The organism is Vibrio sp. H11 (assembly GCF_004804295.1).
GTDB classification, from domain to species: Bacteria; Pseudomonadota; Gammaproteobacteria; order Enterobacterales; family Vibrionaceae; genus Vibrio; species Vibrio ostreae.
The window spans coordinates 288,357-403,699 of record NZ_SSHN01000002.1 but is presented as its reverse complement, the minus strand read 5'-3'; the positions used below and the strand labels follow the sequence as shown (position 1 = coordinate 403,699).

The 115,343-nt window shown below is 51.2% G+C and carries 100 protein-coding genes and 1 riboswitch (2 of these 101 cut by a window edge); of the genes, 30 read left to right on the top strand and 70 right to left on the bottom strand.

From position 1 onward, the window contains the following. From E6C74_RS04580 to E6C74_RS04565, 4 genes are all read right to left on the bottom strand, one after another. Positions 1-1,033, bottom strand: partial view of a hypothetical protein gene (locus E6C74_RS04580; RefSeq protein ID WP_136483515.1) — the start only. 1,763 nt of this gene lie to the left of the window's left edge; the window shows 1,033 of its 2,796 coding nt (coding positions 1-1,033); the start codon lies at positions 1,031-1,033; the stop codon falls past the left edge of the window. Beyond that, positions 1,027-1,596 (bottom strand): DUF4194 domain-containing protein, encoded by a 570-nt coding sequence (locus tag E6C74_RS04575; RefSeq protein ID WP_136483514.1) that lies wholly within the window; start codon positions 1,594-1,596, stop codon positions 1,027-1,029. The genes E6C74_RS04580 and E6C74_RS04575 overlap by 7 nt, the downstream gene beginning before the upstream one ends. Beyond that, positions 1,586-2,863: a hypothetical protein gene (locus E6C74_RS04570; RefSeq protein WP_136483513.1), complete on the bottom strand. Its 1,278-nt coding sequence runs from the start codon at positions 2,861-2,863 to the stop codon at positions 1,586-1,588. Before E6C74_RS04570 ends, E6C74_RS04575 begins: the two co-directional genes overlap by 11 nt. A gap of 538 nt (positions 2,864-3,401) precedes the next feature. Next, complete coding sequence (locus E6C74_RS04565; protein WP_276605440.1) at positions 3,402-4,286, bottom strand: LysR substrate-binding domain-containing protein; 885 nt, start codon at positions 4,284-4,286, stop codon at positions 3,402-3,404. Between the two features lie 160 nt (positions 4,287-4,446). On the opposite strand from E6C74_RS04565, the gene E6C74_RS04560 reads away from it, so the two are divergent. Both E6C74_RS04560 and E6C74_RS04555 read left to right on the top strand, forming a co-directional pair. Continuing rightward, a complete protein-coding gene (locus tag E6C74_RS04560; RefSeq protein ID WP_168796960.1) occupies positions 4,447-5,709 on the top strand; it encodes a D-amino acid dehydrogenase in 1,263 nt (420 codons plus the stop codon). Between the two features lie 503 nt (positions 5,710-6,212). Beyond that, a complete protein-coding gene (locus tag E6C74_RS04555; RefSeq protein WP_136483511.1) occupies positions 6,213-7,763 on the top strand; it encodes an alanine/glycine:cation symporter family protein in 1,551 nt (516 codons plus the stop codon). A gap of 86 nt (positions 7,764-7,849) precedes the next feature. Here the strand turns inward: E6C74_RS04555 and E6C74_RS04550 are convergent, their stop codons facing one another. The 5 genes from E6C74_RS04550 to E6C74_RS04530 form a co-directional block, all read right to left on the bottom strand. Continuing rightward, positions 7,850-8,764: a LysR family transcriptional regulator gene (locus E6C74_RS04550; protein WP_136483510.1), complete on the bottom strand. Its 915-nt coding sequence runs from the start codon at positions 8,762-8,764 to the stop codon at positions 7,850-7,852. Positions 8,765-8,814: 50 nt separating this feature from the next. After that, complete coding sequence (locus E6C74_RS04545) at positions 8,815-10,011, bottom strand: M20 aminoacylase family protein (RefSeq protein WP_136483509.1); 1,197 nt, start codon at positions 10,009-10,011, stop codon at positions 8,815-8,817. A gap of 118 nt (positions 10,012-10,129) precedes the next feature. Next, positions 10,130-11,443: an MFS transporter gene (locus E6C74_RS04540; RefSeq protein WP_136483508.1), complete on the bottom strand. Its 1,314-nt coding sequence runs from the start codon at positions 11,441-11,443 to the stop codon at positions 10,130-10,132. 362 nt (positions 11,444-11,805) lie between these two features. After that, positions 11,806-12,750, bottom strand: a complete 945-nt coding sequence (locus E6C74_RS04535; RefSeq protein ID WP_136483507.1) for a bile acid:sodium symporter family protein — start codon at positions 12,748-12,750, stop codon at positions 11,806-11,808. A 267-nt stretch (positions 12,751-13,017) separates the two neighbouring features. Further along, positions 13,018-13,614 carry a GPR1/FUN34/YaaH family transporter gene (locus tag E6C74_RS04530; RefSeq protein ID WP_136483506.1) on the bottom strand — a complete coding sequence of 199 codons (597 nt, stop codon included), beginning with the start codon at positions 13,612-13,614 and terminating at the stop codon, positions 13,018-13,020. A gap of 476 nt (positions 13,615-14,090) precedes the next feature. Between E6C74_RS04530 and E6C74_RS04525 the strand changes: the two genes are divergently transcribed. Then, on the top strand, positions 14,091-14,447 hold the full coding sequence (locus E6C74_RS04525; protein WP_136483505.1) for a GtrA family protein: 357 nt from the start codon (positions 14,091-14,093) through the stop codon (positions 14,445-14,447). Between the two features lie 102 nt (positions 14,448-14,549). On the opposite strand, the gene E6C74_RS04520 is transcribed toward E6C74_RS04525, so the two are convergent. From E6C74_RS04520 to E6C74_RS04485, 8 genes are all read right to left on the bottom strand, one after another. Next, positions 14,550-15,275: an outer membrane protein OmpK gene (locus tag E6C74_RS04520; protein ID WP_136483504.1), complete on the bottom strand. Its 726-nt coding sequence runs from the start codon at positions 15,273-15,275 to the stop codon at positions 14,550-14,552. A gap of 496 nt (positions 15,276-15,771) precedes the next feature. Further along, the gene (locus E6C74_RS04515; protein WP_136483503.1) at positions 15,772-17,238 is read right to left on the bottom strand and encodes an alanine/glycine:cation symporter family protein; all 1,467 of its coding nucleotides are present in this window, start codon (positions 17,236-17,238) and stop codon (positions 15,772-15,774) included. A gap of 143 nt (positions 17,239-17,381) precedes the next feature. Beyond that, a complete protein-coding gene (locus E6C74_RS04510) occupies positions 17,382-18,317 on the bottom strand; it encodes a nucleoside recognition domain-containing protein (RefSeq protein WP_136483502.1) in 936 nt (311 codons plus the stop codon). 57 nt (positions 18,318-18,374) lie between these two features. Then, entirely contained in the window at positions 18,375-18,857 is a 483-nt protein-coding gene (locus E6C74_RS04505) for a RidA family protein (protein ID WP_206208375.1), read from the bottom strand. Between the two features lie 17 nt (positions 18,858-18,874). Continuing rightward, positions 18,875-19,705 (bottom strand): PhzF family phenazine biosynthesis protein, encoded by an 831-nt coding sequence (locus E6C74_RS04500; protein WP_136483501.1) that lies wholly within the window; start codon positions 19,703-19,705, stop codon positions 18,875-18,877. 46 nt (positions 19,706-19,751) lie between these two features. After that, positions 19,752-20,099: a RidA family protein gene (locus E6C74_RS04495; protein ID WP_136483500.1), complete on the bottom strand. Its 348-nt coding sequence runs from the start codon at positions 20,097-20,099 to the stop codon at positions 19,752-19,754. Between the two features lie 125 nt (positions 20,100-20,224). Further along, the gene (locus E6C74_RS04490) at positions 20,225-21,139 is read right to left on the bottom strand and encodes a LysR family transcriptional regulator (RefSeq protein ID WP_168796953.1); all 915 of its coding nucleotides are present in this window, start codon (positions 21,137-21,139) and stop codon (positions 20,225-20,227) included. 161 nt (positions 21,140-21,300) lie between these two features. Continuing rightward, a complete protein-coding gene (locus E6C74_RS04485; RefSeq protein ID WP_136483499.1) occupies positions 21,301-21,693 on the bottom strand; it encodes a helix-turn-helix domain-containing protein in 393 nt (130 codons plus the stop codon). Positions 21,694-21,807: 114 nt separating this feature from the next. Between E6C74_RS04485 and namA the strand changes: the two genes are divergently transcribed. Further along, entirely contained in the window at positions 21,808-22,893 is a 1,086-nt protein-coding gene (gene namA / locus E6C74_RS04480) for an NADPH dehydrogenase NamA (protein ID WP_136483498.1), read from the top strand. Positions 22,894-23,277: 384 nt separating this feature from the next. Here the strand turns inward: namA and E6C74_RS04475 are convergent, their stop codons facing one another. From E6C74_RS04475 to guaB, 3 genes are all read right to left on the bottom strand, one after another. Beyond that, entirely contained in the window at positions 23,278-23,529 is a 252-nt protein-coding gene (locus tag E6C74_RS04475; RefSeq protein WP_136483497.1) for a hypothetical protein, read from the bottom strand. Between the two features lie 76 nt (positions 23,530-23,605). Next, positions 23,606-25,159 (bottom strand): glutamine-hydrolyzing GMP synthase, encoded by a 1,554-nt coding sequence (guaA, locus tag E6C74_RS04470; protein ID WP_136483496.1) that lies wholly within the window; start codon positions 25,157-25,159, stop codon positions 23,606-23,608. Positions 25,160-25,305: 146 nt separating this feature from the next. Continuing rightward, entirely contained in the window at positions 25,306-26,769 is a 1,464-nt protein-coding gene (guaB, locus tag E6C74_RS04465; RefSeq protein ID WP_136483495.1) for an IMP dehydrogenase, read from the bottom strand. 168 nt (positions 26,770-26,937) lie between these two features. On the opposite strand from guaB, the gene xseA reads away from it, so the two are divergent. Continuing rightward, positions 26,938-28,323 (top strand): exodeoxyribonuclease VII large subunit, encoded by a 1,386-nt coding sequence (gene xseA, locus E6C74_RS04460; RefSeq protein ID WP_136483494.1) that lies wholly within the window; start codon positions 26,938-26,940, stop codon positions 28,321-28,323. Here the strand turns inward: xseA and E6C74_RS04455 are convergent, their stop codons facing one another. The 20 genes from E6C74_RS04455 to trmJ form a co-directional block, all read right to left on the bottom strand. Continuing rightward, positions 28,324-28,548 carry a zinc ribbon domain-containing protein gene (locus E6C74_RS04455; protein ID WP_136483493.1) on the bottom strand — a complete coding sequence of 75 codons (225 nt, stop codon included), beginning with the start codon at positions 28,546-28,548 and terminating at the stop codon, positions 28,324-28,326. 356 nt (positions 28,549-28,904) lie between these two features. After that, positions 28,905-29,786, bottom strand: a complete 882-nt coding sequence (locus tag E6C74_RS04450) for an alanyl-tRNA editing protein (protein WP_136483492.1) — start codon at positions 29,784-29,786, stop codon at positions 28,905-28,907. Between the two features lie 78 nt (positions 29,787-29,864). Beyond that, on the bottom strand, positions 29,865-31,349 hold the full coding sequence (gene der, locus E6C74_RS04445; RefSeq protein WP_136483491.1) for a ribosome biogenesis GTPase Der: 1,485 nt from the start codon (positions 31,347-31,349) through the stop codon (positions 29,865-29,867). A gap of 175 nt (positions 31,350-31,524) precedes the next feature. Then, positions 31,525-32,685 carry an outer membrane protein assembly factor BamB gene (bamB, locus tag E6C74_RS04440; protein ID WP_136483490.1) on the bottom strand — a complete coding sequence of 387 codons (1,161 nt, stop codon included), beginning with the start codon at positions 32,683-32,685 and terminating at the stop codon, positions 31,525-31,527. Between the two features lie 12 nt (positions 32,686-32,697). After that, positions 32,698-33,312 carry a YfgM family protein gene (locus tag E6C74_RS04435; RefSeq protein WP_136483489.1) on the bottom strand — a complete coding sequence of 205 codons (615 nt, stop codon included), beginning with the start codon at positions 33,310-33,312 and terminating at the stop codon, positions 32,698-32,700. 38 nt (positions 33,313-33,350) lie between these two features. Next, positions 33,351-34,619 carry a histidine--tRNA ligase gene (gene hisS / locus E6C74_RS04430; RefSeq protein WP_136483488.1) on the bottom strand — a complete coding sequence of 423 codons (1,269 nt, stop codon included), beginning with the start codon at positions 34,617-34,619 and terminating at the stop codon, positions 33,351-33,353. A gap of 25 nt (positions 34,620-34,644) precedes the next feature. Beyond that, the gene (gene ispG / locus E6C74_RS04425) at positions 34,645-35,763 is read right to left on the bottom strand and encodes a flavodoxin-dependent (E)-4-hydroxy-3-methylbut-2-enyl-diphosphate synthase (protein WP_136483487.1); all 1,119 of its coding nucleotides are present in this window, start codon (positions 35,761-35,763) and stop codon (positions 34,645-34,647) included. A gap of 8 nt (positions 35,764-35,771) precedes the next feature. Next, on the bottom strand, positions 35,772-36,701 hold the full coding sequence (locus E6C74_RS04420) for a RodZ domain-containing protein (RefSeq protein WP_136483486.1): 930 nt from the start codon (positions 36,699-36,701) through the stop codon (positions 35,772-35,774). A 328-nt stretch (positions 36,702-37,029) separates the two neighbouring features. After that, positions 37,030-38,151 (bottom strand): bifunctional tRNA (adenosine(37)-C2)-methyltransferase TrmG/ribosomal RNA large subunit methyltransferase RlmN, encoded by a 1,122-nt coding sequence (locus E6C74_RS04415; RefSeq protein ID WP_136483485.1) that lies wholly within the window; start codon positions 38,149-38,151, stop codon positions 37,030-37,032. A 284-nt stretch (positions 38,152-38,435) separates the two neighbouring features. Continuing rightward, positions 38,436-38,867 (bottom strand): nucleoside-diphosphate kinase, encoded by a 432-nt coding sequence (gene ndk, locus E6C74_RS04410; RefSeq protein ID WP_136483484.1) that lies wholly within the window; start codon positions 38,865-38,867, stop codon positions 38,436-38,438. Between the two features lie 133 nt (positions 38,868-39,000). Beyond that, on the bottom strand, positions 39,001-40,293 hold the full coding sequence (gene pepB, locus E6C74_RS04405; RefSeq protein WP_136483483.1) for an aminopeptidase PepB: 1,293 nt from the start codon (positions 40,291-40,293) through the stop codon (positions 39,001-39,003). 188 nt (positions 40,294-40,481) lie between these two features. Then, entirely contained in the window at positions 40,482-40,676 is a 195-nt protein-coding gene (iscX, locus tag E6C74_RS04400) for a Fe-S cluster assembly protein IscX (RefSeq protein WP_136483482.1), read from the bottom strand. Positions 40,677-40,741: 65 nt separating this feature from the next. After that, positions 40,742-41,080, bottom strand: a complete 339-nt coding sequence (gene fdx, locus E6C74_RS04395; RefSeq protein WP_136483481.1) for an ISC system 2Fe-2S type ferredoxin — start codon at positions 41,078-41,080, stop codon at positions 40,742-40,744. Between the two features lie 13 nt (positions 41,081-41,093). Then, positions 41,094-42,947, bottom strand: coding sequence for a Fe-S protein assembly chaperone HscA (gene hscA / locus E6C74_RS04390; RefSeq protein ID WP_136483480.1), 1,854 nt, complete (start codon positions 42,945-42,947; stop codon positions 41,094-41,096). Positions 42,948-42,968: 21 nt separating this feature from the next. Continuing rightward, positions 42,969-43,484 carry a co-chaperone HscB gene (gene hscB / locus E6C74_RS04385; RefSeq protein WP_136483479.1) on the bottom strand — a complete coding sequence of 172 codons (516 nt, stop codon included), beginning with the start codon at positions 43,482-43,484 and terminating at the stop codon, positions 42,969-42,971. A 190-nt stretch (positions 43,485-43,674) separates the two neighbouring features. Next, positions 43,675-43,998 (bottom strand): iron-sulfur cluster assembly protein IscA, encoded by a 324-nt coding sequence (iscA, locus tag E6C74_RS04380; protein WP_136483478.1) that lies wholly within the window; start codon positions 43,996-43,998, stop codon positions 43,675-43,677. A gap of 60 nt (positions 43,999-44,058) precedes the next feature. Further along, entirely contained in the window at positions 44,059-44,442 is a 384-nt protein-coding gene (iscU, locus tag E6C74_RS04375) for a Fe-S cluster assembly scaffold IscU (RefSeq protein ID WP_136483477.1), read from the bottom strand. Positions 44,443-44,478: 36 nt separating this feature from the next. After that, positions 44,479-45,693 carry an IscS subfamily cysteine desulfurase gene (locus E6C74_RS04370; RefSeq protein ID WP_136483476.1) on the bottom strand — a complete coding sequence of 405 codons (1,215 nt, stop codon included), beginning with the start codon at positions 45,691-45,693 and terminating at the stop codon, positions 44,479-44,481. 26 nt (positions 45,694-45,719) lie between these two features. Continuing rightward, positions 45,720-46,241: a Fe-S cluster assembly transcriptional regulator IscR gene (gene iscR, locus E6C74_RS04365; RefSeq protein WP_136483475.1), complete on the bottom strand. Its 522-nt coding sequence runs from the start codon at positions 46,239-46,241 to the stop codon at positions 45,720-45,722. A gap of 129 nt (positions 46,242-46,370) precedes the next feature. Continuing rightward, the gene (trmJ, locus tag E6C74_RS04360; protein WP_136483474.1) at positions 46,371-47,102 is read right to left on the bottom strand and encodes a tRNA (cytosine(32)/uridine(32)-2'-O)-methyltransferase TrmJ; all 732 of its coding nucleotides are present in this window, start codon (positions 47,100-47,102) and stop codon (positions 46,371-46,373) included. Positions 47,103-47,282: 180 nt separating this feature from the next. Here trmJ and suhB point away from each other — a divergent pair, with 180 nt between their 5' ends. Next, positions 47,283-48,086, top strand: a complete 804-nt coding sequence (suhB, locus tag E6C74_RS04355) for an inositol-1-monophosphatase (RefSeq protein ID WP_136483473.1) — start codon at positions 47,283-47,285, stop codon at positions 48,084-48,086. A 173-nt stretch (positions 48,087-48,259) separates the two neighbouring features. On the opposite strand, the gene E6C74_RS04350 is transcribed toward suhB, so the two are convergent. The 6 genes from E6C74_RS04350 to queA form a co-directional block, all read right to left on the bottom strand. After that, positions 48,260-48,817 (bottom strand): isochorismatase family protein, encoded by a 558-nt coding sequence (locus E6C74_RS04350; RefSeq protein ID WP_136483472.1) that lies wholly within the window; start codon positions 48,815-48,817, stop codon positions 48,260-48,262. A gap of 111 nt (positions 48,818-48,928) precedes the next feature. Continuing rightward, positions 48,929-49,876, bottom strand: a complete 948-nt coding sequence (gene secF / locus E6C74_RS04345; RefSeq protein WP_136483471.1) for a protein translocase subunit SecF — start codon at positions 49,874-49,876, stop codon at positions 48,929-48,931. A 14-nt stretch (positions 49,877-49,890) separates the two neighbouring features. Continuing rightward, positions 49,891-51,744 (bottom strand): protein translocase subunit SecD, encoded by a 1,854-nt coding sequence (gene secD / locus E6C74_RS04340; RefSeq protein ID WP_136483470.1) that lies wholly within the window; start codon positions 51,742-51,744, stop codon positions 49,891-49,893. 21 nt (positions 51,745-51,765) lie between these two features. Next, complete coding sequence (gene yajC / locus E6C74_RS04335; protein WP_136483469.1) at positions 51,766-52,098, bottom strand: preprotein translocase subunit YajC; 333 nt, start codon at positions 52,096-52,098, stop codon at positions 51,766-51,768. 105 nt (positions 52,099-52,203) lie between these two features. Next, entirely contained in the window at positions 52,204-53,343 is a 1,140-nt protein-coding gene (gene tgt / locus E6C74_RS04330) for a tRNA guanosine(34) transglycosylase Tgt (protein ID WP_136483468.1), read from the bottom strand. Between the two features lie 110 nt (positions 53,344-53,453). Next, entirely contained in the window at positions 53,454-54,506 is a 1,053-nt protein-coding gene (gene queA / locus E6C74_RS04325) for a tRNA preQ1(34) S-adenosylmethionine ribosyltransferase-isomerase QueA (RefSeq protein WP_136483467.1), read from the bottom strand. A 402-nt stretch (positions 54,507-54,908) separates the two neighbouring features. On the opposite strand from queA, the gene E6C74_RS04320 reads away from it, so the two are divergent. Continuing rightward, positions 54,909-55,379, top strand: coding sequence for a CBS domain-containing protein (locus E6C74_RS04320; protein WP_136483466.1), 471 nt, complete (start codon positions 54,909-54,911; stop codon positions 55,377-55,379). Positions 55,380-55,607: 228 nt separating this feature from the next. Here the strand turns inward: E6C74_RS04320 and aceA are convergent, their stop codons facing one another. From aceA to E6C74_RS04305, 3 genes are all read right to left on the bottom strand, one after another. After that, positions 55,608-56,918, bottom strand: coding sequence for an isocitrate lyase (gene aceA, locus E6C74_RS04315; protein WP_136483465.1), 1,311 nt, complete (start codon positions 56,916-56,918; stop codon positions 55,608-55,610). Between the two features lie 154 nt (positions 56,919-57,072). Next, positions 57,073-58,779 (bottom strand): malate synthase A, encoded by a 1,707-nt coding sequence (aceB, locus tag E6C74_RS04310; RefSeq protein ID WP_240798124.1) that lies wholly within the window; start codon positions 58,777-58,779, stop codon positions 57,073-57,075. Between the two features lie 577 nt (positions 58,780-59,356). Continuing rightward, complete coding sequence (locus tag E6C74_RS04305; RefSeq protein WP_136483463.1) at positions 59,357-60,262, bottom strand: hydrogen peroxide-inducible genes activator; 906 nt, start codon at positions 60,260-60,262, stop codon at positions 59,357-59,359. A gap of 198 nt (positions 60,263-60,460) precedes the next feature. Here E6C74_RS04305 and E6C74_RS04300 point away from each other — a divergent pair, with 198 nt between their 5' ends. The 3 genes from E6C74_RS04300 (at position 60,461) to ppk2 (ending at position 62,915) form a co-directional block, all read left to right on the top strand. Beyond that, positions 60,461-61,072 carry a peroxiredoxin C gene (locus tag E6C74_RS04300; protein WP_136483462.1) on the top strand — a complete coding sequence of 204 codons (612 nt, stop codon included), beginning with the start codon at positions 60,461-60,463 and terminating at the stop codon, positions 61,070-61,072. A 260-nt stretch (positions 61,073-61,332) separates the two neighbouring features. Further along, on the top strand, positions 61,333-62,085 hold the full coding sequence (locus E6C74_RS04295) for a copper homeostasis protein CutC (protein WP_136483461.1): 753 nt from the start codon (positions 61,333-61,335) through the stop codon (positions 62,083-62,085). 53 nt (positions 62,086-62,138) lie between these two features. Beyond that, on the top strand, positions 62,139-62,915 hold the full coding sequence (gene ppk2 / locus E6C74_RS04290) for a polyphosphate kinase 2 (RefSeq protein ID WP_136483460.1): 777 nt from the start codon (positions 62,139-62,141) through the stop codon (positions 62,913-62,915). 101 nt (positions 62,916-63,016) lie between these two features. On the opposite strand, the gene phoU is transcribed toward ppk2, so the two are convergent. The 4 genes from phoU to E6C74_RS04270 all read right to left on the bottom strand — a co-directional run bounded on the left by phoU (position 63,017) and on the right by E6C74_RS04270 (position 68,476). Continuing rightward, positions 63,017-63,715 carry a phosphate signaling complex protein PhoU gene (gene phoU, locus E6C74_RS04285; protein ID WP_136483459.1) on the bottom strand — a complete coding sequence of 233 codons (699 nt, stop codon included), beginning with the start codon at positions 63,713-63,715 and terminating at the stop codon, positions 63,017-63,019. A 17-nt stretch (positions 63,716-63,732) separates the two neighbouring features. Then, positions 63,733-64,551 carry a phosphate ABC transporter ATP-binding protein PstB gene (gene pstB / locus E6C74_RS04280; RefSeq protein WP_136483458.1) on the bottom strand — a complete coding sequence of 273 codons (819 nt, stop codon included), beginning with the start codon at positions 64,549-64,551 and terminating at the stop codon, positions 63,733-63,735. Continuing rightward, complete coding sequence (gene pstA / locus E6C74_RS04275; protein ID WP_168796959.1) at positions 64,552-66,198, bottom strand: phosphate ABC transporter permease PstA; 1,647 nt, start codon at positions 66,196-66,198, stop codon at positions 64,552-64,554. Positions 66,199-66,274: 76 nt separating this feature from the next. Next, positions 66,275-68,476, bottom strand: a complete 2,202-nt coding sequence (locus E6C74_RS04270) for an ABC transporter permease subunit (protein WP_136483598.1) — start codon at positions 68,474-68,476, stop codon at positions 66,275-66,277. A gap of 418 nt (positions 68,477-68,894) precedes the next feature. On the opposite strand from E6C74_RS04270, the gene ppk1 reads away from it, so the two are divergent. Continuing rightward, positions 68,895-71,006 (top strand): polyphosphate kinase 1, encoded by a 2,112-nt coding sequence (gene ppk1, locus E6C74_RS04265; RefSeq protein WP_136483456.1) that lies wholly within the window; start codon positions 68,895-68,897, stop codon positions 71,004-71,006. Beyond that, entirely contained in the window at positions 70,981-72,633 is a 1,653-nt protein-coding gene (gene ppx / locus E6C74_RS04260) for an exopolyphosphatase (RefSeq protein WP_136483455.1), read from the top strand. Before ppk1 ends, ppx begins: the two co-directional genes overlap by 26 nt. A 123-nt stretch (positions 72,634-72,756) precedes the next feature. Here ppx and E6C74_RS04255 read toward each other — a convergent pair whose 3' ends face one another. Genes E6C74_RS04255 through phoB form a run of 3 tightly spaced genes read right to left on the bottom strand, consistent with a single transcriptional unit; the run spans position 72,757 to position 75,812 of the window. Further along, positions 72,757-73,767, bottom strand: a complete 1,011-nt coding sequence (locus E6C74_RS04255) for a phosphate ABC transporter substrate-binding protein (protein WP_136483454.1) — start codon at positions 73,765-73,767, stop codon at positions 72,757-72,759. Between the two features lie 2 nt (positions 73,768-73,769). Then, a complete protein-coding gene (phoR, locus tag E6C74_RS04250; protein WP_136483453.1) occupies positions 73,770-75,068 on the bottom strand; it encodes a phosphate regulon sensor histidine kinase PhoR in 1,299 nt (432 codons plus the stop codon). Between the two features lie 54 nt (positions 75,069-75,122). Beyond that, positions 75,123-75,812 (bottom strand): phosphate regulon transcriptional regulator PhoB, encoded by a 690-nt coding sequence (gene phoB, locus E6C74_RS04245; protein ID WP_136483452.1) that lies wholly within the window; start codon positions 75,810-75,812, stop codon positions 75,123-75,125. 216 nt (positions 75,813-76,028) lie between these two features. Here phoB and rdgC point away from each other — a divergent pair, with 216 nt between their 5' ends. From rdgC to E6C74_RS04230, 3 genes are all read left to right on the top strand, one after another. Next, positions 76,029-76,943 (top strand): recombination-associated protein RdgC, encoded by a 915-nt coding sequence (gene rdgC / locus E6C74_RS04240; RefSeq protein ID WP_136483451.1) that lies wholly within the window; start codon positions 76,029-76,031, stop codon positions 76,941-76,943. Between the two features lie 215 nt (positions 76,944-77,158). After that, complete coding sequence (yegQ, locus tag E6C74_RS04235; protein WP_136483450.1) at positions 77,159-78,559, top strand: tRNA 5-hydroxyuridine modification protein YegQ; 1,401 nt, start codon at positions 77,159-77,161, stop codon at positions 78,557-78,559. Between the two features lies 1 nt (position 78,560). After that, entirely contained in the window at positions 78,561-78,815 is a 255-nt protein-coding gene (locus E6C74_RS04230) for a YfhL family 4Fe-4S dicluster ferredoxin (protein WP_136483449.1), read from the top strand. A gap of 64 nt (positions 78,816-78,879) precedes the next feature. Here the strand turns inward: E6C74_RS04230 and E6C74_RS04225 are convergent, their stop codons facing one another. The 4 genes from E6C74_RS04225 to E6C74_RS04210 all read right to left on the bottom strand — a co-directional run bounded on the left by E6C74_RS04225 (position 78,880) and on the right by E6C74_RS04210 (position 82,537). Further along, complete coding sequence (locus E6C74_RS04225; RefSeq protein ID WP_136483448.1) at positions 78,880-80,322, bottom strand: MDR family MFS transporter; 1,443 nt, start codon at positions 80,320-80,322, stop codon at positions 78,880-78,882. Between the two features lie 196 nt (positions 80,323-80,518). Continuing rightward, positions 80,519-81,208: a ChrR family anti-sigma-E factor gene (locus E6C74_RS04220; protein WP_136483447.1), complete on the bottom strand. Its 690-nt coding sequence runs from the start codon at positions 81,206-81,208 to the stop codon at positions 80,519-80,521. Further along, entirely contained in the window at positions 81,205-81,789 is a 585-nt protein-coding gene (locus tag E6C74_RS04215) for an RNA polymerase sigma factor (RefSeq protein ID WP_136483446.1), read from the bottom strand. The genes E6C74_RS04220 and E6C74_RS04215 overlap by 4 nt, the downstream gene beginning before the upstream one ends. Before the next feature lie 169 nt (positions 81,790-81,958). Next, positions 81,959-82,537 (bottom strand): LON peptidase substrate-binding domain-containing protein, encoded by a 579-nt coding sequence (locus tag E6C74_RS04210; RefSeq protein ID WP_168796952.1) that lies wholly within the window; start codon positions 82,535-82,537, stop codon positions 81,959-81,961. Positions 82,538-82,887: 350 nt separating this feature from the next. On the opposite strand from E6C74_RS04210, the gene E6C74_RS04205 reads away from it, so the two are divergent. The 4 genes from E6C74_RS04205 to csdA all read left to right on the top strand — a co-directional run bounded on the left by E6C74_RS04205 (position 82,888) and on the right by csdA (position 86,513). Then, on the top strand, positions 82,888-83,706 hold the full coding sequence (locus E6C74_RS04205; protein ID WP_136483445.1) for an outer membrane protein OmpK: 819 nt from the start codon (positions 82,888-82,890) through the stop codon (positions 83,704-83,706). A gap of 107 nt (positions 83,707-83,813) precedes the next feature. Continuing rightward, positions 83,814-84,704 carry a 2-dehydropantoate 2-reductase gene (gene panE / locus E6C74_RS04200; protein ID WP_136483444.1) on the top strand — a complete coding sequence of 297 codons (891 nt, stop codon included), beginning with the start codon at positions 83,814-83,816 and terminating at the stop codon, positions 84,702-84,704. Then, a complete protein-coding gene (locus E6C74_RS04195) occupies positions 84,701-85,300 on the top strand; it encodes a DJ-1 family glyoxalase III (protein ID WP_136483443.1) in 600 nt (199 codons plus the stop codon). Before panE ends, E6C74_RS04195 begins: the two co-directional genes overlap by 4 nt. Before the next feature lies 1 nt (position 85,301). Next, the gene (gene csdA / locus E6C74_RS04190; RefSeq protein ID WP_136483596.1) at positions 85,302-86,513 is read left to right on the top strand and encodes a cysteine desulfurase CsdA; all 1,212 of its coding nucleotides are present in this window, start codon (positions 85,302-85,304) and stop codon (positions 86,511-86,513) included. Positions 86,514-86,715: 202 nt separating this feature from the next. On the opposite strand, the gene csdE is transcribed toward csdA, so the two are convergent. The 4 genes from csdE to E6C74_RS04170 all read right to left on the bottom strand — a co-directional run bounded on the left by csdE (position 86,716) and on the right by E6C74_RS04170 (position 89,806). Continuing rightward, positions 86,716-87,174 carry a cysteine desulfurase sulfur acceptor subunit CsdE gene (gene csdE, locus E6C74_RS04185; protein ID WP_136483442.1) on the bottom strand — a complete coding sequence of 153 codons (459 nt, stop codon included), beginning with the start codon at positions 87,172-87,174 and terminating at the stop codon, positions 86,716-86,718. A 10-nt stretch (positions 87,175-87,184) separates the two neighbouring features. Further along, positions 87,185-87,994 carry a tRNA cyclic N6-threonylcarbamoyladenosine(37) synthase TcdA gene (tcdA, locus tag E6C74_RS04180; protein ID WP_136483441.1) on the bottom strand — a complete coding sequence of 270 codons (810 nt, stop codon included), beginning with the start codon at positions 87,992-87,994 and terminating at the stop codon, positions 87,185-87,187. Positions 87,995-88,160: 166 nt separating this feature from the next. After that, positions 88,161-89,276: a murein transglycosylase A gene (mltA, locus tag E6C74_RS04175; RefSeq protein WP_136483440.1), complete on the bottom strand. Its 1,116-nt coding sequence runs from the start codon at positions 89,274-89,276 to the stop codon at positions 88,161-88,163. A gap of 71 nt (positions 89,277-89,347) precedes the next feature. Then, entirely contained in the window at positions 89,348-89,806 is a 459-nt protein-coding gene (locus E6C74_RS04170; RefSeq protein ID WP_136483439.1) for a DUF2850 domain-containing protein, read from the bottom strand. A 188-nt stretch (positions 89,807-89,994) separates the two neighbouring features. Between E6C74_RS04170 and argA the strand changes: the two genes are divergently transcribed. Both argA and E6C74_RS04160 read left to right on the top strand, forming a co-directional pair. Beyond that, positions 89,995-91,335: an amino-acid N-acetyltransferase gene (gene argA / locus E6C74_RS04165; protein ID WP_136483438.1), complete on the top strand. Its 1,341-nt coding sequence runs from the start codon at positions 89,995-89,997 to the stop codon at positions 91,333-91,335. Between the two features lie 352 nt (positions 91,336-91,687). Beyond that, positions 91,688-91,867, top strand: coding sequence for a hypothetical protein (locus E6C74_RS04160; protein WP_136483437.1), 180 nt, complete (start codon positions 91,688-91,690; stop codon positions 91,865-91,867). Positions 91,868-91,985: 118 nt separating this feature from the next. Here the strand turns inward: E6C74_RS04160 and recD are convergent, their stop codons facing one another. The 3 genes from recD to recC form a co-directional block, all read right to left on the bottom strand. Continuing rightward, a complete protein-coding gene (gene recD, locus E6C74_RS04155) occupies positions 91,986-94,133 on the bottom strand; it encodes an exodeoxyribonuclease V subunit alpha (protein ID WP_168796958.1) in 2,148 nt (715 codons plus the stop codon). Beyond that, a complete protein-coding gene (gene recB / locus E6C74_RS04150; RefSeq protein WP_136483435.1) occupies positions 94,133-97,768 on the bottom strand; it encodes an exodeoxyribonuclease V subunit beta in 3,636 nt (1,211 codons plus the stop codon). The genes recD and recB overlap by 1 nt, the downstream gene beginning before the upstream one ends. A gap of 356 nt (positions 97,769-98,124) precedes the next feature. Then, positions 98,125-101,607: an exodeoxyribonuclease V subunit gamma gene (gene recC / locus E6C74_RS04145; protein ID WP_136483434.1), complete on the bottom strand. Its 3,483-nt coding sequence runs from the start codon at positions 101,605-101,607 to the stop codon at positions 98,125-98,127. A gap of 166 nt (positions 101,608-101,773) precedes the next feature. Between recC and E6C74_RS04140 the strand changes: the two genes are divergently transcribed. The 4 genes from E6C74_RS04140 (at position 101,774) to E6C74_RS04125 (ending at position 105,846) form a co-directional block, all read left to right on the top strand. Then, positions 101,774-102,664, top strand: a complete 891-nt coding sequence (locus tag E6C74_RS04140) for a LysR family transcriptional regulator (RefSeq protein WP_136483433.1) — start codon at positions 101,774-101,776, stop codon at positions 102,662-102,664. A 119-nt stretch (positions 102,665-102,783) separates the two neighbouring features. Next, positions 102,784-103,074, top strand: coding sequence for a YebG family protein (locus E6C74_RS04135; protein ID WP_136483432.1), 291 nt, complete (start codon positions 102,784-102,786; stop codon positions 103,072-103,074). 326 nt (positions 103,075-103,400) lie between these two features. Further along, positions 103,401-104,432 (top strand): 2,3,4,5-tetrahydropyridine-2,6-dicarboxylate N-succinyltransferase, encoded by a 1,032-nt coding sequence (gene dapD / locus E6C74_RS04130; protein WP_136483431.1) that lies wholly within the window; start codon positions 103,401-103,403, stop codon positions 104,430-104,432. A 173-nt stretch (positions 104,433-104,605) separates the two neighbouring features. After that, positions 104,606-104,705, top strand: a riboswitch (purine riboswitch). Between the two features lie 130 nt (positions 104,706-104,835). After that, complete coding sequence (locus E6C74_RS04125; RefSeq protein ID WP_136483430.1) at positions 104,836-105,846, top strand: adenosine deaminase; 1,011 nt, start codon at positions 104,836-104,838, stop codon at positions 105,844-105,846. A 101-nt stretch (positions 105,847-105,947) separates the two neighbouring features. Here the strand turns inward: E6C74_RS04125 and E6C74_RS04120 are convergent, their stop codons facing one another. Both E6C74_RS04120 and E6C74_RS04115 read right to left on the bottom strand, forming a co-directional pair. Further along, a complete protein-coding gene (locus E6C74_RS04120; protein WP_136483429.1) occupies positions 105,948-107,132 on the bottom strand; it encodes an NnrS family protein in 1,185 nt (394 codons plus the stop codon). A gap of 195 nt (positions 107,133-107,327) precedes the next feature. Continuing rightward, positions 107,328-108,422 carry a GNAT family N-acetyltransferase/peptidase C39 family protein gene (locus tag E6C74_RS04115; RefSeq protein ID WP_136483428.1) on the bottom strand — a complete coding sequence of 365 codons (1,095 nt, stop codon included), beginning with the start codon at positions 108,420-108,422 and terminating at the stop codon, positions 107,328-107,330. 85 nt (positions 108,423-108,507) lie between these two features. Here E6C74_RS04115 and E6C74_RS04110 point away from each other — a divergent pair, with 85 nt between their 5' ends. The 3 genes from E6C74_RS04110 (at position 108,508) to E6C74_RS04100 (ending at position 111,576) form a co-directional block, all read left to right on the top strand. Beyond that, positions 108,508-109,959: a RimK family protein gene (locus E6C74_RS04110; protein WP_136483427.1), complete on the top strand. Its 1,452-nt coding sequence runs from the start codon at positions 108,508-108,510 to the stop codon at positions 109,957-109,959. Between the two features lie 51 nt (positions 109,960-110,010). After that, a complete protein-coding gene (locus E6C74_RS04105) occupies positions 110,011-110,949 on the top strand; it encodes a zinc transporter ZntB (protein ID WP_136483426.1) in 939 nt (312 codons plus the stop codon). Between the two features lie 75 nt (positions 110,950-111,024). Next, positions 111,025-111,576 carry a gamma-glutamylcyclotransferase family protein gene (locus E6C74_RS04100; RefSeq protein WP_136483425.1) on the top strand — a complete coding sequence of 184 codons (552 nt, stop codon included), beginning with the start codon at positions 111,025-111,027 and terminating at the stop codon, positions 111,574-111,576. A 156-nt stretch (positions 111,577-111,732) separates the two neighbouring features. On the opposite strand, the gene galM is transcribed toward E6C74_RS04100, so the two are convergent. Next, a complete protein-coding gene (gene galM / locus E6C74_RS04095; protein ID WP_206208378.1) occupies positions 111,733-112,767 on the bottom strand; it encodes a galactose-1-epimerase in 1,035 nt (344 codons plus the stop codon). Positions 112,768-113,132: 365 nt separating this feature from the next. Here galM and E6C74_RS04090 point away from each other — a divergent pair, with 365 nt between their 5' ends. Together E6C74_RS04090 and E6C74_RS04085 are read left to right on the top strand one after the other, a co-directional pair. Then, complete coding sequence (locus E6C74_RS04090; RefSeq protein WP_136483423.1) at positions 113,133-114,854, top strand: hypothetical protein; 1,722 nt, start codon at positions 113,133-113,135, stop codon at positions 114,852-114,854. Between the two features lie 14 nt (positions 114,855-114,868). After that, positions 114,869-115,343, top strand: partial view of a glycosyltransferase family 2 protein gene (locus E6C74_RS04085; protein ID WP_136483422.1) — the 5' portion only. It continues 458 nt past the right edge of the window; the window shows 475 of its 933 coding nt (coding positions 1-475); it begins with the start codon at positions 114,869-114,871; its stop codon lies beyond the right edge, outside the window.

Below are 115,343 nucleotides of genomic sequence, written 5' to 3'. Positions count from 1 at the left end.
AGACTTGATTCGGAATCAACGCAAAACGAGCTTGGAGCTCTTGGTGCTGCTCTTCGGTACGTTTTAGATCAGTGAGCTTGTTGTTTAACCCACTGCGTGCTTCAACACGAGCAATATCTTGGTTATGTAACTCATTTTGCTCTTCTTCAAGCTGATGCTTTTGTGTTGATAATTTTTCTCTCGTTGTTTGAACGTGACCATGCCAATCTTGCAATAATTGGTTCACTTTGGGTTGTGACGACGCGATTTTGCCTCTTAGCGACAATGTACGTTGAAATTTATGCTCCAACTCTTCGATGGTCGCAAGATTATTCACCGCCGCTAGATACTGCTCTCGCTCTAAGTTGATATCCTGAAATGCCTTCTCCCATTCTTGCTTAAAATCGATACTCGCATTGGGTAGCTCGCGGCTAAAAATCTTGAGCAGATAGTCTTTTACATCACTGGAATTCAGCTTATCCAATCTGAGCGTTTTTGTGAGCACTTGCTGGTAAGAGCGTGCATCGCTTACGTGTTCAAGTTGGAATACCGTAAAGTCGATGTCACCGCTCTTCTTACTCTTTGCACCACCGTAAATCAAATGACGAAAATCTCTGTCATTGTATTGATAAACTCTGTGCTGGTGGCTGGCTAGATGGTTGACCAGTTTGGGTTGGGTAACAGTATGGCCATCCGCCAAACGGTAATCATCCAGGTTTAATTCGCCTTTGTAGGCAAAGTATTCATAATCGTGGCCTACGCCCTTGCCAACGCAGCCGAAAACAACCGTTCCGGTTTGAGGAAGTATGACTTCAAGCAAAATGTAAGCGCTGTTGTTTGGGAAATAGAAACGACGGGCTTTTTCGACGGTGTGAGAACCAAAGTCCATTCTTCTTTGGTCAATGATCAGTAGAAATTGGAGGGCGTTGATTAAACTGGTTTTACCATGATTATTTGGCGCGATTAATGACACAGAATCATCCAGTGGGAGTTCTGCTCTCTGATATCCAGCACTGCCAATTAATGCTAGACGTTGAAAGCCGTAATTTAACATGATTCACCCTCCTCATCGGTGAGTACATCGCTGACAGAGGTTTGCTCGGTAATCGCCTCAAAGTGGTCTAGGTAACGATATACCGAGGGCAATAAGCGCCAATGGTTGTTTTCTTGAATTGCAAAGCCTTTTCGCACAGCATTTTCGAGGATTTTTACCAAGGCAACGTGATCTAACTCTTCTGCATCCAACAATCCTTGATGCTTTTCATAGACCTCATTCAGCACTTGATTGTCAATGGTCCACTGGTAAAACTGACTCAACGAACGCCCATTATCCGCTTGGTAATCAAAAATCACCATAAGCAAAAGCGCGAGCTGTCGCGATTGCTTATTGATGTTTTGAGTCCCTTCATCGTCATGAAACCAAGCAAAGCCACGGCCATCTATCCGTAGATCAAACCCTAGGTTAGAAAATAGATGTCGATACTGTTCCGATTGCTGTTCGAGTTCATACCACAGAGCTGCATCTGTCGAACGGTTCAGGTGTCGACCTGAATTGAATAAGTTGAATAGTTCTGTGAGATGTGTCAGCTCGGCTAAGTCGAGTTTACTATTTTGCATTATCCATATCCTTTGCACTTGTTGAGCGAGTCAAGGCCGTAAGTTGATGAGGATGATAGGCTACAGAGACGGTGCTGAGCGCTGTGATACAAGGATTTGGGCCCAACAGGCTTTGCCATTGTGGTTCTCGCACCAGTTCATGATAGAGACGGAGTAATTCGGTATCAGGTAAATAGCGATAGTGTGTCGTTAACCAAGTCATGAGATTCTCAACTGGCAATGCTTCTGCAAGTTGTTCACGCAATCGCTGTTCATCGATCCAATTAACTAACAGGCTATCAGAGCGCTCTTCTTCATCCGGAAAAGGAATTGAATTAGGTTCAAAACTCAAAAATTCAGCCATCAGTTCACGCACTTGGTTTCCAATCTGAATTTTATTGGTACGACTGGCTTTCCATAATGGTAACCCGACTGTATTTAACCCTCGAACTAGGCCCTTCTTACGAACTTGACTTATTTGCTTGCTAATCACAGCAGAAAGCTGGTTATGTAGCCTCGCTTCCTCTCTCAGCGGTAACAAGGTAACTGCGCATTGCTGAGCGATGACCCGCCCTTGGTACCGAAGATCTTTGACTTGATAGGCAACCTGACGCATTGCTAACCTTTGCCGATACAAAGAACCGCGAATAGCCAGAGTGTCAACGGCTTTGTCTAGTGCTTCTTCTGCTTTTTCTAACAATGGGTAGAAGCTGCCTCCAAGACCGCTATCCATCATTTCATTCATGGGTTCAACGTATTGGTCGTACACTTCTAGCACTTCACGATAGCGGCGTTCAATTGGCACACTGGTGTCTGCTGATTTAGCCGCCTCAGCAATGTCAAAAATGGCTTGCTTGTCTTGTGTTAATTGTTGGGCAATCTTTCTCGTCAGCTCTGACAATTGGTTAGCGCCTGCACGCAGTAAATCATTATCGGTGTCTTCAAGCCCCTTTAATACCTGACTCGTCGCGTTTTTGATTGCCTCAACGCGAGCTTTAAGTACCGCAGACAAGCCAAGCTCATGCTCCTGGGTCAAGCCACGTACAAAATCTACCACCAGCGTGTTGAGTTGATAGTCGCTACTTCGGCTAATAGGCTGCAAAATGTCCGCATTGATCAGACTAGTCAGCACAGTGTTAGTATCTGCATCTTTGTTTTTATACTGGTTGATCACTTGCTCAAGGATACGGAGCTCAAACGCAGGGAAATCCCGTGAAAGCCGGGTTAACTGCTCAACCACCTCCCAGTAACGGTGTAATTGAAAAACAAGACTTTTAGGGGCAACCATCTCTCTACCTTATTCACAACGTTCTAGACTTTGATTCACCAAAACTAAGCATAGTTTGAAACTAAGTTCATAATGTCCACTAAATGGCGACAGGTAAACACTGAATACATAAAGATGTCGAATAACTAGACAGGAATCTAACAATGAGTGCATGGCCAATTCGATGGGATCTGCTGTTTCGATACTGAATGATTGAGATTATTGCGTCATGGCAAGATCGCTTGATTGTATTGCTTCCGACACCGTTGCCGCCGAGGGTTTTAAATCCCGCCTGCCGTTTATTGTTTCCGGTTACCGTTCACCACTCGAGTGCTGCGGTGTCGGCCAAGCGTAAATACGATGTACACAGACTCCGTCCAGCTGGAAATATGGCGACATCAGCCTGGCGGGCCGTCGCCAGCGAAAGGCCAAGATAACTCCCAACAGCCGATTAAGTTCGAATCACCTGCGTGCACGTCTCCCGGTGGCCGTGTCACCACTCCACAATCAGCACCGAGTGGTTGAACACCCAATGACGCCACGACAGCCGCACTGCGCCTTACGCGCCGATTTGCTGTTTCAGCCAGTCTCTGAATACCCGGGTGGTCTCATTGGCGGTATGAGTAATGAGAAAATAACCAGCGTTGGCCGCGATGGGCTCAAACGGCGTCACCAGTTTGCCGCTCTCCAGCTCGGTGGTAATCAGCGCCATCCGGGCCATCGCGATCCCCACTCCCGCTTCCGCCGCCGACATCGCCATATCAGTACGGTTAAAAAAGTGGCCGCGCTGGGTCGCCAGTTCCAGCCCCATTTCCGAGGCCCAGTACAGCCATTCAAAATCGCGCGGCGCTTTAGCCCAGGGCATGGCATCGTGCAGCAGTACCACCTCTTTCCAGCCGGATGTAAGACCAAGGTCAGGGTGTCCGGCAAGATAAGCCGGGCTCATCACCGGCAGCAGCGATTCAGCCATCAGTAGTTCGGCGTTGGCTTTCGGATAAGGTAACGGACCGTAATCGATCGCCAGGTCAAAGTCACGCCGGTCACTGTCAACCAAGGCGCCTTCAGCAAACATCTGAATCTGAATATCCGGATTGTGACGATAAAAATCATCCAGCCTCGGCACCAGCCATTTAAACGCCAGAGACGGGGTCAGTTTGAGCCGGATCTCCTTACGGTTATCGCCCTGACTCAGGCTTTGCACTGCTGAATCGATTTCCTGAAAACTGCGCTGTACTACGGTCAATAACGTCTGGCCGGCTTCGGTCAGACGGACACCGCGCGAATGCCGTTCAAACAGACTAAAACCTAACTGCTCTTCCAGCTGCAACAATTGCTGACTAATCGCACCGGTTGTCAGATGCAGATCTTTCGCTGCACTGCTGAAACTCGGGTACTGAGCGACCTGCATAAAGGTATATAACGCGGAAACACTTTGGCTTTTCAGCCTGTCACTGTGTTTTTTTGAGTGATGACTCGATGTATTCAATATTGCCTGCTTATAGAATTTCTAAACACTGGTGATAATTTTTATCGATTGTTAACAAAAGGTAAAGCAAAGAAACTACGCCCAATACAAAAACAGCCAGTCACATAGGAAGTCAATGATGGAAGTTATCGTTTTAGGCAGCGGCGTCGTGGGTTTAACCTCAGCATGGTATCTGTCACAGGCAGGACACAGTGTCACGGTGATCGATCGCCAGGCACGCAGCGCAGAAGAAACCAGTTTTGCCAACGCCGGTCAGATCTCTTACGGCTACTCTTCACCATGGGCTGCGCCTGGTATTCCGCAAAAAGCGGTAAAATGGCTGTTTGAAAAGCATGCTCCACTCAAAATCAAACCATCGCTGGATCCAAAACTGCTCGGCTGGATGACGCAAATGCTGTCCAACTGCCAGTTGTCGCGTTACCAGGTTAACAAAGCCCGTATGCTGGCGATTGCCAACCACAGCCGTGAATGCCTGAATCAGCTTAACAAAGAGCATAACGTGCAGTACGAAGGTCGTCAGCAAGGTACACTGCAGGTGTTCCGTGATGAAAAACAGCTGGTTGCGATTGAAAAAGACATGCGCCTGCTGGAAGAGAGTGGCGTGCGCTTTGAACTGATGAATGTTGACAGCTGTATTGCCCAGGAACCGGGCCTGGCCCCGGTCAAAGACAAGCTGGTCGGCGGCCTGTACCTGCCGGATGATGCCACCGGTGACTGTTACCTGTTCTGTCAGCAGATGACTGAGCTGGCCAAAGCTCACGGTGTGCGTTTTGAATTCAACACGCAAATTAAAGCACTGGCTAAAGAAGGCAATAAGATCGTCGGTGTCCAAACCGATAAAGGCCTACTTAAAGCCGATGCTTATGTGGTCGCTATGGGCAGTTACTCGACGTCATTGCTAAAACCAATAGGCATTGATATTCCAGTCTATCCGGTCAAAGGCTACTCGCTGACTGTGCCGATCACCAATCGTGAACTGGCACCGAAATCGACCATCATGGATGAGACCTATAAAGTCGCGCTGACCCGTTTTGATAACCGGATTCGCGTCGCCGGTACCGCAGAATTGGCTGGTTTTGATCCGTCTATTCCGACCGCACGCAAAGAGACCATCGAAATGGTGGTACGCGATCTGTTCCCGCAGGGAGGCGACTTCAACCAGGCAGAATTCTGGACCGGCTTCCGTCCGATGACACCGGATGGCACACCGATTATTGGCAAGACTCAGTTCGATAACCTGTTTACCAATACCGGCCATGGCACGCTTGGCTGGACCATGGCATGTGGTTCTGCCCATCTGCTGGCCGATATTGTCACTCGTGGTGAAGCTGCGATTGATACTAAGGGCCTCAATGTGTTCCGTTACCAGAGCGCCTCTTAAGTCGCTTTGTCCGTTTGACCTGGTTGCCGGTGCAGCCAGGTGAACTGTTGAAGTGTTTGATCGGTTTAGCAGCACAACCGGTTAACTTTGACCCGTATTTACCGCACTAAGTCTGTTAAAAATGTTGCCTGAGTGGCTGGCCTCCCTCGCTTTCTGCTCAGGCACATCAGCCCGAACCGCGTAATCTGCCCGGATAGGGCGCCATTTTAGCGTCGCAGAACGATCCTCTACTGTTCTCTCACCGACAAGTATAGTCATATCTACCAGTTACTTATTCATCAATAGTGATATCATTTGCTTTATTAAGCAATTACGCACCAATTTACCATTTATTAACCAAAAACTAATAAAGCATAGCATTAATTTAACATTTACCTAGCATTTCGTGCTCTAGCTCACGCTACTGCGCTTTCCCAGACAAATCAGTTAACATTTAAATTACAAAAAGATTATTATGTTGAACGGAAAAACTAACACAACTTTCTAATAACAGGGAAATATTCATGCAGTCATTTGTTGATTTTCTGAACGGAATCATCTGGAGCCCGGCACTGATTTATCTGTGTCTTGGCGCAGGTTTGTTCTATTCAATCCTGACCCGTTTCGTTCAGGTGCGTCACTTCTTTGAAATGTGGCGTTTGCTATTGTCAGGCAAAAGCTCCTCTAAAGGGATTTCTTCATTCCAGGCACTGGCCGTATCACTGTCCGGTCGTGTCGGTACAGGTAACATCGCCGGTGTGGCAGCGGCTATCGGTTTCGGTGGTCCGGGGGCGGTATTCTGGATGTGGGTAGTGGCCTTCTTCGGCGCAGCAACCGCCTACGCAGAATCCACTCTGGCGCAGATTTATAAAGAAGAAGACAACGGTGAATTCCGTGGTGGTCCGGCTTACTACATTGAGAAAGCCATGGGCCAGAAATGGTACGCCTGGATCTTCGCAATCTCGACCATCTTCGCGTGTGGCGTACTGCTGCCGGGTGTTCAGTCCAACAGTATTGGTAATGCGGTTGAAGCTGCATTTGGCTCAGGTGACATGATTAACACAGCGATCGGCACGTTCAGTTTTGCAAAAATTCTGACCGGTACTGTGATTGCCATCATGCTTGGCTTCATCATCTTCGGTGGCGTAAAACGTATTGCCAGTTTCACCCAGATCGTGGTGCCATTTATGGCTCTGGCGTACATCATTACCGCTTTCGTGATCATTCTGCTGAACATCGGTGAAGTACCACGTATCTTTGCCATGATCATCGGCGATGCCTTTACACCTATGGCAGGTGTAGGCGCGGCGATTGGCTGGGGTGTGAAACGTGGTGTTTACTCGAACGAAGCCGGTCAGGGTACAGGTCCTCATGCCGCGGCGGCGGCAAGCGTAGAGCACCCGGCTCAGCAAGGTCTGGTGCAATCCTTCTCTATCTACATTGATACCCTGCTGGTTTGTTCAGCAACAGCGTTCATGATTCTGATCACGGGTGCGTACAACGTACACGGCGGCGCAGAAGGTGTGTTCCTGGTTCAGAACCTGGCCGCAGATATCAGTGCTAACGGTCCGGTCTTTACTCAGACCGCTATCGAAACCGCCCTACCGGGCGTGGGTAAACCATTTGTTGCCTTTGCACTGTTCTTCTTCGCCTTTACCACCATTCTGGCTTACTACTACATTGCAGAAACCAACATCGCCTACATCCGTCGTACCTTTAAAGTTGACGGCCTGATGTTCATCCTGAAAATCACCATCATGGCGGCGGTATTCTACGGCACGGTGAAAACGGCTAACCTGGCCTGGGCAATGGGTGACATTGGTGTTGGCCTGATGGCGTGGCTGAACATCATCGGTATTCTGATCATCTTCTTCCTCGCCAAACCAACCATGGCGGCGCTGAAAGATTACGAAGATCAGCAAAAACAGGGTGTGGATGAGTACATCTTCAACCCGGTAAAACTGGGCATCAAGAATGCGACTTACTGGGAAGAGAAATATCAGCGTAAAACGGGTAAATCCCCGCATACAGCAGTTGAAGCCAGCTCGGAAACAGCACAAGAAACTTCAATCTGATAACAGCTGATTAAAATAATAAAAGCAGTGGATTACACAAAACCAAGGGCCAGCAATGCTGGCCCTTTCTTATTGGATCGAGAGCGCTATGAGTGATTAAAGTCAGGATAAATATCGCGCATGTCCTGCAATATGGTATCAAACAGCGTCATCGCACTCTGAGTCATAATTTCCCGCTTCGGACGCACCATAGAAATCACACTGTCAGGAATGTTGTCCAGCAGCGGCACCACCGCAAATTCGTTCTTGATATAATCCAGATCGAGCGATTCGACCGAAAACAGCGCGGCAAAATCAGCAGTCTGGATCAAAGCACGGGCCAGTGTCATTGATGTGCACTCACGAATGCGTGACGGGATAGGTAAACCGTTGACCGAAAAAAGTTGATGGTGATAAGTATTCGGGTCATCCGGCGCATCCAGTGTCAGCCATTCGCTCTGGTGCAATGTGCGCAGCGAGCGGGTATTGCACAGCGGATGCGACTTGCGCGTCACGACCACATTCGGAATACGGCAGATAGCCTGCCATTCCAAAGCGCTGTCTATCACCGGAATCTGCGAGGTAATGGCAAAATCAACCCCACCCTGGCGCAATTGATTAAGCAACGGCGCCGGACGCAGTTCAATAATACGCAGCGTTACTTCCGGATAACGCTGCATAAATGCGTTCAGGCTGGTGGTCAGCGATTTGATCAAAGACGCCACCGGCGTTACGCCGATGGTAATACTGCAATTGGATACCCCGCGCATGGTATCGATGTCCTGTTTGGCACGCCGTGCAGTCTCGTTCATCATGCGGGCATAGCCGAGCAGACGCTCACCATAAGGCGTGAGTGTCAGACCGCCGGAAGTACGTTCAAACAGCGCCACCCCGTATTGTTGCTCCAGCTCTTTAATCGCTTTGCTCAGAGCAGGCTGAGTCAGGTGTAACTGCTCGGCGGCCGTTTTCAGGCTGCCGGCATTACTGACCGCCAGAAAGGCTTTAATCTGATGTAATTTCATCTCGTCCTGTTACCTAATGGCGCCCTGTTCTCAGCCATAGTAAGCCGGTATTAATCTGCACGCAGATAATCACCGACCAACCGGACCCAACAGGCCGCACCTATCGTTACTAACTTATCATTAAAATCATAGCCCGGATTATGCACCGAGCAGCCATGCCACTCGCCTAATCCGTTCGCCAGGGTAAAATAACAACCCGGACGCTGCTGCAGCATCCAGGCAAAATCTTCGCTGCCCGGAATGACCGGCGCGTCATCGCCGGCCACATTGTCATCACCCAGCACGGCTTGCACCGCCGCACGCGCTGCCAGCGTTTCCGCAGCCGAGTTATGCACAGACGGAACCTGGCGCAAATACTCCACTTCGCCGCTAATCCCAAATGCCTGACACTGACCGGCAACAATTTCGCGAATGCGTTTTTCAATCAGAACCTGATTAGCAACACTAAAGTTGCGCACAGATAGCGTCATCATCGCATCATTTGGGATCACATTTGGTGTCGTACCTGCCAGAACCTGACCAATACTGATAATACTTTGATCCGCGGGATTGATATTGCGCGACACAATACTTTGCAGCCCGAGAATGATATGGCCGATGGCAATCGTGACATCGTTGGAGAGATGCGGCAGAGCTGCATGACCGCCTTTACCGGTCAGACGTATGGTCACTTTATCGGACGACGCCATAAACACCCCACTGCGTACATCGGCCTGGCCGACTGCCTTACCCGGCATATTATGCAGCGCAAAGATGGCATCACACGGAAAGCGCTCAAACAGACCATCTGCGATCATGGCTTTGGCGCCCGATAATCCCTCTTCATCCGGCTGAAAAATCAGATTGAGCGTGCCATCGAACGACCGGTGACGCGCCAAATGATATGCCGCCGCAAGCAAGATGGCAGTGTGGCCATCATGACCGCAGGCATGCATGCGCCCGTCAATGGTACTGGCGTAAGGCAATCCGGTTTGTTCATGAATCGGCAATGCATCCATATCAGCACGAAGGCCGATCGTGCGCGCTGAAGAACCATTTTTCAGCACTCCGACCACACCGTGGCCACCGATCCCGGTATGGGTCTCATAACCCCACTCGCGCAGCAGGCCAGCCACCAGCTCGGCAGTTGCCGGAACTTCGGCACCGAGTTCAGGGTGAGCGTGAATGGTATGGCGGGTCTGGATAAATTGTTCGCAACTGGCGACAAAGTCGGCGTCATTCAACAGAGAGAATTCAGGTACTGTCATCGTCATTTCCTTATGTTGGATTCAGGTTACATCGGCACGGGTTAAGTGCAGCGTTTTACTTATGCGAGCATGTTAACTGCGGCGCTTTATGACTACAGCTCTTTATGACTAAGGCTCTTTAAGACTTAACAACTTTAGCCGGAAAACGGCCCATCGCGATGCAGCTGACCACGATGGCGAACATCAGATAAAAAGCCGGTGCCATCTTGTTCCCACTCCACTCAATCAGACTAGCGACCAATAGCGGAGTAAAACCACCGAAGACGGTTACACCAAAGCCGTAAATCATTGAAATCCCACTGGCCCGGTACTGCTGCGAAAACGCTTCCATGATCAGTACCAGCAGTGACGCATTCGATAACGCAAACAGGGCAATCAACACACCAATGACCAGCAGCGCTTTGACCACAGAAGCATCGCCACCCAGTAACGTGAAGGCCGGATAAATAAACAGGAAGGAACCGAACATGCCGAGCAGCGGCAGTGTTTTTCGGCTCGCCAGACGATCAGCCCATTTGCCGAACACCGGCATCAGCACCATCAACATCAGCCCCGCCATGACAGCGACGGCAAAGGCCGTGGTCGAGGAATAACCCAGCTCTTTGATGAGGTAAGTCGGCATGTAAAACACCTCAATATACATGCAGGCGGTGCCACCCCAAATCATCAGCATACCGGTTAGTATGGTACCGCCCTGCTTGCTGAGTACGGTCTTGAACGGAGTATCCTGCGCTTTTGGGTCAGCCTGATGGGATTCATTGAGATGACGACGGATGTACCAGCCAACCGGACCAATCAACAAGCCCAGTACAAACGGAATACGCCAGCCCCAGCTATGTACCTCTTCAGGTGACAACAGCCCGTTGACGGCAAAACCGACCAGAGCCCCGACCAGGGCAGCCGCGCCCTGACTGGCGATCTGCCAGCTCACCATATAACAGCGCCGCTGATAGTTATCCGATTCCATCAAAGCCGCAGAGGCAGTACCAATCTCTCCCCCCGCCGACAACCCCTGCAGCAGACGCCCTACCACCAGAATAATCGTGGCAGCAATCCCTATGCTTTCATAGGTCGGCGTCAGCGCGATCATCCCGGTTCCGACGGTCATCAGGGTAATAGTCAGGGTCAGTGCCGCTTTACGGCCATACTTGTCGGCATAGTTACCGATCATAACCGCGCCCAACGGTCGCATGACAAAACCGACCCCGAATGTCGCGAGCGAGAGCAGTAAACCTGCGGCAGCGCCACCGACATTGAAAAATAACTCACCGATAATGACGGCAAAAAAGCTGTATACGGTAAAGTCGTACATTTCCAGTCCGTTGCCGAGCGAAATGGCGAAAATGGCTTTACGTGAATCTGCTGTCTTGGCTTGCTGAACTTGGCCTGATGCCACTTCAGCATCAAGTGAACTCGATAGTGTGCTGCTCATGGTGTCCCTTCCCTGTCATTCGTCGCGATTCATTCGCTATCAATGCTATTGATAATAACCATTGCCCAACTTTCCATCACAAACCAAAAGCTAAGCAAATAACTAAAAAGTTAATTCTGCGGGCAGCAAAGCAAACCATAATCGCGCAAAGCGCACTACTTACGGGCATTGGCTCTCGTTGTTTACCAATACATGCTCAACCTGAGTCATATCGCCATATAAACCCTGTAACCATCGACCATTATCATCTATATGTACGTGCACGAACAATTGACTAAAAGTTTTGCCGATAAAAAAAAGGAAACAAAAAAGAAGACCGAAGCCTTCTTATTGTCATGATTGAATATGAGATCCGCGGCGGGCTAACGGCTACTTTCAGCGTCAGGCAGAGCACTCATCTGAGACGTTCGCTTGCTCCAGTATCCTGCCAGTAAAGAGCCGGAAAGATTGTGCCAGATGGAGAAAATCGTTCCGGCCACGGCTGAAGCCGGGGTAAAGAATTTCATCGCCAGAGCCGTCGCCAGACCCGAGTTCTGCAAACCGACTTCAAAGGCGACCGTACGACAAATACTCTCATTAAAGCCTAGCCCCCGGCACACCCAGTAACCCGCGGTAATACCCAAACTGTTGTGCATGATCACTGCCAGCGCCACGATAGGACCAATTGTCTGTAACTGGCCAGCATTCAGTGCCACAACGATAGCGATGATCATCACAATCGCCACCATAGAAATCAAAGGCAGGACAGGTTCCAGTTTTTCGGTAACAGAGTGGAGGAAAACGTTGATCAGCAGGCCAATCGCCACGGGCAACAGCACGATTTTAATCAGGCTGAGTAACATGCTCATCGCAGGCACATCCACACTGTGTCCCGCCAGCAGCTCGACCAGCAACGGGGTAAGTACTACGCCGAGCAGCGTCGAGATAGACGTCATGGTGATCGACAGCGCCACATCGCCTTTGGCCAGATAGCACATCACGTTGGATGAGGTACCGCCGGCCACACTGCCCACCAGCACCATACCTATAGTCAGAACCGGATCGAAACCGAGCAGCAGACTGATCAGCAGCGCCGCCAACGGCATCACGCTAAACTGCAGAATCAGCCCGACGCCAATCGCCTTTTTATTGCTGACAACATTAAGGAAATCTTTCGGTTTCAGAGTCAGGCCCATGGCCAGCATAATAATGGTCAGTAAAGGGACAATCTGGCTTTTCAGGTCGACAAATAATGCGGGAGAGAAATACGCCCATAGAGAGAACAGCACGGCCCAAAGCGGGAAGAGCTGAGTAATAATCCGTAGCATGGTGATACATTCCTGTTGTAGTTTTTAAATAGAATTGTTGTGTTTATAAAACACTCATCAAACTATCATTTAACCATCAACAAACAACCGCAAATTTAGTAGGGGCAAATCATTTTCGGCCGGGATGAGACCAATAAGTCAGTGGAATGAAACGGGTTAATAAGTCGGATTAGACTATTGATCAGCAGATTTAAACCAAGCTATCAAACCGCAGGCATAAAAAAAGCTGGCACCAGGCCAGCTTGTTGTCCGCACTCGTGTCAGCGCTTATGCTGTGATTTCTTGCGCAGCAGGTGCTGACGCTTTTTTCTTCTCGCCGATTGGCAGTACCACACGACCGTATTCGTTGTTCAGTACCTGTGCCATTGCGAAGTACACTGCGCTCGCGCCACAGAAGATACCTTCGAAACCTGCAATCATGCCGATGAATTCATTACCGGTGAAGTCACGAATCGCCAGCAGAGCAAACAGGATAGTCAGAGAACCGAATACCACTTGCTTCGCTACCGGGTAGCACAGTGAACCGATGAACATAAAACCAGTGAAGATGCCCCACAGTGCCAGGTACCAGCCCATGAAAGAAGCCGGGCTTGCAGGCAGACCCATTTTTGGCATCACGATAAGACCAACCAGAGTCAGCCAGAACAGACCGTAAGAGGTAAACGCCGTCGTACCGAATGTATCACCACGTTTAAAGCACATGATGCCAACAATCACTTGGCTCAGACCGCCGTAAAAAATACCCATAGCCAGAATCATTGAATCCAGCGGGAAGAAACCTGCGTTATGAATATTAAGCAGAATAGTCGTCATGCCGAATCCCATCAGGCCAAGCGGTGCTGGGTTAGCTAATTTAGTAGACATCAAAGTTACCTTCAAAAATGTGAATAAAAATTGCGCGCGAATTTTAAATGCCACAAGAATAAAAGATAGATTTTATTTATGCAAACTTAGATTTCATATATATAGCTATTGAGCAACTTAAAACCAAAAGCTACAACATCAGAAAAAATAATTAAAAGTCGTTATAAAACAGAACGTTAAATTACAATCGAGTTGGAACAATTACTCAGTGCCGTACTCATAACTCGTTTCTGTATTTTCACTTACCGTTGCCTGCCCTATATACGGAGCAGCGTTCTATATTATCCATAAAGATAACAGCAATGGATTGCTTATTGGCACTAACATAAATGAAGACAATTGATGATGTACTCACACAGGGTCAGAACAGTGGCGGAGGATCACTTTCTGATCTCAATAACATTGCACTGCAGCGCTGCAACACAAATACTGACAGAACAACTCACAACCTCGGTGACGATAGCCAAAAATGCAGTATGCTTAAACTCTTTGCCAAATACAGCGCGATCGGCATAGTGAATACCGTCATTCACTGGGGGATCTTTGTTCTGTGTGTCTACGGGTGGAACAGTAGTCAGGCAGTTGCCAACCTAACCGGCTTTATACTGACCGCCAGTTTCAGCTTTTTTGCCAACGCCCGCTTTACCTTTCAATCTCAGGCGACCGGGGCCCGCTATCTCCTGTTTCTCGGATTTATGGGCCTGCTATGTCTGGCCAACGGATGGCTGGCCGATCAACTGGTACTGCCACCAGTGCTGACCCTGGTGACCACTTCCCTGCTCAGCCTGCTACTTGGTTTTATCTACACCAAGCAAGTTATATTTCGCCGCTGATCGGGTTGTTGTGTCACGCTGGTTACTGTCTGTTCCTAGAGCGTTAAAGCAACAAGCCCATGACAACATGGGCTTGGTCACAATCAGAATCAACCGCCAGGCTCAGAAGTGCCACTTAACCAATAACGAAGCGTTGCGCTCATTGGCATTATCGATACCAAATTTATTATTCCAGAACGAATACTCGATACCGAGATACAAAGGTGATTCGAGGCCGAGATGTTTACCGGCATTCCATTTGATTTGTGAGGTCCAATTCATCTCTGCCTTGTTAGTGTCCGAGGCGGACGACCAGTCAAGAAAACCATCCCACAGGAACTCTTCTTGCGCAATCGTCACCGGCAGACCCCAGGTCCAGGTCAGCTGCTCATCGTCATCATTATTATCGTTATCGGCTTTATAAAGGTTGATATTGAAATATTTGAAGCCGGGAACATCGAGTGAAAAGCCTACACCATATAGCAGGTTGTCAAACCCTTCCCCAGATTCCCAGGTACTCGCCAGCAGCACATCCTTAACCGGACCGAATGACAGCTCACTGCCGGAAAGATTGCTCAGACTCAGGCGCGGTGAAAACTCCATGTAGTTTTCAGTGGTGCCGTCATCCCATTTCAGCCGATCCATGAAGAAGAAAGTATCGCCCCAGTTATGACCACTGGCATGTTCAAAGGTAAATACCTGGCGATCTTTATCGCCCACTTCATAGTGACTGCCGTTCAGATAAGTCAGGCTGAAATCCTGCCATTTCATTTCAGCCCAAGCCGTTGAAGTAGTCATGGCACTGCACAGGCCAATCAACAAAGTTGTCGCTGCGTGTCTGGTTTTCATCAATTCGTCTTCCTTTACGTAAGTTTTTCAATTATCCCCACCGTGCCCTGCCGCAAGCAGAATGCATCGGTTGGCATACAGATAGCAAAAACCTGACCATATGGTTAAAAACAGAAAAACTAAATAAAAAAACCAACATCATCAATAAGATAAAGAAAAACCATAAACGTCAAAAATAATTCATACAAAAAGTGATTGCATAACTCATGTGCACAATACGCATACCATGCTCTTAAATTGTGCAGAGAAAACAATCATCTATTGGTACGCCATCCAGATAACTATCAACATGGCACAAACGAACGCCGATGTTCAACACGGCCTGCCAGCCGATCAGCGACAGTAGTCACCAGGAAAAATCGATAAAGGTAAGAACATCCGTGCATAAAAAAGCCCATGTAAGCATGGGCCTTTTTGTCAAAACTCGATGTCAGGGAAATTCAATATCAAGTAGCGGAAAATAAACTTATATAACAGCTAGTTAGAAATGTTCTCGTTATCGATACCATGCGCAGAATTTTTTTGATTTTTTTCTGATCGTCGACGTTTTAGATCGCCACGCATTACGGTCAATATCCAAATCGCGGAATTCATCCGGGTTGAATTGGGGATGTTCTATGCCATTTTTCAGTTTTTTTCGGTAATCCCTCAACAGACGCATTGCTGTAGGGAACAGCATTATCAGGACGAGTAAGTTCACAATAGCTAGCATACCCATCATTGGATCTGAAAAGAAAAATACTGACGTTGCTGTTGGAGCTACTGCCCCAATGAATACGATAGCAATAACTGAGATTCGAAGGATATGTAACGCCAGCTTGCTTTTCGATATAAAGGTCAGTGCATTTTCTCCCAAGTAGTAATTGTAGATAATGGAACTGAATGAGAATAAAAGAATCGTCCCCGTCAGATAGTACTGAGCCCAATCACCTAGATGAGACACTAATGATTGTTGTGTAAGGATGGCACCATCAGCAACTGTCTCACCCGGCACATATACGTCACCAAGTAAAATCACGAAAGCGGTGCAACTGCATACAATGATGGTATCAATGAACACAGACAGAGACTGAGTTATTCCTTGGCTAATCGGGTGCGTTACATCCGCTGTTGCGGCAACATTTGGTGCAGAGCCAAGGCCTGCCTCATTAGAGAATAGTCCTCGTCGGAGACCGTTCGCAACCGCTGCTCCCATCCCACCACTTACTACTTCCTCAATACCAAAAGCGTTTTTAACGATTGTTGCAATTACCGCCGGAAGATCAGAGATATTCATAATGATTATGAGTAAAGCAATACCAATATATGCAATTGCCATTATTGGAACAATGACGTCTGTCGTTTTGGCGATACGATGGATACCACCGTATATAATAAAGCTCACTATAACCGCAAGAAATACTCCGGTATAGATACGATCGATACCTAGACTATCTGTAACTGCTCCTGCAACTGTATTACCCTGAAATGCGCTGAAGCCGATGGCAAAAGATGCAATTAAGCATATAGAGTAAACATAAGCTAGCCATTTGTAATCTTTTCCAAGACCATGAATAATCGTCCTTGCAGGACCGCCACGGAAAACATCACCGTCTACTCGCTTATAAAGCTGAGCGAGTGAGCACTCTACTAAGCTCGTCGCCATTCCGATAAGCGCAACAACCCACATCCAAAATACCGCACCGGGTCCACCTAACGTGATAGCAACGGCAACACCTGCAATGTTTCCGCCACCAACACGACCGCCTATCGACAATAAAAGAGCTTCTCGACCAGAGATCGCATTCTGATCCGAAGTTTGGTTTTTAGTTAGTAACACACGGAACATATGTTTGAAGAACCTGAACTGAACAAAGTCAGTTGCGATTGTGAAGAAGAGACCGAATATTATAAGGAATGGAATAAGTGACCAACCCCATGTGAGATCTCCGATTAATCCAAAAAAGGATTCTAGTATTTGCATCAGTATATCCTTGATATATTAATAATTTTATCTACTCATGCTCTCGTTCTAAATAATATGTAGTTTTAATTTTATTATATTTTTTATTTATTTAATTTGTTCTTAATTTTCTCCTCGTTGATTGAGTGTGTTTTTCTTTTTGATTAACTTAAAATTAATAAGTGAAGCAACGCTCTCACCAAAATTCCTAATAATATTCCTGGTATTGCATATTTAAATAGTCGTACAAAACGATAGCTTAGACCCAAAAATATACCTACACCCGGCAAGTCGAATGTATTAACCAGAAATCCGGCGGAGGTATTTATCTGAGTAGCGGACATATTGCCTTGTTGAATCAAATCGGTCGCAACACCTAAATAAGCAGTCCCTCCACCTAGGTATTTTGCCAGAGTGGGCATAACAAACATGGAAGATATATCGACGGCGTTCAACAGAGGCAATAATGTTTGCTCTAGAGCTGTAACGGCTCCTGCGGCTTTGAGAATGCCGACAATAGTAATTGACAAAGTCAGCATTGGAATAGCACCTACCGCTAATCGAATGGCGTCAATGCCAGCATCATTAATCACCTTTATTAAACCACTATGGGACGAACTTTCATTTGACGCTTGGTCTGAAGAATGGCTGTCTTTATCTGATAAATTTCGCCCTGAGAAATACCAAGTCAATGAAGATGCACATAATCCACCAATGATAGAAATGACAATTGCCGCCGTCCAGTTGAGGCCTAAAGGGATCATTGGATAGAGAATATTGCCTTGCGCCATTGCTAATAGCATCGCCAAGGTTGCGGCTAAGTGTCGGTCTGATACACCTCGACTTTGCATAATAGACAATGTAGCAAGTGGAGCCGCGAAACTGATAAAGTTCATCTGAAGTAAGGCGAAGGTGCTCATTCCCGTTAAGCCAAACGGCTTAAAAATTGGAGTCAGCTTCTTAACAATGATATCCATTATCCCCTTTGTTTCCAGTACTTTCATGATACACAGCATGACTATCATGACAGGGAGAAGCGTATAGAGCGCGATATCAACAGAGAACCGACCTGAAGACAGAATAATTTCAATGAATGACATGCTGATTCCTGAAAGATACCTTTACCGTTAAAAGTAGGGGGGTTATTAAAGTTGTGTTTATTTGATGGCGAAGATGGCATCTACCTGAAGAATCATGTTAAAAGGCAGTGAATTAGCCCCCATGACAGAGCGGGTGTGATAGCCCCTCTCGCCTAAAACTTCGACCAGTAAATCAGAGCAACCGTTCACAACTTTGGCATGGTCAACGAAGTTATCGCTGGCATTGACCATACCAAATAATTTAACGACCGAATCAATACGTGATAAATCGCCTAATACATCTTTAGCAACGGCCAGTATTTGTAACCCCACATTGCGCCCAGCCAAATAACCTTCCTGTACGGTAAGATCGTTTCCCAAAGTTCCTGTTATAAATTGCCCATCTTCACTTCTTGGTCCTTGCCCAGAGAGATAAAGCATATTTCCAACTAAACGAGCAGGTTGATATTGACCTGCCGGTTTAGGAGCTGAGGGTAAAATAATATTAAGTGATTCAAGTTTTTTCTCTGGTGATATTGGCATACCAGTCTTCTCAATCATTAGTGAATGTTATTTGATCAGCTAAGCAATCGTGCGCTGCCTGACACTTTGATCCCAGAGCCAATTTGAGGTGAGATCTCAGCGGTTAAGCGTGAAGGCATACCCATATCTTCCCCTTGATAAATCACGATAGATCCCTGATGAGGCCAAGTGATATCTCTGAGATATCCAGAAAGTGCTGCTGCCGCCGCTCCGGTTGCAGGGTCTTCAAATACTCCTCCAACAGGAAACGGATTTCGCGAGTGGAATACTTGATTCTGTTCAGCGTAAATCAGGTTGAATGTCACCAGCTTTTCTCGAAGAGATAAATAACGGCCATCTTCTTGGTTATACTGCATCGCTTGCAATGTTTGTCTGTCTTTTAAGGCAAGGATCAAGTGATCTCCACCGCCATGAGCTATCGCTGGTGGAATTCGTAGATCAAGATCTGCCTCACTGAGGCCAAATAAAGCGAGGGCTTCAGAGAGTAATTCCTTACCAATTGGGCGGCTATGAGTAGGTGGAGAGATAAATGAAGCCCCCCAGTCCTGCTCAGAGAAGTAGCCTTCGACACTGATTTGCGCGTGATTGAGTGTTAATTGAAAGGTTCCAGGCCCAAAATCTCGCGCAAGAGCGGAGCCGAGCGCAATGGTTGCATGACCGCAAAAGTCTACTTCAACTTCTGGTGAAAAATACCGAACTCGCCAACCTGCATCGTTAGGAGCTGCAAATACAGTTTCCGAATAACCAATCTCTGCTGCCAATGTTTGCATGGTTTTGGTGTCAGGCATCAATTCACATAGAACAACGCCGGCGGGATTTCCCCCTTCTGAACCGTTTGAGAATGCAGCAATACGCTGAATATTCATAATATTTTTCTCCGAAATTAGGGAATTACAAAGATATGCCAATATCTCAACGGGTAAGCGGTTCAAAGGAAGCTACTAGGTCTATTTCAACCAAAGCATCTTCAAGAGCCAGTTGTGAGATAACGGTAGAACGAGTTGGCAAATGGTCGCCAAATGCGTTGGCAAATGCGGCATCAAATTTCTGAAAATTATTTCGCTCGGTAATCCATACGCCGGCTTTTACGACGTTTTCTGGCCCCAAATTATATTCAGCCAGGACCTTAAACTGATGAGCAAGAATTAAAGCTGTCTGCTCTTCAACATCACCATGGATTTTGCCGTTGCTATCGAAAGCAAGCTGGCCGGATAAGAACAGTAATGAGCCTGATTTTATTGCTGGGGAAAGGTGTGGCATATTGAGATCTCCTTTGATTATCTTCTGGAGACGATTGTGTCAACATGCACTGTGGGAGGCAATATCTTAAATTTGCACAATACTCATGCATTGTTTGCATGAATTATACTTAAAGGTAGCACTAACTATTTCCATGGTGCTGGCTGAAATAGCTGTGAAATCCATTCACCAAATGCGTCTGTGCGAGCTGATACATAGTGACGCGACGCTCGAACCAGATAAATTCCTCCATCGCTATCAAAATGCCATTGCGGCATTAGTTGCACTAAGGTCCCTGTATGTATGTCTCGAGCAACAAGCCACTCTCCGGCGCCAAGTATTCCAATGCCAGCCCGTGCCGCTTCTAGCATGGCGATACTATCGTTAGTGACTAATGTTCCGTTGGTACGAACCATAGCTAGTTGCTGTCTATCGGAAAGGCGCCATATTGGGTAGGAGTGAAGACTTGGGTTACCGATACAGTTGTGCTCAAGTAGTTGGTCTGGCTCTAGAGGCGTTCCATGCCGTTGCAAATAATTAGGTGACGCAACGAGAATTCGTTTATGACTGGTCAGCTTACGTGCAACGAGACGACTGTCGGTTAGATGCCCAATTCGAATAGCAGCATCAAATCCACCTTCAATAAGATCGACATAATCATCGCTATAGTTAATATCCAGTTCTAGCTTTGGATATTCCGCCATAAATTCAGGAATTCTCGGTGCTAACCACAAACGGCCCATCGTGGCTGGAAATGCTAGTTTTAGTCTCCCACTCAGATTACTCGCGTTTTCAGTCGCTTCTTCTTGCGCTTCCTCTATAAGGTCAGTCGCTACCCTATATTTATCAGCGAGACGTTTGCCTGTATCCGTTAGTTGAACTTGACGTGTCGTGCGTTCAACCAGACGAACACCAAGTCGGGCCTCCAATGAAGCGATACGTTTAGAAATAATGGTAGGATGTCGTCCAATTGCTTTTCCGGCTGCGGCAAAAGTTCCGTTAACAGCAACGGCTAGCAGTGCCGCAACTTCATCAATATGTTGGCTGTTTATTTTCATCATAAATAGGGGCCTGCAGTCTGGTAAACACCTGCGGAATTGTACGGAATCTGCTAGTGTTTTAATAATATACTAGGTAACGTCCTGATTTTTTCCTGTTTAGGTTAGCGATTCAGGAATTAAATATATCGAATAATTCTGGAACAGTATTATTCCATTGAATTTTAAGGCAACAACGTTTTTTTTAGTTCGTCAAGATCCTCTTCAATTGCTGTTTTCAACCCTCGTTTTTCTAGCCATTGCCTACCCCATATACTTAAATCCAAAACAAGCTTATTTAGTTCCCTCCCCTCTTCACTGAGTGAATACTCAACCTTCGGCGGAACGACAGCATAAACCTTGCGCAGAACTAGTCCATCTTCTTCCAGCTCGCGTAGCTGCTTCGTAAGTAATCGTTGATTAATACTAGGCATAAAACGTTGTAGTTCACTAAAGCGGAGGGTTCCATCTTTGAAGAGATGATAAAGGATAACTCCTTTCCATTTTCCTCCCATGATATGAAGGGCCGCCTCCATGGAGCACCCTGGGGCTGAATCGTAGTTGCGTAATTTCTTCATGTTCACCTCTAAGTTACCTTTAGGTAAGTATATGTATTTTTTTACTGTATTTAATAATTTTGTTTATATGTTAGTTTGATTAGCCTTAATAGCAAGTCACTTTCTGGAGTAATAATGTCAACCTTACTTTTTGAACCAATTACCATCAATGGTATTGAGTTTCGCAACCGTATTGCGATGTCTCCCATGTGCATGCACTCGGCGTCAGATAACGGGCATATTAATGATTTCCATGTAGTCCATTATGGTGCTCGAGCCCTTGGAGGAGCAGGCCTCATCATGCTGGAGACAGCCTCCGTATTACCTAATGGACCCATTGGACCTGGTGACATAGGCATATGGGATGATAGTCATATTGAAGGTCTATCACGGGTGACTAGCGCAATTCATCGTTTCGGTTCCAAAGCGGGTGCACAAATTGGTCATGCTGGGCGTCAACTGGGTATTGACTTACCTTCAATTGCACCTTCTGCGATTCCTTTTACTTCTGATTCTCGAGTACCACAAGCTATGACTGTCGATCAAATTAAAGAGGTCGTTGAAGCATTTCGCCAAGGTGCTCGCCGCGCTCGTGAAGCCAGTTTCGATGTAATTGAAATTCACTGTGCACACGGATATTTATTGAATCAGTTTTTGTCACCATTGGCGAATAAACGTACGGATGAGTATGGTGGGAACCAGGAAAACCGCTATCGCATTGTGCGTGAAGTTATTGATGCAGTGCGGAGAGAGTGGGACGGCCCACTATTCCTTCGTATCTCTTCTACAGATTATGCTGAAGGCGGTAATCGGCCTGAGGATTTTCTCGTTTACGGTAAGTGGATGAAGGAGCAAGGTATTGATCTTATCGATTGTTCAACTGGCGGTATTGCTATGGTTGACGTAAACACTTATCCGAACTATCAGGTTCCTGCGGCTGAACTTCTTCGTCGAGAGTTGGACATTAAAACAGGTGCTGTTGGGCTTATCGAAACTGGTCGTCAGGCGGAAGAAATTTTACAAAATGGTCGTGCAGATTTTGTTTTTGTTGGCCGAGATATGCTCAAAGACCCTTTCTGGGCTCGTAGCGCAGCTGATGATCTAAAAGTGGCTATTTCAGTGCCACCACAATACACTCGTTACGGCTCTGGCTGGCAGCGGTCACAACCAAGATTACCTGCCGCCCCATTAGATATAACAGTAGAGTGCACGAACACCTGATATTCAGGGTTCGATACATTGCGGTGTCTTACCATCAATGAAATACAGTGAACTGTAATGTTATCCCCCTGATAGGGCATATCAAGGGGATAACCTCGTTGAAAAAACAGATTGATAAATCAGTTGCAATGAACCTTATCTTAATGCCTGCTAAATCGGAAACAATAGATTCAAATGTCGTAAAACCACAATCAAATCATAAGAATCTAAACCACTCTTTAAACAATTCAATACCAGCAGTGATTCATCAATTTCTAAACTGGTAAACCACTTGGCAAAACTTTGTCCAGATATAAATTGCATTTTCTATGGCGCATAGCATAGGGGTCAGAGGTACATGAAGATAAGAGCCGGTGCACCATCACCGGCCCGTGTGCTTTCTAACTACTTGCGTCGACCAAACGGCCAGCGTCTCATATTGTCGATTTGATCGACCGATCTCGTCATGTCCTTGTAGGCACGCCCGGCCAGCCTGTTTTGGAATACCTCCATTTTGTCGGCAATGGCTTTCATCTTCAGGCCGTGTCCGGTGCTGTGCAGCCACTGGCCCAAAAAGTAGAAAGCCAGCATCACAATGAACATCACGGCAAAGAAACCAAATACCTCTGCAAAGTTTTGAGGAAAGCAAAAATCCATAAAAAATGCCAGTCAGTAAAACTGACTGGCATTTCATTTATTTACAAAAGGCTTTATTAGCTATTTATGGCTAGCCCTACTCCCACTCGATCGTCGCTGGTGGCTTACCAGAGATGTCGTAAACAACGCGTGAGATGCCGTCAACTTCGTTGATGATACGGTTGGAAACCTTACCCAGGAAGTCGTATGGCAGGTGCGCCCAGTGCGCGGTCATGAAGTCGATGGTTTCCACTGCACGCAGTGAGACAACCCAGTCGTACTTACGGCCGTCGCCCATTACGCCAACAGAGCGAACTGGCAGGAATACAGTGAACGCTTGCGATACTTTGTTGTACAGATCGGCGGCATGCAGTTCTTCAATGAAGATAGCGTCCGCGCGACGCAGCAGGTCACAGTACTCTTTCTTGATCTCGCCCAGTACACGTACGCCCAGACCAGGACCTGGGAACGGGTGGCGGTACAGCATTTCGTATGGCAGACCCAGTTCCAGGCCGATCTTACGAACTTCGTCTTTGAACAGCTCACGCAGCGGCTCAACCAGACCCATTTGCATGTCTTCTGGCAGACCACCTACGTTGTGGTGCGATTTGATAACGTGTGCTTTACCGGTTTTTGATGCCGCAGACTCGATAACGTCAGGGTAAATAGTGCCCTGTGCCAGCCATTTCGCGTTGGCCAGTTTCTTCGACTCTTCGTCAAATACGTCCACGAACACGTGACCGATGGTCTTACGTTTTTCTTCCGGATCAGACTTGCCTTCCAGCGCTTTCAAGAAGCGAGCTTCCGCATCAATCTTGATGATGTTCAGGCCGAATTTATCGCCGAACATATCCATCACCTGCTGACCTTCGTTCAGGCGCAGCAGACCGTTGTCTACGAATACACACGTCAGCTTGTCACCGATAGCGCGGTGAACCAACATCGCAACCACAGATGAATCAACACCGCCAGACAGGCCCAGGATCACTTCGTCGTCGCCCACTTGCTCTTTAATGCGAGCAATTGCGTCTTCGATGATTGACTCAGAAGTCCACAGACGTTCACAACCACACACACCCAGCACAAAGTTTTCCAGCATCTGCTGACCTTGTTTGGTGTGAGTTACTTCTGGGTGGAACTGTACGCCGTAGTATTTCTTCTCTTCGTTGGCCATGGCCGCGTAAGGACAAGTGTCGGTCTCACCCACTTTCACGAAGTCAGCAGGGATCTCAACGACTTTATCACCGTGGCTCATCCACACATCTTGTGTTTCAGCCAGATCTTTAAACAGCGCAGACTCGCCAGATACTTTTACCTGTGCGTAGCCAAATTCACGCTCGTTTGAGCCAGCGACTTTACCGCCCAGTTGTTCTGCCATGGTTTGCATGCCGTAACATACACCCAGTACAGGAACACCTGAGTCGAATACGTATTGAGGTGCGCGTGGCGAGTTCAGTTCAGTCACGCTTTCCGGGCCACCAGACAGGATGATACCGTCCGGATTGAATTCACGAATATCCGCTTCTTCAACGTCCCAGCTCCACAGTTCACAGTAAACACCGATTTCACGGACACGACGAGCTACCAGCTGAGTGTACTGAGAACCGAAGTCCAGGATCAGAATACGTTGGTCATGAATATTTTTAGTCATTTTGAGCAGTCTTATAAGCTAGGTTATTAAAACAGAGGCGAGTGTACCCGCCTCTTCTTAATGCTTCAAGGGAAAAGCAAACGTTTACCTCAAGGGTATAAGCAGAAAAAACATGGCCAGTTTTACACTGGCCACATCATCATCACTTAACCGCGACGGTAGTTTGGCGCTTCCTTGGTAATTTGTACGTCATGTACATGAGACTCTTGCATACCTGCACCAGAGATACGAACAAATTCAGCTTTAGTACGCATATCTTCAATCGTTGCAGAGCCAGTCAGACCCATGCTTGAACGCAGACCACCCATTTGCTGGTGAACGATCTCTTTCAGACGACCTTTGTATGCGATACGACCTTCAATGCCTTCAGGAACCAGCTTGTCTGCCGCGTTGTCGGACTGGAAGTAACGGTCAGAAGAACCCTGAGACATCGCGCCCAGAGACCCCATGCCACGGTAAGCTTTGTAAGAACGGCCGTTGTAAAGAATCACTTCGCCCGGTGCTTCTTCAGTACCCGCGAACATAGAACCAACCATTACGCAAGATGCGCCGGCCGCGATAGCTTTACAGATGTCACCCGAGAAACGGATACCGCCGTCAGCGATAACCGGGATACCGTATTGGTTCGCCACTTCTGAAGCATCTGCGATCGCGCTGATCTGAGGCACACCCACACCAGTGACAATACGAGTCGTACAGATAGAGCCAGGGCCGATACCCACTTTTACTGCGCTCACGCCAGCTTCAATCAGCGCTTTCGCGCCAGCCGCTGTTGCAACGTTACCGCCGATGATGTCCAGGTCAGGGTAAGTTGCGCGAGTATCACGGATACGTTGCAGAACACCTTCAGAGTGGCCGTGTGAAGAGTCGATCAACAGAACGTCAACCCCCGCTTCAACCAGGGCTGCAACACGTGCTTCGTTACCCGCGCCGGCACCCACAGCAGCACCAACGCGCAGACGACCACGTGCATCTTTACATGCATGTGGCTTACGCTCGGCTTTGTGGAAGTCTTTTGCGGTGATCATACCGGTCAGTTGGAAGTCGTCGTTAACAACCAGAACTTTCTCAACACGTGCTTCGTGCATTTTTTCCTGCACTTCTGCGCGGGTTGCACCTTCTTTCACTGAAGCCAGACGCTCTTTTGGAGTCATCACAACAGACACTTTCTTGTTCAGGTCGGTGACGAAACGTACGTCACGACCCGTGATGATACCTACCAGCTCGTTGCTTTCAGTGACGACCGGGAAACCGGCAAAACCGTGTTTTTCAGTCAGAGCAACCACATCAGCGATAGTCGCGTCAGGGTTGACGGTGACAGGATCCGTTACCACGCCCGCTTCGAATTTCTTCACGGTACGAACTTCAGCAGCTTGCTGCTCAATCGACATGTTCTTGTGGATAAAGCCAATGCCACCTTCCTGAGCCAGAGCGATAGCCAGACGAGCTTCCGTCACGGTATCCATCGACGCAGAAATCATTGGGATGTTCAGTTGGATGTTTTTCGTCAGCTGAGTGCGAAGATCAGCTGTATTTGGGAGAACGGTGGAGTGTGCTGGCACAAGTAGTACATCATCGAATGTCAGCGCTTCTTTGGCAATTCTTAGCATTTGCAATATCTCACAATTAATAGGAGTAAAAAGAACAATCCAAGCCTCATCGTTTCGCATAATGAGTTACAGCAGTGCTGTATTTGGATTAGATATTGCGGACGCATTATACGCCCAGAGCAATCGTTTGACCACACGTTTTTTCATTTTTTATTTGCATTACCCCCCTTGATATGTATTATATTGCCGCTAACTTCCATACTCACGTCTGAGAAACTTAGCGAGCCTTCCTTGACTAATCAAAACATCTACACCGTTTCACGCCTCAATGCTGAAGTCCGTTTATTACTGGAAAATGAAATGGGCGTGGTGTGGCTGATTGGTGAAATCTCCAACTTCTCCGCACCGGTTTCCGGTCACTGGTATCTGACCCTTAAAGACTCCCGCGCCCAGGTAAAATGTGCCATGTTCAAAGGCAATAACCGTATGGTGCGTTTTAAACCGCAAAACGGCCAGCAGGTACTGGTCAAGGCCCGTCTGTCGCTGTACGAACCGCGTGGCGACTACCAGTTGATTATTGAAAGTATGCAACCGGAAGGCGATGGTCGTCTGCAGCAGGAATTTGAACAGCTGAAGATGAAACTGGCCGGTGAAGGCCTGTTTGCCCACACGCTGAAGCAGCCTCTGCCGGAACATCCGCGCTGTGTCGGTATTATTACCTCCAAAACCGGTGCAGCCCTGCACGATATTCTCAACGTACTCAAACGACGCGATCCCAGCCTGCCGGTTATCATCTACCCGACACTGGTGCAGGGTGAAGAGGCGGCAATCAGTATCGCCCAGGCCATCGGCCGGGCCAATGCCCGTGCCGAATGTGATGTGCTGATCGTAGGTCGTGGTGGGGGTTCGCTGGAAGATCTATGGTGCTTTAACCATGAGATTGTCGCGCGGACTATCGCCGCCAGCCAGATCCCGATCATCAGTGCGGTCGGGCATGAAATTGATGTCACCATTGCCGACTTTGTCGCCGATGTGCGCGCCGCGACGCCGTCTGCTGCTGCTGAACTGGTCAGCCGCGACAACAGCCATAAGAAACAGGCGTTTCAGGGCTTTGAGCATAAACTGGCCAGCGCAATGCGCCACTACTTTGCCGGGCACAAAGCTCAGGTAAGCCGCCTGCAGTACCGTCTCGACAAGCAACATCCGATGTATCGTCTGCAGCGTCAGCAGCAGCAACTCGATGAGCTTACGATGCGCCTTGAGCGCGCCACGCAGCGCCAGCTCAGTTGTATCCGTCAGCACCTCAACAAACAGCAGCACCGTTTAGAGCTGCAATCACCGGATAAAACCCTGCGCGAGCAGAAATACACTCTGGCTCTGCGCGAGAGAGCGCTGCAGGAGGCGATGCAACGCCTGGTGACCCGTTCACAACACCGCTTTGCCCGTCTGGCCGACAAGCTCAATACCGTCAGTCCGCTGGCAACCCTATCGCGTGGCTACTCTATCACCCAAACCGAACACGGCAAGATTGTACGCCAGCCACAGGATGTGCAAACGGGCGACCGTCTGGTGACCCGTTTAGCCGATGGCGAGATCTATTCCATCGCCGAGTAATCACGCTTTCGCCCGCTGAAATTCAAATCGTACCCGTGATTTGGATTTCAGCTCATTGCACTGGTTGCAAAAATAGCTTGCCGCACCACATGCCTGCAATTTTTCCATTGCAGCAGCGCAATCCGGACAAAATCCGACTTTGTCAAAATAGCACTGACACGGCTTGCAGTAATAATGCCCATCCCATTCCAGCTCCTGCTTACAGCGGGGACAACTATTGTTCATACGCTTTCCTCTTCTGCTGCCTGTCACACCAGCCTGGTTATTCCCCACCCGATCTGATTGACTCAATTTATCCTGAGCTCATCCTGTGTGATCTCAGAACTGCAATCCATGATCTTTATCACAAGCGCTGCTGCTATGCCTATTTTTTACCCCAGTGCTTGCTATGCTGAGAGACAAAGATCGTCACCTGATCTTATGCTTTCTACATCTTGATCAGCGATCTACCCCGAAAAGAACATTTATATCACCACACACCGAAAGCATAAGTTACATATTCTGCATTTGGATTTTAAACAAAATTAAAATCTTAAAATAAATTTATACAGATCAAAAAACAGGATTTAATAAAAAGATCATTATTCCGAAGTATGATTTACACGAGTGTGCATTTCGATATGCTGCTCATCGCGCTGCGTCAGCCGAACCTGCAGGCTGCTAAACTCGGTCAGACTCGCGGAATGCGTTCCGCCACAAGGGATCACGGCCAGATTCCCCTCCTGCAGATCACACTGCCAGTAACGGGAATCGGTCAGATGTTCCCCTTCGCAGCGCATAGTGATCTGCGCCTCGGTCGCCAGCCAGTTCGCTAACTGCTGATTAACCTTATTCTCTATTTCAGCCAGATCCAGCAGCATATTCTCACTGTTTAAACCTCTTTTACGGAGTGTTTTACCAAGGCGGTAAGTATCCAGGCAGCTATCCTGGTCAACAAAGCTGGTGACCTGAGCGTAACTGTTGAAATCACAATGGCCGTGCGGGTCTTTCCGTTCGGCATCTTTACGCCAGTAGCCAGCGGCCAGCACCTTATTCAGCGCCAGATAGGCAAGATGACCGGCACTGTGACCGCGGCTCAAACTGTGTTGGTACTCCTCATCCACACTCAGTACCACGTCCTCACCGACGCTGACTATGCTGTCAGACGCCTCAATTACATGCACCACTACAAACACCCAGCCCGGCTCATCGCGTTTAACCGGAATCGCCTGACCGACATACAGCTCGCCGCTCGCCAGTTCAATCGCCCCCACCTGGCAATCCGTCACCGCATAGCTCGCTAAAGCCGTGCTCAGGGTGCCACGATCTGCAGGATGATCCGGCCAGATGTGGCTGACCGGATGAAACGGGGTCCGCGCGGTAACAACATACAACTGGTCGCCCTGGAGCTGAATCTTCTGTACCGGGCTCGACAGGCTGAAAATAGCTTGAGTAAAAGTAATCTGGGTTGGGGTGTAAGACATAATAACTTCTCTGCAAAACGAAATGGAAAAACTCGGCGCTTAAGATAGCAAAAAGCCCGGCGATTGCCGGGCTTGAGTTTATTTTTTGCGACCTTTCATCATGGTCATAAGACGCTTACGTTTACGCTCTTGCGATAACGTCATCTTATTGGTTTTACCCTCAAACGGGTTTTCGCTGTTCTGGAACTGAATACGAATTGGCGTACCCATGATGTCCAGCGACTTACGGTAATAGTTCATCAGATAACGTTTGTACGAATCTGGCAGTTCGTTCACCTGGTTACCGTGAATCACAATGATTGGCGGGTTGTAACCACCGGCGTGCGCGTATTTCAGCTTCACACGGCGTCCGCGTACCATTGGCGGCTGGTGATCGTCGGTCGCCATTTTCATAATACGGGTCAGAACTGACGTACCAACACGGGTCGTTGCCGAGCGATACGCTTCCTGCACCGATTCAAACAGGTGACCAACACCTGTACCGTGCAGGGCCGAGATAAAGTGGATACGGGCGAAATCAACGAAACCCAGACGACGATCCAGCTCTTTCTTAACGCGCTCTTTGACGTCAATGTCCAGGCCGTCCCACTTGTTAACCGCAATCACGATTGAACGACCGGCATTAAGAGCAAAGCCCAGCAAGCTCAGATCCTGGTCAGAAATGTTTTCGCGCGCATCAACCACCAGCAGCACAACGTTGGCATCTTCGATCGCTTTCAGGGTTTTGACCACTGAGAACTTCTCAACCGTTTCGTTGATGCGCTTACGGCGACGGACACCCGCGGTGTCGATCAGAACGTATTCACGTTCATCGCGTTTCATCGGGATATAAATCGAATCACGCGTCGTACCCGGCATATCGTACACCACCACACGCTCTTCACCGAGGATACGGTTGGTCAGGGTCGATTTACCCACGTTCGGACGACCGATGATCGCCAGTTTGATTGGCTGATCCTGCAGGCGCTGATACGCTTGCTCGGCTTCTTCTTCGGTGTAATCCAGCTGCTCTTCTTCTACGTCGACCATACCGGTCAGATCGTTCAGCTGGGCCTGCTCTTCCTGCATCTGCTCAGCCACAGGGCTTAGCACGCGGTCAATCAGCGCGCCGACACCACGACCGTGGGCCGCAGCGATCTGGTACATGTTGTCCACGCCAAGTTGCCAGAATTCCGCACTGGCCGCATCGGCATCAATACCATCCACTTTGTTCACCACCAGCACAGCGTTCTTTTCAACGCGGCGCAGGTGGGCAGCAATCGCTTCATCTGCCACCGTCAGGCCGGCACGACCGTCAACCAGGAACAGAACGACATCGGCTTCATCAATCGCAGCCAGAGACTGCTGAGCCATTTTGGTTTCCACACCTTCTTCGGTGCCGTCGATACCGCCGGTATCGATCACGATAAATTCATGCTCACCCAGTTTCGCCTGACCATACTTACGGTCACGAGTCAGACCAGGAAAGTCCGCTACCAGTGCATCTCGTGTGCGGGTGAGTCGGTTAAACAGTGTCGATTTACCTACATTAGGACGCCCAACAAGAGCAACTACAGGTATCATAACAACCTCTACAATATTCATTTCTTATGTAGTTATAGGTAAACACTCGAGCCCAAGCGTTAAATTTTTAACTATAACCACAAGTTTGTTTTGACTAGACGGATAATAATCCGGGCAATAAAAGGCTCCTGGCCGTTACCAGCCAGGAGCCTTTTGTGAATTATATCACGAATTATTAATTGATCTTGAGTTTCTTTATGTCGCCGTCGCGGGTCATCACCAGATAACCGTCATCGAGTGCCAGCGGTGCCACAGCGAAACCGCTGTCGTCCACCAGTTGCTGGGCAACAAAATCACCGCTGCTGCGGTCAATCCAGTGCAGATAACCTTCACTGTCACCGACCACCAGGTAACCATCGATCAGAGTCGGCGCCGTCAGCTGACGGTTTTGCAATTTATCGTTGCTCCACAGCTCAGTACCGCTGCGCGCATCAACCGCCACCACGTGATCTTTATCCGTCACCAGGAACAGGTTTGAACCGTCACTCGCCAGATCAATCGCAGATGAGTAATTGCGCTTCCACATCGGTTTACCCGAACGCAGGTCAATCGCAATCAGCTGACCGTTGAACCCAATCGTGTACAAGGTCGCACCGATGATCAGCGGCGATGAATCCACATCGACCAGACGATCAATCTCAGTTGCGCCTTTCGGCTGACCAACCGGCTGCTGCCAAATCATCTGACCGCGTTCAATGATCGCGGCCGCCAGACGGCCGGCAGATGTCCCCCAGAACACACCGCCGGAAGCCGTAGCCGGGCGGCTGTCACCACGCAGAGTCAGGGTTGGTACTTCAGTACTGATGGTCCATTGCTGTTCACCGCTTTCCGGATCGAGCGCCACCAGAGCGCCGCGGCTGGTATTAACCAGCACCAGGTTACTGTCAGCGACCGGAGCCGCCAGAACTTCACCTTCCACGCTGACGCGCCAGGCCAGTTTACCGCTCTCTTCATCAAGCGCGATCACTTCACCGTTTTCACTGCCAAGATAGATTTGGCCGTACGCCGAGCTGATACCACCGGACAATCGGGCCGGAGTGTCATTGTGCTCCAGTTCCGCTTCCCATAGGGTTTTACCGTTTTTCGGATCGAGCGCTTTCACTTCCCCGTCACGGCTGGCGACAAACACTTTATCGTACGCGTAATCCGGCGCAAGCTTTGAGAAGTAATGACCGACACCGTCACCCACGGAGCTGCTCCACTGAGATTCAGGTGTAAATGCACTTTTCACCACCGGCACAGGCGCCATGATGATGTTTTCTTCTTCTCCAGCACAGCCGGCCAGTAAACCTACGACAGCCGCAGACAGGAGCACTTTGTTGAACATTTTTTTCATCAAGGTGTGCCCTTATTTGGCCAGGTCATCCAGTTTCATTTGCAGAGTCTGACTTGCGTCATCCGCCTGCTGCGCTTCGCTGTAAGCTGCATAAGCACCGGCTTTGTCACCGCTGCGCAGGGCGATATCACCGCGCAATTCAGCCACACGACCGGTCCAGCCGTTTTCAGTGATGCTGTCCAGCTCACTCAGAGCCGCTGAGTAGTCACCCTGCTCTGCCAGCACGCGAGCCACACGGTAAGTAATCACCGGTTTCAGCGCTGCATCCTGGGTCGTTGACTGGGCCCATTTCAGTTGCGCCAGAGCTTCATCAAGCTGCTTCGCTTCAACCTGCACTTTAGCCAGTTGCAGCGCTGCCAGCACGGCGTATTCAGATTCTTTGTTGCCATCAATAAATTGCTGTACGTCAGCTTCGCCCTCTGCACCTTTCGAGGCCAGAGTCGTCATTGCGGCCGTGTAACTTGCGGATGCGGCTTCCTGCGCTTCAGAGACAGAGTCCTGATAAAAACGCCAGCCAAACAGACCACCCAAGCCGATCACTGCGCCAAAGATGACGGCTTTACCGTTCTCTTTCCACCAATCTTTGATCGCTTCAACTTGTTGTTCTTCAGTATCGTAGAGTTCCACTTCCTGTCCTCTTAGTATGAAATCTCAAAAATTAGCGTTTAGACGAGGTGCGCCAGTTTGGCTGCGATCTCGGTTTGCGATACGGTTTCCTGTTCGCCACCGGCCAGATCTTTCAGTACCACAGTACCGTCTGCCACTTCGTTTTCACCCAGTACCAGAGCGACTGCCGCGCCGACTTTGTCTGCACGTTTGAACTGTTTCTTAAAGTTGCCGCCACCAAAGTGAGTCATCACACGCAGGCCAGGAACCGTCTCACGTAACTGCTCAGCCAGCTGCATGCCCGCAGTCAGGGTACCTTCACCCGCGGTCACCATGTACACATCGACATTGCGACGCACTTCGTTCAGTTCCAGGGTTTCCATCATCAGAACCAGACGCTCAAGGCCCATGGCGAAACCGACTGCCGGCGTTGCTTTACCGCCCAACTGCTCAACCAGACCGTCGTAACGACCACCGCCACAAACTGTGCCCTGGGAACCCAGGCTTTCAGTGATCCATTCAAATACAGTACGGTTGTAGTAATCCAGACCACGTACTAAACGCTCATTAACGGTGTATTCGATACCCGCCGCGTCGAGAAGTTCACACAAACCGGCAAAATGTTGTTTTGATTCAGCATCCAGGAAATCAGACAGCTTAGGCGCTTCACCCAAAATTGCCTGGACATCCGGATTTTTAGAGTCCAGCACACGCAGCGGGTTGGTGTACATGCGACGTTTACAATCATCGTCCAGCACATCCTGATACTGCTCAAGGTATTCAATCAGCGCGCTGCGGTATTCCGCGCGTGCTTCCAGAGAACCGATTGAGTTCAGCTCCAGACGCACATACTTGGAGATGCCCATATCGCGCCACATGCGTGCAGTCATCATGATCAGTTCCGCATCCACATCCGGACCATCCAGACCAAATACCTCAACCCCACACTGGTGGAACTGACGGTAACGGCCTTTCTGCGGACGCTCGTGACGGAACATCGGACCCATGTACCACAGACGCTGTTCCTGGTTGTAAAGCAGACCGTTTTCGATACCTGAACGAACACAGCCCGCAGTCCCCTCAGGACGCAGCGACAGGCTGTCGCCATTGCGGTCTTCGAAGGTGTACATCTCTTTTTCCACCACGTCGGTGACTTCACCGATAGCGCGGCTGAACAGATGGGTCATCTCAACGATTGGCATGCGCACTTCGTTGTAACCGTATGCGCTGATCACGTTTTTCACGATGCCTTCCACTTTTTGCCAAAGCGGAGACTGAGAAGGGAGGCAGTCGTTCATGCCTCGGATTGCTTGAATAGTCTTTGCCACAGTAAATTACCGTATATCGTTGAGATTAATCTTGTTGTTTCACGTCGATGCGGTTGTTTGCATCTAACACAGCGGCTTTAGCGCGAATTTTGGCTTCCAGACGATCAACCAGATCATCGTTGTCAAAACGCTCTTTCTGACGCACGCCATCTTCGTAAAACGCACTTTTCTTGTTGCTGCCTGCCAGACCTAAATGCGACACCTCCGCCTCACCCGGACCGTTGACCACACAGCCGATGATAGACACATCCATCGGGGTCAGCACGTCTTCCAGGCGCTGCTCGAGCGCGTTGACAGTCCCGATCACATCAAACTCCTGACGTGAGCAGCTTGGGCAGGCGATAAAGTTGATTCCCCGCGAGCGGATACGCAGCGATTTGAGGATATCAAAACCGACTTTGATCTCTTCCACCGGATCAGCGGCGAGCGAGATACGCAGCGTGTCACCAATGCCTTCCGCCAGCAGCATGCCAAGACCGACCGATGATTTCACTGCGCCAGCACGGGCACCGCCCGCTTCGGTAATCCCCAGGTGCAGCGGCTGGTCGATCTTCTTCGCCAGCAGGCGGTAAGAGTCGACGGCCAGGAACACATCCGAGGCTTTAACACTGACTTTGAACTGGTCGAAGTTAAGACGATCAAGAATATCAACATGACGCATCGCCGATTCAACCAGCGCTTCAGGCGTTGGTTCGCCGTATTTCATCTGGATATCTTTTTCCAGAGAACCACCGTTGACACCGATACGGATAGGAATGCCTTTGTCGCGCGCACAATCCACCACGGAGCGGATACGACCTTCGTTACCGATATTGCCCGGGTTGATGCGCAGACAGTCAACACCGTACTCCGCCACTTTAAGCGCGATACGGTAGTCGAAGTGAATATCGGCCACCAAAGGCACCGATACCTGTTGTTTAATCTGACGGAACGCTTCCGCCGCGTCCATGGTCGGAACCGAGACACGCACAATGTCGGCTCCCACATTTTCCAACGCCTTGATTTGTGCAACCGTCGCAGCCACATCTGTGGTGCGGGTGTTGGTCATGGATTGTACGGCGATAGGCGCGCCGTCGCCAATAGGCACGTTACCCACGTAAATGCGTGTCGATGGGCGACGTTTGATAGGAGACTCGTGTTGCATAGTAATGTCTAAGGTAAGGTGAATCGTGCTACTTTGCCTGAAGTATACCCAGAAAGGTCGACAGGTTCACTCGCAAATGTCACTGACACGCCTTCCGGAGCACCAAGAATCACTTGCAACGGCTTTTCACCACGCAGATTCAGCGTCTGGCCGGCTTTTTTAATGCCGGTTGACAGGGTTTTACCGCTTGCGTCTTTGACCTGAATCCAGCAATCGGCAGTAAAGTTCAGGGTCAGCAGATTAGCCACGGCCTGTTCAGTCGTGGTGGACTCTTCAGGCATCGCTTGTTCAGAAACAACTTGTTCAGAAGCAACTGGCTCATCTGCGACTGGTTGCGGCTCTTCAGCCATATCGGTGTCCGCAACCATTTCTGCAGCATCGCTGTCTTGTGCAGCAGAGATCTCATCATCCACACCGTTGATGGTCGCAAAATCCGGCTGCATCTCATCGCTGTTGCCTGCCACGGTGCTTTCCACCACGGCAGACACCGCATCAGCAGCGCTATCCGGCTTCAAGGTATCCTGCTCGTTATTTTGCCACCACCACAGAGAAGACATACCAATGATCACCAGCAGGATGATCCAGGTAATGGTCATGATACGGCTATCGTGCTTGTCACGCTTGGTCTTTTTAGAAAAGCTTTGCATGGTCTGCTCTTGAGGTTGCAGCCCTTCCATCGCTTCGAAAGCATCCACGATTTCGCTTTCTGATAAGCCAACGGCTTTGGCGTAGGAGCGCAGGTAACCGCGGGTAAATGTCGCCACCAGGTCGGACTTAAAATTATTGTCTTCCAGATTCTGGATAATGGTGATGCGCAGTCGCAGACGATCCGCGACCTGCTTTTGCGTTAAGCCCAGAGCTTCGCGCTTTTGCTTAAGAAGTGTTCCTGGTTGTACGTGTGGCGTGCTTGGTGTGAGGTTGTCTTGTTCTGTGTTCATCCGCAATGTCAATCTCGTGTTTTTGTGCTCAAATCCACTGTCCCGCGCGCTTTTATTATTGATTGTTAGTAGCCGTCAGGTTGTGAGTTTCAACAACAGGAATGTATTGGTGTTATTTTATCAGTCTTTTGTCCAGACTTTGATAATAGAGAATCATTCTAATAGATAATAGGCGGTAAACAACATGCAATTGGGAAAGAAATTACAGACAGCTCAAGGTTTTTCGTTAAATTGACACAGAAAGCCCCGCCCAGCCTGCTGTTGCCCTGCCCTGACACCAAAAACAATAAAGCCAGAGAGAACTCTGGCTTTATTGTAACTATCTGTATTAAAGCGTTTTAACCGGAATGGCATTTTCCGCGCTTTGTTTGAGCTTAGTCCGCTTGGTACGGTCAATCACATCACCGACCAACTGACCACATGCCGCATCGATGTCATCGCCACGGGTTTTACGTACCGTCACAGTGATATCGTATTCCATCAACACTTTCTGGAAACGGTCAATGCGCGAGTTGCTCGGTTTTTTGTACGGCGAACCCGGATACGGGTTAAACGGGATCAGGTTGACCTTGCACGGCGTATCTTTCATCAGCTGTGCCAGCTCATGCGCATGCTCTGTGCCATCGTTGACGTGATCCAGCAGAACATACTCCACTGTCACTTTACCGCGGTTCGCGTTGGACGAGGCAATGTAGCGACGCACAGACGCCAGGAAGTCCTGGATGTCCCAGCGATCATTGATCGGCATGATTTCACTGCGCAGTTTGTCGTTTGGCGCGTGCAGCGAGATAGCCAATGCCACGTCGATGTTGCCGGTCATTTGATCCAAGCCAGACACCACGCCAGAAGTTGATACGGTCACACGGCGCTTCGACAGACCAAAACCCAGATCATCGAGCATAAGTTCCAGCGCCGGGATCAGGTTTTTCATGTTCAGCAGCGGCTCCCCCATACCCATCATCACCACGTTGGTGATAGGACGACGGCCGGTCTCTTTTTCCATGCCAATTTCACGTGCAGCACGCCACACCTGACCGATGATCTCTGATACCCGCAGGTTACGGTTAAAACCTTGCTGCGCCGTTGAGCAGAATTTGCATTCCAGAGCACAACCGACCTGAGACGATACACACAAAGTCGCGCGGTCGTCTTCCGGGATGTACACGGTTTCGACGTCCTGATCGCCAACACACATCGCCCATTTGATCGTGCCGTCACTCGAGTGCTGCGCTTCCGATACATACGGTGCACGAATTTCACAGCGCTCTTTGAGCTGCTCACGCAGTTTCTTGTTCAAGTTGGTCATCTTATCGAAGTCATCACAGCCAAAGTGATAGATCCACTTCATAACCTGCTCAGCGCGGAATGCTTTGTCGCCCAGTTCTTCAACGAAAAATTCGCGCATGCCTTTGCGATCAAAATCGAGCAGATTGACTTTTTCTGTGCTCATGTGGCCTCTCAGAGATGGAACAAGAATTAAGGGCGCGAATTGTACAGCCTTTACGCAGTGACAACAAGAGTTGAAAAACCATGACTTTACTAAGACATTAATAAAACAATGATTAAATTTTAACCAGACAAACTTTGAACTGGCTCACACTGGCTGAAAGCCGTACTGAGCGCACCGCAAAGACAAAAAAAGCCCTCCGCAGAGAGCTTTCAACCGGTCAATTGCAACTGACTTACTAAGGGTCAATCACTGACTTGCTAGGTGTCAATCAATGACAAATTTGCTTATTTACTGCGTGGGCAAATTTCAGATTGCGGAAAGAAAAACTCGATTTCACGCGCTGCCGATTCCGGGCTGTCGCTGCCGTGCACTGAGTTGAGACGCATGCTAATCGCGTAGTCAGCACGCAGTGTGCCACAAGCCGCCTGCTCCGGGTTGGTTTTCCCCATCAGCTCACGGTAACGGGCAATCGCATTTTCGCCTTCCAGTACCTGAACCATGATAGGACCAGACGTCATGAACTCTTTCAATGGCGCGAAGAACTCTTTGCCTTCGTGCTCAGCATAGAAACCGCTTGCCTGTTCATCATTCAACTGCACCATTTTGGCCGCGATAATGCGCAGACCCGCTTTTTCAATGCGGTGGTAAATTTCGCCGATCAGATTACGTTCTACTGCGTCAGGCTTAATAATCGAAAATGTTCTTTCAAGAGCCATAAGATAGATGTCCTTTATTGACTATTTTAGTTATTTACCGCCCTCTCACTCCGCATACCGGTGGCATGCCGGCATTTGGCCCCTGAGAGCGGCCATCAGGGCAACTCAGGCTGCCCTGTGTGACGGGATGGGTTTACTTGGCTTCATCCATCAGGATGCGTGCGACAGTACGGATACCAGTACCGGTTGCGCCTGCGCCCCATTTATCGCTGGCTGACTTGCGGTAAGTCGCCGCGCAATCGACGTGCAGCCATCCCTGCTTGTAGTTATCGACAAAGTACGACAGGAAGGCTGCTGCTGTGCTGGCACCCGGTGAATAATCACCTGAGCTGATGTTCGACAGATCAGCAAAGTTCGATGGCAGCATCTCACGGTGGAAATCGGCCAGTGGCAGTGGCCACAGACCTTCGTGCTCTTCTTTCGCGGCCATCAGCGCGTTGTGCGACAACTGGTCGTCAAAGCTCAGCAACGCGTGGTAATCGTTACCCAGCGCGTTTTTCGCCGCGCCGGTCAGGGTCGCACAATCAATAATCAGCTCTGGTTTCTGCTCTGACGCGTAGATCAGACCATCCGCCAGCACCAGGCGACCTTCAGCATCAGTGTTCATGATCTCAACGGTTTTACCGTTTTTGTAGGTGATCACATCGCCCAGTTTCAGCGCGCGGCCGGAAACCATGTTTTCCGCGCAGCACAGGATCAGTTTAACCCGCTTATTGAAACCACGCAGAATCGCCAGACCGAGCGCGCCGGTTACAGTCGCAGACCCCCCCATATCCGATTTCATCGCAGTCATGAAGTTCGATGGCTTCAGGCTGTAACCACCTGAGTCGAAAGTAATGCCTTTACCGACCAGACACGCGAACACGGGGGCGTTTTCATCACCGGTCGGGTTAAAGTCGAGTTGCAGCATCGCAGAGGTACGCTCTGAGCCGCGACCAACCGCGTAAATACCTTCCCAGCCCTCGGTGAGCAGATCTTTATCTTTCACGATGCGGTAAGAGACCGCATCAGGCGCCAGCGATTTAATGAATTCAGCCGCCATCGTGGCCAGCTGACGCGGTGCCACTTCTTCGGCACTTTTGTTGATGATGTCGCGCGTCCAGTCAGAGGTTTTGATGCGCGCCTGCAGTTCATTTTCTTCTGCAGCGGCCAGAGCGTTCCACTCCAGCGTATTCTTGCGCTTGGCATCACGGTAGCCCTGGTAAAACGCCCAGATAGCTTCCAGAGTCCAGCCTTCACCGTCGAGCAGTAACGCACGCAGTCCCTGACTATCGAGTTTACGTGCGGCACGTTGAATAGCGCCCAGATCATGGGTTTGATCGAGGTGAATGGTTGCACCCTGTTCAGAAAACGAAATAAGCGCCTTCTCTCCCCACTGAGGCTGGGCAGATTCTTGGCTAATAAATACAGACATCTGTGTAGACATGGTTACTCCTTGTCTTTATCGTGGCATTGCTTGGCCACGTCGAATAATGAACGTTCGGATGTTAGCATTTTGTCAGGTAAAAATGTCAAATTGATAAAAAAACGGACCATTTGGCCCGTTTCTTTTGCTCAAAACTGTTAACTTGGCTTTATTTCCAAACTCGTGGTTGCCAGGTTCAAGGCTTAAGCTTAATCGCGCTCATCCATCCAGCACAGGATTACTGCTTCGAGAATCTTTTCATTTGAGTGGTTAGGCTCATCATCAAAATCTTCCAGATCCAGAATCCACTGATGCAAGTCAGTAAAGCGTACTGTCTGCGGATCAATGTCCGGATACAGGTCGCACAGTTCAATCGCGATATCGCGTGAGTCGGTCCATTTCATAGCATCGCTCCTAGGATAAAACGCCCCGCATCCGTGAGGAAGCAGGGCTGATTAAATGAATAGAATTAATGATCTTCGCTGGCGTGGTTGAGCGAGTACTTAGGAATCTCGACCACCAGGTCTTCATCCGCAACCCGAGCCTGACAGCTCAGACGAGATTCCGGCTCCAGACCCCATGCTTTATCCAGCATATCATCTTCCAGCTCGTCACTCTCTTCCAGTGAATCAAAACCTTCACGAACAATACAGTGGCAAGTGGTACACGCACATGATTTCTCACACGCGTGGTCAATACTGATACCGTTTTTTAGTGCCACATCCAGAATGGTTTCTCCTGGTTGCGCTTCTAATACTGCGCCTTCAGGACAAAGGGATTCATGAGGCAAAACAATAATCTTTGGCATGGTTATAATCTCTTTAAATCTCGTCAACAGAATGACCGGCCAGTGCCGCGCGGATGGATTTATCCATACGACGAGAGGCAAACTCCTGACTGGCTTTGTCGGTATCTTTAATTCCCTGCTCAATCGCATCAGCATTATCGCCATTGCGCAGTTCAATCAGGCTTTCAATTGCCTGCAGCAGTGCCTGACGCTCTTGCTCATTGAGCAGGTCATCACCGTCTGCCTGCAGCGCCGAAATCAGACCTTCAATCACGCGGTCTGCTTCAACACGTTGCTCAACCAGAGCACGGGCCTGCATGTCATCTTTGGCATGGGCCATCGAATCTTTCAGCATGTCCGCCACTTCATTATCGCTCAGACCGTAAGACGGTTTGACCTGAATTTCGGAGTGCACGCCAGTACTTTTTTCCATCGCCGTCACCGACAGCAGACCATCGGCATCGACCTGGTAGGTGACGCGAATGTGTGCCGCGCCGGCCGCCATCGGCGGAATGCCTTTCAGCGAGAAACGCGCCAGAGAACGACAATCGTCGACCAGTTCACGTTCACCCTGCACCACGTGCACGCTCATTGCGGTCTGGCCGTCTTTGAAGGTGGTAAATTCCTGCGCGCGGGCGACAGGGATCGTGGTGTTACGCGGAATGATTTTCTCCACCAGGCCGCCCATGGTTTCAATACCGAGCGACAGCGGAATCACATCCAGCAGCAGCATTTCTGAATCCGGCTTGTTACCAGCCAGGATATCGGCCTGAATCGCCGCGCCAATCGCGACCACTTCATCCGGGTTGATGCTGGTCAGCGGGGTACGGCCAAAGAATTCGCCCACCATGTCACGCACATAAGGCGTGCGGGTTGAACCGCCGACCATTACCACTTCCAGCACTTCCTCAGCGCTGACATCCGCATCTTTCAATGCGCGGCGGCAAGACAGCAGGGTCTTTTTCACCAGTGGCTGAATCAGTTCATTCAGAGTCTCGCGGCTCAAGGTACCGCTCCAGCCCAGTACCGATACTTCGGTCTCTGCGCTGTCGGTCAGGGCAATTTTCGCCGCGGTCGCAGCATTCAGCAGACTACGGTAATGTTCTGCGCTCAGCTTACCGGTCTGGCCACTCAGTTGTTGCAGGTGCTCAGCAATCAGGTGGTCAAAGTCATCGCCGCCCAGCGCAGAATCACCGCCAGTCGCCAGCACTTCAAACACCCCTTTCGACAGGCGCAGAATGGAAATATCAAAGGTACCACCACCGAGGTCGTAAACCGCGATCACACCTTCCTGACCCGAGTCCAGGCCGTAGGCAATCGCCGCAGCGGTTGGTTCATTGAGCAGGCGCAGGACATGCAGACCCGCCAGGCTGGCAGCATCTTTGGTGCCGACACGCTGCGCATCATCAAAATACGCCGGGACGGTGATCACCACGCCCGCCAGTTCACCACCCAGGGTGTGCTCGGCGCGCTGGCCTAACGCTTTCAGAATATCAGCAGAAACCTGAATCGGGTTTTTGTCACCGCGTGCGGTTTGCATCACAGGTAAGCCATTGTCACTGGCTTTGAAGTGGTATGGCAGGTTGCGGTAACGCTGCTGGATATCCTGTAATGAACGGCCCAGCAGACGCTTCACCGAAATAATGGTGTTTTGCGGATCTGCCTGCGCTTTATCTCGTGCGTCGTAACCCACAGAAATCTCGTCGCCAGCGTAGTTGACTACGGATGGCAGAATGCTTCTGCCCTGCTGGTCGACCAAGGTAGACGCTGTCCCACTTCGAACCGAAGCAACCAGCGAGTTGGTGGTTCCCAGGTCAATGCCAGCCGCCAGCTTGTGCTGGTGCGGGGCTGAGCTTTGGCCGGGTTCTGCAATCTGAAGTAATGCCATGGATGGGTCCTTTTATTTGAATTAGCCGAGCAGTTTGTCTTCGACTCGTTCTATTTCATTTTTTAATTTGGCAATAAATTTGAGCTTACGAACGGTGTCAGCAGCGACATCCCATTGCATCTTATTCAGCTCCTGTTCTACCTGAGCTAAATGCTGTTTGTACATGCGGCTCACTTTCGCATCGAAATCAAACAGGGCACTTTCCGGGTCCGCGCTGTGTTCAACCGCTTCCAGTTCCTCACGCAGCTCCATCTGTTCCATCAGGAACATCGGATCCTGCAGCGTCTGCTGCTCGCCACGTAACTCTACCCCGTTGAGTGACAACAGGTATTCGGCGCGGTTAATTGGGCTTTTTAACACTTGATGGGCGTCATTAATCTGCGCCGCTTTCTGTACCGCCATCAGACGGTCGCGCTCAGAGGCGGTGGCAAAGTTATCCGGGTGGAAACGTCTTTGCAACTCGCGAAACTGAGAAGAAAGAAGGCTACCATCCAGATCAAACTGAGTTGGTAGCCCAAATAATTCAAAGTAATTCATGTAAAACCGGTCCCTATGGTCGGGCTCTGGCCGTACTCAACGTCCGCCAAAACACCGATATGATGCCCCGGTCAGAACCAGTCAGTAACAGATGATGCGCTCAGGGCTTGGGGGATGCCATCGACATCACACCAGGCCAGTCAACGAACGTCATCATCAGACAATGACTCAACTCACCGGGAGACAACCGTTAAACGTTGAAGCTTTCACCGCAACCACATTCACTTTTCGAATTTGGGTTGTCAAATTCAAAGCCTTCGTTTAACCCTTCTTTCTTGTAATCAAGCTGAGTGCCGTCGAGGTAAACCAGGCTCTTCGCATCGATGATCACTTTCACACCGTGATCTTCGAACACCTCATCTCCCTCGTTGAGTTCGTCAACGAACTCCAACACGTAAGCCATACCAGAGCAGCCCGTCGTTTTTACGCCCAAACGTAATCCAATGCCCTTGCCACGATTGTCAAGGAAGGATCTCACTCGGTTTGCTGCGGTTTCTGTTAGGGTAATGGCCATGTTACAACCTTTGACTGTCAATGAATAAAGGGGGGGAGCAGCACTCTGCTCCCACATAAATTACTGATCGTGTTTTTTCTTGTAATCCGCAACGGCGGCTTTGATCGCGTCTTCTGCCAGAATTGAACAGTGAACTTTCACTGGTGGCAATTCCAGTTCTTCTGCGATTTCAGCGTTCTTGATAGCAGCCGCTTCATCGATAGATTTACCTTTAACCCACTCGGTTACCAGTGAGCTGGACGCGATAGCACTACCGCAACCGTAGGTTTTGAATTTTGCATCTTCGATGATGCCTTCCGGTGATACTTTGATTTGCAGACGCATTACGTCGCCACAAGCCGGAGCACCAACCATGCCGCTGCCGATTGATGGGTCTTCTTTGTCAAATGAACCAACGTTACGTGGGTTCTCGTAGTGATCAATTACTTTTTCGCTGTATGCCATGATAGTTACCTCAAATCCTCTATATCCCTGGAACGATTAGTGGTGAGCCCATTCAACGGTACTCAGGTCCACACCCTCTTTATACATATCCCATAGAGGAGACATGTCGCGTAGTTTGTTGACTGCTACACGAATCAGTTCGACTGCGTAGTCTACTTCTTCTTCCGTCGTAAAACGACCGAATGAGAAACGAATTGAGCTGTGAGCCAGTTCGTCGTTCAGACCCAGCGCACGCAGTACGTACGATGGTTCCAGACTGGCTGATGTACACGCACTGCCTGAAGAGACGGCGATGTCTTTCAGCGCCATCAGCAGTGATTCACCTTCAACAAACGCAAAGCTGATGTTGAGGTTGTGCGGAACACGCTGTTCCAGGTCACCGTTGATGGTCACGGCTTCCATATCTTTCAGGCCATCCAGCATGCGGTTACGCAGTGCCAGAGCGTGATCGTAATCTTTCTGCATGTCTAGCTTAGCGATGTGGAACGCTTCGCCCATACCTACGATCTGGTGAGTAGCCAGAGTACCTGAACGGAAACCACGCTCGTGACCGCCGCCGTGCATTTGCGCTTCGAGACGGATACGCGGCTTACGACGCACGTACAGAGCACCGATACCTTTCGGGCCGTAGATTTTGTGTGCAGACAGAGAAATCAGGTCCGCTTTCACTTCCTGAACATCGATAGGCAGTTTGCCTGCTGACTGGGCTGCGTCAACGTGGAACACGATTTTACGTGCACGGCACAGTTCACCAATCGCGGCGATATCCTGGATAACACCGATTTCGTTGTTCACGTGCATGATAGAAACCAGAACGGTGTCATCACGCATCGCAGCTTCCAGCTTAGCCAGGTCGATCAGACCATTTGACTCAGGCTCAAAGTAAGTCACTTCAAAGCCTTCACGCTCAAGCTGACGAGTGGTATCGAGTACCGCTTTGTGCTCAGTTTTGCAGGTGATGATGTGCTTGCCTTTCTTGCTATAGAAGTGGGCAGCACCTTTAATCGCCAGGTTGTCAGATTCAGTCGCACCAGACGTGAATACGATTTCACGCGGGTCTGCATTCAGAAGATCGGCAATTTGCTCACGTGCGGCATCTACCGCTTCTTCTGCCTGCCAGCCATAACGGTGAGAGCGCGATGCCGGGTTACCGAAGTTACCGTCCATCGTCATGCACTGAACCATCTTTTCAGCAACACGTGGGTCTACAGGTGTTGTTGCTGAATAGTCTAAATAAATAGGCAGTTTCATTTTTTACTCCAATGTAAACATTGCCGCTATGAGCGAACGTTAATACCAACGGGTGCCGCACCGATAGTGACGGTATTTGATTTCTTCTGGGACAACCCTTGGTTAACCGCGAGACCAATATCCTGGCGGTCTGAAATCTCTAAAACTTCGTTATCAATCATCAACTCACCCAGAGTGATGTTGTTGAGGAAGTCGCTGATGCGTGAGCTTAGGTCACGCCACAATGTGTGGGTCAAACAACGGGTTCCACCCTGGCAATCACCTTTGCCGTTACACTTGGTTGCATCCACGGATTCATCAACCGCTGCAATCACAGTACCGATTGAAATCGTGCTGGCATTCGCGCCGAGGCGGTAACCGCCACCAGGTCCGCGTACACTGGCCACCAAGCCTGCTTTACGCAGCTTAGAAAACAGCTGTTCTAAGTAGGAAAGCGAAATACCCTGACGTTCTGAAATGTCCGCCAGTGGCACTGGGTTCTGTTGCGAATGCAGAGCCACATCTAACATGGCTGTTACTGCATATCTTCCTTTAGATGTAAGTCTCATATCACACCGTATCCACATTGTTTCTGTGGTTAGGAGTGTTCCATACCTGACCAATATGGTCAAGTATTTATTTGACTAAATTACTCGGGTATTTACCCCTACCATTGACATGGTCAATAATGTCAGCCGTTACTGATTATCGCGCTGATTTTTCTCAACTGCCGTTAATATACCACGCAATATATTCAGTTCCTGCTCCTCAGGTCGCGCACGGCTAAACAAGCGACGCAACTTGTTCATCACCTGACCCGGTTTGTCCGCAGAGATGAACTGGGTCTCCAGCAACACCTTTTCAAGGTGGCTGTAGAACATTTCCAGCTGGTGATGACGTGGGTATTCCACTTCCGATGCCGGTGCAAACTGCGCCTGCTGCTGGTTAAGATACGCAACGCGGATCTCGTAGCACAGCGTCTGTACTGCCATGGCCAGGTTGAGCGAGCTGTACTCCGGGTTGGCCGGAATCGCGACGTGATAATGGCACTTTTGCAGCTCTTCGTTGGTCAGGCCAGTCCGTTCACGACCAAATACGATCGCAACTTTGTGATGCAGGCCTTCCTGGGCGAATTTTTCGCCACACTCACGCGGGTCGAGCATCGGCCATTCCAGCGTACGCGAGCGCGCACTGGTGCCCACCACCAGGCCGCAGTCATCCACCGCCTGCTCCAGCGTAGTCACAATCTGCGCGTTGAGAGCAATATCACTGGCACCGGCGGCCAGTGCGATGGCCTGAGCATCGACTTCACATTGCGGATCCACCAGTACCATTTGCTTTAGCCCCATGACTTTCATAGCACGAGCTGCGGAACCGATATTGCCAGAATGCGACGTTCCGACTAAAACCACCTTAACATTGTCTAACATTGCGTTATTACACCCCTAAAATTAGCGCGCCCGAATCTTAACATAAACCTGAGTAAAATGGTCAGACCCTTTCCCGCCCCCGACCGTTAAGCGCACAAAAAATAACCACTTCCCTTTTGGTAGAGTTTTGGTATACTGCCGCCCGCTTTTTCGTTCTTTAACATCCGTTGGGAAAACCGTATGCATCCTATGCTAAACATTGCTATTCGCGCAGCGCGAAAAGCAGGCAACCATATTGCCAAATCTCTAGAAAATGCTGAGAAAATCGAATCAACTCAGAAAGGCACGAACGACTTTGTTACTAACGTAGACAAAGAAGCAGAAGCAATCATCATTGCGACTATTCAAAGCTCTTACCCGGAGCACTGCATCGTTGCCGAAGAAGGCGGTCTTATCGAAGGTAAAGATAAAGACGTACAATGGATCATCGACCCACTGGATGGCACCACGAACTTCATGAAAGGTTTACCTCACTTCGCGGTATCTATCGCCGTGCGTTTTAAAGGTAAAACTGAAGTTGCTTGTGTTTATGACCCAATGCAGAACGAACTGTTTACCGCACAACGCGGTTCAGGCGCACAACTGAACAACGCGCGTATCCGCGTCCAACCAGTGAAAGATCTGCAAGGTACTATCCTGGCAACTGGCTTCCCGTTCAAACAGAAACAGCACTCAGAATCGTACCTGAAAATCCTGTCAGCTCTGTTCGTTGAGTGTGCAGACTTCCGTCGTACCGGCTCTGCAGCACTGGATCTTTGTTACCTGGCGGCTAACCGTGTTGACGGTTACTTCGAGCTCGGCCTGAAACCTTGGGACATGGCAGCAGGTGAACTGATCGCCCGTGAAGCTGGCGCAATCCTGACTGACTTTGCCGGCGGTACTGATTACATGAAATCAGGCAACATCGTTGGTTCAAGCCCACGTGGTGTAAAAGCGATTCTTAAGCACATCCGTGAAAACGGCAACAGCGCTATCCTGAAATAAGGCGCTGGTCAGCCCGCGCTGACGGCTGTGAAAACTGGACTACTGTAAAAACTGAATACCGCACGCGGTGGTTCAGGCAAGACAAATAACAAAGCCCCGGCACTGCCGGGGCTTTTTCGTTTCAGGCTAATGCTATCAAATGAATATAACCATTAAGCCTCGCACAATCACTCTCAGCGGTTGAGAACGTTGAGCAGATCCTGCGTTGTGCCCACTTCACCCAACATGGGGAACACCGCGGCAATGCTGTGTGCGTGGTTATCGAGATTAAGGTCGGTCATGGCATCGCTGCACAGAGTGACGTTATAACCGAGCTCAAACGCCTGACGCGCGGTCGATTCAACCCCGATGCTGGTGGCAATACCGATCACCGCCACCTGAGTCACCCCCATAGCCTGCAGCTGCTGATGCAGTTCAGTATTGATCAGCGCGCCCCAATTCTGCTTGGTGATCAGAATCTCATCACTATGCCGTGGCAGTTCATCCACCAGCGTGCTCCAGTTATCCGGCAGCGAACCATGTGACCCCAGGCCGCGGTCCACGCGTCCCGGCGCTGCACCGGCTACATTGACCAATACCACAGGTTGCTGATGCTGATGAAAAGCACTGATCAGCTGCGCTGCGTTCTCCAGGACACCCGGAACGGTCTGCTGCGGTGGCAGCGCAACAATGCCGTGTTGTAAATCAATCACGATCAGCGCAGTCTTGTTATCAATTTGAGTGATAGCCATGATCTCTCCTATTCTGGTTATCTATCCGCCGGGCGATTTTTCGCCCCGGCGCGGCCAATTTGCAGGCCTGAAAAGAAAAAAGCCACTGACAAGTCAGTGGCTTTCGTAATGTTATGGCAGCTCGTCCAGGTCAGCGCCCTCTTTTTCCACTTGGGGTGGCATGAGGTGCTCACGGGTTATGCCCAGTTTCAGCGCCAGGGCTGAAGCCACATAAATCGACGAGTAAGTACCGACTGTGATACCCAGCAGCAGTGCAGTCGCAAAACCGTGGATATTGGCACCGCCCTGTACGAACAGCGCAATCACAACAAACAGCGTAGTACCTGAAGTAATCAGAGTACGGCTCAGAGTCTGGGTAATCGAGATATCCATGACTTCAGGTGGCTCGCCTTTACGCAGTTTACGGAAGTTCTCACGAATACGGTCAAACACCACTATGGTATCGTTGAGTGAGTAACCGACCACGGTCAGCAGCGCCGCAACGATAGTCAGGTCCACTTCAATCTGCATCACAGAGAACACGCCCAGGGTAATGATAACGTCGTGTGCCAGTGCCAGTACTGCACCTGCCGCCAGACGCCATTCAAAACGCATCGATACGTAAATCAGGATACAGATCAGCGAGACCAGAATCGCCAGGCCGCCCGCTTCGGTCAGTTCATCCCCCACGTTCGGGCCGACAAACTCGATACGACGCATTTCAACGTTTTCACCCGTGCCCTGCTTGATGGCATCGATGATCTGGTTACCCAGAGTTTCACCGGCAACGTTGTCACGCGGACGCAGACGAACCATCACCTCACGCGCTGAACCGAAGTTCTGCACCGTGGCATCACCAAAGCCTTTCGCTTCAAGTGAAGTACGGATCTGCTCCAGGTTAGCCGGCTGCTCAAAGCCCACTTCAATCAGCGTTCCGCCGGTGAAGTCGAGGCCCCAGTTAAGCCACTTGGTCGACAGAGTGAAGATCGATGCACCGATCATCAGCAGTGAAAACACAAACGTCACTTTCGACCAGCGCATAAAGCCGATCGTATGGTCTGCTTTCATTAATTGAAACATAATACTTCCCGGCCTCAGATCGACAGTTTCTTGATGCGTTTACCGCCGTACGCCAGGTTGACGATACAACGCGTGCCGATGATGGCTGTAAACATGGAGGTCAGAATACCGATTGACAGTGTCACCGCGAAACCTTTGATCGCACCGGTACCCACAGCAAACAGAATGATGGCTGTGATCAACGTGGTGATGTTGGCATCCGCAATGGTACTGAACGCGTTAGCGTAACCTTGGTGAATCGCCTGCTGCGGATTACGTCCGTCGCGCAGCTCTTCACGAATACGTTCAAAGATCAGTACGTTGGCGTCCACGGCCATACCGACGGTCAGAACGATACCGGCAATACCCGGCAGCGTCATGGTTGCACCCGGAATCATCGACATAATACCGATGATCAGCACCAGGTTAGCCGCCAGCGCCATGTTGGCAATCAGACCAAACTTACGGTAGTAAAGCAGCGTAAACAGCATGACCGCGACCATACCCCAGATACAGGCCTGAATACCCATATCGATGTTCTGCTGACCCATTGACGGACCAATAGTCCGTTCTTCAACGATAGAGATAGGCGCGATCAGCGCACCGGCACGCAGCAGCAGCGCCAGGTTATGCGCTTCAGAGACCGAGTCGATACCTGTGATGCGGAAGTTACGGCCCAGGGCAGACTGAATGGTTGCCTGGTTGATGACTTCTTCATGCTTAGTCAGGATAACTTTGCCTTCCGGCGTCTTCTTACCGCTGTCTTTGTACTCGGCAAACACGGTCGCCATAAGCTTACCGATGTTCTTCTTAGAGAACGCCGCCATCTTGCTGCCGCCTTCACTATCGAGTGAAATGTTCACCTGAGGACGGCCGTATTCATCTGCGCTGGAGCTTGCATCCGTGATGCTTGAACCACCCAGAATGACACGTTTTTTCAGCACAACCGGACGACCTGAACGATCGATTTTCACCTCACTGCCCGGTGGTACACGGCCTGCAGCCGCCGCTGACAGATCAACACTGTCATCGACTTCGCGGAATTCCAGCGTCGCCGTAGCACCGAGGATTTCTTTGGCACGTGCCGTGTCCTGAACACCCGGCAGTTCAACCACGATGCGCGTTGCACCCTGACGCTGAACCAGTGGCTCAGCCACACCCAGTTCGTTCACCCGGTTACGTAAAATAGTGATGTTCTGTTCTACGGCGTAATTACGGATTTCCTGCAGACGCGTTTCCGTAAAGGTTGCCGTCAGAGTGTAATCCCCTTCCGCATCAGAAGAGACAAACGTCATATCGCGATGTAAAGGCGTCAGGACACGACGGGCTTCATCGACCTGTTCAGCACTGCGCAGGATAATTTCCACCGAATCGGACTGAGGACGAATCGCGCGATAACGAATTTTCTCTTCGCGCAGCTCGCTACGGAACGCTTCTTCCTGTTGGCCGACCAGCTTTTCCATCGCAGCGTCCATGTCCACTTCCATCAGAAAGTGCACACCACCACGCAGGTCAAGACCCAGCTTCATTGGCGCCGCACCGATAGACTCCAGCCAACCAGGGGTTGCCGGGGCCAGGTTTAACGCTACGATCTTATCACTGCCCAGCGCTTCGCCAATGACGTCGCGGGCACTAATTTGAGTATCGGTGTCTTTAAATCGAACCAGAATAGATCCATTTTCGAGAGCAATGGATTGATGAGAGAGATGCGCTGCATCGAGCGCTTGAGTGACAGCATCCAGCGTTGACATATCTACAGAGGCGCCACGCGCCCCTGTAACTTGAATAGCCGGATCTTCACCGTAGATATTTGGAAGTGCGTATAATGCGGAGATGGCAATAGCAAAGACTACCATCAGGTACTTCCACAATGGATAACGGTTTAACACAGCGAGGATCCTCTAGCTGTTTTATAGAGATTTCAGCGTACCTTTAGGCAGCACTGCAGTAACGAAGTCTTTTTTGATCACAACTTCATTGTTTGCGTTCAGTTCAATCGATACGTAATCGTTGTCTTCCGCGATCTTAGTGATTTTACCCACCAGGCCACCGCTGGTCAGAACTTCATCACCTTTTGACATGGATGCCATCAGGTTCTTATGCTCTTTTACGCGCTTTGATTGTGGGCGGTAGATCATGAAGTAGAAGATCACCGCGAACATGCCAAGCATGATCAGCATTTCAAAACCACCACCTTGTGGGGAACCTTCACCTGCTGCATGTGCTACAGAAATTAAACTCATTGAGAAACGTCCTCTAAGTTATTGTTGTCTAATTGTGGATTTTATTGGGCTGCGCCAGATTAAATTCAAGCTATTCAGCGTATAAATCTAACCTGGCGCACGAAATCACGCTTTTTCTGTCTGCAGTGGTGGCACTTCGCGGTTACGACGGGCGTAAAACTCAGTGACAAACTGCTCAAAGCGATCTTCTTCAATCGCACTGCGAATGCTCTCCATCAGGCGTTGGTAATAACGCAGGTTATGGATAGTATTCAGACGTGCACCCAGGATTTCGTTACAACGATCCAGGTGGTGCAGGTACGATTTTGAATAATTTTTGCAAGTGTAACAGTCACAGTGCGGATCAAGCGGCGATGTATCCGTTTTATGTGATGCATTACGGATCTTAATCACACCGCCAGTCACAAACAGGTGACCGTTGCGCGCGTTACGGGTTGGCATCACGCAGTCAAACATGTCGATGCCGCGGCGCACGCCTTCCACCAGGTCTTCCGGTTTACCCACGCCCATCAGGTAACGTGGCTTATCTTCCGGCAGTTGCGGACAGGTATGCTCCAGTACGCGGTGCATGTCTTCTTTTGGCTCGCCAACGGCCAGGCCGCCGACCGCATAACCGTCAAACCCGATCTCGGTCAGGCCTTTTACCGACACATCACGCAGATCTTCATACACACCGCCCTGCACAATGCCGAACAGTGAGTTGGTGTTTTCCAGTTTATCGAAGTGATCACGTGAACGCTGAGCCCAGCGCAGTGACATTTCCATCGATTTTTTCGCTTCATCGTGGGTCGCCGGGTATGGCGTACACTCGTCGAAAATCATCACGATGTCCGAACCCAGGTCTTTCTGGATTTCCATCGATTTTTCCGCATCCATAAAGATCTTGTCGCCGTTGACCGGGTTACGGAAATGCACCCCTTCTTCGGTGATCTTACGGATGTCACCCAGGCTGAATACCTGGAAGCCGCCTGAGTCAGTCAGGATCGGACCTTGCCAGTTCATGAAATCGTGCAAATCTCCGTGCATTTTCATCACTTCCTGACCCGGGCGCAGCCACAGGTGGAAAGTGTTGCCCAGCAGAATTTCTGCCCCCGTCGCCGCCACTTCTTCCGGTGTCATGCCTTTAACCGTACCGTAAGTGCCCACGGGCATAAATGCCGGAGTTTGTACTGTGCCACGCTCAAAGGTCAGTTGACCACGACGAGCGGTGCCATTAGTTTTTTTCAGTTCGAACTTTAACTTCACAAAGCCTCCAAATGTCAGAGAAACAGTCTGACGGATTTACATCGCCCGGATAAGAGTCCTGACGACGATAGATTAAATAAGGTTTATTGCGTTTTTGCGCTGTGGCTGATTTATGCCGTACGCTTACCAATAAACATCGCATCACCATAACTAAAGAAGCGATACTGCTGCTGCACGGCATGCTGGTAGGCTGCCATGGTGTGCTCGTAACCGGCAAACGCACTCACCAACATGATGAGGGTCGATTCCGGCAAATGGAAATTGGTGATCAGACAATCCACCAGTTGGTATTCATAACCGGGGTAGATAAAGATCTCGGTATCGCCAAAGAACGGCACCAGCTCAGTACCGTTTTTCAGTGCATCCTGCGCCGCACTCTCCAGTGAACGTACTGACGTGGTACCGACAGCAATGATGCGCCCACCACGTGCTTTGGTCGCAGCAATGGCATCCACCACTTCCTGCGGTACTTCCACATATTCGGCGTGCATGTGGTGATCGTTGATATTCTCAACCCGCACCGGCTGGAAGGTACCTGCACCGACGTGCAGCGTAACGTAAGCCAGTTCAACACCTTTAGCCGCAATTTGTTCAAGCAGCGCCTGGTCAAAGTGCAGACCAGCCGTCGGCGCGGCTACCGCACCCGGCTTCTGGTTGTACACCGTCTGGTAGCGCTCTTTATCGGCATCCTCATCCGGACGGTCGATATAAGGCGGCAGCGGCATATGACCAATCTGGTTAAGAATGTCCAGCACCACAGTGTCGGCAGTGAAACGAATCTCAAACAGCGCATCGTGACGCGCTTCCATCACCGCATGAAACTCGTCGTTTTCGCCCAGATACAGTTCAGTGCCTGGTTTGGGCGGTTTCGAGCAACGTACGTGGGCCAGAATCGAGTGCTCATCGAGCATACGCTCCACCAGCACTTCCAGCTTACCGCCGGAGGCTTTGCGGCCAAACATACGCGCCGGAATCACCCGGGTGTTGTTGAAAACTAATAAATCGCCCGGTTGCACACAGTTGAGCACGTCTTTAAAAGTGCCATCAACCAGCTCACCGGAGTTACCATCTAGCTGCAGCAGACGGCTGGCGGTACGTTCCGCCATCGGATAGCGAGCAATCAGCTCGTCCGGTAGTTCAAAATCAAAATCTGAAACTTGCATGACTTTCTGTTGATTCTCTCGGCTTTCGCCATTATCGGATGGGTGCGACGGTTTAATTCGCGGCGCGGCAGTATACCTCAAGATGAGAGATTCATCGACATTTGCGTGTTCGGGTTTGCAGTTTTTGCCTGCGCTGATTGTGCCGGATAGCAACCTGATTTGAAAAGCGCCCGATTGTAATCAAACATGACACTTGCCTTTCCCGTCCGCTGCAACAGATAACAAAAACCGACTGAACTCTCAGATATTTACCGGCAAAAAAACTATAGTTAGGGAAAAGAGATAATCCATGAACACGTTATCTGCCCGGTGCGGCAAGCAGGCGAGCCAGTTGCTGTGGCAGACTTTGCCAGGTGGCGGAGCGCTCAGCGCCTGCGACCGCAACAAGAACAGGAGTCGGTTATGATCAAGGTTGAAGATATGATGACGCGCAACCCGCATACTCTGGAGCGCACCCACACTCTCGCCGATGCCAAAAACATGATGGAAGCGCTCGATATTCGCCATATTCCGGTGGTGGACATCAACCGCCAGTTGCTGGGCATTGTCACTCAGCGCGATATTCTCGCCGCTCAGGAGTCCAGCCTGCATAAAAGTCCGCTTGAGCAGGAAGAGATTCAGCAAACTCCGCTCTATCAGGTGATGCATACCAGCGTGATGAACGTGGCACCGCAGGCCGGGCTGAAAGAGAGCGCCATCTATATGCAAAAGCACAAAGTCGGCTGTCTGCCGGTAGTCGCGAAAGGCGAACTGGTCGGCATCATTACGGACAGCGACTTTGTCACCATTGCGATTAATTTACTGGAACTGAGCGAAGAGGTCGAGCCAGAAGAGCTGGAGCCGGAAACGGACTTCGACGACAGCGAGCTGTAAAGCCGACCCCATCCCATCGATTGGCTTGCAATAGATTGGATTGGCGATCGATTGTGACTGCGGCGCGAGCAAAGCTTGCAACGAAAAGCATCGTCTCAAAACCATACCGCCTGGCGTATAAAGGCTGATGTAAAAAGCTGACGTAAAAAAGAGCGGCCGGGGCCGCTCATTAGATGGATGGGGACAGTAATGGTGATAAAGCAGTGCCCGTCCGGCACTGCTCTCCGGTCAGAACTGATCTTCTTCGGTTGAACCGGTCAGCGCCGTCACCGACGACTGACCGCCCTGAATGGTGTTGGTCATCTTATCGAAGTAACCGGTCCCCACTTCCTGCTGGTGCGCCACAAAGGTGTAGCCTTTTTCTGCCGCCTGGAACTCGCGGCGCTGCACCATTTCCACGTAATGACGCATACCTTCACCCTGAGCATAAGCATGAGCCAGTTCAAACATGTTGAACCACATATTGTGGATGCCGGCCAGAGTGATGAACTGATATTTGTACCCCATGTCTGCCAGCTCCTGCTGGAAGCGGGCGATGGTGTCCGCATCAAGGTTTTTCTCCCAGTTAAACGATGGCGAACAGTTGTAGGCCAGCAATTGATCCGGGTACTGGGCATGAATCGCTTCGGCAAACTTACGCGCTTCTTCCAGATCCGGCTTGGCGGTTTCACACCACACCAGATCGGCATACGGAGCATAAGCCAGACCTCGCGCAATCGCCTGATCGATACCGGCACGTACGCGGTAGAAACCTTCTGCTGTGCGCTCACCGACAATGAAGTCCGCATCATACGGGTCGCAATCCGAGGTAATCAGATCCGCAGCGTTGGCATCGGTACGGGCAATCACCAGCGTGGTCGTGCCCGCCACATCCGCTGCCAGACGCGCCGCAACCAGTTTCTGCACCGCTTCCTGGGTCGGCACCAGAACTTTACCGCCCATGTGACCACATTTTTTCACTGACGCGAGCTGGTCTTCAAAGTGCACCCCGGCCGCACCGGACTCAATCATCGACTTCATCAGCTCATACGCATTGAGCACGCCGCCGAAACCGGCTTCTGCATCGGCGACAATCGGCAGGAAGTAATCAATCCCGCCCTCATCCTGCGGCGACTTGCCGGATGACCACTGGATTTGGTCAGCACGGCGAAAGGCATTATTAATTCGCTTCACCACGCTCGGCACAGAATCAACCGGATAGAGCGACTGGTCCGGATACATAGTGCTGGCGGTGTTGTTGTCTGCTGCGACCTGCCAGCCGGACAGATAAATCGCTTCAATCCCCGCTTTGGCCTGCTGCACTGCCTGACCACCAGTCAGTGCGCCCAGACAGTTCACATAGCCTTTTTTGGCATGGCCGTTGACCAGTGACCACAGTTTGTCAGCACCACGCTGCGCGATGGTGTTGGCCGGCGTCATGGAACCGCGCAGGCTGACCACCTCTTCCGCACTGTAAGTACGTTTGACGTTTTTCCAGCGTGGATTGGTGGCCCAGTCTTTTTCCAAAGCTTCGATTTGTTGGCGGCGAGTCAGTGTCATAATCATTCCCTCTTGTTATACGCTTGTGGCGCATGGTCATCCTTTTCGCTATCAGTACATCCCGGCCTGATATTGATGAGACGTTCACGTTATTGATTGTTGTTAAAATATGTCATCGGCACGACGCGAATGTGCGCCGGGCGGTATCCTGGCATCAATCCAGATAGTCATACCCGGGTATGGTCAGGAAATTACTCAGTTCATCACTGGTGGTCAGGCTTTCCATCAGCTCGGCCGCCTGCTCAAAACGGCCGGCCTGAAAACGTGCCTCGCCGATTTCCGCTCTGACCACCTCAATCTCCTCGGCGAGGTAAGCGCGGAACAGTTGCTTGGTCACGACCTGGCCGTTATCCAGCGCTTTGCCGTGCTGAATCCACTGCCAGATAGAGGCGCGGGAAATCTCAGCGGTGGCGGCATCTTCCATCAGGCCGTAAATCGGTACACAACCGTTGCCGGAGATCCACGCTTCGATGTACTGCAGAGCCACCCGGATGTTGTGGCGCATGCCCTGCTCTGTGCGCGGCCCTTCGCATGGCTCAAGCAGGTCCGCCGCATGAATCGGTGCATCAGCCATCCGGCTGACATCGAGCTGGTTACTGCGCTCACCCAAAACCTCACTGAACACGTCCATCGCGGTATCGGCCAGGCCCGGATGCGCAACCCAGGTGCCGTCATGGCCATTGGTGGCTTCGAGCATTTTGTCAGTGCGAATTTTATCCAGCACCCGCGCATTCTCCTGCGGGTCTTTGGCCGGAATAAACGCCGCCATGCCGCCCATGGCAAACGCGCCGCGCTTGTGACAGGTGTAAACCAGCAAGCGCGAATAAGCGCTCAGGAACGGTTTATCCATGGTGACGACCTGACGGTCCGGCAGGACACGATCCGGATGCTTTTTCAATGTTTTGATGTAGCTGAAAATGTAATCCCAGCGTCCGCAGTTCAGACCGACAATGTGCTCTTTGAGCGCGAACAGGATTTCGTCCATCTGGAATACCGCCGGCAGAGTTTCAATCAGCACGGTCGCCTTAATCGTGCCGGTATCCAGACCGAAATAGGACTCGGTAAAATGGAAGACTTCACTCCACCATTTGGCTTCCTGATGCGCCTGCAGTTTCGGCAGGTAAAAATACGGACCGCTGCCTTTTTTCAGTAACGCCTGATAGTTGTTGTAAAAATAGAGCGCAAAGTCGAACAGCGCGCCCGGGATCACCATGCCGTCAAACTGAACGTGTTTCTCTTTGAGATGCAGGCCGCGCACCCGGCAGATAAGTACCGCCGGATCGCTCTTAAGCTGGTAGCTCTTGTCGTTGTCCGGATTGGTGTAGCTCATGGTGCCATTCACCGCATCACGCAAATTGATCTGGCCGTCGAGTAACTTGTCCCAGGCCGGCGACATCGAATCTTCAAAATCAGCCATAAACACTTTCACGTTGGCATTTAAGGCATTGATGACCATTTTGCGCTCGGTCGGTCCGGTGATTTCGACCCGGCGATCCTGCAGATCGTGCGGAATCCCGAGGATCTTCCAGCTGCCTTCGCGAATATCTTGCGTCTCAGTAAGAAAATCCGGCAGCGCCCCTGCATCAATCTTGCTCTGACGCTGCTCGCGTTCAGCAAGCAGCCCGTCAACCTGCGGCGCAAAGCAGGCACACAAGTCAGCCAGAAACGCCTGGACTGGTTTTGAGAAGATCTGCGCCTGGGTCTGAGTCACATGGCCGGTCACATTGAGCCGGGTCAGATTGTCGCCTGATTGATGCCCGGCGGTATGCTGAGTTGCGGCGCTATCTTGAGTACAGGCAGAGCCTTGTTCTGGCGTTTGAGCAAGCATGAGTCCTTCCTTAGAATCGTTAACAAGCAACATTTGTAAGTTTTGAACTACAAACGCTTCTTGCGCCTCTTGGCAGTGAGTACCTTCCTTTTCCTCAGCCAGCGGTAAACTGCATTAAATGTTGCGCTGCGGCGGCTGAGGTTTAAGTGCTAAAAACTTAATTAAAATCTACTCCAACAAGGAAGTAACGAAAACCCCCTCAAGCCACCAAAGCTGAAATTCGAAGTTTTATTCCGCTGCCGATTTAGGGGTATCTCACTAGGCAAACCCGTAACTAATTACGTAATAAAATTACAGTGAAATTGAGTCTGTTAAAAAGGGTCAAACAGCAGATACAGATGAGGGAAATATCGCCAGAGGTTGCACAGACGGGGTATCAGCAGAGTGACCCGAGCGGGTTTAAAACCGGTGACTAAGGAGTTTGTGTAAAATTTACTTTGTGAAGTTTTACGATTTTATGAAAGGTTCACTCAGAATGTTCTGTAAAATTTTACAATAAAAAAATCACCAACAGAGTTTAATACTAAAAAATGCGCCTATATCAGCGCATTTTCACTAGTATTCGACCACTCTGCGGCGCTGGCTACGCCAATTCTCGACCTGAGAAGACCTAAAGCAGCTCCGAAACCACCTCCGCCAGACGCTCAAAAGTGTGACTCCGCGAAGAACTCGGGCGCCACACCAGACCAATTTCCCGCGATGCCTGCTGGCCGGGCGGGTCGATCACCACCAGATTCTGGTTATCAAGTAAACCGTGTTTGATCGCCATTTGCGGGATAAAGGTCGTCCCCAGACCATTCGCCACCATCTGCACTAAGGTATGCAAACTGGTGGCAGTAAACGGATTGATCTTCTCTTTATCCGTCAGCTTACAGGCCGAAACTGCGTGCTCGGTCAGACAGTGTTCATTCTCGAGCAGAAAAACCGAGTTGTCCGGCAGGTCATCATATTTGATCGGCACCCGAATCGCGTCCGCCTGTTTACGGCTGATCACCATGCGGAACGGATCCTGGCCGACCACGCGACTTTCCATACTGCCGATATCCATCGGCAGTGCCAGCAGCAGCACATCCAGCTCGCCGTTACGCAAGGCTGTGAGCAGATTGGCGGTGGTGTCTTCGCGCAGCAACAGATGCAGCTGCGGATAGTGCACATTGACTTCCTGCACCAGATCGCCGAGCAAAAACGGGGCGATGGTCGGAATGCAGCCGAGTTTGAGTTGCCCTTCCATTAAGTCGCCCTGACACTGTTTACCCAGTTCCATCAGATCCTGGCCACGCGCCAGCAGCTCGCGCCCTTGTTTCACCACCTCTTCACCCGCCTGGGTAAACACCAGCGGGCTTTTTTTATCTTTCTTTTCATACAATGGGCAGCCAATCAGCTCTTCCAGATTCTGAATCCCTTTACTTAGCGTCGACTGACTGACAAAACACCGCTCGGCGGCATCACTGAAATGACGGGTCTCATGGAGCGTCACCAGGTAATGCAGCTGCTTTAAACTGGGCCATTTATTCATCGTAAGTTTAGTCTTTGTTCTGTTTCTGTTTTTTTCGCCGGCAGATTTTTGGCTCATCGCTTTTTTCGATAAACTTAATCTATTTAATTCGCTTTTTTCTATACTACAATCTGTACTATAGTTTGTCTCGCAATTATACGGACTGGGTTAACTAATCTTGGTAACCCGGAACTAACCATTAATCTTAGGAGCAAAAAAATGGTACTAGTAGGTCGTCAAGCCCCTGATTTTACTGCTGCAGCAGTGCTAGGTAACGGTGAAATCGTTGATAACTTCAACTTCGCAGAATTCACTAAAGGTAAGAAAGCGGTTGTTTTCTTCTACCCACTAGACTTCACTTTCGTTTGCCCATCTGAGCTGATCGCATTCGACAAACGTTTCGAAGACTTCAAAGCTAAAGGCGTAGAAGTAATCGGCGTTTCTATCGATTCTCAGTTCTCTCACAACGCATGGCGTAACACTGCTATTGAGAATGGCGGTATCGGTGAAGTTCAATACCCACTGGTTGCTGACGTTAAGCACGAAATCGTTAAAGCATACGATGTTGAGCACCCAGAAGCTGGCGTTGCTTTCCGTGGTTCTTTCCTGATCGACGAAGACGGCGTTGTACGTCACCAAGTCGTTAACGACCTGCCACTAGGCCGTAACATCGACGAAATGCTGCGCATGGTTGACGCTCTGAACTTCCACCAGACTCACGGTGAAGTATGTCCTGCACAGTGGGAAGAAGGTAAAGCTGGTATGAAAGATTCTCCAGCGGGCGTAGCTGCTTACCTGTCTGAGCACACTGCTGACCTGAACAAAAAATAATTCACCTCTTAAACGCCCGCGCTCAAACCGGGTTTGTGGTTGGATTATAAGTGATACAACTCGCCAATCAGTTTAAGAAGTAAAGTCTGTAAAGCCCCGCTCACCGAGCGGGGCTTTTTATTTGCCTTGTCCTCACTCAATGGCTTGTGCTCAGGCAATGGCGGAAATGCCTCACCATCCGCTTTACCTCTATTTCCTGCCCTCTGCGCTAGCGAACCTTGCTACAATCTGGGCTCTGTTTTCTGACTGGTCGCCAAACAATGCCTTATCATCTCGAAGTCTGTATCGACACCATTGAATCTCTGCCGCACGCTCTGGCTGGCGGTGCCACCCGTATCGAACTGTGCTCGTCACTGGCCCTGGGCGGCCTGACACCAAGTTTCGGTTTAATGCGCCAGGCCGCGCAACGTTCCAGTGTCCCGGTGTACGCTATGATCAGGCCGCGCCAGGGCGATTTCCTCTACGACGCTGACGATATCGCCTGCATGCAATACGATATCGCAGCTGCCCATCAGGCAGGATTGCAGGGCGTCGTGCTGGGACTGCTGACTGAACATGGTCAAGTGGATACACAGCGCTGCCGGAAACTGATCGAACAGGCGCACAGCCTTGGCCTTGGCGTAACCTTTCACCGCGCCTTTGACCAGTGTCAGGACGCGCAGCAGGCGCTGGAGAGCATCATTGAGCTTGGCTGCGAGCGGCTGCTCACATCAGGTCAGGCGCCAACGGCGCTGCAAGGTGCCGACCTTATCGCCGAGCTGGTCAGGCAGAGTAACGGACGGATTGCGATTATGGCGGGTGCCGGGGTGAATGCCGCCAATGCGCCGCTCCTGGCGCAGCACACCGGCGTGACTGAGCTGCACCTGTCGGGCAAAACCACCCGCGCCAGCAAGATGCGTTTTATCGCCGCGCAGAGCAAAATGGGCGCCGCTGCAGTGGATGACTTTGTGGTACCGGTCACCGACCGTCAGACGATTGCCGATACCGCATCAGCTCTCAAATCAGGAGCATAAGCCTGTTGATGCATTAGGTCGGTGCTAATATGCGCTTATCAAAGGAGTGAACGATGACCAAATTAAAACGAAAAGTGTACGAGAAAGAGCTCGAACGGCTGCAGGTTGAACTGGTTAAGCTGCAAGAGTGGGTCAAACATGAAAAGCTCAAAGTCGTGGTCATTTTTGAGGGCCGCGATGCCGCCGGCAAAGGCGGCGTCATCAAGCGTATCACCGAAAAGCTCAATCCGCGGGTGTGCCGGGTTGCCGCTCTGCCCGCACCGACGGAAAAAGAGAAAACCCAGTGGTACTTTCAGCGTTATGTAGCCCATCTGCCGGCGGCTGGTGAAATCGTGCTGTTTGACCGCAGCTGGTATAACCGCGCCGGGGTAGAGAAAGTGATGGGATTTTGCAGCGGCGAAGAGTATGAAGAGTTTCTGCGCTCCTGCCCGGAATTTGAACGAATGTTGCAGCGCTCCGGGATTATTCTGCTCAAATACTGGTTCTCGGTCTCTGATGAAGAGCAGGAAAAGCGCTTTCTCGAGCGGATCAAAACCCCGATTAAACGCTGGAAGTTCAGTCCGATGGATCTGGAGTCCCGTCACCGCTGGGCCGATTACTCCAAAGCGAAAGACAAGATGTTCGCCTACACCGATACCAAGCAGTGCCCGTGGTGGGTGGTGCCTTCCGATGACAAGCGCAGTGCACGCCTTAACTGCATCAGCCATCTGCTCAGCAGCATCGAATATCGCAGCATTGAATATCCGCCCATCCACCTGCCGGAAATCAACAAGGAAGGCTATGTTCGCTCGCCGATAGAAGAACAGACACTGGTGCCGCTCAAGTATTAATCCGCACGATAACAGCATCGCTTGCGTCGGCACTGTTATTTATAGCGATTGATGTACGCACCGCTCTTTATATACGCGCCGTTCTTTGTGTAGGCTCAGGTCTAACGCAGTGCGTCATCGATGCCTTCATCGCCAAGGTGGCGCACATCCTTACCTTTGACGAAATAGATGATGTACTCACAGATGTTCTGGCAGCGGTCGCCGACCCGCTCGATGGAGCGCGCCGACCACATCACCTGCAGAATATGCGGAATGTTTTTCGGGTCTTCCATCATGTAAGTCATCAACTGACGAATCACCGCTTCGTACTCTTTGTCGAGCTTGTCATCCAGCTTATGCACCAGAGCAGCCGCTTCCACGTCCATACGCGCAAACGCATCGAGCACCTGATGCAGCATATCTATTGCCTGACGACACAAGGGTTCGAGCGAGACATGAAACTGACTCTCTTTAGCATCCGGGCTCTCAATCGCCACATAAGCAATTTTGGTCGCCACATCGCCGATTCGTTCCAGATCAGTGATGGTCTTAATGATGGCCATGATCAAGCGCAAATCTTTTGCCGTCGGCTGGCGCTTGGCAATAATGCGCGTGCACGCCTCATCAATCGACACTTCCATCGCATTGACTTTATGGTCATCGCGCACCACTTTGCGCGCCAGATCTTCATCACCTTTATTGAGCGCCTGCATGGCAAATGACAACTGCTGCTCAACCAGGCCTCCCATCGTCAGCACATGCGTGCGGATCGACTCCAGCTCCACGTTAAACTGTCCTGAGATATGACGACCTAATTGCATATTGATTCCTTTATCGATTAACCGTAGCGCCCAGTAATGTAGTCTTCAGTCTGTTTTTTCAATGGTGAAGTAAAAATAGAATCGGTATCTGCGTACTCGATCAATTTTCCCATATGAATAAAAGCGGTATGGTCACTGACCCGGGCAGCCTGTTGCATATTGTGGGTGACGATCACCACGGTGTACTTGGTTTTCAGCTCGTGAATCAGCTCTTCGATCGTCAGGGTGGAAATCGGATCCAGCGCCGAAGTCGGTTCATCAAGCAGCAGAACTTCCGGCTCAATCGCAATCGCACGCGCAATCACCAGGCGCTGCTGCTGACCGCCGGACAGCCCAAAAGCATTCTCATGCAGGCGCCCTTTAACCTCATCCCACAAGGCGGCCGCGCGCAGCGCATGCTCAGCGGCATCATCCAGCGCGCGGCTGTTACGAATCCCCTGCAGGCGTAACCCATACACCACATTCTCGTAAATCGACTTCGGAAACGGATTGGGGCGTTGAAACACCATGCCGACCCGGCGGCGCAGCGTCGGCACATCCACGTCCGGCGAGTAAACATTCTTGCCATGCAGTTTGACTTCGCCCTCGACCCGGCAGCCTTCGACCAGATCATTCATCCGGTTGATGCAGCGCAGCAAGGTCGATTTGCCGCAGCCGGACGGGCCGATAAATGCCGTGACCTGGCCTTTGGGAATCCGCATCGAAATATCGTTCAATGCCCGGGTCTGTTTGTAAAACAGATTGAGGCCTTCGATCGCAATCGCAGTCTGTTTATCGGTTAAGTTGTTGACGTCGAGCGGCGCCTGGTAACCCAGCGCCTGATTGACAGAAAGCATTTAATCTTGTCCTAAAGTTCGGTATTTCTCGCGTAAGTTATTACGAATGCTGATCGCCGTGAGGTTGAGTGCCACAATCACTGTCACCAGCAAAAATGAGGTCGCGTACACCAGCGGGCGCGCCGCTTCAATATTCGAAGTCTGAAAGCCGATGTCGTAAATATGAAAACCGAGGTGCATAAACTTACGTTCCAGATGAACAAACGGGAATTCCCCGTCCACTGGCAGACTTGACGCCAGCTTGACCGCCCCGACCAGCATCAGCGGTGCCACTTCACCCGCCGCACGCGCAATCGCCAGGATCAGTCCTGTAATCATAGCAGGGCTGGCCATCGGCAGAACAATGCGCCAGATGGTTTCAAACTGAGTCGCGCCTAACGCCAGAGAGCCGTGGCGTACCGAGAGCGGAATCCGGGTCAGGCCTTCTTCGGTCGCCACAATCACCACCGGTAGCGTCAGCACGGCCAGAGTCAGGGCTGACCACAACAGGCCAGGCGTCCCGAACGTCGGCGCAGGCAGACGCTCGGCATAAAACAGCTGGTCGATCGAGGCACCTATGGTGTAAACAAAAAAGCCGAGGCCAAACACACCGTACACAATGGACGGAACCCCGGCGAGGTTAATCACCGCAACCCGGATCAGGCGGGTAAAGGTATTGTCTTTGGCGTATTCGTGCAGATAAACCGCGGCCACCACACCGAGCGGCATCACGATGACCGACATGATCAGCACCAGAAAAACCGTGCCGAAAATGGCGGGGAAAACGCCGCCTTCCGAGTTGGACTCACGCGGATCATCGGACAGAAATACCCACACCTGCTTGCCCCACTGCGCAATTTTTTCCCCCAGCGTCATGTCATTCGGAAACCAGTAATCGAGAATCTGACTGAGCGGAATCCGCACCTTGAGACCATGCATATCTTCCATCAGCAGCGCCTGATGACTGAGCTGGGAGCGCAGAAAATCAAGGTGCTGCTCCGCCTCAACCAACTTGGCATCCAGCGCTTGCTTGCGCTCACGATAACGAGCCAGATAGTCGTCAGTTAGCTTGCCGTTCAGTTCATGACGGCGCCGCTCAAGACGCAGGTTTTCGACCTGATTACCAATCTGGCGAATCTGTTGATTAATCACACCATCCATCTCGGCGCGCAGTTCCTCGGCCTGATCCAGCCCCTGGCTGAGTAAGGTCTCGATGTGCGGGCTGATGTTGCCATTAACCTGTTCAAAACCAAGCGGCTTGCCGTAAAACTGGCCGTCACGGGCCCGCTCTATCACCATCCAGCCGGCGGGTTTGGTCGGCTCACTCAGCTTGAGCGCCAACATAGAGACAAAATCGCTGCCATACAGTTCACGGTTAGCAATTTTGATATTGAGCCGTGTCGCGCTGCCCGCTTCGATCACCTCGTCCGGTAGCTCGATATCCATATCCTTCAAATGGCTGACCGGCACCGATTCCGATGCATACAACTGCCCCACCAAATACTGACCATCTTGCGATTGCCACTGGTAAAGTGGCGCCGGCCAGAAATAGGTCAGCCCTTTCCAGCCGATCAGCAGCAGCAACCCCAGTACCGAAATCAGACTCAGGCTGACTGCACCACCGGTTAACCAAATCCATGGCGCGCCGGATTTCATCCAGTGCGAAATTTTCATCTGCAATCCATTAGTTTCCTTGGTAACCTATTAATTTCATTGGTAACTCATTAATTTCATTGGTAACCCATTACAACGAACGATACTTAGCGCGCAGTCGCTGACGTACCCATTCCGCCAGCGAGTTAACCGCAAAAGTAAACATAAACAGCAGTAACGCCGCCAGGAACAAAATACGGAAATGCGAGCTGCCCACTTCTGATTCCGGCAATTCAACCGCAATCGTGGCCGACAAGGTGCGCATGCCTTCGAGAATATTCCAGTCCAGGATTGGCGTATTACCGGTCGCCATCAGCACGATCATGGTTTCTCCCACTGCGCGTCCCAGCCCCATCATCATCGCCGAGAAAATACCCGGACTGGCAGTGAGCAGCACAACATGAATCAGGGTCTGCCACGGTGTCGCACCCAACGCCAGCGAACCATCGGAGAGGTGCTTCGGTACGGAGAAAATCGCATCTTCCGCGATGGTGAAAATGGTCGGGATCACGGCAAAGCCCATGGCAAAACCGACCACCAGCGCATTACGCTGGTCAAAATCGATACCGTGCTGGGCCAGAAAAACCTGAACGTCGCCGCCAAACAGCCAGCGCTCAATGTCTGTGCTGTACGACAAAATCACCACGCTCACCGCCAGCAGCACCGGGATCAGGATCAGCGCATGCCAGCCACCAGCCATTCTGCGCAGCCAGGTTTTCGGCAACGATGACCAGACCAGGCCTATCAGCACCGCCGACAAAGGTAAAAACAGCACCAGCGCGGCAATCGCACTGAGGTTATTCTCCACAATCGGCGCAAACCACAACCCGGCGAGAAAACCGATGATCACCGTCGGCAGCGCTTCCATCAGTTCAATACTCGGCTTGACCACCCGGCGCATTTTCGGGGCCATAAAATAAGCGGTATAGATGGCGCCCAGCACCGCTATCGGCACCGCGAACAGCATGGCATACAAGGCCGCTTTAAAGGTCCCGAACGCAATCGGCACCAGGCTGAATTTGGCCTCGAAATCATCACTGGCTGATGTCGACTGCCACACATACTGCGGCTCAGGGTAGCTTTCGTACCACACTTTCTGCCACAGAGACGAGAATGACACTTCCGGATAGCCGTTATCCACCTCAGCCACGCTGATGGTGCCACGATCATACGTCGCCAGATAGCGTTCATTGGATGACATCGCCGCCAGCTTCGGCACCTGCTGATAGGCGCGGGCGAACACCACCAGTTTGTCGCTGGTGGTGTAGTGACTCTGCACCGTACCGTTCTGATAAAAACTGTAAAAGCCCTTACTGTAAGTATCCGGCAGAATAAAACGCAGCTGCTCGGCCAGTTTAAAATCCCGGATCTGGGTCAGGCGGCGTTCACCATCGCGTAACACGTCAAACCATTGAGTGACCAGTCCGTCCTGATGGGAAACCAGCAGTGAGTAGGCACCGGACAACAGATAGATGGCACTGACAGCATGGTCGGCTTGACCCTGGCTGAGATCAATCACCTCACGCACGCGGTAATTCAGGCCGTCGCGCACTGCCACCGCCAGCTCAGAACCGGTGCGCAAATATAAAGTGCGTCCGTCCGGAGTCAGCTTGATCTCATCAAGCTGGTCAAACGGGGCCGCAAAAGTAAAGTCATGACGAATGGCCGGATTGCCCCGCTCAGCCCAATGCACAGAAACCTGATTATCCGACTGGTAAGTGGCTAAAAAGACCGTGCTGTCGCTGACCGCCAGCGCCAGTTGCTGAATATGAATTGACTCCGGCAACAGTGGCCAGTCCGTACCGAGCGGCAGCGCTTCCAACTTAGGAATAAACAGACGCCCCTGCGCGCTGACGGTATTGGTAAAATGGGGACGGGCGATATAGACCCGGTTAGCCGCGTCCGTCACGGCGAACCAGCGCGTATCGGCCATACCAGCCGCAAACTGCACCGGTTCCAACGGCAATGATCCGCGCCACAATGGCTGGCTGCGCTCATGATTGAGCGACCAGAATTCGGCCTTGCCCTGTGCGCTGAGGACAAACGCGTGCTCACCGTAATCATCCACCGCCAGCATCTTAGGCGCCGGCGTGTTAATCGGCTGACTGGCATAGCCGGTTTCAAGTTTCGCATCAGAAAACAGCGGCAGGACCACCAGAACCAGATAGATAAAGATCAGAATCAGGGCGCCAAGCACACTGACACCACCACCAGTCACTGCAAGACGGACAAGACGATCCTTAATAATTCGTTTTTGATCCCGCTCTTTCAATGAAAACTCGGCCTGTGCCATCAATCCCTCTACCTCTGCCGCTCCGCTACACGAAAATGTCATCAAAATGCGATTGCACGCCCGAATACGAGCAGGCCTTAACCTGTCTGAAGGGGAACGCCTGAAGAGTGTGACTCTCAGCGGTGAAATCCGGCCTGGGTGACAGAGTGCCTGTAAACCTTATGGCGACCGGTTTGCGCAGTGCATTTATTGAAGATACTCAAGTACAAGATTATAGGTCTGTTAAGTGACAATTATATTACAGATCACATTAAACAACTGAAAATAAAACAACTATAGAGAGTACGCACTTTTGCAATAAAAGTGTCATATTTAAAAACTAATTTGCAATGAATACCCCAGGGTTAATAACTAAACAATCATTAAAAAGTCATTTTAACCCGACACAAAATCACCAGAACAAGTCAGTAGGTAAGTCATGAGCGCGGAAAAGTTGTATATCGATAAAGAATTAAGTTGGCTCTCTTTTAACGAGCGGGTGCTGCAGGAAGCCGCCGATAAGACCGTGCCGCTGGTGGAACGTATCCGTTTTCTGGGCATTTTCTCCAACAACCTGGATGAATTCTATAAAGTCCGCTTCTCCGATGTAAAACGACGTATTCTGATCAACCGCGAACGCGGCGGCAATGACTCCAATAAACACCTGCTCAGTCGCATGCAGAGCAAAGCATTCAAACTCAATCAGGATTTCGACAACCTGTATAATGACATCATTCTTGAGATGGCACGGCGGCGTATTTTCCTGGTCAATGAAACCCAGCTCGATGAAGCGCAGCAGCGCTGGATCAGCAAGTATTTCCATAAAGAAGTGCTGCCGCACATTACGCCGCTGCTGATGAAAGATGACATTGATGTGCTGCAGTTTCTCAAAGATGAATACGCCTATATCGCCACCGACATGAAAAAAGGCGACGAATCCCATTATGCGCTGATCGAAATTCCGACCGATCACCTGCCGCGTTTTGTCATGGTGCCGGAACAGAAAGGTAAACGTCGCAAGACCATCATTCTGCTCGACAACATCATCCGTTACTGCCTGGACGATATTTTCCGCGGCTTTTTCGATTACGACTCGCTCAATGGCTACGCCATCAAAATGACCCGCGATGCGGAATACGATCTCAGTCATGAAGTGGAATACAGCCTGCTGGAGCTGATGTCGGAAGGCCTTAACCAGCGCCTGACCGCGATGCCAGTGCGTTTTGTTTACGAGCGCGATATGCCGGAGCAGATGCTCAATTTCCTGTGTGAAAAGCTGCAGATTTCCCATTACGACAGCTTGCTGCCGGGCGGGCGCTATCACAACTTTAAAGACTTTATCGGCTTTCCGAACGTGGGACGCGACTATCTGGAAAACCGTCCGCTGCCGCCAATCAAGTGCGCCGATTTTGAAGGCTACCTGAATGCGTTTGACGCCATCAAAGCGCAGGACATCCTGCTGCACTACCCGTACCACAGCTTCGAACACATTACCGAGTTGGTCCGTCAGGCGTCCTTTGACCCGAAAGTGGTCAGCATTAAGATCAATATCTACCGTGTGGCCAAAGACTCTCGTCTGATGAACTCGCTGATTGATGCGGTCCATAACGGCAAAAATGTCGTGGTGGTAGTCGAACTGCAGGCCCGTTTTGATGAAGAAGCCAACATTGAATGGTCACGGGTGCTGACAGAAGCCGGCGTGCACGTGGTGTTTGGTACACCGGGGATGAAAATCCACGCCAAACTGCTGCTGATCACCCGCCGTGAAGAGAATGAATTTATCCGTTACGCCCATATCGGCACCGGTAACTTCCACGAAAAGACCGCGCGTATCTATACCGACTTTTCTCTGCTGACCGCCGACAAAGATCTCACCAACGAAGTGCGTAACGTGTTCGGCTATATTGAAAATCCGTTCCGCCCGGTGAATTTCAATCATCTGATTGTCTCACCGCGCAATTCACGTAACCAGTTGTACCGTCTGATCGATGAGGAAACCGCGCATGCCCTGGCGGGTAAAAAAGCAGCGATTACCCTGAAAGTCAACAACCTGGTCGACCCCGGCCTGGTCAATAAACTGTATGCCGCCAGCAGTGCCGGCGTGCAGATAAAGATGCTCATTCGCGGCATGTGTTCTCTGGTGCCCGGCTTAGAAGGCATCAGCGATAACATTCGTATCATCAGTATTGTCGATCGCTTCCTGGAGCACCCGCGGGTCCTGATCACACATAATGAAGGCAATCCCAAGGTTTATATCTCTTCTGCTGACTGGATGACACGTAATATTGATCACCGTATCGAAGTGACCGCACCAGTGCGTGACGAGCGGCTGAAACAGCGTATTATAGACATCATCAATCTACAGTTTACGGATACCGTCAAAGCACGGGTGATCGATAAAGAAATGAGTAACCGCTACGTTAACCGCGGTAACCGAAAGAAAGTTCGTTCACAACTGGCTATTTATGACTATCTTAAAAATGTAGAAAAACAAACACGTAAGCATAAGGGATCCGCAGATATCCATGACTCAGCCCAGCAGCACGCCTGACCACGCTAAGACTGAAAACGATCAGCCAGACAACGATCAGCCAGACAATACGACGCCTGGTAACGATACGCCTGCAACCGACAGCGTGAATGACACGCAGCCTGAACACGTGTCAGGTGATAGTTCAATTCGGGATGAGACCAGTACACGCGAAATCGCCGCGATTGACTTAGGATCGAACAGCTTTCACATGGTGGTGGCTAAAGTCGTTGACCAGGATTTACAGCTGATCAGCCGCCACAAACAGCGGGTCCGTCTCGCTTCAGGTCTGGATGAGCAGCACAATCTCGATAACGCATCGATAGAGCGCGGCCTCGAGTGTCTGGCGATGTTTGCCGAGCGTCTGCAGGGCATTGATGCCGACAATGTACGTATCGCCGCGACGCATACCCTGCGTCAGGCCAATAACGCGCACATCTTTCTGCAACGCGCGCAGCAAGTGCTGCCCTACCCAATCGAGATTATTCCCGGTACAGAAGAAGCGCGCCTTATCTACCTCGGAGTGGCGCATACTCAGCCCCAGGCAGAATCGATGCTGGTGGTCGATATCGGCGGCGGCAGTACCGAAATGGTGATAGGCAAGGGCTTTGATGCCGAGCTGGTCAACAGCAAACAGATGGGCTGCGTCTCCTATACCGACCGCTATTTTTCTAACGGCAAACTGTCGAAGAAGAATTTTGCTCAGGCGATGCTGGCAGCCGAACAGAAACTGGAATCGATAGCCAGTAAGTACCGCAAACTAGGCTGGAAGATCGCCTTTGGTTCATCCGGTACCGTCAAAGCGATTCACGAAGTGCTGATCGGCCTCGGATTTGATGATGGCATCATTACCGAGGAGCGGCTGGGTAAACTGATCGACAAACTGTGTGACTGGAACTCGATTGACGATATTCAGCTCTCCGGTCTGACCGAAGATCGTAAGCCGGTATTTGCGGCCGGAGTCGCTATCCTGAGTGCGATTTTCCACGCCCTTAAGATCAAAGAGATGTACTTCTCCGACGGCGCGCTGCGTGAAGGCTTGCTGTATGAGATGGAAGACAGGTTCAAGTATTCGGATATTCGCCTGCGCACCACGGAAAACCTGGCGACTAAACATCTGGTTGATTTGGAACATGCCGCCAAGGTCAAAGGCCAGGCACGCGAATTTCTCGATCAGGTCGCCGCTGAACTGGGGCTGAAAAAGAACAACGAACTGTTCGATTTGCTGGAATGGAGCGCCCTGCTGCATGAAGTCGGTCTGAGTATCAGCTTGCAGGCATTTCACCGTCACTCAGCCTACATACTGCACCACACCAACATGCCCGGCTTTAACAGCGAGCAACAACTGGTGCTGTCGACGCTGGCCCGATTCCAGCGCAAAGCGTTAAAACTCAATGAAATGGCTGATTTTTCCCTGTTCAAGAAAAAACATATTCTTGGCCTTATCCGGGTGCTGCGCCTGGCCATTGTGGTTAATGGTCAGCGCAATGACGACCCGTTACCTGAGCTAAGTCTTAACATCAAAGACGACGAATGGCAGCTCAAATGCGTAGAAAAAGAGTGGCTGGAGAACAACAAGCTGCTGCATGCTGACCTGCTCAGTGAACAGGAGTACTGGCATAATGCCGGCTGGCAACTGAGCTTCTAGCTATCGGCTGACAAAGAGTAAAACATCGCAGGTCAAACAAGACGGACTGCTAACATAAAACAAGCCAGCACTGTGCTGGCTTGTTGCGTTTGCGAGGGCACAAGCGGAGCAATAGGCGTTGATTTATTCGATACCGACCTTGTGCAGCTCCTGATGAACCAGATCCGGTGAGATAGGCAGATATCCATCTTTCGCGACTATGTCCTGCCCCTGCCTGGAGAAGATAAAGCGGATGAATTCACGCTCAACCGGACTCAGCTCGCGGGTCGGATTCTTGTTAATATAAACGTACAGATAGCGCGATAGCGGATAGTCACCGGACAAAATGTTAGCGCGGGTCGGCTCAACATACTGCTCACCTTCTACCGCAATAGGCAGTAACTTGACCCCGGAGACACGGTAACCGACCCCGGAGTAACCTATGGTGTTGATGGTCGAAGCCACCGACTGCACCACCGAAGCCGACCCCGGCTGTTCGTTGACGCTGCGTTTGAAATCACCGCCGCACAGCGCATTTTGCTTAAAATAGCCATACGTACCGGACACCGAGTTACGACCAAACATCTGAATACCACGTTTCGCCCACTCATAAGACAAACCAAGTTGCTCCCAGCGTTCGACCGACTCGGTCGCGCCGCAGCGCAAAGTGGCGGAAAAAATACTGTCGAGCTGAGTGAAATTAAGCCCTTTGATTGGGTTATCACGATGCACGAAGATACCAATCGCATCAATCGCCACCCGCAGCGCCGTCGGTTTATAGCCATAGGTGCGCTCAAACGCTTCGATTTCGCTGCTGCGCATCGGCCGGCTCATCGGACCAAACTGAGCGGTACCTTCGGTCAGCGCCGGTGGCGCAGTGGCTGAGCCGGATGCCTGCACCTGACCAATCACATTGGGGTAAATCGATTTAAACTCTTCCACCCACAAGGTGGTCATTCCGGCTAAGGTATCGGAACCAACCGTAAGCAGGTTACCGGCCACGCCGGGCGTCTTTTCATAGTCACTTAGGTCATAGTCACTTAAGCCATTGTCACTTAAGTCATAGTCACTTACGCCATTATTACTTAAGGCCTGTGCCGACGCCGGGCCATAACAGGCCGCCAGCAGCGCCAACAGAGTTATTTTTTTCCACATGCTTACTTCACCACCAGGCGCTTGGGCAGCACAAACGAGAACTGGCTGCCGACACCAACCTGGCTTTTGATGTCTAAATGAGAGTCATGATGCGACAAGGCATGTTTCACAATCGCCAGCCCTAAACCACTGCCGCCAGTGTCACGCGAGCGCGCTTTGTCAACGCGGTAAAAACGCTCAGTCAGACGATGCAGGTGCTGCGGCTCGATACCGTCGCCTTTATCTTCCACTTCCAGACAGGCGCCCTGCGGGCTTTGATACCAGCGCACATTGATCTCGGCGCCAGGCGGAGTATATTTGACCGCGTTATACACCAGATTTGAGATCGCACTGCGTAGCTGATCTTCATCCGCCAGCACGCGCAGTTTTTTATCCACCTCAAAATGGAGCTGATGCTGATCATCACCGCTCAGGCTGACCGCTTCTTTTTCCAGAATCTCCAGAATCGACGGCACATCAACCACTTCGTCCAGCTCGTGAATCGGCGAGGCTTCAATTTTAGAAAGCGTCAGCAGCTGGCTGACCAGACTGTTCATGCGGTTGAGCTGCTCGGTCATCACACCGTGCGCTTTCGGCCACATCGGGCCGACCAGCATATCCGGGTCTTCGGTCATCTCCAGATACCCCTGCAGCACCGTCATCGGGGTGCGCAGTTCGTGCGAGACGTTGGCAAAGAAGTTACGCCGCATGCCTTCCAGCTGCTTGAGCTGAGTGACATCACGCACCACCATCAGGTGCTCGCCCTCGGTATACGGCACGATCCGCAGTTCGAGCGAACGTTCCACATTGAGCGGCGAACGCATGTCAAGCGGCTCAGTGAAGTCACCTTTTTGCAGGTATTTGATGAAATCCGGAGTACGGATCAGGTTTGAGATCGGCTGTCCGGCATCATCCGGCCAGCGAAAGCCGAGCAGATGCTGCGCCAGGCGGTTACACCACACAATGTTGCCTTCACCTCGAAACACCACCACCGCATCGGGCAACGATTCTGCCCCGTTGCGAAAACGACGGATCAGATTGGTCAGTTCTTTGCGCTTTTTGCGCTGGCGCTGCTGCAGGCGGTAAATGCCGTTAAACAGCGACTCCCAGTTACCGGACCCGGAGGGCGGCGTGAGGCGCTTTTCATCCCACAGCCAGGCAGAAAGTCGCATCTGGTTATGTAAATGCCACACAAGCTGCAAAGCCGTGGCCGCCAACAGCAACCACGGCATGTAGCCGAATATCCACCCGACCACAATCCAGGGCAGGTAAAAAAAAGCCAGCTCCCAGGCCAGCTTTTTCCAAGTTAAACGTTCAACCATAATGTCTTCATGCCGCATCCGATTCGGCGGAATCCAGGACCGGCGTCAGTCCCCTTACGCTTTGGTTGAGAAACGGTAGCCAGCGCCGCGCACCGTCTGGATCAGCTTATCGTGACCCGCTTCTTCCAGTGCTTTACGCAAACGACGGATATGCACATCAACGGTACGGTCTTCCACGTAAACGTTCGTGCCCCAGACGTTGTTCAGCAGCTGCTCGCGGCTGTACACCCGTTCCTGGTGCGTCATAAAGAAATGCAGCATTTTGAATTCGGTCGGCCCCATATCCAATGCATCATCATTGGCCGTCACACGGTGCGAGACCGGATCCAGTTTCAGGCCCTGCACATCAATCACGTCTTCCAGTGCCGTTGGCGTCACACGGCGAATGACCGCTTTGAGACGAGCCACCAGCTCTTTAGGAGAGAAAGGTTTGGTAATGTAGTCATCAGCGCCGACTTCCAGGCCACGGACTTTATCTTCTTCTTCACCACGTGCGGTCAGCATCACAACCGGAATGTTGCGTGTCAGCTCTTCACGTTTCATATGCTTGATGAAGTTAATGCCGCTGCCACCAGGCAGCATCCAATCAAGCAGAACCAGATCAGGGAAGGGTTCAGCCAGTTTATTCACCGCAGTGTCATAGTCTTCGGCTTCCACTGCCTGATAACCTTTTTGTTCAAGCACGAAACACAGCATTTCACGAATCGGCGCTTCGTCTTCAACAACCAGAATCCTTCTAGACATAATTGAATAACCTTTTTATTTAATCAACGCTGTGCATTATGAGAAATGATTATGACACTTTTGTGACCTTTGCAAACAATTTTTAATATAACTTTCTTATCAAATTCATCGTTATATCAACCTGGTTTCGGGTGGCAATTTTTTGAATTCGCCGTGAGACATTGCCAGAGAGATGTCCTATGATGTCACGCTTTCGAACAAGGAAAAGAAATAGATATGTGGTTTAAAAACTGTATGGTCTATCGCGTCAACCGCGATATCAACTTCAATGCCGACCAGCTGGAACAGCAACTGGCAGAGTTTCGCTTCACCCCTTGTGGCAGCCAGGACAAACAGAAATTCGGCTGGGTACATGCGATGGGCAAACATGGCGACATGATGACTCACGTCAGTGAAGACCGCATTCTCATCTGCGCCAAGAAAGAAGAAAAAATGCTCCCGGCCTCGGTGATCAAAGACTCACTCAATGCCAAAGTTGAAGCAATGGAAGCCGAAGAAGGCCGTCCGTTGAAAAAGAAAGAAAAAGACAATATCAAAGACGATATCGTCATCGATCTGCTGCCACGCGCGTTCAGCCGCAGCCAGTACACCTTTGTGCTGATCATGCCCTCGCAAGGTCTGATTCTGGTCGACGCCAGCAGCTACAAAAAAGCCGAAGACGTGCTGGCGCTGCTGCGTAAAACCATGGGCAGCCTGCCTGTGGTTCCGGCTATCCCGGAAGTGGCCGTCGAAACCACCCTGACCCAATGGGTCAAAGACGGCAACCTGCCGCAAGGTTTCAACCTGCTGGATGAAGCCGAGCTGACATCGACTCTCGATGACGGCGCCGTAGTGCGTTGTAAAAAACAGGAGCTGACCAGCGATGAGATTCTCAATCACATCGCTGCCAACAAGGTGGTGACTAAGCTGTCTGTCAACTGGCAGGATCGGCTGAGCTTTATTCTGGCCGAAGACTGCAGCATCAAACGCATCACCTTCAGCGATGAACTGAAAGATGAAAACGAAGACATTCCGCGCGAAGATCAGGCGGCGCGTTTCGATGCCGATTTCTCGCTGATGTGCGGTGAATTTTCCGCCTTCCTGCCGAATCTGTTCGACGCCTTAGGCGGCCTGCCGCAAGCCGACGCTTAAGCCCCTCCCCGAGTCAGGCCGGTCCCTTGTGACCGGCCTGATTTTTTTGAGACAGTCGTTATCCACCTGGCAGCAATCACTCTGTCAGCTCATCCTCTCTTATCACCTGCAATCTCAACTGGTCATGGCTCACATTTTGACGTAAAATTTGCGCCCCTTCCAATGCCATCAGGTGGCATTGGCCTGACTTGAGATCAGATTGAGATAAAGAAGCAATGACTACTGAGAAAACTTTCGTACCTGAACTGCTGTCACCGGCAGGTAGCCTGAAAAACATGCGTTACGCGTTCGCCTACGGTGCAGATGCTGTGTACGCAGGCCAGCCGCGTTACAGCCTGCGGGTACGTAACAACGAATTCAACCACGAGAACCTGCAAATCGGTATCGATGAAGCGCACGCCCAGGGCAAACGCTTTTACGTGGTCTGTAACATCCAGCCGCACAACTCGAAGCTGAAAACCTTCATCCGCGATCTGAAACCTGTGGTTGATATGGGTCCGGACGCACTGATCATGTCTGACCCGGGTCTGATCATGATGGTACGTGAAGCTTTCCCTGACATGGCGATTCACCTGTCCGTACAGGCCAACGCGGTCAACTGGGCAACCGTGAAATTCTGGGCAGCTAACGGCGTTGAGCGCGTTATCGTTTCTCGCGAGCTGTCTCTGGAAGAGATTGAAGAGATTCGTGAGCACTGTCCGGAAACCGAGCTGGAAGTATTCGTCCACGGCGCGCTGTGTATGGCTTACTCAGGTCGTTGCCTGCTGTCTGGCTACATCAACAAACGTGACCCGAACCAGGGCACCTGTACCAACGCCTGTCGTTGGGAATACAAAGTTGAGAAAGGCAAAGAAGACGAAGCGGGTCAAATCGTTGAACAATTCGATCCGAATGCCGCTCAGGCAATTGAAGTACAGGAAGAGCGTCCGGAAACCACCATCGGTCGTGGTAAGCCAATTGATGACGTTGTCCTGCTGTCTGAAAGCCACCGTCCGGAAGAGAAGATGGCCGCTTATGAAGATGAGCACGGCACTTACATCATGAACTCCAAAGACCTGCGTGCGGTACAACACGTTGAGCGCCTGACCAAGATGGGTGTGCACTCACTGAAAATCGAAGGCCGTACCAAATCATTCTACTACTGTGCACGTACTGCTCAGGTTTACCGCAAAGCGATCGATGATGCTGTGGCCGGAAAACCGTTCGATGAGAACCTGATGGGCACACTGGAAAGCCTGGCGCACCGTGGTTACACCGAAGGCTTCCTGCGCCGTCACACACATGACGCGTACCAGAACTACGACTACGGCTACTCTGTCTCTGACGCACAGCAGTTCGTCGGTGAGTTCACCGGTAAACGCCGTGGCGACATGGTGGAAGTGGAAGTGAAGAACAAATTCATTCTGGGCGACAGCCTGGAGCTGATGACGCCAAAAGGTAACGTTGTTTTCACTCTGGAAGCGATGGAAAACCGTAAAGGCGAAGCGATTGACGATGCGAAAGGCAACGGCCACTTCGTTTACATTCCGATGCCGCAGGATATGGATCTGAACTACGCTCTGCTGATGCGGAACCTTAACGCTGGTCAGGATACCCGTAACCCAACAGGCAAATAAGATGGCCTTATTGATCACTGATAAGTGCATTAACTGTGATATGTGCGATCCGGAATGCCCGAACGGCGCCATCTCAATGGGCGAGTCCATCTTTGAGATTGATCCGGATCTGTGTACCGAATGTAAAGGTCACTATGACAAGCCGACCTGTCAGTCGGTGTGTCCGATCACTAAATGCATCATTGTTGATCCGAACCACGTTGAAACAGAAGAAGAGCTGTTAGAGAAATTCGTGATCATTCAGGGTCTGGCCTGATAGGTTACGCCCCTTCACGGCGGCGCAACCCAGACAAAAAACGGTCTCAGCTGAGACCGTTTTTTTATGCGCTTTTTTCCGTCGCCCAACTGTAGTCATCAAGCTGAATCAACGGCGCGCGCGCCGCGTTAAGCACACAGGTAAACGCAAATAACGCCGCCAGCAGATAGCCGGTCTGGAACGCATCGGCCACTACGTCCTGAGGCGTCTCCAGTAAGGTACTGATTGAGCTGCTGGCATCAAAACCGGGGATTTGCGAGTAAATCAGGGTACCAAATACCGCCGTACCGACTGACGCGCCCAGCGAGCGCGACAGCGCCGCCATAGAGGTAATCCGCCCCAGGCTGGCTTTACCAGCCACGGTCTGTATCAGCACCTGGGTCGATGGCATCACAGTGCCCAGCCCGAGGCAGCATAAAAAACCGACCGCACTGACCGCATTCGGCCCCATATCGACCGTAGCTAACGTCAGAAATGCCAGGGTACTGACGCTCATGCCGCACACCGGAATCCATTTTGGTACTCCGCTGCGGGCAATCAGTTTACCGGTGATAAACGAGCCGGTAATAATGCCGGCCGAAAGCGGGATCATCAGCAGGCCGGAGCGGGCCGCGCTGACGCCCAGGCCGATTTGCATAAAAATCGGCAGGAAAAACACCAGGCCAAACAAACAGGAAGCAAACAGAAACGTCGAAATCAAAGGCACATGAATCTCTTTACGCACCAGCAAAGGTAAAGGCAGAAAAGAGTGACGGACCCGCTTTTGTTGCCACACAAAGCTCACCACTAACAACACAAACACACCAAGTAACAGCAGGCTGGTTTCTGATCCCCAGGCAAAGTAATGACCACCGGCCGACAGCCAGTAGATAATCGTTGTCATCAGGGTCGGAAACAGCAATAACCCGAAAACGTCGATACGGCTTCTGGCACTTTTAACCTGACTCGACTGCAGACGCGATAAACGAAACAGCGCCAGCGCGACCAGCGGCAGATTAATCCAGAACAGCCATTGCCAGGAGAGATAAGTCACAATCACCCCGCCCAGCACCGGGCCACCGATACTCGACAGCGCAAACAACGCCGAAAAGTAGCCCTGAAAACGTGCACGCTGACGCGGCGCGACCAGTTCGCCAATCAGCGCCTGTGACAGGCTCATCAGGCCGCCACTGCCCAAACCCTGGATAATCCGCCCCGCGACTAAGCCCGGCATGTTGACCGCCAGAGCGCAGACCAAAGAGCCAAGTGCAAAAATGCTGAGCGCAATCCCGAGCATACGTTTACGACCGTATTGGTCGCCCAGCCAGCCATATATCGGCACAGAAGCCGCACCGGCCAGCATATAGCCAACCGCAATCCAGGAAGAGAGTTGGATGTCACCCAGCTCACTGACCATGGCCGGAGTAGCAGTGGCCAGCAGAGTCTGATCCACCGCGGCCAGAAACATCGGCAGAAACACCGTGGCAAACAAGCTGAGAAACGTTTTTTTATCAATAGGCTGAGACATACTTTGGTGCGACATAGTGTGATTTTATGTAATAGATTGAATACTCATGCATCATACACTGAACCCGGCGCAGAAATGCCAGAGAAGTGTGGTCGGGACAAAAAAAAGGCCACAAAGTGGCCAGCAGGAGTAACAAATCAGGAGGGTGACTTTTAGGCTTAACATCCCAGCAAGACAATCCCTGAATATAAGGTTCTTATGGATAAAGCCCTTTGCCAAACATATTAAACAGCCGAGCCACACCACGGGTAAACAGCATCGGCTCAGTCAGTACCGTCAGACACAGGCAGTCCTGGTCCTGAGCGGTTTGGGGTGAATGATGCACACTGCCATCACGCAGAATGAAATCACCGGCGTCATAATGATCGTCTTCATCTTTGAACCCGCCGTGCAGCACCAGCGTTGATTCCGTGCCCAGATGAGTATGCTGAGGAATACTCACACCGGCACTGATGTACATTAGATTCATGTGCGTGTTGTCATCACTGTGCAGCGCCAGGCTGAACACCTTGCCGCCATAACTGCGCCATTTCGCATCGGCGCTCACAAAGCGCTTCAGCGCCCGTGGAACGGCAATCTGACGGCCGTTGACCGACACAACCGGCGCTTTGGCCCGGGTCAGCTTGGGCCGCGCAGGCGCATCACTGGCAAAAATCTGCTCCAGCATCTGCTGCCAGTGGGCATCGGCAGTGGGCGCCGCGGATGCCTGACTGGATGTCATTTCTAAATTGAGCAGTGCATCTCCGCAATGCTCTTCCAATTGCCGGGTTTGCTGACGGCAGTGTGGACACATCTCTAGATGAGTGGCCACAGACACGCCATGAATGGCATCGATAGAGCCTTGGGCATAGGCTTCAAGTAATGAAAAATCTGGATGGTAGCTCATAGCCGCTCCGCATCGATTGAAGTTCTGAGTTTTTCCACTGCCAGACGCAAGCGTGATTTGACGGTACCGAGCGGAATGTCAAACATGTCGGCCACCTGCTGATGAGGAATTTCCTCAAGGTAAACCGCACGTACCACTTTTTGCTGCGCTTCCGGCAGAGTGTCGAGAAATTTAAGCACCTGCTCTTTGAGCATTTCATGCTCCGGAGCGTAGTGCTCAACCAGGTCAGGCGGGCAGAAATCTCCCGGCCAGATATCGTCGGCAAGGACATGAGGCTCCTTGCCTTTCTGTTTACGCATCAGGTCAAAACACAAATTACGTGCAATGGTGTAGACCCAGGTCGATAACGAACTTTTTGAGCCATCAAAAAGATAGGCTTTATGCCATACGGTGGTCATCGCTTCCTGAACCAGTTCAACGGCGACGTGCTCGTTACCCAGATGCTTGAAAACAAACTGTTTCAGCCGCGGAGAAAAATAATGAAAGATAACTGCGAAAGCTTCCTTATCGCGTTGTTTCACTTTCTCCATACACTTGGTCCAGTCCTGACGGCTGAAGGTTTGTGGATTCACATTAGTCATGAGATGTCCTGTCCTTAACGGCCTGAAATTCAGGCCTTCCTGCACCTATCGCCTGTTGTACGAGCTGAGTATCCATTCAGATCACAGCAAAGCGGTCAGGCACCCTGCTTTCATTATAGTGCCAGCTTTTTCTGTTAGTGCGGATGGCCGTCGGTCACGTTGGAGGGAGTCAGTCGTCGTACGCTTCGATAGCCTGATTCAGGAAGGCCAGCGCGCTGTGGCAGGTTTCCTGCTGGGCCAGTTCATCAAACTGACCGTTAGACAGCGGCAACAGTTCCAACCAGCGCTGACTGACCCAGCTGGCATCATCGAAGAAACGATGATCATACAGACTGCCGATCTGCGGAAACTCCTGATACAACTTTTGCAGATGCTGACTGAGGAAAACTTCCCGCTCTGGCATTTGCTGAGTTGGCCAGTTCGGCAACCATTCCACTTTCGCGCGGCGCAACCCGTCGTGCTCGACCCGGATCTTGCGGATCACGAAGCGTTTCATTCCCACCACGGTAATGCCCAGCAGGCCGTCATCGAGCGTTTCGAAGTCGACAATTTTCACCCATGTACCAAATTCGGAAAGAGGATTTGCTTTTCCTGCGCTTTTGCTATCGAACAAACAGATCCCGAATCCGCTGGCGGTTTTGCTGCATTGCGCCACCATACGTTTGTATCTTGGCTCAAAAATACGCAGTTTCATCTTACCTTCGGGTAAAACAACCGAACTGAGCGGAAATAACATTATCTCTTCCATCTGGATTTCCTGCCTATGTGAAGTTGATCTGCTAACCAAGTGTGTTTGTTGTGCATACGCAATTTGCAAAACCCCAGATCACTGACTACGCGTTTAGGTTATTCAATAAGCTTAATATCCTTCAACCCAAACGTTTGCGTGACAAAAATCACAAATAAAATGCAAATTCTTGTAACACAAAAAAGTTCCGTAAATAAAATACAATAATGTGACCATGATCACCAAAGAAGCTAAATTTTGCACGCCGTATCACTTTTAATTGAGATTTTAGTCGCTATCATTCCCGCCAATTGGAAGAAGCAGTGATTAATTATTCTTCTGAATCAATACATACATAGAGAGTCCCCCTTATGCGCAAATTACTTTTAGCTCTTGGTCTACTGGCAGCATCCGCTGCACCAGCTCTGGCAGCTGACTACTCAGATGGCGATATCCACAAAAACGATTACAAGTGGATGCAGTTCAACATTATGGGTGCGTTCAATGAGAAAGGTGCCGCTGACGAAGATTCAAGCCACGATTACCTGGAAATGGAATTCGGTGGCCGTTCAGGCATTTTCGATCTTTACGGCTATGTTGATATCTTCAACCTGACTTCAGACACAAGCAGCGACAAGTACGGTCGTGATAAAATCTTTATGAAATTTGCACCGCGTGTCTCTCTGGACGCTCTGACTGGTAAAGACCTGTCTTTCGGTCCGGTACAGGAGCTATATCTGGCTTCTCTGATCCAATGGGATGGCGGTAGCGACGGTCTGAACACTCAGAACATCGGTCTGGGTTCAGACGTGATGGTGCCATGGTTTGGTAAAGTAGGCGTAAACCTGTACAAAACTTACGATTCAGGTAAAAAAGACTGGAATGGTTACCACTTTGCCACTAACTGGTTCAAACCTTTCTACTTTTTCGAAAACGGTACGTTCATCGCATACCAAGGTTACATCGATTACCAATTTGGCATGAAGAGCCAATACAACACGTCTAGCACTGGCTTTGACATGTTCAACGGTATTTACTGGCACTCAGACCGCTTCGCAGTGGGTTATGGCCTGAAGCTGTTCAACGATGTATACGGCTTTGAAAACGGCGAAGGTCTGCCATGGGATGCATCTGCAACTGCAGACTCAACCGGTATCGGCCATTACCTGGCAGTAACTTACAAGTTCTAAGTAAATCCTGCTCAAGCTTTGAGAGGGCGCCAATCGGCGCCCTTTTTTATTGCTTTCGCTCTGCGGGGCATTATCCTTAGCGCAAACCCTTAACCGAAGTTGTTTGCATGAATATCGTGATTGTCGGTCCCGGTGCCATTGGCAGCCTGTGGGCGACGCATCTGCACCAGGCCGGACATCAGGTGGCGCTGTGGGGCACTCAAAACGTCACACACTGGTCGCTGCAATGTGATGAGCAGCCCAAGCTCAATTTTGCCTATAATCAGCCTGACACGCTGCACCGCGCTGATTTGTTACTGATCACGGTGAAATCCTGGCAAGTCGCGTCGGCTTTACCTGCCCTGCTTGAGCAAATTGCCGATGAGACCATCCTGCTGTTTATGCATAACGGTATGGGGGCGCTGGATGACCTCAGTGATTGCCTCGCGCCTTATCCTGTGCTGTTGTCGACCACCACGCATGGCGCGCTAAAACCTGCGCCGGACAAGGTGCTGCATACCGGACAAGGGCAAACTCAAATCGGGCCCTTTAATGCGCCGGGTGCCCGCTGCGAGTTTGTCTGTGATGTGCTGCAGCATGCCCTGCCCCAGGTGAGCTGGAACCAACACATTGAGCACGCCCTGTGGCAGAAACTCGCCATTAACTGTGCGATTAACCCGCTGACAGCGATTGAGCAAATCAGTAATGGCGAGCTGGCCGACCCGCGCTATCGCGCCCGACTGGATGCCATCATTGCCGAAGTTGCCGCTGTGATGCGCGCGGAACACATTCCGGTCGATCAACACGCGCTGCGCGCTACCGTCGATCTTGTCATTGCCGCCACGGCACGTAATCGCTCTTCAATGCATCAGGACGTTGTCCATCAGCGCCAAACCGAGATAGACTTTATCAACGGATACGTGGTGCGCAAAGCGCAGCAGCATGGTCTGGCCGTACCGGTTAACCAGCAACTGTATCAACACATTCAATCCTTACAACAAAGTTGGACCCAAGCATGACAAAACGCATTCTGATCCCTATCGCTCCGGGCACGGAAGAGATGGAAGCCGTCACTCTGATTGATATTCTGGTCCGGGCCGGTTATCAGGTTGTGGTAGCCAGCGCGGATTTCGACGGTCACCTCACCATGCGCGCGTCCCGAGGCGTGACACTGACTGCCGACTGCAAACTAGTCGACGTCGCCGATGATGAATTTGATGCCGTGGTGCTGGCCGGCGGTGTCGGCGGCGCAGAAGTGTTCCGTGACAGCACTGTGCTGGTCGAGATCATCAGACAGCAAAAATACGATGGCCGCCTGGTTGCCGCCATTTGCGCCGCGCCGGCGGTGGTCCTGCAGCACCACGACCTTTATCCGGGTGCGCTGATGACCTGTCATCCCAATTTTCAGCAGTGTATTCCCGCCGACTTGTGGCGGAACCGCCGCGTCACCTATGACGTCAACAACAATCTGCTGACCAGCCAGGGGCCGGGGACGGCGCTGGAATTTGCAGTGGAAATCATTGTCCAGCTGTCCGGAAAAGCGCTGGCGCGTGAAGTCGCCGTTCCGCTGGTTGCCCTGCCTCAGCTTAACTATGAAAAACTGGGTATCGAATAACATGCTGGATATTGCCGCGGTTCGCGCCCAGTTTCCGGCGCTCAAGCAAACCATTAATGATCAGGCGCTGATCTACCTCGACAGTGCGGCGACCACGCAAAAGCCGCAAGTGGTGATTGATGCCATCAGCCGTTATTACAGCGCGCAGAATGCCAATGTGCATCGCGGCAGCCACAGCCTGACCGCGCATGCCACCAGCCAGTTTGAAGCCGCGCGTGAACGCATCGCCCGCTTTATCAACGCGCCAAGCAGTAAAAGTATTATCTGGACCCGGGGCGCGACCGAAGCACTTAACCTGATTGCACAGACATACGCCCGTTCAACTCTGCAACCCGGCGATGAAATCCTGGTCAGCGAAACCGAGCATCACGCCAACATCGTACCGTGGCAGATAGTGGCGCAGCAGACCGGCGCTAAGGTGGTCAAAATTCCGATGACCGCCAATGGCGAGTTTGGCCTGGATGCTTTCCACCACTTGCTGTCTGACCAGTGCAAAATTGTCGCGCTGGCCCACATCACCAATGTCACCGGCACCCGCCAGCCGATTGAAGCGGTGATTGACGCCGCCCATCGGGCCGGCGCGGTGGTGGTGGTCGACGGCGCGCAGGGCATCGTGCATGAAGAGGTCGATGTCACCGCGCTGGACGCCGATTTTTATGTCTTCTCCGGTCACAAACTGTATGCGCCGGCCGGTATTGGCGTGCTGTATGGCAAACTGGCGCTGCTGGAAGCGATGCCACCCTGGCACGGCGGTGGAAAAATGGTGGAGAAGGTCTCGTTTGACGGCACCACCTTTGCCGAGCTGCCGGGTAAATTTGAAGCCGGCACGCCGAATGTGGCCGGCGCGATTGCGCTGGCGACGGCCATCGACTGGTACTGCGGGTTTGAGCGCACCGAGGTTGAAGCGCATCTGCATCAGTTGCAGCACACGACCTATCAGGCGCTGCTGCAGCTGGACGATATTCAGGTGCTGGGCTACCAGCCGGACTCAAGTATTCTCAGTATCGTGATGGACGGTGTCCATCATCAGGACTTGGCCACACTGCTCGATCAGCAGGGCATTGCGGTCCGTGCCGGCCATCACTGCGCTCATCCGTTAATGGATGCCTTCGCTGTCAAAGGCACTGTGCGGATCTCGTTCGGGATTTATAACTCGATGCAAGAAGTGCAACGCTTAATCGCAGCGATAGAAAAAGCAGTCGATATGCTGTAGTTGAGAGGAGAAGGGTTTTAGGAACCAGGAATCAGGAATCAGGAATCAGGAATCAGGAATCAGGAATCAGGAATCAGGATCCTAAAATCTTATCCCCAAACAACTTGGAGTTGCAGGTAGGCGGCAAATAAGTGAATCCCCAATCACATAGAGACAGTATGTGTGATTGGGGTGAACGAATGCAGCCAACACCGCTGCAGCTTCAAGTAGGAAGGGGATATGTCGCCAGATGTTTAATCTGCTCAACAATCGCTTTCAGGCCATTGCCGCGCGACGGGCTGAGATGCGCAATCAGGCCCAGTCGGGCAAAGTAATCATCGATATCAAACGCCTGAATCTGGGCGCTGGTTTTACCTTCATAAGCCGCCATCACCAACGCGATCAGGCCACGCACGATGCGCGCATCCGAATCGGCGCAAAAGTGCCACACATCGCCCTGCTGAGCCGCCAGCAGCCAGACCTGGCTTTCACAGCCAGCGACCGTCACTTGCTCGCTTTTTAGCGCATCCGGCATCTGTGGCAGCTTTTTACCCCACTGAATCACCTGACGATAGCGATCTTCCCAGCCTTTCATCTGCTGCATCACTGCCAGTACATCAGTGCTGTGAATGTCGCTGCCAAATGGCGAATCCGGAAAATCAGACCAAGAATAATCAGACATAAAGGCTCCGTTACGCGCGGTGTTTCTGAATCAGTTTTTCGATAATGCGTGACACCGCGACAAAGCCGAAGGTCGCCGTTACCACAGTCGCCGCGCCAAAGCCGCTGGCACAGTCCATACGTTTCGGTCCTTCCGCACTGGATTTGACCGCGCACACACTGCCATCTGCCTGCGGATATTTCAGGTGCTCCGTGGAGAACACACAATCAATACCGAATTTACGCGCCGGATTGGTCTGGAAATTATGGAAACGGCGCAGACGGTCTTTGATCTTTTTCGCCAGCGGATCCTGAATCGTCCTGGTCAGGTCCGCGACTTTAATCTGAGTCGGATCGGTCTGACCGCCAGCCCCGCCAGTCGTGATCACCTTGATTTTATTGCTGCGGCAGTAAGCCAGCAGCGCAGCTTTCGCTTTAACGCTGTCGATTGCATCCAGTACATAGTCGTACTCTTTGCTCAGGTACTCATGCTGGTTATCGGCAGTAATAAAGTCGTCAATCAGGTTCACTTTGCATTCCGGATTGATCAGTCTGACCCGCTCGGCCATCACTTCGATTTTGCTCTGACCGACCGTACCGCTCATGGCGTGGATCTGACGATTAATGTTAGTGACGCACACATCATCCATATCGATCAGGGTCAGTTCACCAATTCCGGAGCGCGCCAGCGCTTCCACCGCCCAAGAGCCCACACCACCAATACCAATCACACACACATGGGCCGCACGCAGAATGTCCACTTCGCTGTTGCCGTACAAACGACGTGTGCCGCCAAAACGCTGGTTATAACTGTCAGAGGCTGGGGTATCGAGTTCGCGCATACTAATCATCCACAACAGGAAATGTCCGGATTACCACATGATCGGCGACATTTACGCGCCGTCTCTTGGCTCCGGACCATCCACAATCAAAGGGTTCAAAAAAGAAAGAGTGCGATTTATACGCACTCTTTAACCAAAAGTCTAGCCGGGCAAGCCCGCCGGTTAACTATTGTAACTTCTCTGGCGGTGTAGCCCAAGGTGCTTGTGTCGGACTGTTTTCCAGCCCCAGTTTCCATACCCGGCCAAAGTGTTTGTAATGGCCGGCTTCGGTCCCGGCACGCGGCCCCATGCCGTGGTACAGATCGAGGTGATTCTGTTTTACCGCACCGCCGGTATCGAGCACAATCAGCAGGCGTAGCTGATGAGCGCCGGACCAGCTGCCATCGGCATTCAGCAGCGGTACTTCGGCCAGAATCGGCGTGCCCATCGGTAACAGCGAGCGATCTGCGGCCACCGAAGCCATCGGCAGCAGCGGGATCCCGGCACTACCCGTCACCGGCGCCGCAGCGCGCGGGGCAAAAAATACATACGACGGATTCTGCTCCAGCAGCTCTTTAACCGTAGCGTCATCGTTGGCCAGCACCCAGTCTTTAATCGCTTTAAGCGACATCTTGTCACGTTCGACCAGGCCACGCTCAATCAGAATCCGGCCGATACTCACGTACGCTTTATTATTCTTACCGGCATAGGCGAAATATTCCAGCGTGTCGTCATCGCCGAAATGGACAAAGCCACTGCCCTGCACTTCCATAATAAACGGATCAATCCGGTTGGCAGCGTAGCCTAATTCCAGCCCCTGACCTTGCAGTGCACCAGCGTAGATCTGCTCACGGGTCGGGCAGTCTGAACTGCAATCCGGTTTGGCATAGACCGGAAAATGAAACTCGTCATCCGGGGTGTGACGCAGCTCGATCACCGGCGAAAAATAACCGGTGAACAACACATTGCCTTTCTTATCACCGCCGCCCATCTGTGCAGCCTGAATTCCAAACTGAGCCAGAGTCTGCGGATCGCCGCTTTGCATCGCCCACTCACTCAGTTGCTCGTACAACGGGCCGTACATCGCCGCCATCGAAGGCGATTTCGTCACCACCGCCTCACTCTGCTTGGCAAACTCGGTAAAATCACGTGGCGAGTTGGAGTGTACGTCAGCGACCTGATTCAGTGGCTGGGCAAATTCGGGATCTAGGTACTGCTGGGCGCGATCAGTCGGCTGGGCACAGCCGACAAGCAGCGCTACCGGCAGCGCCAGAGAAAGATAGGAAAATAAACGTTTTGTCACTGGAGTTAGTCCATTTGCTGAGTTAGGCAAAAGGATGACAAACTCCGCTCACAAGCGCAATTCAGGAATGGTTACTGAAGATGTTTTTTGTCATTTTCTGACAATTGCCCCGCCGGCGCTGACAATTGAAAAGTCGGATTATAGTGCGCTGACGAAGCTAACCTCATTTCCGTGTGATCCTCATTTCGCATCTGAAACAGATAAGCCTGGCCACCGACCCGATAACGCAGCGAGTGCCCGTCATAGTCATAGCGGGTCGTCACCACCCGGCCATCCATTAACACGACATCCGGCCGGATTTCGATGGTTTGCGCCAGATACGGAGCTACATCTTTTTCTTTCCACACGCCGTACAGAGTGCTTTTCGGCGGCTGGGTCAAGGATGCCAACTGACTGAACAGATTGCCGTACAGCAGCAGAACCAGCACAGTGCCTGCCACCGCAATCGTTAGTAAACAACGCTCAACGGTTTTGCGCTGCACAGAGCGCAACGCGGCAAAAAGCGCTGCGAAAGCCTCATTATCTGACATGTTATTCCATTTTGAGTTACATAATGTGGCAGCCGAGGCCACCATTTCACTGACCGGGATAACCGGCCCGACCCGGCTCTGTCACATCAAGATGATATTTTAAGCTGAAAGCAAAAAAATACTTGTTTACAGATGAATAAAAAGTCATTATTCAAACATAAATAAACAATCAACTTGAGTGTCAGGCCGTGAAAATTCGTAGTACCGCCCTTGTAAAGGGGTTCAGACAATCCGCACCCTATGTCAACGCTCACCGTGGCAAAATCATGGTGGTCATGGTGGGTGGTGAAGCGATTGCTGATAAAAACTTCACTAATATCATCAGCGACCTGGCATTGCTGCACAGCCTGGGAGTCAAAATCGTCCTGGTGCATGGTGCCCGTCCTCAGATCAATCAAATCCTCGAAGCGAATAATCACACCACGCCTTACCACAAAGGTATCCGCATCACCGACGAAGAAGCACTCGGCCTGGTTATGCAGGCTGCCGGTCAGTTGCAACTGGCGATCACCGCCCGCCTGTCGATGAGCCTCAACAATACCCCGATGGCCGGCACTCAGCTCAATGTCGCCAGTGGGAACTTTGTCATCTCCCAGCCGCTCGGCGTGGATGACGGCATTGATTACTGCCACAGTGGTCGTATCCGCCGCATCGATATCGACGGGATTAACCGTACCCTAGATCAAGGCTCAATTGTACTGCTGGGTCCGATTGCCAGCTCTGTCACCGGTGAGTGTTTTAACCTGCTCTCAGAAGAAGTGGCGACCCAAGTGGCGATAAGATTAAAAGCGGATAAATTGATCGGCTTCTGCTCGGAGCAGGGCATCATCGATGAGAAAGGCAACTCGATCGCCGAATTGTTCCCGGCCGAGGTTGAAAAACTGGTCCAGCGTCTGGAATCAGAAAGCAATCCGTCCAGCGATGATTCGACCGGAACCCTGCGCTTTTTGCGTGCCGCGGTTTCCGTCTGCCGCGCCGGTGTACCGCGCAGTCATTTGATCAGTTACAAAGAAGATGGCGCTCTGATCCAGGAACTGTTCTCGTTTGACGGTATCGGTACCCAAATCGTCATGGCGAGTGCCGAACAGGTGCGTCAGGCTCAGATTGACGATATCGGCGGCATTTTTGATCTGATTCGCCCGCTGGAAGAACAAGGCATCCTGGTACGTCGTTCGCGTGAGCAGTTAGAACAGGAAATTCATAAGTTTACCATCATCGACAAAGACAGCCTCTTGATTGGCTGCGCCGCGCTCTATCCGTATCAGGAAGAGAGCATGGCCGAAATGGCGTGTGTGGCGATCCATCCTGAGTACCGTGATGGTAACCGTGGTCTGCTGCTGCTCAATCACATGAAACACCAGGCCAAACAGATGGGCATTGAGCGTTTATTTGTCCTCACTACTCACAGCTTACACTGGTTCCGTGAGCAAGGTTTTACCGAAGTCGGGGTTGAGAGCCTGCCGATGGCCAAGCAGAGCCTGTACAACTATCAGCGCCGTTCAAAAATCTTAATTTTAAATCTTAAATAAAATTTTCATCTATATTACTGCCATAAAAGCAGTATATAGTTCGAGCAAAGCTCAATACAAAAAGATGCAATCCGTTGCATCTTTTTGTTTATAAAATCAACACTTTTCAAGCCTGCCATAACTGTGTAAAATTCGCTCAAACGTGACAGGCATCACCTTTTTATTGCGGTGACCTTTTGTATTCAGGTGACCTTTGCTGCACGTTGCACTCCAATCACTTCGATTTGAATACCTGGCTTTGAAGCCTGCAGCTTAAGTGAAGCGGAGTCTCAGGATTATCAGCTAAGCGACAAAGCTTAGTACGCGCATGGATTGCTTTTATCACTCAACCAGTCGTTAAGAGCAACTTAAGATGAAAACCGTTATTTGTAACTCACTGCAAAGCTTTTGGGATATGGCCGATAACGAGTTCCTGGAAGGGCTGGACGTGCATTGCGTTTTCCCGGTAAGCGAGCAACTTCGGACGTTTATCCTTGAATCAAAACAACGCTACAAGATTCGTACTATTACTTTTACCAAAGCGTTTATCTGACGCGGTAAAGGTGCCTGACTGACTCAATGTAGCCATTAAAGACATAGTCACTGACCCAATAGTTAACAGGCAGCCCAAGGGCTGCCTGTTTGTTTTTCCCAGCGCGATACAGCAAAATTCAGGACGCGCTTAAACGCTGCACCAAACCACTGGCACGCTGGGTTTTCAGCTTGATCGCCCGCTTCATCACGCCCATATCACAATACAGTGCCAAACGACGCTTGGCGCGGGTAATACCGGTATAGACCAGCTCACGGGTCAGGATCGGGCTGAATTCCGGCGGTATAATCAGCAGAGTAAAATCAAATTCACTGCCCTGGGATTTATGAATCGTCATCGCATAGGCGGTTTCATGCAGAGGAACCCGGCTTGGCAAGACCGCTTTTACGCTGCCGTCCGGCAGCTCAAAATAGACTTTAAGCCGTTGCTGATCGTCCTGCTCATCGCGCAGGCAGATACCAATATCGCCGTTATATAATCCCAGAGCGTGATCATTGCGGGTCACCATCACCGGGCGGCCACTGTACCAGAGCTCATCCTGAACTTTGATCAGTTTGCGTGCCGCCAGAGCGCGCTCAATCCGCACGTTGAGTCCGGTGACGCCAAAGTCACCCTCGCGCAGCGCGCACAATAAGCGGGTCTGACTGAACAAAGTCAGTACCTCGCGCGCTTTATCGGCCATCGACTCCGCAACGCGATCGGACTCCGCAGCCTGCAGCGGCTGACGCAGGCGCTGCAGATACGGCGTATAACCTGTCACCAGCGACTGCAGCATCTGATGGTAATGCTCACCACTGAGCGCAAAATGGGCAATGTCGGCAAAATCTTGCTGCCACACCCGGTCAATCCACATAGCCTGACCGCTGTTGACGGCTTTGGCCAGCTGGCCTATTCCGGAGCGGGCATCGAAGCGGTAACTCTTTTGCAGCATACATAAACTGTCGCTGACCGCTGCGCGGGCACCTGCGGCAATCTCATCCTGACGCGGGTTAAGCGCCGCCGGCATAAATCCGGTTAAGCGCGCCAGCAGCTGACTTTGTTCGGCACTGTAACCCTGCTGCAGAAAAGAGCAGATATCGCCCAGCACCGCACCGGCCTCGACCGAGGCAAGCTGGTCTTTATCGCCAAGCAGGATCAGACGCGCGTGTGCGGGCAACGCATCGACTAATTTGACCATCATAGGCAAATCGACCATTGAGGCTTCATCAACCACCAGCACATCCAGGTGCAGCCGGTTAGCGGCGTGATGACGGAACTCCGCGCTGTCCGGAATAGCCCCCAGCAGCCGGTGGATGGTGCTCGATTCAGTCGGGATCAGCGCTTTAAGTTCCGGCTCCACCGCTAGATCCGCGACAGCTTTGCCGATCGACTCGGTCAGCCGCGCGGCGGCCTTACCGGTCGGCGCCACCAGCTTGATGGCCGGAATATGGCCCTGCTGCTGCGACTGGCTGATCAGCGCCGCAAGCAGTTTGGTCACCGTGGTGGTTTTACCGGTGCCGGGGCCGCCGGAAATCACCGCAAAACGGCGCGTCAGCGCAATCGCCGCCGCCACTTTCTGCCAGTTGAGGCAGTGAGCCTGCGGCACTAAGCTGTCCAGCACGTTCAAATCCGTCAGGCGCGGCGCCCCCTGCAACTTGGCATCAATCGCGTCCCAATCCAGAGCTCCCTCATCGACCACATCCAACAGGTCACACACCAGACGCTGACGCGCGACCTGATTGAGATCCGGGCTGAGCGCCTGATGCAAAAAGCGATAGTCACGGGCAAACAGATTATCCAGCCGCAGACGCAGATTATCGACCTCCGCAGGCTTTAGGATCATGGGTGTCCCAAAGCTCTGTAAGCGCTGCGCCAGAGTCACTTCATAGTGCCAGTAACGATGCAGATACAGCCGTTCACCGTCGTACATCAGCGGCACCGCTTCGCCCTGCACGCCAAGCAAAGTGCACTGCTTAACCAGCTCGGCCCAGTCACAGGCCAGCCATAACTGATTAAGCGGCAGCGCGGCATCCCCAAACAAGCCGAGCCGGGCGGCGAGATCCAGTGCATTGCCCTGCTCATCACGCAGCGGCAGGCAGATATGACCGCGCCCCAGCTCTGCGCTGACCGCTGCCGCCACCAGCAGCAGTACACTGCGCTGCGCCTCACTCAGTTGACCGGCCGGACACTGCGCGGTTATAAAGCGCGCGAACTGGTAATCGATCTGGCGCAGCCCGCCCTGCTGGCTTAGCTGCTGTAAGGTGGTTTGTACCTCATCAAAGGTCATCATAAATCAAGCTCCATCTGCCCGGCAGAGGTGGTTCGGCTTTGCGGCTCTAATCCACGAATCAAATCATCCAGTTCCTCGAGCATCGCCTGGCTCGGTCTGGCGCTGAAAATACCATGATCCGATTCTCCATCCATGCCACGCAAAAACAAATAATATACCCCGCCGAAATGGCGCTGGTAGTCATAATCGGCAATCCGGCTGCGCAGAAAACGGTGCAGCGCCAGGGCATAGAGCTGGTACTGCAAATCATAGCGGTGCTCGGCCATCGCCTGCTGCAGGCGCGCGCCATGATAGGCGGCCACATCATCACCGAGATGATTGGATTTCCAGTCCAGCACGTAATACTTGCCCTGATGCTCAAACACCAGGTCAATAAAGCCTTTCAGCATGCCCTGTACGGTATAGAAGCCGAGGTCACCGGCCTGAGCCGACAGCGGATCGTGACGCTGCACCACCCGGTTCAACGCGGTTGCGCTCAGCACTGCGATCGGCAGTAAAAATTCCATTTCGGTCAGACGCTGCTCCGGCGATTTCTGATTAAGACGCAGCGCTTTACCGTCCAGCGGCGTGCTGAGCACAGTATCGACCAGCTGCTGCAACACTGGCAGCCACTCGCTGCCGACCTGCTCGCGCTCCATCAAGTCGCTGATAGCCTGGGTATTCAACTCACTGCCGGCAGGCTGGGTAAATTCCACCTCCTCAAACAGCGAGTGCAGAAAGGTGCCCGGCTGGGCGCCGCGCGGAAAGGTGAAAATTGAGCGCTCCGGTTCCGGCAGCCCTTCCTCATCATGTTCATCGGCCGAATCCACATCGAAACCGCCGATTTCCAGCGTGGCATCATGGCTGTGACTGCCCTGTTTGACCAGGCCGGAGTAGCTGGTGATGCGCCATAAACGGTCAATCTCGCGGCTCAGCGTACGCGCGTTCAGCTCAGGCAGACTTTCCTGGCGGGCGACAAACGGCTGCGGCGGCAGCTCAGGCGGCTCACTCGCAGCGACACAGGCCAGCGCATCGACCTGCTGCTGCACGCTGCTGCGCAGCAAATCCAGCCCACCCTGCTCACCATTTTGCAGCAGGTAACCCATCGCGCTTTGGTGTACCCCGGTCGGCTCTTTGCTTGAACGGCCATTGCGCAGTGGTGCCAGGCCGATGAAACAGCCGTACACCGCACGGGTCAGCGCCACATAAATCAGGCGCAGATCTTCTGCCAGGCGCTCTTTGTCAGCCTGCTGCAACGAAGCGTCCTGGGCAGTGATATCCAGCAAAGTCTCACCGCTCGCCGCATCATAATATTTCCCTTCACTCGCTTCGCGGTAACTGAGCACAAACGGCAGAAACACCAGCTCATACTCCAGGCCTTTCGATTTATGAATGGTGACGATCTGAACCAGATTCCGCTCCGACTCAAGGCGCTGAATCGCCTCATCACTGCCGCCCAGCCCCTGCTCGGCATCGACAATCGACTGCGCCAGCCAGCGCAGCAGACCGTGGTCGCTGTCAATCTCCTGCGTCGCCTGCTGCAACAATTCACTGAGATGCATAAAATCTGTCAGTAAGCGCTCGCCATCACTTTCTTCCAGCCAACGTTCAGCGATATGACGCAGACTGAGCACACTACGCAGCATCGGCAACACGCCGCGATCGATCCATAACTGGCGATATTGCTTAAACTCATTGACCGCGTTTTCCCACTCATTCTCATCGTTATTGAGCGCATCCAACTGCTCGGCATTAAGCGCAAACAAGGGCGAAGCCAGCGCGGCACGCATCGCGCGATCATTTTCCGGTGTCAGCACCGCCTGCAGCAAACGCTGCAGATCCGCCGCCACCGCACTGCTGAACACACTATCGCGGTTGGAAAGGTAGACACTGGCAATGCCCTGTCTGGCCAGTGCCTCTTTGATCATCCGCCCTTCATTACCGGTGCGCACCAGCACCGCGATATGACCAGCTTCAATCTGCGCACCGTCACTGAACTTTGCGGCGCCCTGCTGGGCCGCGCTGAGAATATGCTGGATCTGGCTGGCGGTGGCATTGGCCATGGCATCAAAATAACTGCCTTTGGTGACCGGCGCTTCGGCCTCAAGATGCCAGTAATTGAGCGCCGGCTGCGCCTGACCATCAAGTAACCAGCCACGCTGCGCGGCTTTCGGGCTCGGCTGCACCGGCAGAAACGGAATATCGTCGTCGTAAATAAACGGGCTGTCCGGGCGTTCAAACACCTGGTTAACGGCGGCCACCATATCCGCGCTCGAGCGCCAGTTAGTACCGAGCGTATAGTGAGCACTTACCTGATTACGGGCACGGATATAGGTAAAGATATCCGCGCCGCGAAAAGCATATATCGCCTGTTTCGGGTCACCGATCATAAACAGCCCGCACTGCGGGTAATCAAGATAGATGCGGCTGAAAATACTGTATTGCAGCGGATCGGTATCCTGGAATTCATCGATCATCGCTACCGGATACAGCGTGCGGATGCGGGCCGCCAGCGTCCCTTGCTCATCGCCGTCCAGCGAGGCCGATAACTGCGTCAGCAGATCATCAAACGACAACCACTGTTTGCTCGCTTTGGCCTTCGCCAGCATGGTACGACAATGGGTAATCGCATGCGCCAGCAGCGGCGCTTCCAGCGTCACCGGCTGGGCGAGGAAACGTTCGATAGCCGCAAACAGCTCGTGCTGCGGCACTGCGCCGGAGGGCGTTTTCTCAGCCAGTACATTCTGGGCAAAGCGCTTTAAGTGCTCCGGCACGTCATAACCGCTGGTCGGCTGCGCCGCCCAGTGCGACACGGTTTCAATCCATTGGGGCAGGGATTTTTTGGTATAGCTGCGTTTGTTGATGCCGGAACTGGCAATGCAGTCATGTATATCGTCCTGCGCCGCACGCCACTGCGCTTTCAGCGCTTCGATGCGTTGCAGATTGTCCTGATGCAGGGCCGCGAGATCGCCGTCCATCACCGGTGTGGTCAGTTTAAGCGGCGAGCCGGTCAGATAGCCGCCGATTTTCTCCAGCAAGGCCGCCGGTGATGCCCACAGGCGGCGCACTTCGGCTGCCAGATGCAGCGGCAGCGGATAGAACTGGCGCCGCCAGTAATCGGCCACCACCTGAGCTTTGAGATGGCTTTCATCGGTGACAAATTCATTATTAAAACGGCTGCCCGACTCAAACGCATTCTGGGTCAGCATACGCTGGCAGAAACCATGGATGGTATACACCGCGGCTTCATCCATCTGCCGCTCCGCATTGAGCAGCAGACTGGCCGCCTGGCGGTGGTCGCTCACTTCCTCAAGCAGGGGGGCAATCACAGGATCGCTGCTCACCCCGCGGCTGAATGCCAGACGCGCATCGTGAATCCGGGCCCGGATCCGATCTCGCAGCTCGGCCGTGGCCGCTTCGGTAAAAGTCACCACCAGGATCTGGTCAACCGTCAGCGGCACCGCATGCCGGGTTGCTTCGTCCAGTCCGTCAAATCCGGCCTCATGGCCGTGCCCCAGCAACAAACGCAGATAGAGACCGGCGATGGTAAAGGTTTTACCAGTCCCGGCAGATGCTTCAATCAAACGGGCGCCATGCAAGGGAAAACGCATGGTTTCCAGCGGTGTTGCCGTGATGTGGGAAGTGACACTCATGGTCTGGTGCATCCTCAGTTGATGATTGACCACCCATTTCCGCTGCCGGGTAAACAGAGGATTATGTGATCCAAATTATAAAAATGTATGTATTTATGTAAATTTTTGTTTTAGCGCAAGGTAATGAGATCTGACTCACGATACGCACCAAGTTGGCACACTATACTGCACCCCATTGATGCAAGCCCGCCAAACACCATCCGGTGAGCTCGCACTCCACCGCATTCTGTTTCAAACGACTACTGTTTCAAACGACTACTGCTTTAAACAAACGAATAATGGTCCCTCTGACCTGTGGCCGTACAGCGAACGCCCTACACTATAATGATTTTCTGGCGGCCACCCACTCTTGCCCATTACTCTCTCTCCGCACTGTCTGTCAGTTGCAGCCTTGGCGCCTGAAACACCAGGCTTGCCAGCATACGTACCTGCTGCGCCAGTTCCTCATTCCATTGCGGCCATAAGCGCGCAATGTAAGCATCGTTACCTTCACCATGACTCATAAAGCCGTCATTAAAGGTATCTGCCATCTTCTTCAGTGCTTTCTCTTCGTCATCCACCCACTTGCCGCGGCTGAAGCCGGCTTCAATACCCGCCTGCACCGTTTTAGGGAAATAAGGCAGCGGCTCGGTCATACCCTGATAGAACAAGCGCACCAATTCATTAAGCTGCGCCGTCGCAAGGCTCTGACTCTGCTCAGCCGATTCACCGAGCGGCGGCAGCACCTGGTGCACCACGCCCTCTTTACGGTCATAACCGATCAAATGGGTGGTCACCCTGTGCCCCATGGCGGCAGCGGCCAGATGATCAATCCAGGCAGCGAGAATGTCCTGCGAGCGAATCGAGCCGCTGCGATAACGCACCAGCCCCGACTGAAAACAGCGGGTCAGCCAGCCGGTTAACTGCACCGGGCGCGATTCGCCCAGTCCATCCAGCGTGAGGTTGACCTCGCGGTCATCAAGCGGCGCCTGACACAGGTCATGGATTTTTTCCACCAGCTCTTCCGCCTGAACCCGGTTGGTTTCAAATTCCAGCTCACCAAAGGCGCCGACCGGCAGTTTACCCTGGGCGCGCTGCTGCTGATTAAACTCAGCCAGCACTGCCTGACGTTTCTCTTCATCCGCCGCACCGAGCAGGTTTTCCAGCAGCGCATCTCGCAGCTGATAGCTGGCCAGCCCGCCGAGGGCAAACGGCTCATCATCTTCCATCACCGGCAGCGGCGGCTCAAACACCACTTTAAGACGGCGGTTGAAAAAATAGCGCACCGGCAAACGCCAGAAACGCTGCAGCTCAACCAGATCCAGCTCGAGCGGATAAACCACATCGAGCAGGTAATCCTCCAGCGCACGCTGAAACTGACCGCCCGGCAGGCCCTGGCGCAGTGCAGCCGGTAACCATTCACGGGCGTAGCTGCCGACATCAGACAAAAACGCCTGCGGGCTGAATGGCACCATGGCATGGCTGAAATGGATTTGATCCACCAGACGCTGGCCCGATTCGTCACACGGCAATGCGCTGTCAGTCGCCAGGCAGTAATTCTGCTGACAATACTCCAGCAGCTCACTGACCAGTACTGACGGCACGCGCACGGTATTATCCTGGATCGAACGGCCGACGTAACTGATGTACAAGGTCTGCTGGGCCGACAACATCGCCTCCAGGAACAGGTAACGGTCATCATCACGCCGTGAGCGATCGCCGGGACGGGTACGGCCATTCATCAAATCGAAACCTTCCGGCGGCATCGAACGCGGGTAGACGCCGTCATTCATGCCGAGCAGACACACCACGCCAAACGGAATCGAACGCATCGGCATCAGGGTACAGAAATTGACCTGGCCGGCCAAAAAGCGCTGACTGACCCGGGTGCCGGACAGTTTATCGTGCAGGTACTGGCTGATGACAGCCGGCGCGATATCCTGCTGGTAACCGGCATCACTGAGCTGCTCTTTCAGCGCCGCCAAGGTATCGCGAATCGATTTAAGCGCCATCTCCCCTTCCAGCTCGACACTGAAACAATCATCCAGTAGCGCGGAGAGCCGTTCACGCCAGGCATCGATCGACTGGGTCTTGGCCAACTCGCTGCGGTAATGGCTGATGGTGTCGATAAAGTGCGCCAGCTTACCGGCCAGCTCGGCACTCATGCCCTGCACTTCATTGTAAGGAGCCAGCATCTGCGCACCATTATCAAACAGACCGGCCGAGGCCGGCATCGCATAGCCCAGCAACATACGGGCAATACCGAACTGCCAGGTATTCTGGCCGGTGGGCGGCAGCTCAAACTCACTCGCGGTGCTGTCATTCAGCCCCCAGCGGATACCGGACTCTTCCACCCAGCGCTTGGCAATCTCGAATTCACTGGTATCGAGGGCAAAACGCGCCATCATGGCCGGTGTTTCGAGCAGCTCCAGCAGCTCAGAAGCGAGACAGCGCGACTGAGGCAGATTGACCAGTTGCATGAAGGCGTTGAGGATCGGGCTTTCCTGATCGGCGGTACGATCCGAAATGGAATACGGGATAAAACGCTCGCCCGGCGCGTTACCGAACACCGCCTGAATGTAAGGACTGTAAGCGTTGATATCTGCCACCATTACAATCACGTCGCGTGGTTTGAGGTCCGGATCGCGGTCAAACATCGCCAGCAGCTCGTCGTGCAGCACTTCCACTTCCCGCATCGGACTGTGGCAGGCGTGCAGAGTCAGCGAGCGATCGCCGCTTGCCACCTGCGCTTTATGCGCGCTGCTTTCCAGCAAACGGTCATCCTGATGCTCTGCGAGATGGAGAATATCGGCCTGCAGCTGATGGAGCAGGCTATCGCGCTCAACCTCAATAAACAGTTCGTGCTCTTCATTCTCGCTCTGTGCCAGCAGATAAAGGTTATCGCGCCCGAGTTTACCGAGCGACGCGAGCAGGCTGTTACCCACCGCCTGCGCGGTGTGCAGTTCATCCTCCTGCGGATAGTCATCCAGGCTGCCTTTGAGCGGTGAGACCTCCGCACTGACTTCGACCCGGTCACCATCAAGCGCCAGCTGCTTGCGACGCTGGTTTTCGACCCGGGCGAGATATTTACGATCGCGAATGTCACCCCAGTAGTGCTGGCAAGGGTTGGTAAACATCAGATGGACATCGATGTGCTCCCCGAGTGCTTTCAGTGCGTCCATATAGCGCGGCGGCAACGCCGAAATACCAAAGATAAACAGCCGCTTAGGCAGTTTATTCAGCCACTCCTGACTGAGGCCAGGCGCGGCCAGCGCATCAATAAAACTCTGATACAGATTGGCACGGTGATAATGCGACTGGCCCTGCTCCAGGGTGTAATCGTAGAGCGCTTTCCACAGCAGCGGCTGCCACGGGTGTTCACCGTCGATTTCGGCCACATCCAGCCCCGCTTCCCAGCTGGCAATCCAGTCGGGACGGTACACTAGGTAGCCATCGAAGATATCGGCGATTTTTTCCGCCAGCTGATACAGCTTGGACTGATCGCTGTCATCCTGCAGATAGCGGCGCAGCGGCACGAATTCGTCCTGGTCGAGCATGCCCGGCAACAGCTCCATCAGCTTCCAGGTCATCGCCTCTTTGTTAAAAGCACTGCGTTTGGGCACGTCCGGCAACACATGGGTAAACATCTCCCAGATGAAGGTGGCCGGCAGCGGAAAATCAATATTGGCGGCCACGCCCAGCTCCTGCGCCAAAGCCATTTTCAGCCACTGCGACATCCCCGGGCTCTGCACCAGAATCTGTTCTTTGGCAAAGGGATTGGCCAGCGGATCATTTTTAATCAGATGCACCAGCAGGATTTTCAGCGTATCAACTTTATTGGAGTGGTAAACGGTAAACACAAGGCACTCACGCAGCTCTAACCATAATAATATTCAGATTATCATAAGCATGCCCGGCTGTACGGGATAGAGTGCGCAAAGGGTTAAGCAATACGCAATTTGCCGTGCTGGTAACCGGTCAGATATACTGAACCTATTCTGATTGATGTTAAACACAACTAAACCTATGGCTGCCAATATTTCGCTCAAGCAATTGCGGGTCTTTACCACCGTCACCCAATATAAAACCCTGACTGCCGCCAGCGAGATGCTGTTCCTGTCCAAAGCTGCGGTTAGCATGGCGTTATCGGAGCTGGAAAAACAGCTCGGCCACGCGCTGTTTGACCGGGTCAATAACCGCCTGATCCTCAACCAGGAAGGGCAAAAACTGCTGCCGCTGGCCGATGAACTGCTCAGCCGCGCCAGAGATCTCGACCAACTGTTTAACGACAACCAGACCCTGTCCGGCCAGTTACGTATCGGTGCCAGTGATACGATTGGCAATCAGGTCGCGCCCTATCTGCTCAGTGCCTTCCGGGATAAATTTGACCATCATTCACAAAGCCTGTTTATTGGCAATTCGGCACTGATTTGCGAGAAACTGGTCGACTATGAGCTGGATATTGCACTGATTGAGGGGAAAACCCTGCACCCGCAACTGATGTCGACCCAGTTCAGCCAGGATGAAATGTGCATCGTCTGCGCGCCGCATCATCCGCTGGCTGCACAGGACAAAGTATTGCTGCGTGATTTCGAGCAGAGTGAGTGGGTACTGCGTGAAGCGGGCTCAGGCTCACGTGAGTTTTTCCTGCGCGCGATTGCGCCGCGTATCGAACAGTGGCATGAAGCGTTTGAACTCAATACCACCGAAGCGCTGATCAACAGCGTTTCGGCCGGACTGGGCTTTGGCTGCCTGTCGCGCCTTGCCGCCAAAAGCGCCATTAATGATGGCCGCATCAAGGTGCTCAATGTCCCGCTCGACATGAAACGCCGCTTCTGGGTCCTGGTACATAAAGAGAAATACCAGAGCCCGCTGCTGCAACGTTTCATCGAATTCTGCCATCACTGGCAAGGCTGATTCAGACTGTTCATCCGCACTTAAGCACACGCCACAGTTTTCGCACTGTGGCTGGACTTCTGATTGCAAAAACTGTATAAAAAGCCAGTAATTTATTAGCAAAATGTAGAGGATGAACCATGGCTGTCATCGTTAAGTACGTGGTGGAACGCAACGGAGAAGAGAAAATGACTTTTACCTCGAAAGCCGAAGCTGACGCATATGACAAAATGCTGGACATGGCGGACGAGCTGTTCGAACTGCTGGGTAAAAGTGAACTGGTAGAAGACGAAAGCAAACAGGAAGAGCTGGCCATGTATCTGGCCCAGAACAAAGAAGAAGTTCTGTATGCCCTGGGTGCCAAACGTAAACCGACACCAAAGAAACCTAAAGCCGTCAAAGACGATCAAGCTGTCGACGACGCCGCTTAATCCAATCCCAAACCGCTGTTGTTGTTTTCCGGCTTAAGTCGTTGCTTTTCGGCTTTAGCGGGTAAACCGGTAGCGGTTTTTTTATTTTTATCATGCAATTAACACGCAAAACCAGCATAACTACCGGCTAATTCCATCTAAAGAGATATGTCTCTCATCAGACAAAAAGTATCGTTCTACGGACGGATCCCCGCTTTGCACTTTCCTCACCGGGTGACTCTCTTTATGATGAGCTTAATCGTTTTGAGCGAATCATTTTTAAACAGACAGCAGCGCTCAACCTGCTGTAAACCGGATTACTAATTATAAAGTTTATGGAGACCAACATGGCAAACTTTGCACTTGGCTTTGGCAGCGCGACCAAAAACCGCGACGGTAAAATCATTGAAGCTTTCTTCCCTGCCCCAATTCTGAACCCAAGCGACAAGCTGATTGCCGATGTAGCAGCGGTTGCAGGCTACAGCGCAGGTAACCAGGCCATCGAAATCAGCGCAGAGCAGAGTGCCCAACTGGCACAAGCTTTCGCCGCCAACGAGCAGGCAGCAAATGCATCATTTGCAGAAAAAGCCGCCGCTTCAGCGCAGCCACTGGTACTGGTTGTACTGGCAGCAGACGAGCAACCACAGAGCGTGGCAGAAGGTTTCCTGAAACTGCAACTGATCTCAAACCGCCTGGTTCAGCCACACGGCATCATCCTGGATGGTATCTTCGGTCTGCTGCACAACATCGCATGGACGAACGAAGGTCCTATCGACCTGCCTGAACTGGCTGATCGTCAAATCGAAGCGCGCCTGGCTGGGCGTGCTCTGAGCGTCGATTGTGTAGACAAATTCCCTAAAATGGTGGATTACGTGGTGCCAACTGGTATCCGTATCGCTGACACGTCTCGTGTCCGTCTTGGCGCGCACGTCGGCGAAGGCACCACAGTGATGCACGAAGGCTTCATCAACTTCAACGCTGGCACCACCGGTGTGAGCATGGTTGAAGGCCGTATCTCTGCTGGCGTACTGGTCGGTAACGGCTCGGATATCGGCGGCGGCGCGTCTATCATGGGTACCCTGTCTGGCGGCGGTAAAGTGGTGGTTTCTATCGGTGAAAACTCGCTGCTGGGCGCCAACTCTGGTCTGGGCTTCCCGCTGGGTGACCGTTGTACGGTTGAATCGGGTCTGTATGTAACGGCAGGCACGAAAGTGCGCATGCTGGATAACCAGGGCAACGAAGTTGAAATCGTCAAAGCACGTGATCTGGCTGGCGTTTCTGACCTGCTGTTCCGTCGCAACTCTCAAACCGGTCAGGTTGAGTGTCTGGCGAACAAATCTGCGGTTGAGCTGAACAGCGAGCTGCACAGCAACAACTAAGGATCACTCCTTGATGATTAATAAGGCTGGCCATAGGGCCGGCCTTTTGTTTGTCCGCTCTTGCGGCTTACGTTGTTCTGCCCTTCCTTTGGTTTACCCTTCATTTACGCAGCTTGCTGAAAATTGGCGTTTTTCTCTCAATCGGTTATCATTAACCATGTTCCGATATAAAGTGGAACACACAACTGTTGCTTCGTATAACCCCACTGATAAGGTGTGGGGGTCTCTACCAGAATCCGTAAAATTCTGATTACGAAGAGTTAAGCGCATGATCGCTTTTCTCTTTGTATGGCCCGACACCACTGCCCAAGGCGAAAAGCGATTAATCTCTGTTCACTCATGCTGACCATACAGTCCGGTATTGGCGGCAGAACAGGCCAACTTTTTGATTAAGAGCCGATATATGAAAGAATTTATTCAGCAACTGCCAAAAGTAGAACTTCACCTCCACATCGAAGGTTCACTGGAACCTGAACTGATGTTCAAACTCGCTCAGCGTAACCACATCGACATCCCGTTTGCTTCCCCCGAAGAAGTGCGCGCCGCCTATCAGTTTTCTAACCTGCAGTCTTTTCTCGATATCTATTATCAGGGCGCCAATGTGCTGATCCATGAGCAGGACTTTTTCGATCTGACCTGGGAATACCTGCTGCGTTGTCAGCAGGATAACGTGATGCACACCGAGATCTTTTTCGATCCCCAGACGCACACCGCGCGCGGCATTGCGTTTGAAACCGTACTGAACGGCATCGTCGCCGCTCTCAATAAAGCAGAGCAGGAGCTCGGCATTACCAGCCAGATCATCATGTGTTTCCTGCGTCACCTGAGTGAAGACGAAGCGCTACAGACCCTGGAACTGGCCCTGCCGTATAAAGATAAAATTGTCGGTGTTGGTCTGGATTCCTCCGAACAAGGTCACCCGCCGGAGAAATTCAGCCGCGTGTTTGCCAAAGCGCGTGCGGCCGGCTTTATTGCCGTCGCCCACGCCGGCGAGGAGGGCCCAGCGCTCAATATCCGCAACGCGATTGATCTGCTCGGTGTACAACGGGTTGATCACGGCGTGCGCTGCGTTGAAGATGCCGCCCTGGTGGAAGAGCTGAAACAGACCCGCATGCCGCTGACCGTATGTCCGCTCTCCAATCTGAAACTGAAAGTATTCCAGCACATGACTGAGCACAACATCGTCGAACTGCTGCGCCAGGGGCTGTGCGTCACCATTAACTCAGACGACCCGGCCTACTTTGGCGGCTACATGACCGACAACTTCCTGGCGGTCTCTGATGCGCACAGCATGACCCATCAGGAGCTGGCCCAGTTCACCCGCAATGCGATTGAAGCCAGCTTTATCTCTGCAACAGAAAAAGCGCGCATGAACGCGCAGGTCGATAGCGTAGTGGCGCGCTTTAGCGCCTGAGTCATACTCCGGGCTATATTCTGAGTTATGACCTCCCGCATTATAAAGCTGCGCATTTCGCGCAGCTTTGTCTTTACCTCAAGCACCCAACTGTGCACGCTTTACCCCGGATGACCATCAGCGCGCGACATGAGCAGCATAGGCGCAAAACGCAGCATAAACAGCCCGAACGCCGCAATCCACAGCAAGGCACTGAGGTTCACCCACCACAACACATACGCCGGCAGCAGCGCAACGCCTAAGCTACGCAGCACAGCGGCCAGCAGCAGCGCGCCAAACGCCAGGCTCATATCCGGCCCCTGATAAATGGCCCGTCCGGTATGGCCCATCGACACCCGGGCAACCATAGCCAGAATCAAGCCGGCCAGCGCACCGATAGCCAGCAAATGCAGCATATTATGAGCAAACCAAGGCTGGTCAATTGCGCCGCGTAACAGCAGACTAAGCGGTATACACAGATAAGCCGCATGCAGCGACCACACCAACGGCTCACTTAGCGTGCGCCAGGGCTGCCAACGCCACCAGCGCAGTAACTGAGCCGCGCCGGCTACAAGCATCAGCGGACGCGCAACACTCTCAGCCGTTAACGGAAAAAAGCTCAAAATAAACAGCGCCAGCAACGGCGCGTTGGCGAACCATTCCAGCCACACGAGGGACGGTTTGCTTTCGAACTGAAAGCGGCGCGCAGTAAAAAACGGGATCACCCGCCCGCCCATCACTGCCAGCAGCAAGGTAAACCACCATAACATCGCCTGCCACACTGCCGCAGCAGCAAACGGCGCCACACCTTTTATCGTGGCATAACTGGCAAAGTTAGCGCCGATCGCAACGGCCAGTAACGGGATAAAAAACAGATTGCGCCAGCCGCGGGCACGCACCAGGCGAATCCCGACCTCATAGGCAGTCAAAGCCAGAAACAGCGCTTCAATACTGGCCGCAAGCCACAGCGGCAGCGGCGTCCAGAGCAGAAGACGCACCAACAGCCACAGCCCGACAATCAGCGCCAGGCGCCAACCTTTCGTGGCGGGAATCGAGGTCCAGTTCTGCACTGCAGTGAGCAGAAAGCCGGCCACGATCGCCATCGCAAAGCCAAACAGCATTTCATGCACATGCCACCATAGAGCCGGCACCACCAGCCATTGCGGCTGACCATGTTGAAACATGACAACCCAGGCTCCGACCGCAATCAAAGCATAGGCACACCCCAGCAAAAACAATGGCCGAAAACCCGAGCGTAAAATCGCCGGGATTCGCTCCTCGGCCTGTCTGTCGACAATATTCAGCATAGTGGCTCCTTCGCCTGCAATTCATTAGCTTCCGCTGCAATGAATTGCACGATTTGAGCCAAGATATTAATGATTAATAATCAATAAATTAAAAAATATCAGGTCAAATTAACCCAATAAAAAAGGAGTCATAATGACTCCTTTCGTTGTTTTTAACCTAGTTAACCACCCAAGGGTTAACTTATCAGAGGTTAATCAGGATTCGCGCCGACTGATCACCACACAAGCAATCTGTTTTTGCTTGCCGAACCCGAGGATCTGTGACAAGGCTTTTTTACCAACCGGCACATAGCCGGACGCCACTGCATGATCTTCCGACTCGGCATGCGGATCGTGGAAAAAGAAAAACTTCTCACTCATCCCGCTCAACACGATCCAGTGCGGCTCTTTCTTGCCGTCAAAACGATAGGTACTGATCAGCAGCAACACACAAGCGCCCTGATTTACCCACTCCTCAAGCTGAGCCTGGGTTGGCGGTGCGTCAATGGTTTCAACATCTTCTTCCAGCAACTGGCGGCAAAAATCCTGATGAACCAGCTCAATCACTTCTTTTTTATTCGCATCACGCACACTGTCGATAAACGGTGTGCTGCGTGACTGACTCCATAACTCAACGTGAAAGCCGCGCCGCGCCGCCGCCAGAGCCAGCCCTTGTCCGCTGCAGCCGCCGTGCCCGGCCGCCATGAAAATCGTGGTCGCCTCACGCCACAACTGCATCTCTTTCACCCGGCTTGGTTCAAAGCTGTCATCCAGGCAGGAGAAACTCATTAACAGACAAGCCGCGCCGCAGGTAAAAGGGGTGGTCTGAACGTATAACGGCATCGGTAGCAGAACTTTCGGGCCATGGGGCGTCAAACGCTTTTGCATGCGACGTCCATCACATAAATCGTCATAGTAATGGATCAATAGCTTCAAAGTTTTATAGCTCATTTTTTCATATAATTTAATGGCTGCTATATTGTCTTCACGAACTTCTAGCCGTAATGTAGTAGAGCCTTGATCAAGAGCGGCACGCTCGCATTGCTCAACTAAAGTCTGAGCAATCCTCCGTCCTCTGAAATCAGGTTTAACGGCAATCGAATACAACCTTGATAGCTGTGTACCTTGATGAAACAACAACAATGCATATCCAGCCAGTTCCTCACCGGCATCAGCCACCAACAAGATCGCCTGGTCGGAGTGTAAAAAGCGCTTCATTTGACGCGGAGAAATTTTATCGCCTTCAAACAGCTGTTGTTCTAATGCATTGAGCGCAGAGAGATCAGAGTCTTTCGCATGACGAAAGTCCATACGATGTCCTTACTGGGTTGACAGGATAGTAGTTGGCAAGATTGCGATATAATCATACACCTATTGCTATAGGAAAAAACGAAAGATGGCAAACCTTTTAATCGTGACCGATCAGGCCAGTGACTGGCAACAGTACTTCCCTTCCGAACAAGTGATCAGTGTCGATCAATACCTGGATGCGGACTGGAAAAACAACCACCGCAGCCTGCAGGTCGTCAACCTGTGTCGCGATTATGACTACATGAGCGCCGGCTATTACTGCTCGCTGATGGCGGAAGCGCGCGGTCACCGCGTGATTCCGCGCGTGATGGCGATTAATGATATTAATCAGCCATTTTTGCTCTCATCCGGACTGCTTAAACTCAATAAGCTGTGCAAAAACACCGAGACTATCGCGTGTAAGATTTATTTCGGCCGCACACCGGAGCCCGGCCTGGACAAACTGGCCCGTCACCTGTTTGAGCAGTTTATGGTCCCGGTAATAGAACTGGAAATGACCAAGGGTCAGGGCCAGTGGCAAATTAGCAAAATCGCCCCGTTCCCGTTCCAGGACCTCAATGATCCGGAGCAGGATTTCTTCATCGAATCGCTCGAGCTGTTCTCGACCAAGGTGTGGCGCAAACCCAAACAAGAGAAAAAATACCGCTACGACATCGCTATGCTGGTCGATGAAGAAGAGAAAATGCCGCCATCAGATGCCTCGGCCCTGAAACGTTTTCGCCGCGCCGCCAACCGTTTAGGCATGAACCTGGAAAACATTTCACCGGATGACTTGTCACGTCTGGGCGAATTTGACGGCCTGTTTATCCGCGCCACCACCAACATCAGTAACTACACTTATCGCTTTGCCAAAACCGCAGAAAAAATGGGCCTGGTGGTGATGGACGACTCAGAGTCGATCATGAAATGTACCAACAAGGTATTTCTGACCGAACTGCTGCAACGCAATAATGTGCCGGCACCGAAAAGCGTGATCCTGCAAAGCTTTGACCCGGACTGGCAGGCCCATCTGCAGCAGCATCTTGAGTTTCCTATGGTGCTGAAGATCCCTGACGGCGCGTTTTCACGTGGCGTGGTTAAAGTGCGTAATGAACAGGAGCTGGAGAAGGAAGCCGCGGCGCTGTTTGAAAAGAGCGCGCTGATTCTGGCACAGGCCTTTATGCCAACCGACTACGACTGGCGCATTGGCGTGATGAACCGCCAACCGATATTTGCCTGTAAGTACATGATGAGCCGTGGTCACTGGCAGATTTATCAGCACCACAACAGCGGCCGCGTTTCATCGGGTGGTTTCGAAACTCTCGATCTGAAACAAGTACCGAAAACGGTGGTCGACGTGGCGGTCAAAGCGGCTAACTTAATTGGTGGCGGTTTGTATGGTGTTGACTTAAAAGAAATTGACGGCCAAGTTTATGTTATTGAAGTCAACGATAACCCAAGTATTGATCACCACGTTGAAGACGCCTTCCTGGGCGATCTGCTCTATGACCGGGTGATGACTGAGTTTTTACGCCGCATTCAGATGCGTGGTTTCTAAGCTTGGCAGGCCGCTTGCGGCCTGCTGAACTTTCCAACGAAAAGGACCGATATGGATTTTCTCATCGATCACTGGCACTTTACTGAATCACAAGTTATTCGACCAACCCAGACACCGGACAGCATAGAAGCGGATCACTGGTATCACTGCCAGCGTGATGCGCCGGGCGTACGGGAGTGGCTGATCGACAACGCCATTCCGGCGTCTATCATTGACAGCCTGCTGGCCGAAGACACCCGCCCACTGTTTGAACAGTATGATGAGCAGAACTTTCTGCTCATTCTGCGCGGCGTAAACCTGAATGAAAATGCCGACCCGGCCGATATGCTCAGTGTGCGCATTCTGTGTTACAACGGCGCGCTGATTTCAAGCCGCAAGATCCCGTCTAAAACCATCAATGCGATTCGCACCGCGCTGAGCGAAGGGCGTGGCCCAAAAACTCTGGCCGAACTGGTGCTGGGTGTGATTGATGGCCTCAGTCGCAACATAGATAACTATCTGGATCTGGTGGAAGAAAAGATCACCGATTTTGATGACGAGCTTGAGCTGACCGAAGAACTGATGACCACGCACAAAGCACTGTTGAAAATCAAACGCTTTATTAAACCACAGCAATACGCGATTGACGATTATCAGAACTCGAGTGTACCACTGGCCGGCCATAAACAGTTGCGATTGCGCCATAGTGTCAACACCATCACCCGCATCAACGAAACGCTGGACTTTTATCTGAGTGAACTGGAAATCATCAAAGGTGAACTGCGTCAGTACCATGCGGAAAAAATGAACCAGAACACTTATCTGTTCTCTGTGATTGCGGCCATTTTCCTGCCAACCAGTTTCCTTACCGGCCTGCTCGGTGTTAACGTAGGGGGGATTCCCGGTACAGAATCACCGATTGCGTTTGGCCTGTTCTGTGCCGGACTGGTACTGATCTTCGGACTGGAATTGTGGATATTGCGCCGTCTGCAGTTCTTCGGCGGCAAGTAACCAGAGCTGCGATGCGCCAGCAGATAAGCGGCGTTCGCTCAGTTAGTGTATGTCTCTAAGCAGCAGGAACAGTTTATGTACATTTTCGGCTACGGCAGCCTGATGAATTCAGCCTCACGGCAACTGACCGGTAACACCGGGCAGGCTTTACCCGCTATCGTGCACGGCTTAGTGCGCCATTGGGGCAAAATTGACGACAGCTATGTTATTTCTCCTCTGGTGGTCAATCCTGGCCAGGGAGAGGTTAATGGCGTGCTGCTTGAGATTGATGATGCCGCTTTGGTGGAATTTGATCGCCGCGAACGTGGCTATCAACGCATTGCCCTCAGCGCCGAGCAAATTGAAACTGATCACGCCTTTGATCGCACTCAGCCCATCTGGGTCTATATCAAGGATGATCATCAGCCGCCATGTGCCAACAGCCCGATTGTCCAGACTTATGTCGATACCGTGCTGGCGGGTTGCCTGGAAGTATCGGAAAACTTCGCGCGCCATTTTGTCGAACACACACTTGGCTGGCATCATCCGCTGGAAAACGATCGCCATGCACCGAAATACGGTAACCTGGCCGGCGTCAAGCAAGATCACCATCCGCTGATCGATGCCCTGCTGGCTGACGTTCGCTAAACACCCGGCACAGAATTCATCATTGACAGAAAGGCCCTCTGCTTGCAGAGGGCCTGTTATCATCTCTTTGTTCACCCCAATCACATAGATACACTATGTGATTGGGGCGAACAAATGCAGCCAACACCGCTACAACTTCAAATAGGAAGGGGATAGCTATGCCAGTTGGAACTGATACACAGTCGTGAACTTATATTCCTGCTCCGGTAACAAGATACAGCTCTGCTGAGCCCATTCTGGATGGTTGGGTGAATCCGGCAGAAACTGAGTTTCCAGCGCCACGCCCTGATAGCTCCGGTACTCACTGCCATTACGGCCCGGCGTACCTTGCAGCCAGTTGCCGCTGTATAGCTGCAGCGCCGGCTTTGCGGTAAACACCTGCATAACCACCTGTTCATCATCTGACACCAGAGTGGCGGCACACTGCCCGCCGCGACATGCATCGTTGAGCCAGTAACTGTGGTCATAGCCTTGCGACGCTTGCTGCTGCTCATCTTTAAGCAGATCCTGACCCAGGGTTTTCGCCTGCTGAAAATCAAACCCGCTGCCCTGCACCGGCGCTAATTGACCCAGCGGAATCGCGCTATCATCAATCGGCAGATACTCCGACGCCGCAATTGACAATCTATGCCCCAGCACATCGCAGCCGGACTCGGCACCCATCAGATTAAAGTAAGCATGGTTGGTGAGGTTGACCGGAGTTGGCTTATCGGTGGTCGCCTGATAGGTGATACTCACCTGGTTATCATCACCCAGCTCATAACGCACGGACGCGCTGACATGACCGGGAAATCCCTGTTCACCATCTTGCGATTCAATGGTAAAACAGGCGAAGTTGTCGCCCTGACTGTCCAGCGTCCAGCGACGATGACTCCAGCCCGGAGCGCCACCATGCAGACAGTTATCACCCTGACTGGCCACCACCTGAATCTCTTCGCCCTGATAGCAGTAGCGCGCATTAGCGATCCGGTTAGCGTAACGCCCGACCGATGCGCCCATAAACGCACCCTGCACTGCAAAGTCAGCCATGGTGTCTACACCGAGCAGCACTTCACGGCTTTCTTGCGCCAGCGGCAAGCGACAACTGAGCCAGGTCGCACCAACATCCATCAGCACAATGCTCATCCCATGACGATTGGTCAGCTCCACCAGCTGCGCCGGACGACCATCACCAAACGCCTGCTGCGTCATCGATTCAAACAACGAACTCTTCACCACATCCTCTCTTTTGGTTACGGAAGCGGCAAAACACCAAACGTGCAGGCTTCCTTTCCGGTCAATAACGCCAGTCTAGCAACTAACCCATTGAGTTGACTGTGAGTTAGCCCGCACTAGTGAAAACGTTTTCACTATCATGATACGACAAAACTATACCCAAACTAGACTTCATAGAAGCGGCACTACACATTACTGATATTCTCAATATTTAAATACAAATTGACCGCCAGGTTATCGACGTAGTCACAAAATCAATGTTTCGCTCAACATATTGTGGCAGCAGAACGACACTGTTCTAATCTTGATTAAGAAGTAGCTGATTTGGATTGGTGTCCGTATTGAACAAGATCTACGCCAAACTTACCTCTGATCCTCTATGGCAGAGCATAGCCCTCACATTATTGATTACCGTTTTTATGTTCGTGCAGAGCTGGCCACGTATCGTTACCTGGGATTTGGGTGATAATGACAACTATATGCGTCTGCATCAGATTCAGACCTTCATCGAATCCCCTTCCTGGTACCTGTATCCACTCAAAGATTTCAACCCTCAGGATGGACAAATAATTCATTGGTCAAGATTGCCGGATCTGCCTATCCTGCTCGTATACTATAGCGCTATCGCTTTCGTTGACCATGACACAGCTCTTCAGATAGCGATTTCTATCGTTCCATTAGTGTATTTGGTACTACTTGTTTTGGTTATGAATATTTTTATAAAGAAAACTTTTGGTCAGGAATACATAATACTAAGTACCATTTATACAATTTTCTCTATAGCTGCCACAAAATTTAAACCCGGATATATAGATCATCACAACATACAACTACTTCTATTTGCTTTTTTTCTATTACTTATCTACTACTTTAGAGAAAAATATAGTTTAATTTGTGGCCTATGTGTTTCAATTTCACTAGCCATTGGATTAGAGGCTTTACCTTTTTACATTCTAGTTCTTGCCATAACCGTACTAAAAGAATTAAATTCAAAAGAAAAAATAAGTTCAATTGGTAATATATCACTTTATATTTTCTTAAGTGGCGTTACGATTTTTGTGATATTCAATCCAATCAAGGATTTATTAAACCCTAAATATGATGTAATTTCTCTACAGTTATTAAGCTACTTCTTCTTTGTCGGTACAGGATTAAAAATAGCATCTAACAGTGAAAAAACCATCACTAAACTGTTGATTTTAATCATATCTTCTCTAATACCATTGCTATTGTTCCCGAAAGCGCTCATACCTCTTTATATCGGTTACCCTGATATATTAAATGAATTTTGGCTTGATCATGTTTCTGAGGCAAAATCATTCCTAAAATTCATGAATGAGACTACATTAAATTCTATATTATTTTATGGTTCTATTTTTATATCAACCGCTCTATCTCTAATTTTTTTAAAAAAATTAACGAAAATCGACACTATCTTAATAAGCCTAGTTATTAGTATTTTCCCTGTGATGTTCTGGCAGATGAGAACTATATTTTTTTGTTCCATTCTACTTATTCCCGTAGTCACTCTAACCGGAGTTGAAATATTTCGATCAATAAAAATACCTGTATTGAGAATAATTGCACCTATAATGATAATCCCTGTAATAATGGCGATATTAATAATACCAATAGATAAACAGTTAAGTAGCACGATAGAAAAAACAAATAAACGTAATGAAGAAAAATTGTCACTTCCAAAAAAGCTAAACGAACTAAACATTACCAACAAAAACATACTAACATCTATAGATTATGGCGCAAAAATAATCTCCCTAACCAATAATAACATCTACTCCGCGCCTTATCATCGAAATATCGATGGGAACTTATTTTTAATTGAAACAATGCAGTCAGATATAAGTAAAGAAACCTATAATAAAATTAAAAAACACAAAGTGGAAATAATATTAATAGATGTCAATGATGAACAAACAAAAATAATTTCCAGAAAAAGCTCTGATTCAAGCCTAATTAATAATTTAATCAAAGGTAAAAATCCGAATTGGACTAAAAAGATTTATAGTGACGATAATGGGATCATGATATATAGTATAAACTAAATAGAGTCGGAATTATGGATAATTTAAAAATAGCAGTTCTTCTACCTTGTTACAATGAAGAGGGTGCTATCGGAAGAACAGTTAAAGACTTTAAAAAATCACTTCCATCAGCTGAAATTTATGTTTATGACAATAACTCGAGTGACAATACTATCTCTGAAGCCTTAGAGGCTGGTGCTATTGTTAGAAGAGAACCACGTCAAGGTAAAGGAGAAGTTGTAAGAAGAATGTTTTCTGATATCGAAGCTGATATTTACCTGATGTGTGATGGTGATTCAACATACGATGCAAGCATTTCCCCTTTATTAATAGATAAACTAATAGAAGAGCACTTGGATATGGTCGTCGGTATAAGATCCAGAACAAACGATGCTTATCCGTTAGGTCATATTATCGGAAACAAATCATTTTCTAGAATAGTTAATATATTTTTCAATGCCTCACTACTGGACATATTCTCTGGATATAGAGTTTTCAGTCGACGATTTG

Excerpts from the sequence above, each read along its gene's own strand:
- recD (WP_168796958.1), bottom strand. The coding sequence starts at position 94,133 with ATGACCTTTGATGAGGTACAAACCACCTTACAGCAGCTAAGCCAGCAG.
- E6C74_RS04225 (WP_136483448.1), bottom strand. The coding sequence starts at position 80,322 with ATGTCTCAGCCTATTGATAAAAAAACGTTTCTCAGCTTGTTTGCCACG.
- E6C74_RS04135 (WP_136483432.1), top strand. The coding sequence starts at position 102,784 with ATGGCTGTCATCGTTAAGTACGTGGTGGAACGCAACGGAGAAGAGAAA.
- ppk1 (WP_136483456.1), top strand. The coding sequence starts at position 68,895 with ATGAGCGCGGAAAAGTTGTATATCGATAAAGAATTAAGTTGGCTCTCT.
- galM (WP_206208378.1), bottom strand. The coding sequence starts at position 112,767 with ATGACGCAGCAGGCGTTTGGTGATGGTCGTCCGGCGCAGCTGGTGGAG.
- suhB (WP_136483473.1), top strand. The coding sequence starts at position 47,283 with ATGCATCCTATGCTAAACATTGCTATTCGCGCAGCGCGAAAAGCAGGC.
- E6C74_RS04555 (WP_136483511.1), top strand. The coding sequence starts at position 6,213 with ATGCAGTCATTTGTTGATTTTCTGAACGGAATCATCTGGAGCCCGGCA.
- E6C74_RS04105 (WP_136483426.1), top strand. The coding sequence starts at position 110,011 with ATGGATTTTCTCATCGATCACTGGCACTTTACTGAATCACAAGTTATT.
- csdA (WP_136483596.1), top strand. The coding sequence starts at position 85,302 with ATGCTGGATATTGCCGCGGTTCGCGCCCAGTTTCCGGCGCTCAAGCAA.
- E6C74_RS04320 (WP_136483466.1), top strand. The coding sequence starts at position 54,909 with ATGATCAAGGTTGAAGATATGATGACGCGCAACCCGCATACTCTGGAG.
- E6C74_RS04515 (WP_136483503.1), bottom strand. The coding sequence starts at position 17,238 with ATGCAAATACTAGAATCCTTTTTTGGATTAATCGGAGATCTCACATGG.
- E6C74_RS04140 (WP_136483433.1), top strand. The coding sequence starts at position 101,774 with ATGGCTGCCAATATTTCGCTCAAGCAATTGCGGGTCTTTACCACCGTC.
- E6C74_RS04570 (WP_136483513.1), bottom strand. The coding sequence starts at position 2,863 with ATGGTTGCCCCTAAAAGTCTTGTTTTTCAATTACACCGTTACTGGGAG.
- E6C74_RS04420 (WP_136483486.1), bottom strand. The coding sequence starts at position 36,701 with ATGAACACAGAACAAGACAACCTCACACCAAGCACGCCACACGTACAA.
- guaA (WP_136483496.1), bottom strand. The coding sequence starts at position 25,159 with ATGACTAAAAATATTCATGACCAACGTATTCTGATCCTGGACTTCGGT.
- csdE (WP_136483442.1), bottom strand. The coding sequence starts at position 87,174 with ATGTCTGATTATTCTTGGTCTGATTTTCCGGATTCGCCATTTGGCAGC.
- E6C74_RS04575 (WP_136483514.1), bottom strand. The coding sequence starts at position 1,596 with ATGCAAAATAGTAAACTCGACTTAGCCGAGCTGACACATCTCACAGAA.
- aceA (WP_136483465.1), bottom strand. The coding sequence starts at position 56,918 with ATGACACTGACTCGCCGCCAACAAATCGAAGCTTTGGAAAAAGACTGG.
- E6C74_RS04535 (WP_136483507.1), bottom strand. The coding sequence starts at position 12,750 with ATGCTACGGATTATTACTCAGCTCTTCCCGCTTTGGGCCGTGCTGTTC.
- ndk (WP_136483484.1), bottom strand. The coding sequence starts at position 38,867 with ATGGCTCTTGAAAGAACATTTTCGATTATTAAGCCTGACGCAGTAGAA.
- E6C74_RS04160 (WP_136483437.1), top strand. The coding sequence starts at position 91,688 with ATGAAAACCGTTATTTGTAACTCACTGCAAAGCTTTTGGGATATGGCC.
- phoU (WP_136483459.1), bottom strand. The coding sequence starts at position 63,715 with ATGCAATTAGGTCGTCATATCTCAGGACAGTTTAACGTGGAGCTGGAG.
- hscB (WP_136483479.1), bottom strand. The coding sequence starts at position 43,484 with ATGAATTACTTTGAATTATTTGGGCTACCAACTCAGTTTGATCTGGAT.
- iscX (WP_136483482.1), bottom strand. The coding sequence starts at position 40,676 with ATGAAATGGACCGACTCACGCGATATCGCGATTGAACTGTGCGACCTG.
- E6C74_RS04115 (WP_136483428.1), bottom strand. The coding sequence starts at position 108,422 with ATGGACTTTCGTCATGCGAAAGACTCTGATCTCTCTGCGCTCAATGCA.
- E6C74_RS04485 (WP_136483499.1), bottom strand. The coding sequence starts at position 21,693 with ATGAAGAAATTACGCAACTACGATTCAGCCCCAGGGTGCTCCATGGAG.
- hscA (WP_136483480.1), bottom strand. The coding sequence starts at position 42,947 with ATGGCATTACTTCAGATTGCAGAACCCGGCCAAAGCTCAGCCCCGCAC.
- E6C74_RS04525 (WP_136483505.1), top strand. The coding sequence starts at position 14,091 with ATGCTTAAACTCTTTGCCAAATACAGCGCGATCGGCATAGTGAATACC.
- E6C74_RS04450 (WP_136483492.1), bottom strand. The coding sequence starts at position 29,786 with ATGTCTTACACCCCAACCCAGATTACTTTTACTCAAGCTATTTTCAGC.
- E6C74_RS04500 (WP_136483501.1), bottom strand. The coding sequence starts at position 19,705 with ATGAATATTCAGCGTATTGCTGCATTCTCAAACGGTTCAGAAGGGGGA.
- der (WP_136483491.1), bottom strand. The coding sequence starts at position 31,349 with ATGATACCTGTAGTTGCTCTTGTTGGGCGTCCTAATGTAGGTAAATCG.
- E6C74_RS04270 (WP_136483598.1), bottom strand. The coding sequence starts at position 68,476 with ATGGCACAGGCCGAGTTTTCATTGAAAGAGCGGGATCAAAAACGAATT.
- trmJ (WP_136483474.1), bottom strand. The coding sequence starts at position 47,102 with ATGTTAGACAATGTTAAGGTGGTTTTAGTCGGAACGTCGCATTCTGGC.
- E6C74_RS04120 (WP_136483429.1), bottom strand. The coding sequence starts at position 107,132 with ATGCTGAATATTGTCGACAGACAGGCCGAGGAGCGAATCCCGGCGATT.
- E6C74_RS04530 (WP_136483506.1), bottom strand. The coding sequence starts at position 13,614 with ATGTCTACTAAATTAGCTAACCCAGCACCGCTTGGCCTGATGGGATTC.
- dapD (WP_136483431.1), top strand. The coding sequence starts at position 103,401 with ATGGCAAACTTTGCACTTGGCTTTGGCAGCGCGACCAAAAACCGCGAC.
- queA (WP_136483467.1), bottom strand. The coding sequence starts at position 54,506 with ATGCAAGTTTCAGATTTTGATTTTGAACTACCGGACGAGCTGATTGCT.
- E6C74_RS04305 (WP_136483463.1), bottom strand. The coding sequence starts at position 60,262 with ATGAATAAATGGCCCAGTTTAAAGCAGCTGCATTACCTGGTGACGCTC.
- fdx (WP_136483481.1), bottom strand. The coding sequence starts at position 41,080 with ATGCCAAAGATTATTGTTTTGCCTCATGAATCCCTTTGTCCTGAAGGC.
- secF (WP_136483471.1), bottom strand. The coding sequence starts at position 49,876 with ATGTTTCAATTAATGAAAGCAGACCATACGATCGGCTTTATGCGCTGG.
- iscA (WP_136483478.1), bottom strand. The coding sequence starts at position 43,998 with ATGGCCATTACCCTAACAGAAACCGCAGCAAACCGAGTGAGATCCTTC.
- recB (WP_136483435.1), bottom strand. The coding sequence starts at position 97,768 with ATGAGTGTCACTTCCCACATCACGGCAACACCGCTGGAAACCATGCGT.
- E6C74_RS04520 (WP_136483504.1), bottom strand. The coding sequence starts at position 15,275 with ATGAAAACCAGACACGCAGCGACAACTTTGTTGATTGGCCTGTGCAGT.
- E6C74_RS04125 (WP_136483430.1), top strand. The coding sequence starts at position 104,836 with ATGAAAGAATTTATTCAGCAACTGCCAAAAGTAGAACTTCACCTCCAC.
- E6C74_RS04545 (WP_136483509.1), bottom strand. The coding sequence starts at position 10,011 with ATGACAGTACCTGAATTCTCTCTGTTGAATGACGCCGACTTTGTCGCC.
- E6C74_RS04170 (WP_136483439.1), bottom strand. The coding sequence starts at position 89,806 with ATGTCAGATAATGAGGCTTTCGCAGCGCTTTTTGCCGCGTTGCGCTCT.
- E6C74_RS04110 (WP_136483427.1), top strand. The coding sequence starts at position 108,508 with ATGGCAAACCTTTTAATCGTGACCGATCAGGCCAGTGACTGGCAACAG.
- pstB (WP_136483458.1), bottom strand. The coding sequence starts at position 64,551 with ATGCTTTCTGTCAATCAGGCGCTGGGTTACCAGGCGCCGCTCGACGTC.
- E6C74_RS04210 (WP_168796952.1), bottom strand. The coding sequence starts at position 82,537 with ATGGAAGAGATAATGTTATTTCCGCTCAGTTCGGTTGTTTTACCCGAA.
- E6C74_RS04490 (WP_168796953.1), bottom strand. The coding sequence starts at position 21,139 with ATGATGAAAATAAACAGCCAACATATTGATGAAGTTGCGGCACTGCTA.
- E6C74_RS04220 (WP_136483447.1), bottom strand. The coding sequence starts at position 81,208 with ATGAGCTACCATCCAGATTTTTCATTACTTGAAGCCTATGCCCAAGGC.
- E6C74_RS04100 (WP_136483425.1), top strand. The coding sequence starts at position 111,025 with ATGTACATTTTCGGCTACGGCAGCCTGATGAATTCAGCCTCACGGCAA.
- E6C74_RS04370 (WP_136483476.1), bottom strand. The coding sequence starts at position 45,693 with ATGAAACTGCCTATTTATTTAGACTATTCAGCAACAACACCTGTAGAC.
- E6C74_RS04560 (WP_168796960.1), top strand. The coding sequence starts at position 4,447 with ATGGAAGTTATCGTTTTAGGCAGCGGCGTCGTGGGTTTAACCTCAGCA.
- ppk2 (WP_136483460.1), top strand. The coding sequence starts at position 62,139 with ATGACCAAATTAAAACGAAAAGTGTACGAGAAAGAGCTCGAACGGCTG.
- phoR (WP_136483453.1), bottom strand. The coding sequence starts at position 75,068 with ATGGTTGAACGTTTAACTTGGAAAAAGCTGGCCTGGGAGCTGGCTTTT.
- ppx (WP_136483455.1), top strand. The coding sequence starts at position 70,981 with ATGACTCAGCCCAGCAGCACGCCTGACCACGCTAAGACTGAAAACGAT.
- tcdA (WP_136483441.1), bottom strand. The coding sequence starts at position 87,994 with ATGCGCGAACTCGATACCCCAGCCTCTGACAGTTATAACCAGCGTTTT.
- E6C74_RS04415 (WP_136483485.1), bottom strand. The coding sequence starts at position 38,151 with ATGAGCACAGAAAAAGTCAATCTGCTCGATTTTGATCGCAAAGGCATG.
- E6C74_RS04350 (WP_136483472.1), bottom strand. The coding sequence starts at position 48,817 with ATGGCTATCACTCAAATTGATAACAAGACTGCGCTGATCGTGATTGAT.
- ispG (WP_136483487.1), bottom strand. The coding sequence starts at position 35,763 with ATGCAACACGAGTCTCCTATCAAACGTCGCCCATCGACACGCATTTAC.
- yajC (WP_136483469.1), bottom strand. The coding sequence starts at position 52,098 with ATGAGTTTAATTTCTGTAGCACATGCAGCAGGTGAAGGTTCCCCACAA.
- E6C74_RS04495 (WP_136483500.1), bottom strand. The coding sequence starts at position 20,099 with ATGCCACACCTTTCCCCAGCAATAAAATCAGGCTCATTACTGTTCTTA.
- E6C74_RS04215 (WP_136483446.1), bottom strand. The coding sequence starts at position 81,789 with ATGACTAATGTGAATCCACAAACCTTCAGCCGTCAGGACTGGACCAAG.
- E6C74_RS04205 (WP_136483445.1), top strand. The coding sequence starts at position 82,888 with ATGCGCAAATTACTTTTAGCTCTTGGTCTACTGGCAGCATCCGCTGCA.
- E6C74_RS04255 (WP_136483454.1), bottom strand. The coding sequence starts at position 73,767 with ATGTGGAAAAAAATAACTCTGTTGGCGCTGCTGGCGGCCTGTTATGGC.
- E6C74_RS04300 (WP_136483462.1), top strand. The coding sequence starts at position 60,461 with ATGGTACTAGTAGGTCGTCAAGCCCCTGATTTTACTGCTGCAGCAGTG.
- E6C74_RS04295 (WP_136483461.1), top strand. The coding sequence starts at position 61,333 with ATGCCTTATCATCTCGAAGTCTGTATCGACACCATTGAATCTCTGCCG.
- E6C74_RS04230 (WP_136483449.1), top strand. The coding sequence starts at position 78,561 with ATGGCCTTATTGATCACTGATAAGTGCATTAACTGTGATATGTGCGAT.
- E6C74_RS04455 (WP_136483493.1), bottom strand. The coding sequence starts at position 28,548 with ATGAACAATAGTTGTCCCCGCTGTAAGCAGGAGCTGGAATGGGATGGG.
- E6C74_RS04195 (WP_136483443.1), top strand. The coding sequence starts at position 84,701 with ATGACAAAACGCATTCTGATCCCTATCGCTCCGGGCACGGAAGAGATG.
- E6C74_RS04550 (WP_136483510.1), bottom strand. The coding sequence starts at position 8,764 with ATGAAATTACATCAGATTAAAGCCTTTCTGGCGGTCAGTAATGCCGGC.
- E6C74_RS04505 (WP_206208375.1), bottom strand. The coding sequence starts at position 18,857 with ATGATTGAGAAGACTGGTATGCCAATATCACCAGAGAAAAAACTTGAA.
- aceB (WP_240798124.1), bottom strand. The coding sequence starts at position 58,779 with ATGTTGCTTGTTAACGATTCTAAGGAAGGACTCATGCTTGCTCAAACG.
- phoB (WP_136483452.1), bottom strand. The coding sequence starts at position 75,812 with ATGTCTAGAAGGATTCTGGTTGTTGAAGACGAAGCGCCGATTCGTGAA.
- iscU (WP_136483477.1), bottom strand. The coding sequence starts at position 44,442 with ATGGCATACAGCGAAAAAGTAATTGATCACTACGAGAACCCACGTAAC.
- pepB (WP_136483483.1), bottom strand. The coding sequence starts at position 40,293 with ATGTCTACACAGATGTCTGTATTTATTAGCCAAGAATCTGCCCAGCCT.
- rdgC (WP_136483451.1), top strand. The coding sequence starts at position 76,029 with ATGTGGTTTAAAAACTGTATGGTCTATCGCGTCAACCGCGATATCAAC.
- yegQ (WP_136483450.1), top strand. The coding sequence starts at position 77,159 with ATGACTACTGAGAAAACTTTCGTACCTGAACTGCTGTCACCGGCAGGT.
- E6C74_RS04540 (WP_136483508.1), bottom strand. The coding sequence starts at position 11,443 with ATGAGCAGCACACTATCGAGTTCACTTGATGCTGAAGTGGCATCAGGC.
- namA (WP_136483498.1), top strand. The coding sequence starts at position 21,808 with ATGTCAACCTTACTTTTTGAACCAATTACCATCAATGGTATTGAGTTT.
- bamB (WP_136483490.1), bottom strand. The coding sequence starts at position 32,685 with ATGAAAAAAATGTTCAACAAAGTGCTCCTGTCTGCGGCTGTCGTAGGT.
- E6C74_RS04510 (WP_136483502.1), bottom strand. The coding sequence starts at position 18,317 with ATGTCATTCATTGAAATTATTCTGTCTTCAGGTCGGTTCTCTGTTGAT.
- iscR (WP_136483475.1), bottom strand. The coding sequence starts at position 46,241 with ATGAGACTTACATCTAAAGGAAGATATGCAGTAACAGCCATGTTAGAT.
- guaB (WP_136483495.1), bottom strand. The coding sequence starts at position 26,769 with ATGCTAAGAATTGCCAAAGAAGCGCTGACATTCGATGATGTACTACTT.
- E6C74_RS04475 (WP_136483497.1), bottom strand. The coding sequence starts at position 23,529 with ATGGATTTTTGCTTTCCTCAAAACTTTGCAGAGGTATTTGGTTTCTTT.
- panE (WP_136483444.1), top strand. The coding sequence starts at position 83,814 with ATGAATATCGTGATTGTCGGTCCCGGTGCCATTGGCAGCCTGTGGGCG.